112 protein-coding genes (2 of these 112 only partly in view) are annotated in these 111880 nt (G+C 70.2%); 57 read left to right on the forward strand and 55 right to left on the reverse strand.

What is annotated here, in order from left to right:
- From AB0G47_RS31280 to AB0G47_RS31325, 10 genes are all read left to right on the forward strand, one after another.
- Positions 1-156, forward strand: the 3' portion of a protein-coding gene (locus tag AB0G47_RS31280; RefSeq protein ID WP_360776889.1) for an AvrD family protein. The gene continues 852 nt to the left of window position 1, outside the view; 156 of the gene's 1008 nt are visible here — the last part of the coding sequence; its start codon lies beyond the left edge, outside the window; it ends in the stop codon at positions 154-156.
- Entirely contained in the window at positions 153-1187 is a 1035-nt protein-coding gene (locus tag AB0G47_RS31285; RefSeq protein WP_360776891.1) for a beta-ketoacyl-ACP synthase III, read from the forward strand. The genes AB0G47_RS31280 and AB0G47_RS31285 overlap by 4 nt, the downstream gene beginning before the upstream one ends.
- An 80-nt stretch (positions 1188-1267) precedes the next feature.
- A complete protein-coding gene (locus tag AB0G47_RS31290) occupies positions 1268-1522 on the forward strand; it encodes a phosphopantetheine-binding protein (protein ID WP_360776893.1) in 255 nt (84 codons plus the stop codon).
- A gap of 21 nt (positions 1523-1543) precedes the next feature.
- Complete coding sequence (locus AB0G47_RS31295) at positions 1544-2296, forward strand: histidine phosphatase family protein (protein WP_360776895.1); 753 nt, start codon at positions 1544-1546, stop codon at positions 2294-2296.
- Positions 2293-2586: a putative quinol monooxygenase gene (locus tag AB0G47_RS31300; protein WP_360776897.1), complete on the forward strand. Its 294-nt coding sequence runs from the start codon at positions 2293-2295 to the stop codon at positions 2584-2586. The genes AB0G47_RS31295 and AB0G47_RS31300 overlap by 4 nt, the downstream gene beginning before the upstream one ends.
- A gap of 23 nt (positions 2587-2609) precedes the next feature.
- Positions 2610-4196 (forward strand): FAD-dependent monooxygenase, encoded by a 1587-nt coding sequence (locus AB0G47_RS31305; protein ID WP_360776899.1) that lies wholly within the window; start codon positions 2610-2612, stop codon positions 4194-4196.
- Positions 4197-4266: 70 nt separating this feature from the next.
- Positions 4267-4824: a hypothetical protein gene (locus AB0G47_RS31310; RefSeq protein WP_360776901.1), complete on the forward strand. Its 558-nt coding sequence runs from the start codon at positions 4267-4269 to the stop codon at positions 4822-4824.
- Between the two features lie 138 nt (positions 4825-4962).
- Complete coding sequence (locus AB0G47_RS31315; protein ID WP_360776903.1) at positions 4963-5943, forward strand: aldo/keto reductase; 981 nt, start codon at positions 4963-4965, stop codon at positions 5941-5943.
- Positions 5944-6013: 70 nt separating this feature from the next.
- A complete protein-coding gene (locus tag AB0G47_RS31320) occupies positions 6014-7453 on the forward strand; it encodes an MFS transporter (protein ID WP_360776905.1) in 1440 nt (479 codons plus the stop codon).
- A gap of 10 nt (positions 7454-7463) precedes the next feature.
- Positions 7464-8399 (forward strand): LysR family transcriptional regulator, encoded by a 936-nt coding sequence (locus tag AB0G47_RS31325; RefSeq protein ID WP_360776907.1) that lies wholly within the window; start codon positions 7464-7466, stop codon positions 8397-8399.
- A gap of 65 nt (positions 8400-8464) precedes the next feature.
- Here AB0G47_RS31325 and AB0G47_RS31330 read toward each other — a convergent pair whose 3' ends face one another.
- From AB0G47_RS31330 to AB0G47_RS31380, 11 genes are all read right to left on the reverse strand, one after another.
- Positions 8465-9058, reverse strand: a complete 594-nt coding sequence (locus AB0G47_RS31330) for a TIGR03086 family metal-binding protein (RefSeq protein ID WP_360776909.1) — start codon at positions 9056-9058, stop codon at positions 8465-8467.
- Positions 9059-9079: 21 nt separating this feature from the next.
- Complete coding sequence (paaI, locus tag AB0G47_RS31335; RefSeq protein WP_360776911.1) at positions 9080-9484, reverse strand: hydroxyphenylacetyl-CoA thioesterase PaaI; 405 nt, start codon at positions 9482-9484, stop codon at positions 9080-9082.
- Positions 9485-9516: 32 nt separating this feature from the next.
- Positions 9517-10842: an FAD-dependent oxidoreductase gene (locus AB0G47_RS31340; RefSeq protein WP_360776912.1), complete on the reverse strand. Its 1326-nt coding sequence runs from the start codon at positions 10840-10842 to the stop codon at positions 9517-9519.
- The gene (locus AB0G47_RS31345) at positions 10839-11078 is read right to left on the reverse strand and encodes an acyl carrier protein (protein WP_360776914.1); all 240 of its coding nucleotides are present in this window, start codon (positions 11076-11078) and stop codon (positions 10839-10841) included. The genes AB0G47_RS31340 and AB0G47_RS31345 overlap by 4 nt, the downstream gene beginning before the upstream one ends.
- 24 nt (positions 11079-11102) lie before the next feature.
- The gene (locus AB0G47_RS31350; RefSeq protein ID WP_360776916.1) at positions 11103-12644 is read right to left on the reverse strand and encodes an amino acid adenylation domain-containing protein; all 1542 of its coding nucleotides are present in this window, start codon (positions 12642-12644) and stop codon (positions 11103-11105) included.
- 40 nt (positions 12645-12684) lie between these two features.
- Entirely contained in the window at positions 12685-13974 is a 1290-nt protein-coding gene (locus tag AB0G47_RS31355) for an MFS transporter (protein WP_360776918.1), read from the reverse strand.
- Complete coding sequence (locus AB0G47_RS31360; RefSeq protein WP_360776920.1) at positions 13971-15410, reverse strand: adenylosuccinate lyase family protein; 1440 nt, start codon at positions 15408-15410, stop codon at positions 13971-13973. The genes AB0G47_RS31355 and AB0G47_RS31360 overlap by 4 nt, the downstream gene beginning before the upstream one ends.
- 47 nt (positions 15411-15457) lie before the next feature.
- Positions 15458-17422, reverse strand: coding sequence for an FAD/NAD(P)-binding protein (locus AB0G47_RS31365; protein WP_360776922.1), 1965 nt, complete (start codon positions 17420-17422; stop codon positions 15458-15460).
- Between the two features lie 32 nt (positions 17423-17454).
- The gene (locus tag AB0G47_RS31370; protein WP_360776924.1) at positions 17455-19167 is read right to left on the reverse strand and encodes a class I adenylate-forming enzyme family protein; all 1713 of its coding nucleotides are present in this window, start codon (positions 19165-19167) and stop codon (positions 17455-17457) included.
- Positions 19167-20534: a lysine 2,3-aminomutase gene (locus AB0G47_RS31375; RefSeq protein WP_360776926.1), complete on the reverse strand. Its 1368-nt coding sequence runs from the start codon at positions 20532-20534 to the stop codon at positions 19167-19169. The genes AB0G47_RS31370 and AB0G47_RS31375 overlap by 1 nt, the downstream gene beginning before the upstream one ends.
- A gap of 291 nt (positions 20535-20825) precedes the next feature.
- Entirely contained in the window at positions 20826-21782 is a 957-nt protein-coding gene (locus tag AB0G47_RS31380) for an SDR family NAD(P)-dependent oxidoreductase (RefSeq protein WP_360776928.1), read from the reverse strand.
- Positions 21783-21838: 56 nt separating this feature from the next.
- On the opposite strand from AB0G47_RS31380, the gene AB0G47_RS31385 reads away from it, so the two are divergent.
- A complete protein-coding gene (locus tag AB0G47_RS31385; RefSeq protein ID WP_360776930.1) occupies positions 21839-22264 on the forward strand; it encodes a MerR family transcriptional regulator in 426 nt (141 codons plus the stop codon).
- A gap of 82 nt (positions 22265-22346) precedes the next feature.
- Entirely contained in the window at positions 22347-25538 is a 3192-nt protein-coding gene (locus tag AB0G47_RS31390) for a tetratricopeptide repeat protein (RefSeq protein ID WP_360776932.1), read from the forward strand.
- 108 nt (positions 25539-25646) lie between these two features.
- Here AB0G47_RS31390 and AB0G47_RS31395 read toward each other — a convergent pair whose 3' ends face one another.
- Together AB0G47_RS31395 and mca are read right to left on the reverse strand one after the other, a co-directional pair.
- Entirely contained in the window at positions 25647-25853 is a 207-nt protein-coding gene (locus tag AB0G47_RS31395) for a hypothetical protein (protein ID WP_360777089.1), read from the reverse strand.
- Between the two features lie 19 nt (positions 25854-25872).
- Positions 25873-26754 (reverse strand): mycothiol conjugate amidase Mca, encoded by an 882-nt coding sequence (gene mca, locus AB0G47_RS31400; protein ID WP_360776934.1) that lies wholly within the window; start codon positions 26752-26754, stop codon positions 25873-25875.
- A gap of 114 nt (positions 26755-26868) precedes the next feature.
- Here mca and AB0G47_RS31405 point away from each other — a divergent pair, with 114 nt between their 5' ends.
- Both AB0G47_RS31405 and greA read left to right on the forward strand, forming a co-directional pair.
- Positions 26869-27276, forward strand: coding sequence for a DUF4307 domain-containing protein (locus tag AB0G47_RS31405; protein WP_266870353.1), 408 nt, complete (start codon positions 26869-26871; stop codon positions 27274-27276).
- 199 nt (positions 27277-27475) lie between these two features.
- A complete protein-coding gene (greA, locus tag AB0G47_RS31410) occupies positions 27476-27973 on the forward strand; it encodes a transcription elongation factor GreA (protein WP_360776937.1) in 498 nt (165 codons plus the stop codon).
- Between the two features lie 82 nt (positions 27974-28055).
- Here greA and AB0G47_RS31415 read toward each other — a convergent pair whose 3' ends face one another.
- The 3 genes from AB0G47_RS31415 to ilvA all read right to left on the reverse strand — a co-directional run bounded on the left by AB0G47_RS31415 (position 28056) and on the right by ilvA (position 31405).
- Positions 28056-28913: an ABC transporter permease gene (locus tag AB0G47_RS31415; RefSeq protein ID WP_360776939.1), complete on the reverse strand. Its 858-nt coding sequence runs from the start codon at positions 28911-28913 to the stop codon at positions 28056-28058.
- Positions 28910-29923 carry an ATP-binding cassette domain-containing protein gene (locus AB0G47_RS31420; protein WP_360776944.1) on the reverse strand — a complete coding sequence of 338 codons (1014 nt, stop codon included), beginning with the start codon at positions 29921-29923 and terminating at the stop codon, positions 28910-28912. Before AB0G47_RS31420 ends, AB0G47_RS31415 begins: the two co-directional genes overlap by 4 nt.
- Before the next feature lie 252 nt (positions 29924-30175).
- Positions 30176-31405, reverse strand: a complete 1230-nt coding sequence (ilvA, locus tag AB0G47_RS31425) for a threonine ammonia-lyase (RefSeq protein ID WP_360776946.1) — start codon at positions 31403-31405, stop codon at positions 30176-30178.
- Positions 31406-31550: 145 nt separating this feature from the next.
- On the opposite strand from ilvA, the gene AB0G47_RS31430 reads away from it, so the two are divergent.
- From AB0G47_RS31430 to AB0G47_RS31440, 3 genes are all read left to right on the forward strand, one after another.
- Positions 31551-32054 (forward strand): MarR family transcriptional regulator, encoded by a 504-nt coding sequence (locus AB0G47_RS31430; RefSeq protein ID WP_266870348.1) that lies wholly within the window; start codon positions 31551-31553, stop codon positions 32052-32054.
- Between the two features lie 93 nt (positions 32055-32147).
- A complete protein-coding gene (locus tag AB0G47_RS31435; RefSeq protein ID WP_266870347.1) occupies positions 32148-32630 on the forward strand; it encodes a sigma factor-like helix-turn-helix DNA-binding protein in 483 nt (160 codons plus the stop codon).
- On the forward strand, positions 32627-32878 hold the full coding sequence (locus AB0G47_RS31440; RefSeq protein WP_360776949.1) for a hypothetical protein: 252 nt from the start codon (positions 32627-32629) through the stop codon (positions 32876-32878). The genes AB0G47_RS31435 and AB0G47_RS31440 overlap by 4 nt, the downstream gene beginning before the upstream one ends.
- A 73-nt stretch (positions 32879-32951) precedes the next feature.
- Here the strand turns inward: AB0G47_RS31440 and AB0G47_RS31445 are convergent, their stop codons facing one another.
- Positions 32952-34106, reverse strand: coding sequence for a cystathionine gamma-synthase (locus AB0G47_RS31445; protein WP_360776951.1), 1155 nt, complete (start codon positions 34104-34106; stop codon positions 32952-32954).
- 102 nt (positions 34107-34208) lie between these two features.
- Between AB0G47_RS31445 and AB0G47_RS31450 the strand changes: the two genes are divergently transcribed.
- Positions 34209-35327 (forward strand): hypothetical protein, encoded by a 1119-nt coding sequence (locus tag AB0G47_RS31450; protein ID WP_360776953.1) that lies wholly within the window; start codon positions 34209-34211, stop codon positions 35325-35327.
- Positions 35328-35424: 97 nt separating this feature from the next.
- Entirely contained in the window at positions 35425-36138 is a 714-nt protein-coding gene (gene msrA, locus AB0G47_RS31455) for a peptide-methionine (S)-S-oxide reductase MsrA (protein WP_360776955.1), read from the forward strand.
- Between the two features lie 81 nt (positions 36139-36219).
- On the opposite strand, the gene AB0G47_RS31460 is transcribed toward msrA, so the two are convergent.
- Positions 36220-37344 (reverse strand): helix-turn-helix transcriptional regulator, encoded by a 1125-nt coding sequence (locus AB0G47_RS31460; RefSeq protein ID WP_360776956.1) that lies wholly within the window; start codon positions 37342-37344, stop codon positions 36220-36222.
- Positions 37345-37630: 286 nt separating this feature from the next.
- Between AB0G47_RS31460 and AB0G47_RS31465 the strand changes: the two genes are divergently transcribed.
- Genes AB0G47_RS31465 through AB0G47_RS31475 form a run of 3 tightly spaced genes read left to right on the forward strand, consistent with a single transcriptional unit; the run spans position 37631 to position 38411 of the window.
- On the forward strand, positions 37631-37801 hold the full coding sequence (locus tag AB0G47_RS31465) for a hypothetical protein (protein ID WP_360776958.1): 171 nt from the start codon (positions 37631-37633) through the stop codon (positions 37799-37801).
- The gene (locus tag AB0G47_RS31470) at positions 37798-38148 is read left to right on the forward strand and encodes a hypothetical protein (protein WP_360776960.1); all 351 of its coding nucleotides are present in this window, start codon (positions 37798-37800) and stop codon (positions 38146-38148) included. Before AB0G47_RS31465 ends, AB0G47_RS31470 begins: the two co-directional genes overlap by 4 nt.
- Positions 38149-38177: 29 nt before the next feature.
- Positions 38178-38411, forward strand: a complete 234-nt coding sequence (locus tag AB0G47_RS31475) for a hypothetical protein (RefSeq protein WP_360776962.1) — start codon at positions 38178-38180, stop codon at positions 38409-38411.
- A 170-nt stretch (positions 38412-38581) separates the two neighbouring features.
- Here AB0G47_RS31475 and AB0G47_RS31480 read toward each other — a convergent pair whose 3' ends face one another.
- Entirely contained in the window at positions 38582-39397 is an 816-nt protein-coding gene (locus AB0G47_RS31480; RefSeq protein WP_360776964.1) for a sulfite exporter TauE/SafE family protein, read from the reverse strand.
- Between the two features lie 280 nt (positions 39398-39677).
- On the opposite strand from AB0G47_RS31480, the gene AB0G47_RS31485 reads away from it, so the two are divergent.
- The 3 genes from AB0G47_RS31485 (at position 39678) to AB0G47_RS31495 (ending at position 42322) form a co-directional block, all read left to right on the forward strand.
- Positions 39678-39866 (forward strand): hypothetical protein, encoded by a 189-nt coding sequence (locus tag AB0G47_RS31485; protein WP_360776966.1) that lies wholly within the window; start codon positions 39678-39680, stop codon positions 39864-39866.
- Between the two features lie 213 nt (positions 39867-40079).
- Positions 40080-41309, forward strand: coding sequence for an HNH endonuclease signature motif containing protein (locus AB0G47_RS31490; protein ID WP_360776968.1), 1230 nt, complete (start codon positions 40080-40082; stop codon positions 41307-41309).
- Between the two features lie 119 nt (positions 41310-41428).
- Positions 41429-42322 (forward strand): macro domain-containing protein, encoded by an 894-nt coding sequence (locus AB0G47_RS31495; RefSeq protein ID WP_360776970.1) that lies wholly within the window; start codon positions 41429-41431, stop codon positions 42320-42322.
- A 71-nt stretch (positions 42323-42393) separates the two neighbouring features.
- Here AB0G47_RS31495 and AB0G47_RS31500 read toward each other — a convergent pair whose 3' ends face one another.
- Entirely contained in the window at positions 42394-43353 is a 960-nt protein-coding gene (locus tag AB0G47_RS31500) for a hypothetical protein (protein WP_360776972.1), read from the reverse strand.
- Between the two features lie 221 nt (positions 43354-43574).
- Here AB0G47_RS31500 and AB0G47_RS31505 point away from each other — a divergent pair, with 221 nt between their 5' ends.
- The 3 genes from AB0G47_RS31505 to AB0G47_RS31515 all read left to right on the forward strand — a co-directional run bounded on the left by AB0G47_RS31505 (position 43575) and on the right by AB0G47_RS31515 (position 46099).
- Positions 43575-44456: a hypothetical protein gene (locus AB0G47_RS31505; protein WP_360776974.1), complete on the forward strand. Its 882-nt coding sequence runs from the start codon at positions 43575-43577 to the stop codon at positions 44454-44456.
- Positions 44457-44825: 369 nt separating this feature from the next.
- On the forward strand, positions 44826-45485 hold the full coding sequence (locus AB0G47_RS31510; protein WP_360776976.1) for an ATP-dependent Clp protease proteolytic subunit: 660 nt from the start codon (positions 44826-44828) through the stop codon (positions 45483-45485).
- 5 nt (positions 45486-45490) lie between these two features.
- Positions 45491-46099, forward strand: coding sequence for an ATP-dependent Clp protease proteolytic subunit (locus AB0G47_RS31515; protein WP_360776978.1), 609 nt, complete (start codon positions 45491-45493; stop codon positions 46097-46099).
- A gap of 5 nt (positions 46100-46104) precedes the next feature.
- Here the strand turns inward: AB0G47_RS31515 and AB0G47_RS31520 are convergent, their stop codons facing one another.
- Together AB0G47_RS31520 and AB0G47_RS31525 are read right to left on the reverse strand one after the other, a co-directional pair.
- Positions 46105-46476 carry a helix-turn-helix transcriptional regulator gene (locus tag AB0G47_RS31520; protein ID WP_360777091.1) on the reverse strand — a complete coding sequence of 124 codons (372 nt, stop codon included), beginning with the start codon at positions 46474-46476 and terminating at the stop codon, positions 46105-46107.
- Between the two features lie 173 nt (positions 46477-46649).
- Positions 46650-47564 carry an aminoglycoside phosphotransferase family protein gene (locus tag AB0G47_RS31525; RefSeq protein WP_360776980.1) on the reverse strand — a complete coding sequence of 305 codons (915 nt, stop codon included), beginning with the start codon at positions 47562-47564 and terminating at the stop codon, positions 46650-46652.
- A gap of 85 nt (positions 47565-47649) precedes the next feature.
- Here AB0G47_RS31525 and AB0G47_RS31530 point away from each other — a divergent pair, with 85 nt between their 5' ends.
- Positions 47650-48444 (forward strand): alpha/beta fold hydrolase, encoded by a 795-nt coding sequence (locus AB0G47_RS31530; protein WP_360776982.1) that lies wholly within the window; start codon positions 47650-47652, stop codon positions 48442-48444.
- A 78-nt stretch (positions 48445-48522) separates the two neighbouring features.
- Here the strand turns inward: AB0G47_RS31530 and AB0G47_RS31535 are convergent, their stop codons facing one another.
- Together AB0G47_RS31535 and AB0G47_RS31540 are read right to left on the reverse strand one after the other, a co-directional pair.
- Entirely contained in the window at positions 48523-48909 is a 387-nt protein-coding gene (locus AB0G47_RS31535; RefSeq protein WP_360776984.1) for a VOC family protein, read from the reverse strand.
- A 154-nt stretch (positions 48910-49063) separates the two neighbouring features.
- Positions 49064-49516 carry a VOC family protein gene (locus tag AB0G47_RS31540; protein WP_360776986.1) on the reverse strand — a complete coding sequence of 151 codons (453 nt, stop codon included), beginning with the start codon at positions 49514-49516 and terminating at the stop codon, positions 49064-49066.
- 98 nt (positions 49517-49614) lie between these two features.
- On the opposite strand from AB0G47_RS31540, the gene AB0G47_RS31545 reads away from it, so the two are divergent.
- On the forward strand, positions 49615-50430 hold the full coding sequence (locus AB0G47_RS31545; protein ID WP_360776988.1) for a helix-turn-helix transcriptional regulator: 816 nt from the start codon (positions 49615-49617) through the stop codon (positions 50428-50430).
- A gap of 209 nt (positions 50431-50639) precedes the next feature.
- On the opposite strand, the gene AB0G47_RS31550 is transcribed toward AB0G47_RS31545, so the two are convergent.
- Positions 50640-51707: an NAD(P)-dependent alcohol dehydrogenase gene (locus AB0G47_RS31550; RefSeq protein WP_360776990.1), complete on the reverse strand. Its 1068-nt coding sequence runs from the start codon at positions 51705-51707 to the stop codon at positions 50640-50642.
- Between the two features lie 118 nt (positions 51708-51825).
- Between AB0G47_RS31550 and AB0G47_RS31555 the strand changes: the two genes are divergently transcribed.
- Positions 51826-52740, forward strand: a complete 915-nt coding sequence (locus tag AB0G47_RS31555; RefSeq protein ID WP_360776992.1) for a helix-turn-helix transcriptional regulator — start codon at positions 51826-51828, stop codon at positions 52738-52740.
- 30 nt (positions 52741-52770) lie between these two features.
- On the opposite strand, the gene AB0G47_RS31560 is transcribed toward AB0G47_RS31555, so the two are convergent.
- Both AB0G47_RS31560 and AB0G47_RS31565 read right to left on the reverse strand, forming a co-directional pair.
- Positions 52771-53541 carry an antibiotic biosynthesis monooxygenase gene (locus AB0G47_RS31560; RefSeq protein ID WP_360776994.1) on the reverse strand — a complete coding sequence of 257 codons (771 nt, stop codon included), beginning with the start codon at positions 53539-53541 and terminating at the stop codon, positions 52771-52773.
- A complete protein-coding gene (locus AB0G47_RS31565) occupies positions 53538-53945 on the reverse strand; it encodes a helix-turn-helix domain-containing protein (protein WP_360776995.1) in 408 nt (135 codons plus the stop codon). Before AB0G47_RS31565 ends, AB0G47_RS31560 begins: the two co-directional genes overlap by 4 nt.
- A 61-nt stretch (positions 53946-54006) precedes the next feature.
- Between AB0G47_RS31565 and AB0G47_RS31570 the strand changes: the two genes are divergently transcribed.
- On the forward strand, positions 54007-54450 hold the full coding sequence (locus tag AB0G47_RS31570; RefSeq protein ID WP_360776997.1) for a nuclear transport factor 2 family protein: 444 nt from the start codon (positions 54007-54009) through the stop codon (positions 54448-54450).
- A gap of 1 nt (position 54451) precedes the next feature.
- Here the strand turns inward: AB0G47_RS31570 and AB0G47_RS31575 are convergent, their stop codons facing one another.
- The 5 genes from AB0G47_RS31575 to AB0G47_RS31595 form a co-directional block, all read right to left on the reverse strand.
- The gene (locus AB0G47_RS31575) at positions 54452-57799 is read right to left on the reverse strand and encodes a S8 family peptidase (RefSeq protein ID WP_360776999.1); all 3348 of its coding nucleotides are present in this window, start codon (positions 57797-57799) and stop codon (positions 54452-54454) included.
- Between the two features lie 149 nt (positions 57800-57948).
- Complete coding sequence (locus AB0G47_RS31580) at positions 57949-58632, reverse strand: ABC transporter ATP-binding protein (protein ID WP_360777001.1); 684 nt, start codon at positions 58630-58632, stop codon at positions 57949-57951.
- A gap of 59 nt (positions 58633-58691) precedes the next feature.
- A complete protein-coding gene (locus AB0G47_RS31585; RefSeq protein ID WP_360777003.1) occupies positions 58692-60161 on the reverse strand; it encodes an ABC transporter permease in 1470 nt (489 codons plus the stop codon).
- Positions 60162-60296: 135 nt separating this feature from the next.
- Positions 60297-61556: an Ig-like domain-containing protein gene (locus AB0G47_RS31590; protein WP_360777005.1), complete on the reverse strand. Its 1260-nt coding sequence runs from the start codon at positions 61554-61556 to the stop codon at positions 60297-60299.
- A gap of 245 nt (positions 61557-61801) precedes the next feature.
- Positions 61802-62149: a hypothetical protein gene (locus AB0G47_RS31595; RefSeq protein WP_360777007.1), complete on the reverse strand. Its 348-nt coding sequence runs from the start codon at positions 62147-62149 to the stop codon at positions 61802-61804.
- A gap of 120 nt (positions 62150-62269) precedes the next feature.
- On the opposite strand from AB0G47_RS31595, the gene AB0G47_RS31600 reads away from it, so the two are divergent.
- Positions 62270-62578, forward strand: coding sequence for a hypothetical protein (locus AB0G47_RS31600; RefSeq protein WP_360777009.1), 309 nt, complete (start codon positions 62270-62272; stop codon positions 62576-62578).
- 56 nt (positions 62579-62634) lie between these two features.
- Here AB0G47_RS31600 and hutH read toward each other — a convergent pair whose 3' ends face one another.
- The 6 genes from hutH to AB0G47_RS31630 form a co-directional block, all read right to left on the reverse strand.
- Positions 62635-64173, reverse strand: a complete 1539-nt coding sequence (gene hutH / locus AB0G47_RS31605) for a histidine ammonia-lyase (protein ID WP_360777093.1) — start codon at positions 64171-64173, stop codon at positions 62635-62637.
- 98 nt (positions 64174-64271) lie between these two features.
- Complete coding sequence (locus AB0G47_RS31610; protein ID WP_360777011.1) at positions 64272-65354, reverse strand: hypothetical protein; 1083 nt, start codon at positions 65352-65354, stop codon at positions 64272-64274.
- A gap of 99 nt (positions 65355-65453) precedes the next feature.
- Positions 65454-66605, reverse strand: a complete 1152-nt coding sequence (locus tag AB0G47_RS31615) for a sensor domain-containing diguanylate cyclase (RefSeq protein ID WP_360777013.1) — start codon at positions 66603-66605, stop codon at positions 65454-65456.
- 94 nt (positions 66606-66699) lie between these two features.
- The gene (locus AB0G47_RS31620) at positions 66700-67497 is read right to left on the reverse strand and encodes an enoyl-CoA hydratase-related protein (protein ID WP_360777015.1); all 798 of its coding nucleotides are present in this window, start codon (positions 67495-67497) and stop codon (positions 66700-66702) included.
- A 121-nt stretch (positions 67498-67618) separates the two neighbouring features.
- Complete coding sequence (locus AB0G47_RS31625) at positions 67619-68749, reverse strand: adenylate/guanylate cyclase domain-containing protein (RefSeq protein WP_360777017.1); 1131 nt, start codon at positions 68747-68749, stop codon at positions 67619-67621.
- Between the two features lie 501 nt (positions 68750-69250).
- Positions 69251-70147 carry a biotin--[acetyl-CoA-carboxylase] ligase gene (locus AB0G47_RS31630; protein WP_360777019.1) on the reverse strand — a complete coding sequence of 299 codons (897 nt, stop codon included), beginning with the start codon at positions 70145-70147 and terminating at the stop codon, positions 69251-69253.
- A 150-nt stretch (positions 70148-70297) separates the two neighbouring features.
- Between AB0G47_RS31630 and AB0G47_RS31635 the strand changes: the two genes are divergently transcribed.
- The 4 genes from AB0G47_RS31635 (at position 70298) to AB0G47_RS31650 (ending at position 73051) form a co-directional block, all read left to right on the forward strand.
- Positions 70298-71944 (forward strand): acyl-CoA carboxylase subunit beta, encoded by a 1647-nt coding sequence (locus AB0G47_RS31635; RefSeq protein WP_360777021.1) that lies wholly within the window; start codon positions 70298-70300, stop codon positions 71942-71944.
- 26 nt (positions 71945-71970) lie between these two features.
- Positions 71971-72177 (forward strand): acyl-CoA carboxylase subunit epsilon, encoded by a 207-nt coding sequence (locus AB0G47_RS31640; RefSeq protein ID WP_266870307.1) that lies wholly within the window; start codon positions 71971-71973, stop codon positions 72175-72177.
- Positions 72178-72262: 85 nt separating this feature from the next.
- The gene (locus tag AB0G47_RS31645) at positions 72263-72391 is read left to right on the forward strand and encodes a hypothetical protein (RefSeq protein WP_360777023.1); all 129 of its coding nucleotides are present in this window, start codon (positions 72263-72265) and stop codon (positions 72389-72391) included.
- 42 nt (positions 72392-72433) lie between these two features.
- A complete protein-coding gene (locus tag AB0G47_RS31650) occupies positions 72434-73051 on the forward strand; it encodes a nucleoside triphosphate pyrophosphatase (protein ID WP_360777025.1) in 618 nt (205 codons plus the stop codon).
- Between the two features lie 9 nt (positions 73052-73060).
- Here AB0G47_RS31650 and AB0G47_RS31655 read toward each other — a convergent pair whose 3' ends face one another.
- The gene (locus AB0G47_RS31655; RefSeq protein WP_360777026.1) at positions 73061-73537 is read right to left on the reverse strand and encodes a hypothetical protein; all 477 of its coding nucleotides are present in this window, start codon (positions 73535-73537) and stop codon (positions 73061-73063) included.
- Between the two features lie 350 nt (positions 73538-73887).
- Here AB0G47_RS31655 and AB0G47_RS31660 point away from each other — a divergent pair, with 350 nt between their 5' ends.
- A complete protein-coding gene (locus AB0G47_RS31660; protein ID WP_360777028.1) occupies positions 73888-75660 on the forward strand; it encodes a biotin carboxylase N-terminal domain-containing protein in 1773 nt (590 codons plus the stop codon).
- A gap of 169 nt (positions 75661-75829) precedes the next feature.
- Entirely contained in the window at positions 75830-76465 is a 636-nt protein-coding gene (locus AB0G47_RS31665; protein ID WP_360777030.1) for a TetR/AcrR family transcriptional regulator, read from the forward strand.
- Here the strand turns inward: AB0G47_RS31665 and AB0G47_RS31670 are convergent.
- Both AB0G47_RS31670 and AB0G47_RS31675 read right to left on the reverse strand, forming a co-directional pair.
- Positions 76451-77428 (reverse strand): DeoR/GlpR family DNA-binding transcription regulator, encoded by a 978-nt coding sequence (locus AB0G47_RS31670; RefSeq protein WP_266870300.1) that lies wholly within the window; start codon positions 77426-77428, stop codon positions 76451-76453. The two genes, AB0G47_RS31665 and AB0G47_RS31670, sit on opposite strands and share 15 nt — an antisense overlap.
- Before the next feature lie 208 nt (positions 77429-77636).
- On the reverse strand, positions 77637-79085 hold the full coding sequence (locus AB0G47_RS31675) for an NAD(P)H-quinone dehydrogenase (protein WP_266870299.1): 1449 nt from the start codon (positions 79083-79085) through the stop codon (positions 77637-77639).
- Between the two features lie 95 nt (positions 79086-79180).
- Here AB0G47_RS31675 and AB0G47_RS31680 point away from each other — a divergent pair, with 95 nt between their 5' ends.
- The 4 genes from AB0G47_RS31680 (at position 79181) to AB0G47_RS31695 (ending at position 83650) form a co-directional block, all read left to right on the forward strand.
- Positions 79181-79618 (forward strand): gamma-glutamylcyclotransferase, encoded by a 438-nt coding sequence (locus AB0G47_RS31680; RefSeq protein WP_360777033.1) that lies wholly within the window; start codon positions 79181-79183, stop codon positions 79616-79618.
- Positions 79619-79732: 114 nt separating this feature from the next.
- Complete coding sequence (locus tag AB0G47_RS31685) at positions 79733-80557, forward strand: purine-nucleoside phosphorylase (protein WP_360777035.1); 825 nt, start codon at positions 79733-79735, stop codon at positions 80555-80557.
- A 127-nt stretch (positions 80558-80684) separates the two neighbouring features.
- Positions 80685-82319: a phospho-sugar mutase gene (locus AB0G47_RS31690; RefSeq protein ID WP_360777095.1), complete on the forward strand. Its 1635-nt coding sequence runs from the start codon at positions 80685-80687 to the stop codon at positions 82317-82319.
- A gap of 122 nt (positions 82320-82441) precedes the next feature.
- Entirely contained in the window at positions 82442-83650 is a 1209-nt protein-coding gene (locus AB0G47_RS31695; protein ID WP_360777036.1) for a glycosyltransferase family 39 protein, read from the forward strand.
- 153 nt (positions 83651-83803) lie between these two features.
- On the opposite strand, the gene AB0G47_RS31700 is transcribed toward AB0G47_RS31695, so the two are convergent.
- Positions 83804-84445 (reverse strand): PH domain-containing protein, encoded by a 642-nt coding sequence (locus tag AB0G47_RS31700; protein WP_360777038.1) that lies wholly within the window; start codon positions 84443-84445, stop codon positions 83804-83806.
- A gap of 133 nt (positions 84446-84578) precedes the next feature.
- Here AB0G47_RS31700 and deoC point away from each other — a divergent pair, with 133 nt between their 5' ends.
- The 3 genes from deoC to AB0G47_RS31715 are packed head-to-tail and all read left to right on the forward strand — an operon-like array spanning position 84579 to position 87873.
- The gene (gene deoC / locus AB0G47_RS31705) at positions 84579-85541 is read left to right on the forward strand and encodes a deoxyribose-phosphate aldolase (protein ID WP_360777097.1); all 963 of its coding nucleotides are present in this window, start codon (positions 84579-84581) and stop codon (positions 85539-85541) included.
- 3 nt (positions 85542-85544) lie between these two features.
- Positions 85545-86984 carry an aldehyde dehydrogenase family protein gene (locus AB0G47_RS31710; RefSeq protein WP_360777040.1) on the forward strand — a complete coding sequence of 480 codons (1440 nt, stop codon included), beginning with the start codon at positions 85545-85547 and terminating at the stop codon, positions 86982-86984.
- Positions 86977-87873, forward strand: coding sequence for an aldehyde dehydrogenase family protein (locus AB0G47_RS31715; RefSeq protein ID WP_360777042.1), 897 nt, complete (start codon positions 86977-86979; stop codon positions 87871-87873). Before AB0G47_RS31710 ends, AB0G47_RS31715 begins: the two co-directional genes overlap by 8 nt.
- Before the next feature lie 82 nt (positions 87874-87955).
- On the opposite strand, the gene AB0G47_RS31720 is transcribed toward AB0G47_RS31715, so the two are convergent.
- Positions 87956-88690 (reverse strand): TetR/AcrR family transcriptional regulator C-terminal domain-containing protein, encoded by a 735-nt coding sequence (locus tag AB0G47_RS31720; protein ID WP_360777043.1) that lies wholly within the window; start codon positions 88688-88690, stop codon positions 87956-87958.
- A 127-nt stretch (positions 88691-88817) separates the two neighbouring features.
- Here AB0G47_RS31720 and AB0G47_RS31725 point away from each other — a divergent pair, with 127 nt between their 5' ends.
- From AB0G47_RS31725 to AB0G47_RS31735, 3 genes are all read left to right on the forward strand, one after another.
- Positions 88818-89435, forward strand: coding sequence for an NAD(P)H-dependent oxidoreductase (locus tag AB0G47_RS31725; protein ID WP_360777045.1), 618 nt, complete (start codon positions 88818-88820; stop codon positions 89433-89435).
- Positions 89436-89462: 27 nt separating this feature from the next.
- Positions 89463-90971, forward strand: coding sequence for a DHA2 family efflux MFS transporter permease subunit (locus tag AB0G47_RS31730; RefSeq protein ID WP_360777047.1), 1509 nt, complete (start codon positions 89463-89465; stop codon positions 90969-90971).
- 239 nt (positions 90972-91210) lie between these two features.
- Positions 91211-91843 carry an ATP-binding protein gene (locus AB0G47_RS31735; protein ID WP_360777049.1) on the forward strand — a complete coding sequence of 211 codons (633 nt, stop codon included), beginning with the start codon at positions 91211-91213 and terminating at the stop codon, positions 91841-91843.
- A 197-nt stretch (positions 91844-92040) separates the two neighbouring features.
- Here the strand turns inward: AB0G47_RS31735 and AB0G47_RS31740 are convergent, their stop codons facing one another.
- A complete protein-coding gene (locus tag AB0G47_RS31740) occupies positions 92041-92808 on the reverse strand; it encodes a SigE family RNA polymerase sigma factor (protein WP_360777051.1) in 768 nt (255 codons plus the stop codon).
- Between the two features lie 182 nt (positions 92809-92990).
- Here AB0G47_RS31740 and afsQ1 point away from each other — a divergent pair, with 182 nt between their 5' ends.
- From afsQ1 to AB0G47_RS31765, 5 genes are all read left to right on the forward strand, one after another.
- Entirely contained in the window at positions 92991-93668 is a 678-nt protein-coding gene (afsQ1, locus tag AB0G47_RS31745; protein WP_360777099.1) for a two-component system response regulator AfsQ1, read from the forward strand.
- On the forward strand, positions 93665-95281 hold the full coding sequence (locus AB0G47_RS31750; protein ID WP_360777053.1) for a HAMP domain-containing sensor histidine kinase: 1617 nt from the start codon (positions 93665-93667) through the stop codon (positions 95279-95281). Before afsQ1 ends, AB0G47_RS31750 begins: the two co-directional genes overlap by 4 nt.
- Positions 95278-95877: a hypothetical protein gene (locus AB0G47_RS31755; protein WP_360777055.1), complete on the forward strand. Its 600-nt coding sequence runs from the start codon at positions 95278-95280 to the stop codon at positions 95875-95877. The genes AB0G47_RS31750 and AB0G47_RS31755 overlap by 4 nt, the downstream gene beginning before the upstream one ends.
- Before the next feature lie 143 nt (positions 95878-96020).
- Positions 96021-96569 (forward strand): VanZ family protein, encoded by a 549-nt coding sequence (locus AB0G47_RS31760; protein WP_360777057.1) that lies wholly within the window; start codon positions 96021-96023, stop codon positions 96567-96569.
- A 99-nt stretch (positions 96570-96668) separates the two neighbouring features.
- A complete protein-coding gene (locus AB0G47_RS31765; protein WP_266870281.1) occupies positions 96669-96872 on the forward strand; it encodes a PspC domain-containing protein in 204 nt (67 codons plus the stop codon).
- An 80-nt stretch (positions 96873-96952) separates the two neighbouring features.
- Here AB0G47_RS31765 and AB0G47_RS31770 read toward each other — a convergent pair whose 3' ends face one another.
- A complete protein-coding gene (locus AB0G47_RS31770) occupies positions 96953-97357 on the reverse strand; it encodes an ATP-binding protein (protein WP_360777059.1) in 405 nt (134 codons plus the stop codon).
- 133 nt (positions 97358-97490) lie between these two features.
- Entirely contained in the window at positions 97491-98660 is a 1170-nt protein-coding gene (locus tag AB0G47_RS31775; RefSeq protein WP_360777061.1) for an adenosine deaminase, read from the reverse strand.
- 114 nt (positions 98661-98774) lie between these two features.
- On the opposite strand from AB0G47_RS31775, the gene AB0G47_RS31780 reads away from it, so the two are divergent.
- Positions 98775-99539, forward strand: a complete 765-nt coding sequence (locus AB0G47_RS31780; RefSeq protein WP_360777063.1) for an alpha/beta hydrolase — start codon at positions 98775-98777, stop codon at positions 99537-99539.
- 216 nt (positions 99540-99755) lie between these two features.
- On the opposite strand, the gene AB0G47_RS31785 is transcribed toward AB0G47_RS31780, so the two are convergent.
- Positions 99756-100772, reverse strand: coding sequence for a LysR family transcriptional regulator (locus AB0G47_RS31785; RefSeq protein ID WP_360777065.1), 1017 nt, complete (start codon positions 100770-100772; stop codon positions 99756-99758).
- 62 nt (positions 100773-100834) lie between these two features.
- Here AB0G47_RS31785 and AB0G47_RS31790 point away from each other — a divergent pair, with 62 nt between their 5' ends.
- Entirely contained in the window at positions 100835-102142 is a 1308-nt protein-coding gene (locus tag AB0G47_RS31790; RefSeq protein ID WP_360777067.1) for an MFS transporter, read from the forward strand.
- A 131-nt stretch (positions 102143-102273) separates the two neighbouring features.
- Complete coding sequence (locus AB0G47_RS31795; protein WP_360777069.1) at positions 102274-103284, forward strand: sigma-70 family RNA polymerase sigma factor; 1011 nt, start codon at positions 102274-102276, stop codon at positions 103282-103284.
- Here the strand turns inward: AB0G47_RS31795 and AB0G47_RS31800 are convergent.
- The 8 genes from AB0G47_RS31800 to AB0G47_RS31835 all read right to left on the reverse strand — a co-directional run.
- Positions 103168-103563 carry an STAS domain-containing protein gene (locus tag AB0G47_RS31800; RefSeq protein ID WP_360777071.1) on the reverse strand — a complete coding sequence of 132 codons (396 nt, stop codon included), beginning with the start codon at positions 103561-103563 and terminating at the stop codon, positions 103168-103170. The two genes, AB0G47_RS31795 and AB0G47_RS31800, sit on opposite strands and share 117 nt — an antisense overlap.
- Positions 103564-103812: 249 nt before the next feature.
- Positions 103813-105090, reverse strand: a complete 1278-nt coding sequence (locus tag AB0G47_RS31805) for a thymidine phosphorylase (protein ID WP_360777073.1) — start codon at positions 105088-105090, stop codon at positions 103813-103815.
- A gap of 129 nt (positions 105091-105219) precedes the next feature.
- Positions 105220-105609, reverse strand: coding sequence for a cytidine deaminase (locus AB0G47_RS31810; protein WP_266870272.1), 390 nt, complete (start codon positions 105607-105609; stop codon positions 105220-105222).
- Complete coding sequence (locus tag AB0G47_RS31815) at positions 105606-106868, reverse strand: ABC transporter permease (protein ID WP_360777075.1); 1263 nt, start codon at positions 106866-106868, stop codon at positions 105606-105608. The genes AB0G47_RS31810 and AB0G47_RS31815 overlap by 4 nt, the downstream gene beginning before the upstream one ends.
- On the reverse strand, positions 106865-108016 hold the full coding sequence (locus AB0G47_RS31820) for an ABC transporter permease (protein WP_360777077.1): 1152 nt from the start codon (positions 108014-108016) through the stop codon (positions 106865-106867). Before AB0G47_RS31820 ends, AB0G47_RS31815 begins: the two co-directional genes overlap by 4 nt.
- The gene (locus tag AB0G47_RS31825; RefSeq protein WP_360777102.1) at positions 108013-109614 is read right to left on the reverse strand and encodes an ABC transporter ATP-binding protein; all 1602 of its coding nucleotides are present in this window, start codon (positions 109612-109614) and stop codon (positions 108013-108015) included. Before AB0G47_RS31825 ends, AB0G47_RS31820 begins: the two co-directional genes overlap by 4 nt.
- Before the next feature lie 194 nt (positions 109615-109808).
- The gene (locus AB0G47_RS31830; RefSeq protein WP_360777079.1) at positions 109809-110864 is read right to left on the reverse strand and encodes a BMP family ABC transporter substrate-binding protein; all 1056 of its coding nucleotides are present in this window, start codon (positions 110862-110864) and stop codon (positions 109809-109811) included.
- Positions 110865-111103: 239 nt separating this feature from the next.
- On the reverse strand, positions 111104-111880 hold the 3' portion of the coding sequence (locus AB0G47_RS31835; protein ID WP_360777104.1) for a BMP family ABC transporter substrate-binding protein. Its footprint extends 306 nt past the window's final position; the window shows 777 of its 1083 coding nt (coding positions 307-1083); its start codon lies off the right edge, out of view; its stop codon occupies positions 111104-111106.

The raw sequence follows: 111880 nt of genomic DNA on the forward strand, positions 1-111880 counted from the left end.
CAGGGGGTGCCGGTGACGACGCACCTGGCCGACCCCGACCTGCTGCGGATGGGCGGCGGCACCTGGCGCACCCTGGACGTCGTCGCCGAACTCGCCGGGCTCCGGGTGCGGTCCGCCGTGGCCCACCGGCTCCCGGAAGGACACGTGGCGGCATGAGCGACGACATCAGCAGTGGCCTGAGCGCCACGACACGTACGGCCGTGATCGCCGGTGTCGGCGGCTACGTGCCGCCGCGCGTGGTGACCAACGACGAACTGGCCCGGCGCCTGGACACCTCCGACGCGTGGATCCGCACCCGGACGGGCATCGCCCAGCGCCATGTCATCGACCCCGGTACGACCACCGGTGACCTGGCGGTCGAGGCGGGCCTGCGGGCGCTGAAGAACTCGGGGGCGGACGGCGCCGACCTGGTCGTGCTCGCCACCACGACACCGGACCGCCCCTGCCCGGCCACGGCACCGGCCGTCGCCACCCGCATCGGGCTGCCCCATGTCGCGGCCTTCGACGTGGCCGCCGTCTGCTCCGGCTTCCTGTACGCCCTGCAGACCGGCGCGGCCGCCATCGGCGCGGGCTTCGCCGAGCGGGTCCTGGTCATCGGCGCCGAGACGTTCAGCACCCTTCTCGACCCGGCGGACCGCACCACCGCCGCCATCTTCGGCGACGGCGCGGGCGCGGTGGTCCTGCGGGCGGGCGAGCGGGACGAGCCGGGCGCCGTACGGGACATCCACCTCGGCAGCGACGGCGGGATGGCGGACCTGATCACGGTGCCCGGCGGCGGCGCCGAGCAGCGCTCGCGGGGCGGCTTCCCCGGCCCGGAGGACCTGTACTTCCGGATGGAGGGCAAGTCGGTCTTCTTCGCCGCGGTACGCCGCATGGCCGAGTCCTCGCTGACGGTGCTCGACCGCACGGGCTGGCAGGTGGCCGACGTCGACCGGATCGTGGCGCACCAGGCGAACACCCGGATCATCCACGCCGTCGCCGAACAGCTCGGCCTGCCGCCGGAGCGCGCCGTCCTGAACATCGAGCGCGTCGGCAACACGTCCGCCGCCTCCATCCCGCTGGCCCTCGCGGGCGGCATGGCCGACGGCGCCCTGAAGGCCGGCGACCGGGTGCTGCTCACCGCCTTCGGCGGCGGCGCCACCTGGGGGGCGGCCACCCTCACCTGGCCCGACCTGCCCCGGGCCTGACCCCGTACTCCGGAGCTCATCGACGCACTCCGCAGTTCATCGACCAACTTCCGTACCCACACCATTAGTTGAGGTGCCCCATGACCGGTTCCGTGACGACGATGATCACCGAGATCCTCACCACCAAGTTCGAGGTGTCCCCCGAGGACGTCTCCCAGGACGCCGTCTTCGACGACCTGGCGGTGGACTCCCTCGCGCTCCTGGAGATGTCACTGCTGCTCGAGAAGCGGCTCGGCGTCTCCATAGAGGAGGGCGTCCTGACCGCCGAGCAGACCGTCGGGGAGGCCGCCGAGGCGGTCGAGGCGCTCGGTTCCGCCCACAGCGCCGCCGCCTGAGCCGGCGCCCCGGCCACGCCCGTGCGCATCGTCCTGCTCCGCCATGGAGAGACCGCCTACAACGCCGCCGACCGCTTCCAGGGCCAGGCCGACGTCCCGCTCAACGAGACGGGCGTACGGCAGGCGCAGGAGGTCGCGCGCTCCCTGACCCCCGACAACTGGGGCTCGGTGTACTCCTCTTCGCTGTCGCGCGCGGCCCAGACGGCCGCGTACGCGGCGGGCCGCCTCGACGTCCCGCACCTGCGCCTCGACGGGCTGCGGGAGCGCCACCTCGGCACGCTCGACGGCCTGGACCGGACGGAGTTCGCCCATCTCCACCCGGGGGCCCTGCGGAGCCTGGTCACCGACCCCGGCTACGCGCCGCCCGGCGGTGAGAGCGGCCACGCCGCGCTGGCCCGCTTCTGCGCGGCGCTCCGCGAGATCGCCGAGGCGGGCCGGCGCGGAACGTCGCGGCCCGTTCTCGTGGTGACGCACGGCGGTGTCCTGAACCTGCTGGCCCGTGCGATCGGCGGCGGCGCCGACACGCCCGGCGGCATGGTCGGCAACGGCCGCGCCCTGTGCCTGGCGACCGCGTGGACCGCCGACGGACGCCCGCGCGTGGCCCTGCGCCAGTGGGACGTGGCGCCGCACGAGTGCGAGCACCCGCCCCCGCCGTTTCGCCCCCTCACCTTCGTCGGCCTCGACGAGCTGAGCGCCGACGCCCCCACCACCGGGGCCGACGCCCTCACGACCGAGGCCGAGACCCTCACCACCAAGGAAGTGACCCCTACATGAGCATCGAGATCACCGTCCTGTTCGACGTCGTGCCCGAGCGGATGGAGTCCGTCGTGGATGCCTTCGGCGAGCTCGCCGCAGCGACCCGCGAGGAGGAGGGCGCGCTGCGCTTCGACGCCTGCCTCTCCGAGGGGCATCCGCACACCGTCGTCCTCGTCGAGGAGTGGGCCGACCAGGCCGCCATCGACCTGCACATGAAGGAGGAGTACACCGCGGCCTTCCTCGCCAAGGTGGACGGCGCCTTCCGCAATCCGCCGCACGTCCACCGCCTGCGTCCCCTCGGCTCCTGACCGGCCCGCCAAGGAAGGTCCCCGTGAACAGCGACACCCAGCGGCCCCGCGTCCTGATCGTCGGTGCCGGACCCGTCGGGCTCGTCCTCGCCTGCGAGCTGCTCCGGCACGGCGTACGGGCCGACATCATCTCCAAGACCCGCAGACAGAGCCCGCACTCCCGGGCGACGATCCTGTGGCCCCGCGTCCTCGAGCTCCTCGACCGCGTCGGGGTGGGCCGCAAACTGGTCGAGAGCGGTCACTACTTCGACCAGATGAACTACTACTCCAACAAGAAACTCATCGGCCTGATCCGGTTCGACCGGCTGCGCGGTGCCGGATACCCGTTCGCCATCACCATCCCGCAGTGGCGCACCGAGGCGGTCCTCGAAGAGCACATGACGTCGCTCGGCGGGACGATCGACTACGACCACACGCTCGTCGCAGGCACACAGGACGCGCGGGGCGTCGAGTGCGAACTGCTGCTGCCCGGCGGCAAGTCTCAGACGCGTACGTACGACTTCGTGGTCGGCGCCGACGGCTACGGCAGCACGGTGCGCGAGGCGTTCGGCTTCGAGTTCGCGGGGCGGACCCTGCGGACCCGGCTCGCCATCACCGACGCCGAGATCACCGGCGAGACGACCAGCAGCGAGGCCGCGTACTACCTCACGCGGCACGGCAACATGGTCCTCGCGCCGCTGGGCGGCGGGGTGTTCCGGGTCGGCGCGAGCGTGCCCGACGGCTTCACCGGGGACTCACCGGACCGCGCCTTCTTCGAGAAGCTGCTCGCGGAGCGCGTGCCCGGCAACCGGCGGCTCGGCGCCATGAACTTCAGCGGGATCTTCACGGCGCACGTCCGCTCGGCGAGCACGTACGGCAGCGGCCGGGTCTTCCTCGCCGGGGACTCGGCGCACGCCATGAGCCCGTCCGGGGCGCAGGGCCTCAACACCGGCATCCAGGACGCGGTCAACCTCGGCTGGAAGCTGGCCGGTGTGGTCCGCGGCGACTACCGCCCGGAGCTCCTCGCCAGCTACGACACCGAGCGCCGCCCGGCCGTCGACGCGGTCGCGGGGCTCTCCACGCGCCTGGCCCGCATCGGCCTGTACTCGACGTGGCACCAGAGCCTGGCGCGCGACGCCGTGTACCGCCTTGGGACCGCTACGCAGACCCTGGAGAAGGTGCTCGCGCCGAAGCTCGCCCAGCTCGACACCCACTACGGCCCGCGGCCCCGGCGGGGCACCCTGGTCCCGGGCGAGCGCCTCCCGCTCGGCTGGGAGACGTCAAGTACCGCGCCCTCACTGGCTGTTGACCGCTACACCGTGCTCCTGTGGCCCGGCCTCGCGTACCGGCACGAGCGCTGGACCGAGGCCGTGGCGCGCCTGCGGACCGAGGTCACCACGGCGGCCGTCACGGACCTCGGCGGCCGCCCGCCCGGCGACCTCCTCGGCAAGCTGGGCCGCACCGCCCAGGCCCTCGTCGTCCGCCCCGACGGGCACCTCGACTCGCTCGTGCCGCTCGACGACCGGGCGCCCGACACGGCCGTACGGGCGGTGAACCGCGCCCTCGCCCGCCATGTGACGGCGCAGACGCCCGCCACCCCGGCCCCGGCGCTCACCGGCCTCTCCGCATAGCCGGCCCCGGCCGCCCTCCCCCTTCACCTCAATCACCGTCCACCACCCCACCCGATCAAGGGAGTTCACCATGGCACCGCGCGTCACCCTCACCGAAGTCGCCGACATGACGCCCGACCAGCGCGCCGTCTACGAGAAGTTCGAGTCCAACCTGACCCGTGCGCTGCTCCTGACCAAGAACTCGGCCGCCGCGCACCTCGCCCTCGGCGGCACCTTCACCGTCGGCCTGCTGAGCCTCCTCGACCGCGAGGTCATCGTGCTGCGCGTGGCCAAGCTGCGCGACAGCGAGTTCGAGCGGCTGCTGCACTACCCGCTCGCCCGCAAGGCGGGCCTCGACGACATCGAGATCAAGGCCATCGAGGACGGGCTCCTCGACGAGATGGAGCCCTCGCGTGCGGCCCTGGTCCGCTACGTCACCGAGTGCATGCAGGACCACAAGGCGAGCGAGCAGGCCTTCTGGGCGCTGCACGAGCACTACTCGCAGAACGAGATCGCCGAGGTCACCCACCTCGCGGGCCACAGCGCCATGACCGCCATGTACCTGGCCAGCCTGGACATTCCGCTGGACGAGGGCATCGCCTCCTGGGGGCGGCTCACCGAGGTGCAGGACGAGGTCAAGGGCTCCTAGGGCCCCTCGCCCGTCACCCGGGGCGGCCGGACGCGCGTACCAAGCCGCGTCCGGCCGCTTCGGCGGTCCACCACTCGCGCACGAGAACGCGCACGACGTCTCTTGAACACGCACGACATCTCTTGGGAGAGAACGAACGTGAAGTACGTACGCCTCGGCTCCAGCGGCCTCAAGGTGCCGCGCCTCGCCCTTGGCTGCATGAGCTACGGCGAGCCCGGACTCGGCACCCATCCCTGGTCGCTCCCCGAGGAGGAGAGCCTCCCGTTCTTCGCCCAGGCCCTCGACCTTGGCATCAACTTCTTCGACACCGCGAACGTCTACTCGCTGGGCACGAGCGAGGAGTTCCTCGGCCGGGCCGTGCGCAAGCTGACGCGGCGCGAGGACGTCGTCATCGCCACCAAGCTGCACGGAAAGATGGACGAAAGCCCGCTGGCCGGAGGCCTGTCGCGGCAGGCGATCATGCGGGAGGTCGACGCGAGCCTGCGGCGCCTGGGCACCGACTACATCGACCTGTACATCATCCACCGCTGGGACGACGAGACGCCCGTCGAGGAGACGATGGAGGCGCTCCACGACGTGGTGAAGGCGGGAAAGGCGCGGTACATCGGCGCCTCGTCCATGCACACCTGGCAGTTCGTGAAGGCCCAGTACGTCGCCGACCTGCACGGCTGGACGCGGTTCGTGAGCATGCAGAACCACTACAACCTCATCAACCGCGAGGAGGAGCGCGAGATGCTCCCGTACTGCCTCGCGGAGGGCATCGGCGTCACTCCGTGGAGCCCGCTGGCCCGCGGCAGGCTGACCCGGGACTGGGACGTCGAGTCGCCGCGCACCGCGGGCGACCCGATCCAGGACCTGTTCTACGGACCGACCGAGGCCGCCGACCGCCGGGTCGCCCAGGCCGTCGCCGACATCGCCGCCGAGCGCTCCGTGCCGCGCGCCCAGGTGGCGCTCGCCTGGGTCCTTCGGCAGCCCGCGGTGACCGCTCCCGTCGTCGGCGCGACCAAGCCGCACCACCTCACCGACGCCGTGGCCGCCCTCGACCTGGAGCTCGACGAGGCCGAACTGGCCCGCCTCCAGGCCCCCTACGTGCCGCACGCCGTCGTCGAGTACGCCTGACCGGCGGGCCGCTCCTCCCCCGTATCCCCCTCCTCCCCCGTATCCCGTTCCGCCCTATGGGAGTTACCCCGTGACCTCCACCCTGGTCTCCCCGGAGACCGTCCGACCACGCATGACCAACCGGCAGGTGGCCGCCCTCGTCCTGCTGCTCACCTCACAGTTCCTGATGGCCGCCGACTTCAGCCTCCTGAACGTCGCGCTGCCCTCGATCGGCGTCGAACTCGGCTTCACCCAGGGCGGATTGCAGTGGATCGCCACCGCGTTCGCGCTGTGCGCCGCGGGCTTCACCCTGGTGTTCGGGCGCGTCGGTGACTACGCCGGACGCCGCCGTGTCTTCATCGGCGGCATGGCCGTCCTCGCGGTCGCGTCGGCCGCCGGCGGGTTCGCGCAGTCGCCGACGCCGCTGCTCGTGGCCCGTGCGCTGCAGGGCCTGGCGACCGCGGCGATCACACCGGTCTCGATGGCGCTGCTCACCACGACCTTCACGGAGCCCAGGCTGCGGGCGAGGGCGCTCGGGCTCAACAGCGTCATGATGAGCTCGGGGTTCGTCTTCGGCTCCATCTTCGGCGGCTCGCTCACCGATCTGCTGTCGTGGCGGTGGGCCTTCTTCATCAACATCCCGGTGGCGGTGGCGGCGATCTGCCTCATCCGCTTCGTGGTCCCGGAGAGCGTCTCGGACGAGCGGCGCTCGTTCGACACCCCCGGCGCCGTGCTCATCACGGCCGGGATGTTCGGGATCATCTACGGCGTGACGGACGCCGCGGCCGCCGGATTCACCGCCCTCAACTCGGCGTCCCTACTGGGTGGTTGCGTACTGATCGGCGTCTTCTGGGCGGTGGAGAAGCGCACCACCGACGCCCTCGTCCCGGTGCGGGTCCTGCGCATCCCGGACGTGGCCATCGGCAACGCGACGGCTCTGTTCATCTTCGGCGGCGAGACCGCCCTCATCTATTTCACCGGGATCTACGTCCAGGACGTGCTCCACTACTCGCCGCTGGCCTCCGGTCTCGTACTCCTCGGCATCGGCGTGGGACAGATCCTCGCGGGCAGCTTCGGGCCCCGGGTCATCGAGGCCGTCTCCCCCAGGACCCTGCTTGGTCTCGCGGTGGCCGGTCAGGGCGCGTTCATGCTGCCCATGGTCTGGGCGACCGAGGATCCCGGCTGGCTGGCCTGGGTGATCGCCGCGCAGTTCGTCAACGGCGCCTTCTCGATGCTCGCGCTGATCTCGTTCATGATGATCGCGACCTCCGCGGTGAGCGTGGACCTTCAGGGCATGGCCACCGGTGTGGCGACGCAGAGCCAGCAGGTCGGGCAGACCATCGGCATCCCCCTGGTGAGCTCCGTCTTCGTGGCCTCGGCGGGCGCGGCCGCCGCCGGGTCCGGCGGGCAGCTGCACGGCATCCATGTCGCGCTGCTCGTGGACGCCCTGACGCTGGTCGGCGTCGGCGCCCTGGTCTTCCTGGTGTTCCGGCTGCGCGGCCGCGCGGCGCCGGCCACCGTCGAGGAGTGAAGGAGCAGGCGTGCTAGAGCTGCGTGAGATCGAATGCCTCATCACCCTCGGCGAACAGCTCCACTTCGGGCGGACCGGCCGCGAGCTGCACATCTCGCAGTCGCGGGTCAGCCGCACGCTGCGGGACGCGGAGCAGAAGGTCGGCGGCCAGCTCTTCGACCGGACGAGCAGGCACGTCCGGATGACCGCCCTGGGCAAGCTCCTGATCGACCGGCTGCGGCCGCTGTACGAGCAGTTGACCGATGTCTGCGCGGACGCGGCCGCCCAGGCGCGCGGCGTCGCGGGTTCCACGCGGCTCGGGTTCACCGGTGCCGCGGGCGGCGGGTACGCGGCCGAGCTGATCCGGGCCGCGCGCACCTACGCGCCCGAGTGCCGCGTCATCCTGCGCGAGGTGCCGTGCGGCGACCTCCTTGGCCCGCTGCGGCGCGGTGAGGTGGACGTCCTGGTGGCCCGACTGCCCGTCGAGGAGCCCGACATGACGGTCGGGCCCGTCCTCGGCCGGGAGATCCGGGTGCTCGCCGTCGCGCTCGACCACCCCCTGGCGAGCCGGGCCTCGGTCCGCATCGAGGAGATCGCGGGCGCGACCGTGTTCCGGCTCGCCGGCACGGCGCCCGACTACTGGCGCGACCACCACGTGCCCCTTGTGACACCGGCGGGCCGGGCCCTGCACCTCGGCCAGGAGGTGCAGACCTGCCAGGAGATCCTCTCCCTGACGGCGGCAGGACAGGGCGTCGCCCCGCTGGCCGAGTCGGTGGCGCGCCACTACGCGCGGCCGGACATCGCCTTCGTACCCATCCGGGATCTGCCGCAGACGTCGGTGGCCCTGATCTGGCGCACCGCCGAGGAGAACGCGCGGGTTCGTGCGCTCGCCTACTGTGCCCGCCAGATCGGCGGCGCACAGGACGTCCCCGTACGGGAGCCGGAGCCCGCGCCGGCGGGGAGCTGAACCGGGCGTCGCGCGACGGAACCGGTGGACGGAGCCTCTGTCCACCGGTTCCGTCATGTCCCGGTCTAAGCAGGCCAGTTGGGGGACCGGCCCAGCATGGCCAGGACGTGGTCGAGCGGCCGCTCACCGCTCGGTTCGGGGAGGCCGGGGCGGAAGGACGCGCCCGGCTCGCGGCGGTTTTGCCCGTCCGGAACCTCTTGTGCGTACGGCAGGACGGCGGCGAGCGTCTCGTCGTCGAAGGGGGCGGGCACGCCCAGGGACGCGGCGACGTCCCAACCGTGCACGACGTAGTCGACGAAGTGGAAGCCGATGGCCGTGCGGGCCGGGAACATCTGGCCGCCGCGCACCTCCGGCAGCCAGAATTCGCCGTCGAGCACGCCCTCGCGGGCGAACGCCTCGGTGACCCGCGCCGACGAGGCCCGAAAGGCCCCCGCCGGGTCGTCGTCGATCTCCCGGTCCGACCAGACCGAGGCGTCGCTCACCTCGCCGTCGGCGGCGGCCGCGAAGCCGTGGTTCTGGCCGGTCATATGGGCCAGGAGCTGCCGCAGCGACCACTGCGCACAGGGCGTCGGCAGGCTCAGGTGCTCGGGCCCGACCTGGTCGACGATCTTCTCGGTGACCTCCAGGGCACGGCGGTCGAAGGGGCGGATGTCAGTCATCGGACTCATCTCTGTACGGGGTCACTTGGGCAAGGAGCGGCTCTGGCCGCGGAACTCGGCGATCACCTTGCCGTCGGCGCGGCGGACGGTGACGTCGTAGATGCCGTTCGCGCCGAACCGGGAGCGCTCGACGGCCTCGGCGACGAGTTCGTCACCGGCCGCTGCCGGGCGGAGGAACGACACCTGGGCGGCCTGCGCCACGGTGGTCGCCCCCCGGGTGTTGCACGCGTAGGCGAAGGCCACGTCGGCGAGCAGGAAGAGATAGCCGCCGTGCGCCGTGCCGTGGCCGTTGACCATCGTGGGGGCGAGGCGCAGATGGGCGGTGGCCCGGCCCTCGGCGATGCCGTCGACCCTGATGCCGAGCTCCTGGCAGGTGCGGTCCTCGCGGTACATGGCGTCCGCCCTGCTCTGCGGCGTCTCGGCCATCTGCGCCTCCTCCACTGGTAGTTGGCGGGCCATCAGCCCGCGTACGCCTCGATGATCTCCGAGGCGGCGCGCTGTCCGGAACGGATGGCGCCCTCCATGAGGCCGAAGAACTCGGTGCTCGTCTCGGTGCCCGCCCAGTGGATACGGCCGTGCGGCGTGGCAAGGCGCGGTCCGAAGCCGACCCAGTCGCCGGGGCCGAACAGCGCGGCGTAACAGCCCCTGCTGTACTCGTCGTTGATCCAGTCGGTGACGTGGTGGGCGGTCGGTTCGGGCAGCTCGGGGAAGAGCCGCCGGGCCTGGGCGAAGGCCAGCTCACGCTGCTCGTCCGGGGCCAGGGCCGCGTACTCCTTGGCCTCGCGCCCCGTGACGAACCCGGTCAGGATGCCGACGCCGTCGCCGGGCGGGGAGTCGTCCACCGTGGACAGGAGCGGTCCGTCGGCGCTCACCGACCAGCCGGAGAGGCCGTGGTCGCGCCAGAGCGGGCGCGGGTAGATCAGATGCACCTTGACGGCGCAGCCCGGCACGGTGGATTCGCCGGAGCGGCGGAAGGGCAGCCCCGGGCGGTACTCGATGGCGTCGGCGAGCAGCGGCGGCACGGCGACGGTCAGGGATTCGGCCTCGTGGACGCCGCCGTCGGTGTGCACGCGTACCCCTTCGCCGGTCTCCTCGACGACGCGCGCGGGCTCGCCGAGCAGGACCCGGTCGCCCAGTTTCGCGGCGAGCAGCTCGCTCAGCCGGTGGGCGCCGCCGTCGACCCGGTCCTCCTGTGCCCCGCCCGCGAACGCGTTGAGGTAGCGGATGCCGCCGCCGGAGCAGAGGTAGAAGGCCATGTGCAGGACGGACACGTCGGCCGGGTCGGCGGCCATCATCTCGCCGAGGAAGAGCGGGAAGAAGAGGCGGGCGTCGGCGTGGGTGACGTTCTGCTCGACCCAGTCGAGTGCGCTGATCCGGTCCAGGCGCTCGGCGTCCGGGGTGAGCCAGGGGGCGTCGGCGCGGACCGCCTTGGTCACGTCGTCCAGGAGGTCGAACAGCTCGCCCAGGGCGACGGGGCTCAGCGGCGGGAAGCGGCCTTCGGTGCCCTGCGGGGCGCCGCCGAGGGAGAACCTGCTCTGCCCTTCGGTGGTGGTGGGCGCCGTGGTCAGGCCGAGCCGGGCCATGAGCGACTTCAGCTCGGTGTGGCGCTCACCGAGGTAGGCGGCGCCGGCGTCGGCCCACTGCCCCGGCGCCACCTCGATGCCGTGGGTGCGCCCGCCGACCCGGTCGCGGGCCTCCAGAACCTTCACCTCCCGTCCGGCGGCGGCGAGTTCGGTGGCGGCGGTGAGCCCGGCGAGCCCGGCTCCGACGATGAGGGTGCTCACGCGGTCACGCTCGCAATCAGCTCGGCCACGCCCTGCGGCGTGGGGTGGTCCAGGAAGTCGGCGATGGTCAGCTCGGGGCCGAGGTCGCGGGCGATGGCGCTGATCACGCGGGTGGCGAGCAGGGAGTCCCCGCCCAGGTCGAAGAAGTCGGACCCGGCGTGCACGGCGTCCGTCTCCAGGACGCGTCGGTAGATCCCGGTCACGTGGTCGACCGTGTGGGTCCCGGTGGTGGGCATGTGTGTCTCCTCGGGTTCGCCGGCTCAGGCGCCGGTGGTGTAGCGGTGGTGGGTGCGGCGGCGGTCGACCTTGCCGCTCGCGGTGTGGACGAGCTCCGGCACCACCGTGATGCGGTTCGGCCGGAGGTGGCTGGGGCTGTGCTCCCGCAGATGGGCGCGGAGCGCGGACACGAGGCCCTCCGCGTCGCCCTGCCGGCCGGGCGTCACATAGGCGACCACGGTGGTGTGGTCACCGGCGCGCACCCCGGTGGCGGCGGCGGACGCGACGTCGGGGTGGGCGCAGAGCTGCGCCTCCACCTCGGCCGGGTCGACGCGAATCCCGCGGACCTTGATCTGGTCGTCGAGCCGTCCCTCGTGGTGGAGGGCGCCGTCGTCGTCGCGCCGGACCCGGTCGCCGGTGCGGAAGTACCGCCCGGCCGCGAGGGCGGGAAAGCGCTCCGCGGTGGTCTCCGGCAGGTCCAGGTAGCCGAGGGCCAACGCGGGTCCGCCGACGAGGAGTTCACTGTCATCGCCGATCAGCTCGCGGACGTGCGGCAGGGCCCGACCGATGGGGGCGGAGCCGTCGGCGCGCGCCCGTGCGCGCGGGCCGTGCAGCTCGGCGGCGTGCGTGACCAGGGTGGTCTCCGTGCAGCCGTACGTGTTGACGAGCCTGATCCGGTCGGCGCCCGGCAGCGCCCGCCAGTTCTCGAGGCGGGCCCTGCTGGTCGCCTCACCGCCGATCACGACGGTTCGCACGCTCTCGGGCAGCGCCTCGCCGCCGGCCTCGGTCAGGTGGTGGACGAGCTCGTGCCAGAAGGCCGTGGGCAGGTCGAGGACGCTGACGCCGATGCGGTCGAGCATGCGCAGGAAGCGGGGCAGGGAGCCCGCGTAGGCGTCCGCGTCGAAGACCAGCGTCGCGCCACGGGTGAGGGCGGGCAGGATCTCCTCGAACGACGTGTCCCAGTTCAGCGAGGCGAACTGCAGCACCCGGTCGCCGGGGCCGACGTCGAACAGCGCCGCCAGTGATGCGACGGCGGCCGCGATGGCCCCGCGCGGGGTCACCACCGGCTTCGGCTTCCCGGTGGATCCGGAGGTGAAAAGGACGTACGCGGGGTCGTCCGGATCCGGCTGCACGGGGAGTGCGTCCGCCGTCAACGGGGCGGCGGCGTCGGGGTGTTCGGGGCCGATGACGGGCGGGCCGAAGGGCTCCGGGTCCGGCCGGGTGGCGAGCACGGCCGCGCAGCCCGCCGCTTCGGCCAGCTCCTTCTTGCGCTCGGCGGAGAAGGCCGGGTCGATGGGGCAGTAGGTGCCGCCCGCGGCGAGCACGCCGAGGAGGGCCGCGACGGTGCCGGCGGAGCGGTCGATGAGCACGCCGACGGTGCCGGGCCTGGGGCCGAGGGCGGCGGCCACGCGCCGTACACGGGCGGCCAGTTCGGCGTAGGTCGCGGGGCCGGTGGCGTCGATGACGGCGACGGCGTCCGGGTACCGGTCGGCGGTGTGCAGGAAGCGGTGGAGGACGTCGGGGGCGGCGTCCGGAGCGGTCTCCGGGGCGGTCTCCGGGGCGGCGTCCGGGGTGTTCTCGGGCATGGCGGGTCTCCGGTGGTCCTGTGGTCCTGTGGTCCGGTGCTCAGCGGTGGTCGGCGTCGGCGGCCGGGACGGCGGGCGGGGCGGGCTGCGGCTCGGGCGTCCCGAGGTGGGGCACCCCGGCGGCCGCGCGCTTCTCCCTGCGCTCCTGGGCGAGGAGCCCCGCGCAGGCCACGACGGCGAGGACCATGACCGAGACGCTGTAGACGGTGGTGGTCGGGCCGAGCCCGAACCGCCGCACGGCGAGGCCCGCGATCACCGCGGGCACGCTGAAGCCCAGGTAGCACACGACGTACATGGAGGCCACGAGCCCGGCGCGTTCGTCGGGTCCGGCCAGCGGCGCGATCGTCTGGAAGGCGCCGAGGAACCCGGTGCCGAAGCCGTACCCGGCGATGACGATGCCGGTGAAGAAGAGCGCCGGGGACGGGACTGCGAGGGCACCGAGGGTGGTGCCGACGCCGATGAGGAAGGCCACGAAGCCGAGCGTCATGGTGCGGCGCGGCGGGTGGTTGCGGCGCAGCAGCGAGCCGAGCGCCCCCGCCCCGGTCTGGGCGAAGATGACCAGGCCGCCCACCAGATGCCCGCCGAGGTGGAGGGTGCGGGCCGCGATGGACGGGCCGAGCGACATGTACAGGCCGCCGACCGCCCAGACCGCGAACAGGCACGGCGCCACGGTGAGGAACAGCGGCCTGATGCGGCGCGGCACCGCCATGCGCGGCACCAGCGAGGCCGCAGCGCCCGGCCGTTTCGGCGAGGTCTCCGGCAGCAGCGGGACGATCAGCGCCGACAGCACGAACGCCACCAGGAGCAGCGCGTAGACCAGGGTCTTCGGCGCGGGCGCGTACTCGACGAGGAGCCCGGAGCCAAGGCCGCCGAGGGCCAGGCCGACGACGGGCGCGAGGCTGTTGACCAGCGGGCCGATGCGGGGCCGGTCCGGGGGCTGCAGGTCGAGCATGGCGGAGCTGGTCGCCCCGGTCGCGGCGCCCGTGGCGAGCCCCTGGACGACGCGCGCCGCGAGCAGCGGACCGACGCCGTCGGCGGTGATGAAGAGGAGCATGCTCACCACCTCGACGACCAGGGCGGCCCCGAGCACCTTGCGGCGCCCGACGTGGTCGGAGAACCCGCCGACCACGAGCAGCGCCACGAGCAGCGCGATCGCGTACATCGCGAAGACGGCCGTCAGCATGATGGCGGAGAAGCCCCACTCGGCCTGGTACACCCCGTACAGCGGCGAGGGAGCGCTCGACGCGAAGAGCAGCAGGGCCTGGACCGTGGCGATCAGCCAGAAGGTGAACCCGCGTGACAGCTCGGGGAGTTGGCGCCTACGGCTCATGAGGTCCCCTCGCGGGCCAGCCGGGCGAGCACCCTCGCGACCAGGTCGTCGGCGGCGCCGAGGTACCCCTCGGGCGCAAGGAGCTGCTCGGCGTCGGCGGGGAGCCGGCCGTGCAGCTCCGGGTGGCCGGCGAGCGCCTTGGCGAAGGTGACCTCGCCGGTGGCGGCCCGGCGGGCGCACACGGCCAGGACGCGCTTGGTCTCGGCCTTGCCCAGGAGCGGGGCGAGCACGGCGTTGAGCCGCTCGGAGACGACGGCGCCCTCGGTGAGCTCCAGGTTGCGCCGCATGCGGGCGGGGAACACCTCGAGTCCCTCGGCGAGTTCGGCGGCCGTGCGCGCCGCACCCGCCGTGAGCCGCAGGGCGTCGCGCAGCGGCTGCCACTCGGCGTGCCAGGCGCCGGGGGCCCGCTCGTCCTCGGCCAGCATGCTCTGCGCGAGGACGGAGCTGTGCGCGGGGACCTGGCGGGCGGCCGCCACGATGAGGGTGGCGAGCACCGGGTTGCGTTTCTGCGGCATCGCGGAGGAGACGCCGCGGCCCTCGGCGGCGGGCTCGGCGACCTCAGCGATCTCGGTGCGGGAGAGCACCTGCACGTCCAGGGCGAACTTCCCAAGGGCGCCGGCGACTTGACTGAGCAGCCAGCCCAGGTCGCACAGCGGGGTGCGCAGGCTGTGCCAGGGCACCGAGGGCTCGCTGAGCCCCAGTTCGGCGGCGAAGCGCTCGGCGAGCTCGACGCCGTGGCCACGGCGGTCGGCGGCGGTGCCGCGCGCGTACTCCTGGTAGGCGGACAACGTTCCCGCCGCACCGCCGAGTTGGGCGGGCAGCGAGGCGGCGGTGCGGCGCACCCGTTCCCTCGCGTCGAGCACGGAGTCGAGCCAGCCCGCCGCCTTGAGGCCGAAGGTGGTGGGCACCGCGTGCTGGGCGAGGGTGCGCGCGGCCATCGGCGTCGCGCGGTGCAGCCCCGCCAGGTCGCCGAGCGCGGCGGCCACCCGCCCGAGGTCGCCGCCGATGCCGTCCAGGGTGCGGACGGCGAGCAGCATCGTCGCCGAGTCGAGGATGTCCTGGCTGGTGGAGCCCAGGTGCACCTGGTCGGCGACGTCCGGCGCCACCTCCCGTACCGCCGCGGTGAGTTCCTGTACCAGGACGACGACGGGGTTGGCGGCGCCGCGGGAGCGCTCGGCGAGCGTCGGGGCGTCGATCCGCAGGGTGCGGGCGACCTCCGTGATGACGTCCGCCGAGCGCCCGGGGATCACCCCGAGCTGCGCCTGGGCGCGGGCGAGCGCTCCCTCGGCCTCCAGCATGGCGGCGATCCAGGCCTGCTCACTCAGGGCCTCTGGGGCCCGGCCCGTGGCCCAGACCGGGTTGAACAGGCCGGAGTCCGTCCCGGTCTCTGTGTCGCGCGTCGTCTCTCTGTCGCGCGTCGGGGGGTGAACAGGCACGGGGCATTCCTCTTTCTGTGCTTGTGTCTGTACTTGCGGGGCGGGGGTTACCAGGTGGCGCCGGCCAGCGCGGCGGACGGGCGCCGCTGCTCCAGGTCGACGGTGAGGCACTCGCGGGCGATCGCGTCGGCGTCGCCGAGGATCACGGAGTCGACCCCGGGCCGGATGCCCGCCGCCGTGGCCCAGTGCACCGTCTCGGTCGGCACCCCGTACGCGAACCGGTAGGGGTGCGGCCGCCCCGCCGCGTCCACCAGGCGGTTGGGCCGCGGGGTGACGGTCAGGCCGCCGGTCTCCACGTGCCCGTCCGTGCCGGTGGGGATGAGATACGGGCGGCAGGCCCCGCGCTCGCGCAGGTCCCGCAGGAGCGGGTCGGAGGTGCGCCGGATGTCGAGGTCGGGCAGCCGGGCCTCGATGAGCGAGGTCACCCGCCGCTCGGAGCCGGGGACTTCGCGGGAGCTGACGACGAAGCCGTCCGGCGCGGCCGCGATGTGCAGGCCGGGGCCGGCCATCTCCACCACGCCCGCCTCGACCAGCGCGATCAGTTCCTCGATGCGGCTGTGCGGCGGGCCGATGGACACGAAGGCGTTGAGCGGCGTGTACCAGGACTGCAGCCCTTTCCGGTACGACTCGCCGGTGATGCCCGCGTGGTCCACCACGAGCCGCACCTCGTTGCGCAGGTCGCGCAGCACGTCGAGGGCGGCCTTCAGGGGGCTGTCGACGTTGCCGTCCCGCGCCTCGGCGAGGTCCTCGCGCAGATGGCCGACGAGCCAGCTCTGGTACGCGGCGGGGCTCGCGAAGACGCGGTCGCCGTACGGGCGGGCGACGCGGTCCCAGTCCCAGAGCTCGTCGGCGCCGATCCCGTGGCGCGCCAGGAGCTCGTCGTCCGCGGGGCCGCTGACCGGCAGCGCGGTGTACTCGGCCAGGAACGCCTTGGCGTCGCCGGGGCCGCGCCGCCGGGAGATCAGCGTCGCGTAGTACACGGCGGTGACCTCGCGGTCGACCAGCGGCCAGATGTGCCGCCGGAACTCGATCTGTTCGCCGTCCTGGCGCCGCCCGCGCAGGGCGGCGATCCGCGCCGGTGTCAGGACCGCGGGCACGTGCCGCCCGAAGGGACCCTTCTGGTTCTCGCCGCGCGCGTGGTACGGAACGCCGCGCCGGGACCCGGCGACGATCCTGGGCTCCTGGCCGGACGGCCGGTAGCGCAGCCCGCCGCCCTCTTCGCCCGTACCGCCTTCTCGGTGGAACTCCCCGCCCCGGCCCACCGTCAACAGGGCGAGGACGTCGAAGAAGTTCAGCCCGAGCCCACGCAGCGCGACCCGCTCGCCGGGCGCGACGAAGGCCAGATCGGCCTCGGCCGGGTTGCCCGGCGGCAGATAGCCGAAGCCGTGGGCACGGGCGTGCTCCCGCAGGCCGGCCATCTCGGTGCCCGCGCACACCGGCATGTCCGCATGGCCCTGCGCGAGCACGACGCAGTCAAGGAGGAGGCTGGTCCCGTCGTCCAGGGTGACGATCTGCGCCCGCGTCTCGGTCTCCGCGAGCCGCACCGCGCGGTTGCGGTGCAGCCGGATGGAGATGTGTTCCGGGGCGGTGCGGACCAGCTCGTCCAGGACCCACGCGAGGTAGTGGCCGTAGAAGGCCCTGGACGGATAGGTGTCGGGCCCCAGGGCGGCCGCCTCCCGGCGGGCCCGGTCCGGCAGGGCGCCCGCGGGCGCCGACGGCACCACGGACTTGGCCCACTCGTGCAGGCTCGGCCCGGTTCTGATCGGCCCCTCACAGGCGACGCTCGGGTCGGTGAACATGGTGACCTGGGAGGCCACCGTGTTCATCAGGAGCTCCGCCGGCTGTGAGGTGCGCCAGACCCGGCCCCCGATCCCCAGGTAGGGGTCCACCACATGGATCACCGCGGGCTGCCCGGACTCGGCGCCGTTCGCCCACAGGCGCTCGACCACGGAGAGACCGCGCGGTCCCGCGCCGATCACACCGATGGTCCTGGTTCGTTCCTCGTATTCCACTGCTCTCCCGTCCACTCCCCCGCTCCCGTCCTTCAGGCGGCCGGTCCGCCGGCGAGGGCGGAGGCGTGGCGCGTGCGGAGCTCGCGCTTGAGGACCTTGCCGGTCGGGCCGGTGGGGAAGTCGGCCTCGCTCTCGGCCACGGACACCGCCGCGAGGGTGTGCAGACCCGCGGCCGCGAGCTGCCGGTTGGCCGCGTCGAGCAGCTCCTCGGGGTCGCTCAGCGGGCTGTCGGCCTGCAACCGCACCACGGCGAGCGGCAGTTGCCCTTCGCCAGAGGGGCCGGGCACGCCGACCACCGCGCAGTCCTGGACCAGCTCGGCGCAGTCGGCGATCAGCACCTCCTCCAGGGGCAGGCTGTGCACGGTCGCGTCGGCGGTGCGGATGACGTCGGCCGTCCGGTCCAGGTGGTAGAAGCGGCCGTCGGGCTTGCGCAGCGCCACGTCGCCGGTCAGCCAGTAGCCGTTCAGCTCGAAGCTCTTGGTGAGGGCGGGGTCGTTCCAGTAGCCGGGGGTGCGGGTCGGGGTCTTCACCGCGAGGTAGCCCACGGTCCCGTCGGGCACGTCGTTGCCGTCGTCGTCCAGGACGGCGGCCCGCTCCACCACCTCGACGGGCAGCCCCACACAGCGGTCGTCGCGCTCCGACTCCGGGGTGGTGACCTGGCCGAACAGTGCCATGCCCATCTCGGAGGAGCCGAGGCCGTCGATGAACCGGGAGCCCGGCAGGACGGCGCCCTCGGCCTCGCCCTCGGGCAGCAGCCACGGCTGGATGAGCCCGCCGGGCCGCTCGCCGAGGCTCACCAGGCGGCGGATGTGCCCGTAGTGCGCCCCGTCCCCGGTGTTGAACCAGGTGTGCACCTTGGCGGCCGCCTTCACCGGCAGCTCACCGGCGGCCAGTTGGACGAAGGTGCGCGGGAACGAGGCGACCATCGTCGGCCGGAAGGCCTCCATCACCGGCTCCACGGCCTCGCGCCGCCAGTCGGCCATGGTCAGCGTGGGCAGGCCGAGCAGGATCGTGGTCAGCAGGTAGCTGAGGCCGCCGGCGTGGGTGTGCGGCATCAGGGAGAGCAGCCGGTCGTACGGCTCCGCGGGGAAGCGGACCATCCGGGTCTCCTTGCCGACCCAGAACTGCCGGTGCGCGACCTGGGTGGACTTGGGCGTGCCGGTGGTCCCCGAGGAGTGGATGAGCGCGACGACCTCGTCGGCGGCGTGCCGGTACGGGTAGTGCTCGGGCAGCGATCCGGACTCCGGGTCGTGGGCGCGGATCTCCGAGCTGGGCACGATGAACCGGGGGCGCGGCTGGCCCGGCCTGTAGGTGGCGCCGATCAGCCGCGGGTCGTCGGCCACCACCCCGGCCACGCCCACGTGGTCGAGGTAGCGTCGCGCCGTCGCGACCGGCATCGCGTCGTTGACAAGCGCGGGTATCGCGCCGAGCGCGGTGAGCGCCAGGAAGTGCAGGATCGGCTGGAGCCCTTCGGCGATGTACAGCGCCACGGGCTCGCCGGGGCGGACGCCGTTGGTCCAGTACCAGCGGGCGTACTGGTCGCGGATGTCCGCCAGTTCGCGCAGGCTGTAGCCGCGCAGCGTGACGTGTCCGCGCTCGTCGAGCCGGTGGTCGTAGACGAGGGGCGCGTCGAGTTCGGGGTTGTGTTTCAGTGCGTACTCGAGGAAGTTCCCGGCGCCGAGTTCGGGGTCGGCCATGAACTTCTCGCGTACGGACAGCGGCGCGATGGGGCTGTTTTTGGACACTACTCGGTCTCCCCGCTGGTGATGGATGCGGTCCGGGGCGTCGCGGCCACGGGCGCCTGCTGGGCGCGGCCGTGCGTGCGCCACCACTCCTGTCCTTCGGGCTTGAGCGTCTGGATGGGGTCGTAGTACTCGTGGGTCTTCGCGAGCGCGTACGGGTCGTCGCGCTCCAGCGAGGTCAGGTAGTTCTTGGTCCAGTACGAGATGCCGTGCTCGCGGTCGTAGTGGTCGACCTGGTGGACCCAGCGCTTGCCGACGAACGGCACGTCGCAGACCAGGCGCGGCGTCGCGAAGCCCGGCAGATAGCCCATGATCGCCTGCTGCAGCTCCTGGGCGTGGCCCAGGGAGACGCGCCAGTGCTCGGCGTTGGGGATCATGTCGCAGAGGTAGAAGTAGTACGGCATGACTCCGGCGCCGTCGAGCAGCGCGAAGCACAGGTCGAGGAGCTCCTTGGGCGTGTCGTTCACCCCGCGCATCAGGACGCCCTGGTTGCGGACGTCGCGCACGCCCGACTCGAAGAGGGAACGCGCCGCTTCGGCGTTGAGCGGCGTCACCTGCTGGGCGTTGTTGACGTGCGTGTGCACGGCCAGGCTCACGCCGCGTTTGCGGGCGGTCTCGGCGAGGCTGCCCATGGTGCGGCGGGCGTCGTCGGAGAGCCAGTGCTGCGGCAGGTCCATCAGGGCTTTCGACGCGAGGCGGATATCGCGTATGTGGTCCAGTTCGAGAAGGGCCGAGACAAAGGATTCGAGGCGCGGCCAGGGCACGTTGGCGACATCTCCGCCGGAGACCACGACATCGCGCACCGTGGGGGTGGCGCGCAGATAGTCGAGCATCGACTCATAGCGGTCCTGCTGTTTCACCGAGAATTTGAGTTTCGAGATCTGCGGCGTGGAATTTCCCACCAGGTCCATGCGGGTGCAGTGCCCGCAGTACTGGGGGCAAGTGGACACCAACTCGGCAAGGACCTTTGTGGGGTAACGGTGCGTCAGGCCTTCCGCGGTCCACATCTCGGCCTCGTGCAGCGAGTCCCGCGACGCGTACGGGTGCGAGGGCCACTCCTCGTCACGGTCGGAGAAGACCGGCAGCATGTGACGGCGCACCGGGTCGGCGTACATGGCCTGGGTGCTCGGCACGGCGTCCGGCACCATCATGCTGAGCACGTACGGCGGCAGGAGCAGGGACATCGTGGCGCGCTCCGCCTGGTCGCGCTCCAGATCGCGGTAGAAGTCCTCGGAGAGCAAGTCGCCGTAGGCGGCCCGCAGTTGGCGCGCGTTCTTGACGCAGTGCACGCGCTGCCACTGCGGATCACGCCATTGTTCCGGGGTCACCTCGCGCCATCCGGGAATGCGGCGCCAGTCGGGTTCGGTCAATTCCTTTTGTCGATAGGCATAGGGCTGGTGAGGCATGTTTCCCCCAAGGGAATAAGGGTGGAAAGCTCAAACAGGGGGGCGGTGGATTCGCCCATGCGAAATGGGTCGCGCCCCGTGTTTCAGACAGATTTCCTGCCGCTCACCAGATCCTCACTCGGGCCCATGGGGTGATCAAGCACGCCCTGGGCATCGCACGATGCCCAGGGCAACTCGACGCAGGTGGGAGGGGGTTGCCGCGAAATGGCAGTTCATTGCCATTTCATCTACGGATTGACGTGGTCGGCGGCGGTGTCAGGCCGAGAAGGCGTCCACGCCGGTGAGTTCGGCGGAGAGCGCCCACAGGCGCGCCGCCCGGTCCGGGTCGAGCGCGTAGTCGCGTACGCCGGACCAGCCCTCGTCGCTCGTCGTGAGCTCGGCGATGTCGCAGTCCTCGCAGTAGGCGCCGCCCAGGCCGGCCAGGAGCGGGGAAGTCGCCGCCCAGACGGAGGTCGCGGCGCCCTGCTGGGGGGTCTTGAAGTCGGGGTGGACGACGTTCCCGTGCTCGTCGATCCAGCCCTTGGCGACCATGTCCGCCCGGTCGAGATGGCGCTGGAGGGGGGTGATGATGGCGCCGGGGTGGAGGGAGAAGGCGCGCACCCCGGAGTCCCGGCCCAACGCGTCGAGGTGCGTGGCGAACAGGACGTTGGCGGTCTTCGCCTGCCCGTAGGCCTGCCACCTGTCGTAGCCGCGCTCGAAGTGGAGGTCGTCCCACCGCACGTCGGAGAGCTGGTGTCCCGCGGAGGAGACGGCGACGACGCGCGCTCCGGGGGCGAGCGCGGGCCACAGGCGGCCCACGAGCGCGTAGTGGCCGAGGTGGTTGACGGCGAACTGCGACTCCCAGGCGGGGCCGACCCGCCGCTCGGGGCAGGCCATGATGCCGGCGTTGTTGATGACGATGTCGATACGGCGGCCGGTGGCGAGGAAGCGCTCCGCGAAGCCGCGGACGCTGTCCAGGTCGGCGAGGTCGAGCTCGTCGACCTCCACTCCGTCGATGCCGGCGACCGCCTCCTGGGCGGTGGCGCGCCGCCGGGCGGGGACGACGACGTGCGCCCCGGCGCGGGCGAGCGAGCGCGTGACCTCCAGGCCGAGGCCCGAGTATCCGCCGGTGACGAGGGCGAGCCTGCCCGAGAGGTCGATGCCGTCCAGGACGTCGTCGGCCGTGCTGCGGGCGCCGAACCCCGAACCGATCTTGTGCTGAGGTGTTCCCATGGCCTGCACGCTAGGATCTAGACCTCGGTCTAGGTCAACGCCGTACCCTGGGCACCATGGTTCACACCGTGCAGGAGCTGAGCATCGGCCACGTATCGGAGCGCACCGGCCTGAGCGTGCACACGCTGCGGCTCTACGAACGTGAAGGGCTGCTCATCGAGCCGGTCCGGCGGAGCTCGGGCGGCCACCGCGTGTACACCGAGCTGGACGTGGAGTGGCTGATCAACTGCACCAGGTTCCGCGCCTCCGGGATGCCCCTCGCCACCATCCGGCGCTACGTCGAGCTCGCCCGCAAGGGCCCGGGGAACGAGGCCGAGCGGCTCGCCATCCTGCGCCGGCACCAGGAGCAGATCACCGAGCGCATCGACGAGCTCACCGCGTGCCTCGGTCTGATCAAGCGGAAGGTCGGGGTGTACGAGGAACTCGTGGCGGACGGTGTCGCCGAGGACCCGTGGAGTCCCACCGGGCACACCCCCACGTGATCCGCCGACGCCCTCGCGTCCGCGCCCCGTACGCAGGACACTTGTGGCGCAAGGCGACTACTGCTTTCGGAGGGGGACCCATATGCGGGACAGCCATCGGGCCGAAGCCGAGCGGCTGTTGGTGCGGGCGGTGGAGGAAGAGGTGCGGCGCTCCGGCGGGCGTACCGACGGGTCCGTGCTGCTCTCGCGGGCCCGTGGCGCGCTCGACGCCATGGAGCAGACCGCCGCCGAGGAGTACGAGGCGTACACACGGGCCGTCGACGAGGCGGAGGCGGGACAGCTCTCCTTCGGGCAGCGGTACGCCAAGGAGGGCGCCGGAACTCCCTTGCTGGTGGCCGTGGTTGCCGCCGTCGGCGCCTGCGCGGCCGACCTCGCGCTGGGCACCGGTGCCTCCACCGCACTCGGTGCGGGCGCGGCCGTCGCCGTGGTCGGCGCGGCGACGACCGTCCTGAAGGTGACCGCGTCCCATGTGCCCGCGGCCAGCCGCCGCGCCGGGGCGATCAGCCAGCCGGGCGGGCCCGAGCAGCTGCGTCTTCAGTGGCTGACGGCTCTGGAGGTGCGGGGCATCCGGCCCTTCCTCGACCAGCAGCGGGTGCTCCAGGCCTCGTCCGGCAAGCAGAAGGCGGCGCCCCGGCTGCGGGGCACCGACAAGAGCGCGGCGGCCCGGCGGCGTACGGCTCTTGAGCAGTCGTTCGGTCAACTGCCCGAGCTGGAAGGGCCGTTGGCGGGGCGCCGGGTCGAGCTCGCGCGGGTCGCGCAGTGGGTGCACGCGGCGCGGGCGAGCACCGAGACGCGGCCGACGGTGGTCGTGCTGCACGGCGCGCCCGGCTCCGGACGCTCCTCGCTCGCGGTGCGTGCCGCGCACGATCTGCGGGACCAGTTCCGCGGCGCCTGCGTCGTGGACCTGCGGGGCGAAAGCTCCCAGCCGCTGTCGACGCGTGACGCGCTGCTGCATCTGCTGAATCGATTGGGCGCCCCGCGCGAGCAGTTGCTGTTCAGGGAGCGTTCCTCGCAGGAGCAGCAGGTCAAACGGCTGAGCGAGCTCTACCACCAGTACTTGACCGGGCTCGCCGTCACCGTCGTACTCGATGATGCGAGCGACGTCGAGCAGGTGTGCACGCTGGTGCCCGAGCGCTCCGACAGCTTGGTCCTCGTCACCGCCCGCAAGCCTCTCGAACTCCCCGCCGATCTGCCCGCCTGGGTGCATCAGCTGCCGGTGGAGCCGCTCGACCCGGCGGGCGCGGATGAGCTGCTTCGCGAGGCCGCCGAGGACTCTTCGGGTCCGTACGACGCTGAATCCGGGGACGCCGTAAGGGACTTGTGCGGCGGTCTGCCGCTCGCCCTGCGCGTCGCCGGGTCCTCGATCGGATCGCGTACGCCGCGTCAGCTCGCCGCCGACCTCGCCGCGTACGGCCCCGTGGAGCCGGTCGAGCGCGTCCTGTGGCTGCGCTACACCGACCAGTCCGAGTCCGCCCGCCGCCTTCTGCGCAGGCTCGCGCTGGCCGGGCGGGCCTCCCTGGGTGCGGCCGCCGCGGCCGCCCTGCTCGGCACCGACGAGCAGGAGGCGACCCGTCAGCTGACCGCGCTGTCCCGCGCCGGACTCGTCGACCACGTCCGCGGCAGCCGCTACCGCCTGCACGATCTCGTACGCGCCTTCGCGCTCGCCCGGCTGGTCGACGAGGAGGAGCCCGGCGATCGCACGGCCGCGCAGGAACGTCTCATCGTCAGCTACAGCGAGCTCGCCGGTTCGGTGATCCGCCTGGTCGACGGCAAGATGTCGACGCGGGCCGGCCAGTTCGACGGGCACGGCTTCGCCTCCCTCGACGCCGCCCTGCGCTGGCTGGACGACGAGTCGAGCTTCATCACCGCCGCCCTGCGGCACGCGGAAGGCGTGAACCAGGAGGCGGTGCTCAACCTCCTGGGCGCGCTGTGCGACTACTGCCTGCTGCGCGGCGACCTCTACCGCCTGGGCGAGATCAGCGAGCTCACACAGGCCGTCGACCAGGGTCTGCTCGTACGGAGCGTGCGCTGGCGCACCGGCATCGCGTCCCGGCAGCTGGGCGAGCTCGACCAGGCGCGGACCACTCTCACGTCCGTGGTGGACCTGTACATGGAGGCCCACCAGGACGCGGGCGCCGCCCTCGCCCTCTGTTCCCTCGGCATCACGCTGCACCACCAGGGCCAGCTGACGGACGCGGCGGCGCGGCTGCGCGAGGCGCTTGAGCTGCAGGGCGCGGACGAGCTTGCGGGCGACCGGGCCTGGACGATGCACGCGCTCGCGGCGGTCGAGCGTGACCGCGCCAATCTCAACCAGGCCCTGGGCCTCCTGGAGTCCTCGCTCGCCCTGCACCGCGAGAACGACTCCCTGCACGGCGAGGCGTGGGCGCACTTCCAGCTGGGCCAGCTGTGCCTGCGCATGGGCGACGTGCCGCGCGCCGAGGAGCAGCTGCGGGGCGCCCTCGATCTGTACGGGCGCACGCGCGACGGCCGCGGCGAGGCCTGGGCGCTGACGCAGCTTGCGCGGGCCCGCCTGGTCGACGGCGACGCCTCGGCCGCGGTCGACGGCCTGCGGCAGGCCGTCTCCCGGCACCGCGACAACGAGGACGCGCGCGGCGAGGCGTGGAGCGCGTACTACCTGGGGCAGGCCCTGGAGGAGGCGGGCAGCCTGGACCAGGCGGTGCGGGAGCTGGAGCGCTCCCGGACGATGTTCTCCCGGATGCGGGACGTGTACGGCCTGGCGTGCGCGCGGCACCACTCGGCGCGCGTCACCCGCGACCAGCGGGCCGCCCAGACGGGCTCGCTGCGCAACTCCGGCTTCGCCCGCCAGCTCCTGGTGGACGCCCGCGCCGACTTCCAGCGGATCGGCGTCGCGCACGGCGAGGCCTGGACGTGCCTGGAGCTCGCGGTCGTCGACGCCGGCAACGCGCGGGGGCAGCAGGCGCTCGCGCTGTGCGACGAGGCGGCGGCCCTGTTCACCTCGTACGGCGACCGCAGGGGCGAGGACTGGGCCCGATTCCTGCGCTGCACCCTGCTGCCGTACGCGTCACCCGGCGGCTGGGAGATCGGCACGGCGGTCGCCCAGGAGGAGCTCAGCCAGCTGTCGCGCGCGGGACATCCCACGCGCGACGGCAAGCTGGACGACTACCTGGAGGCGTTCGCGCTCCTCCTGGAGCGCGGCGCCGACCTGGAGTCGGGCTGGCAGGCCTGGCGCCTGGGCATGGTCCCCAACCGTCACTCCCGAGAGGTGATGGGAGTGACGGTGACTGCGGGCTGACAGGCAGCACCCCGAAGGGGCGCGGGGCTGTGTCATGTGCGGCTCCGCCGCGTGGGCGCGACCAGCCACGACACACCCGCAGACGAGCACCGCAGGTCCGCGGGGCGCTTAGCTCCGCTGGGCCTCGGCCTCGGACGGCTTCCCCTCGCCGGAGGCGTCCGGTTCCTTGAAGTCGACCTTCCGCATGTGCTTGTTCATCGACTTCATCAGCCCCCAGACGGCGAGAGCCATCACCGCGAAGACGATGAAGCCGAGAACACCCGGAGTCACCTTGTCATCGTCGACCTCTTTGGCGAGAGGGACGAGATGCGTCATTGCCAGATGTGCGTTCACGCTAGGCATTGTCGCGGATGCCCGCAAAGAGGTCGTCCTCGGGGAGGGATGTATCGACGAGCGACTTCGCGAGCTCGTACTCCTCCGTGGGCCAGACCTCCTTCTGGAGCTCCATCGGCACCCGGAACCAGCCGCCCTCGGGGTCGATCTGGGTGGCGTGCGCGATCAGCGCCTTGTCGCGGATCTCATAGAAGTCGGCGCACGGAACGTGCGTGGTCAGCGTCCGCTCGACCCGCTCGAACTCGTCCCACCGCTTCAGCCAGTCCCCGTACGGCGACTCCATGCCGCGGTCGAGCATCGCCTGGTGCAGCGCCTCGGTGCGCGGCCGGTTGAAGCCCTGGTTGTAGTAGAGCTTCTTCGGCTCGTAGACCGGCCCGAACTCGCTCTCCGGGTACTTCTCGGGGTCCGCCGCACCTTCGAACGCCACCATCGTGATCTTGTGGGTCATGATGTGGTCGGGGTGCGGGTATCCGCCGTTCTCGTCGTACGTCGTGATGACCTGCGGACGGAAGGAACGGATCTGGCGGACCAGCTCGCCGGCCGCCTTGTCGACGTCCTCCAGGGCGAAGCAGCCGTCCGGCAGCGGCGGCAGCGGGTCGCCCTCGGGAAGCCCCGAGTCGACGAAGCCGAGCCACTCCTGCTTGACGCCGAGAATCTCGCGCGCCTCGTCCATCTCCTTCTTGCGCACCTCGTGGATGTGCTCCTGGATGTAGGTGTCGCCCTGGAGCTTGGGGTTGAGGATGTCACCGCGCTCCCCACCCGTGCAGGTCACGACGAGCACGTCCACCCCCTCGGACACGTACTTGGCCATGGTGGCCGCGCCCTTCGACGACTCGTCGTCGGGGTGGGCGTGAACGGCCATCAATCGCAGCTGCTCAGTCAAGACTCGATCCTCAGTGATCCGGCGCCCTGGTCATTTCGGCGCAATGGGCGGCTTCTATAGTGACGGAACCGGGGGGCGGAAAATTCCGGCAGCCCCTATTCCTGGAGGAAGATCATGGCGGCGGTGGGCGAGAAGCTCCCCGAGGGCCGATACGGCCACTCGCGGACGGCCGACGAACGCACCGACCGCAAGCTCATGATCGTGGGCTCCGTCCTCGGCGTGATCCTGCTCGGCGTCATCGGCTGGTTCGGCTACGACTACATCAACGGCACGAAGGTCAGCGCCGAGGTCATCAAGTTCGACGTCGTCTCCGACCACGCCGTCCAGGCGCATCTGGAAGTACGCAAGGACGCCGGCGCCCGCGGCTACTGCACCCTGCGCTCGCAGGCCGAGTCCGGCGCCGAGGTGGGCCGCGCCGACTTCCGCTTCGACCAGCAGACCGGCCGTGTCGACAAGGTCGTCACGCTGCGTACGACCGAGAAGGCGACCAGTGTCGAGCTGCTCGGCTGCCACTCCGACTGACACAGCCTGAAACCGCTGACATCCACAGCCTGACGTCTACCAGCTTTACCGCGCTCACCTGCGTTGACGTATTTCTGATGGCTTATGTCCTCCCCCTCGCGCGCCTGAATTGTTAGGCTCGTGGTTTCGCCCACCCGTGAGGGAACATCCTTCTGGGTAGGGCGATGCTTTGTATTCCCAGTACCTACGAGGAGCACCTGTGACCCAGACCAGCGAGAACGTCACCTGGCTGACCCAGGAGGCGTACAACCAGCTCAGGGCCGAGCTGGAGTACCTGTCTGGTCCTGCGCGCACCGAGATCGCAGCCAAGATCGCGGCGGCGCGTGAGGAGGGCGACCTGCGCGAGAACGGCGGGTACCACGCGGCCAAGGAGGAGCAGGGCAAGCAGGAGCTCCGCGTCCGCCAGCTGACCCAGCTCCTCGAGCAGGCGAAGGTCGGTGAGGCGCCGGCCGCCGACGGTGTGGTGGCGCCCGGCATGGTCGTCACGATCGCCTTCGACGGCGACGAGGACGACACCCTGGCCTTTCTGCTCGCCTCGCGTGAGTACGCGAGCGCGGACATCGAGACGTACTCCCCGCAGTCCCCGCTGGGCAGCGGCGTGAACGGCAAGAAGATCGGCGAGGACGCCCAGTACGAACTGCCGAACGGCAAGCTCGCCTCGGTGAAGATCCTCGAGGCGAAGCCGTACCAGGCCTGAGACCAGGCCTGAAACCTGCTTCGGCCGACGAAGGCCCCCGGCGCGCTCCGCGCCGGGGGCCTTCGCATGTCCGCGGCCGGGGTCAGGCGGTCGCCGAGCGGTACTTGCGGACCGCGAGGGTCCGGAAGAGCACGACGATCAGGACCGAGTAGATCAGCGAGGCCCAGACCGAATGCTGCATGGGCCAGGCATCGGACTTTGAGACGCCGGGATTGCCGAAGAGCTCCCGGCAGGCCTGGACGGTCGCGCTGAAGGGGTTCCAGTCGGCGACGTGCCGCAGCCAGGGCGTCATCTGGCTGGAGTCCACGAACGCGTTCGAGATGAACGTGACGGGGAAGAGCCAGATCAGGCCGCCGGAGGTCGCGGCCTCCGGGGTGCGCACGGAGAGGCCGATCAGCGCGCCGACCCAGGTGAACGCATAGCCGAGCAGGAGCAGCAGGCCGAAGGCGCCGAGCGCCTTCCAGATCCCTTCGTGGATGCGCCAGCCGACGAGGAGCGCCACGATCGCGAGGACGAGCAGCGTCAGCGCGGTCTGGACGAGGTCGGCGATGGTCCGTCCGGTGAGGACCGCGCCGCGCGCCATGGGCAGCGAACGGAAGCGGTCGATGAGGCCCTTGTGCATGTCGTCGGCGATGCCGGCTCCCGCGCCGGCGGTGGCGAAGGTGACGGTCTGCGCGAAGATGCCCGCCATCAGGAAGTTGCGGTAGACCTCCGGATCGGTGCTGGTGCCGATCTTCATGGAGCCGCCGAAGACATAGCTGAACAGCACCACGAACATGATCGGCTGGATCAGACCGAAGATGATCATCTCCGGGATGCGGGACATCCGGATGAGGTTGCGCTTGGCGACGACCAGGGAGTCCCTGACGGACTGGCCGATGCCGCCCGCGGGCCTGGGGCCCGTCGCGGGTGTGCGCACGGTGTCGGTGACGGCACTCACTTGCCGGCCTCCTTCGTCAGCTCGGGCTTCGCGTCCTGTACGCCGTTCCCATTGCCGCCCGCTTCGTCCACCTCGGCGACATGGCCGGTCAGCGAGATGAACACGTCGTCGAGGGTCGGGCGGCGCAGCCCGATGTCGTCGATCTCGACCCCGCGGATGTCCAGTTCGCGGATGACCTCGGCGAGCAGCTTGGCGCCGCCGGTGACCGGGACCGTGAGCTTGCGGGTGTGGTCCTCGACGGCGACCTCGCCCTTGCCGAGGTTGCGCAGGACCTCCGTCGCGGGGGTGATGTGCTCGCGCTCGTGCACCACGACCTCGACGCGCTCGCCGCCGGTCTGCGCCTTGAGCTGGTCGGAGGTGCCGCGGGCGATGACCCGGCCGTGGTCGATGACGCAGATGTCGTGCGCCAGGTGGTCGGCCTCTTCGAGGTACTGGGTGGTGAGCAGCAGGGTCGTGCCGCCCGCGACCAGCTCCTGGATGACCTCCCAGAGCTGCTGGCGGTTGCGCGGGTCGAGTCCCGTCGTCGGCTCGTCCATGAACATCACCGGGGGCGAGACGACGAGCGCGGCCGCGAGGTCGAGGCGGCGGCGCATACCGCCCGAGTAGGTCTTGGAGGGGCGGTCCGCGGCGTCGGTCAAGTTGAACCGGTCGAGCAGCTCGCTCGCCCTGACCTTCGCCTCCTTGGCCTTCATCTGGTAGAGCTGGCCCACCATCTGGAGGTTCTCGCGGCCTGTCAGGTATTCGTCGACGGCGGCGAACTGGCCGGAGAGGCCGATCGAGCGCCGCACTTCGTTCGGATGCTTCAGTACGTCGATGCCCGCGACGACCGCCCTGCCGCTGTCCGGCGTCAGGAGCGTGGTCAGACAGCGCACCGCCGTGGTCTTGCCCGCGCCGTTCGGCCCGAGAAGGCCGAGCACGGTGCCCTCCGGGACATCCAGATCGACGCCGTCCAGAGCCTTTACGTCGCCGAAGGTCTTCACCAGACCTTCGGCGTAGATGGCGCCTGGCATGTGAGCTCCCCCAGTGGTTTGGGTGACTTCCTGCGGAAAATCTTAGATTTGCCGGACATGAAGCGCCCGGTGACCAGTGACGTGAGACACACCATAACGCGATACATCGCGTCGCCTCAACTGCTTTCGCGGAGCCTGTGGATAACGCAAAATAGCGGCCGACGCCGTTGCGCGTACGGGAATTTCGCCGCTGCCAGCCCATCGCGCGGGGGCCGACCGACGCCCCGGCCGACCGCGGGGCCGGCCGACGCCTCAGCCGATGACCGTGTAGCCCGCCTCGCGCAGGGCCACGCCCACTTCGGTGCAGTGCACAGGACCCTTCGTCTCCAGGTGCAGCTCCACCTCAGCCTCCGTGAGGCCGAGCCGGGGATCGGTGCGCACATGACTCACGTCGAGGACGTTGGCGTCGAGCACCGAAAGCACCCCGAGCAGCGTGGCCAGGGCGCCGGGCCGGTCCGTCAGGCGCAGCCGCAGCGACAGATAGCGGCCCGCCGCCGCCATGCCGTGGCGCAGGATCCGCTGCATCAGGAGCGGGTCCACGTTGCCGCCCGACAGGAGCGCCACCACCGGGCCCTCGAAGTCCCGCGGCCGGCTCAGGAGCGCCGCGACGGGGCTCGCGCCCGCGGGCTCGACGACCAACTTGGCCCGCTCCAGGCAGAGCAGCAGCGCGCTGGACAGCTCGTCCTCGGAGACGGTGACGACGTCGTCGAGCAGGTCGTCGATGATCTGGAACGGCACATCGCCGGGGCGCCCGACCTTGATCCCGTCCGCCATCGTCGACGGATTCGGTATCGACACCGGGTGCCCGGCCGCCAGCGAGGGCGGATACGCCGCGGAGCCCGCCGCCTGTACGCCGATCACCTTCACGTCCGGGCGCACCGCCTTCACCGCGACCGCGATGCCCGCCGCGAGCCCGCCGCCGCCGACGCCCACGACCAGCGTGCGCACCTCGGGGCACTGCTCCAGGATCTCCAGGCCGACCGTGCCCTGCCCCGCGATGATGTCGGGGTGGTCGAAGGGGTGGATGAACACCGCGCCCGTCTCGCGCGCGTACTCCTGCGCCGCGGCAAGCGTCTCGTCGACCACCTGGCCGTGCAGCCGCACCTCCGCGCCGTAGTCCCGCGTCGCAGCGACCTTGGGCAGCGGCGCGCCCACCGGCATGAACACCGTCGACCGCACGCCGAGCAGCGAGGACGCGAGCGCCACACCCTGCGCGTGATTGCCCGCGCTCGCGGCCACGACACCGGCCGCGCGCTCCTCGGGGAGCAGGCCAGCGATCCGTACGTACGCCCCGCGCAGCTTGAAGGAACCCGTCCGCTGGAGGTTCTCGCACTTGAAGTGGACCGGCGAGCCGACCAGCTGCGACAGATGCCTGCTGCCTTCCATCGCCGTCACTCTCGACACTCCCGAGAGCATCTTCTGGGCGCCTCGCACGTCGTCGAGGGTGACCGACAGCAAGGAGTCAGGCGTGCGGTAGCTCATGACCGTCAGTCTCCCAGTTCACACCGGGGTCCTCCTGTGGTGACCACGTGCCGAGACTGGTTTGCGCAGCGCTGGTACGCCCCGCCGCCCGGCCGCGTAACCTGTCCCCCAACCCATCGCCCTCGCATGAAGTGAGCCCCCGGCCATGCCCACAACTCCGGACATGACGACCGCCAGCGATCCCGGCCTCCTCGACGCCCTGCAGCACCAGGTGGCGGTCTTCGCCCGCCGTGCCGAGCAGACGCGCCTCGGCGGCGTGGGACAGGTCCGCAACTCCATGGACCGTGCCGCGTATCTGCTGCTCAACCGGCTGGACAAAGAAGGCCCGATGGGCGTCAAGGCGCTCGCGGCGAGCATGGGCATCGACTCCTCGACGGTCACCCGGCAGGTCGCCCCGCTGGTCGACACGGGTCTCGTCAAGCGCACCTCGCACCCCGAGGACGGCCGCGCGGTGGTCCTCCAGCTGTCCCCCCGCGGCGAGGCGCGCCTCAACGAGGTGCGCTCGTCGCGGCGTGACCTCATGGCCGAACTGACGGAGGACTGGGGCCCGGAAGAGCGTGAAAGCTTCTGCACGCTCCTCACGCGCTTCAATTCCGCGCTCTCGGCCCGGCAGATGGCGCAGGCGCCTCCGGAGACGCCCGCTTCCTGAGCTTCGCCGGGCGGTGCCCGCCTCTTGACCCCGGCCACGTGCCTGGCCTCATATGAGACCGGAGAGCCGTTTTTCCGCCAGGCGGGAGGCGCGGTGCGCGAACGGCAGGCGTTCATCGACGCCCGCCGGGCCCGGGAGTTCGAGGCGTTCGTCGCGGGCGCGGCAGGGCGACTGCTGCATGCCGCGACGCTGCTCACCAGCGAGCCGCCGGACACCAATCCACGCGCGCGTGCCCTGCTGACCGCTTCTCTCGCGCACACGTACGCGACGTGGGACCGGATGCGGGGCGAGGACCCCTACGACCGCACCCGCCAGCAGCTGGCGATCCGATTCGCGCGCGGTGCCTGGCGCAGGCACCGGGGCCGCGGCGGCGTCCTTGCCCGGCTCACACCGCAGGAACGGCTGATCCTGGTGCTCCGCCTGTACGAGGGCGTCGCCGAGGAGCAGACGGCGGCGCTGCTCGGGCTCCCGCCCGACCGGGTACGGACGATCTGTGCCCGCGCGATGGCCACGGTCCTTCATCCGCCCCGCGGGCCCGCGCCGGCGCTCCCGCTGGGGGAGGCGGCGCCGTCATGAGCCAGCAAGAACGCAACGAGGCCGCGGTCCGCCGGCTCCTGGAAGGCGCGGCACCGACGGTCCCCGCCGGGCTCTACGAGGAGTCGGTACGACGGGGCACCCGCCAGCTGCGCAGGCGCCGGGCGTTCCGCCGCCTCCTGTGGCTCCTCCTGCTGGCGGCGACGGTGGCCTTCGTGGTCTGGGCGTCCCTGGCCCAGCCGTGGGTGGACCCACCGTCCGAGACGACACCGCCGCTGACGCGGTGGTGAACACCGGAGGGGCTGAATCGTTCAGCCCCTCCGGTGTCTGTTCAGCCCCTCCGGTGTTTGAAGGAGCGGGGGCCTAGCCCAGCGCCTGCTGCAGGTCCGCCAGGAGATCGTCCGCCGACTCGATGCCCACGGAGAGGCGCACCAGATCCGCGGGGACCTCCAGCGCCGAGCCCACCACGGAGGCGTGCGTCATCCGCCCCGGGTGCTCGATCAGCGACTCGACGCCGCCGAGCGACTCCCCCAGGGTGAACAGCTTCGCGCGGTCGCACACCGCGACCGCCGCCTCCTCGCCGCCCTCCACCTGGAAGGACACCATCCCGCCGAACGCCTTCATCTGCTTCGCGGCGATCTCGTGACCGGGGTGCTCCGGAAGCCCGGGGTAGAGAACGCGCGTCACGCGCGCGTGCCGCGTCAGCATCTCCGCGACCTTCGTCGCGTTCTCGCTGTGCCGGTCCATCCGGACGGCCAGCGTCTTGATGCCGCGCAGGACGAGCCACGCGTCGAAGGGCCCGGCCACCGCCCCCATCGCGTTCTGGTGGTACGCCAGCTCCTCCCCCAGCTCCGCGTCGTCGACGACCAGCGCGCCGCCCACCACGTCCGAGTGCCCGCCCATGTACTTCGTCAGGGAGTGCACGACGACGTCCGCGCCGAGCGAGAGCGGCTGCTGCAGGTAGGGACTGGCAAAGGTGTTGTCGACGACGAGCTTCGCGCCCGCCTCCTTGGCGATCTGCGCGACGGCCGCGATGTCGGTGATGCCGAGCAGCGGGTTGGAGGGCGTCTCCACCCAGATCGCCTTCGTACGGTCGGTCAGCGCGTCCCGCACCGCCGCCGGGTCGGACGTGTCCGCGACGGACCACTCCACACCCCACCGCGAGACGACCTTCGCGAAGAGCCGGAAGGTGCCGCCGTACGCATCGTTGGGGATGACCACGTGGTCACCCGGGCTGAGCAGCGTACGCAGAAGGCAGTCCTCGGCGGCGAGGCCCGACGCGAAGGCGAGCCCGCGCCGGCCGCCCTCCAGCGCGGCCAGGTTCTCCTCCAGGGCGGTACGGGTGGGGTTCGCGCTGCGGCTGTATTCGTATCCGCCGCGCAGCCCTCCGACGCCGTCCTGCTTGTACGTCGACACCTGGTAGATCGGCGGTACGACGGCACCGGTCAGCGGGTCCGCGGTATTGCCCGCGTGGATCGCGACGGTCTCGAAACTCTGCCTGCTGTGCATGTCACTCATGCGGCCAGAGCCTAATGCGGGACAGGCGTGCACCGGCGAGTTCAGGGGTCGAGTTCGAGACTGGTTCGCCAAGTGTCGGACCCGTCTGGTTCGCTTGTAGGCATGGAGATTCTCTGGGTGCTGATGGCGGCGATCATGATTGGGGCGGTTCTTGGCCCGTTCCTGCTGCGCAGGCGCGGCGGAATCCGCCAGGTCGCGCCCGGTTCGCCGGACGCCGCGGACCCGGCGGAGTACGGCTTCGCGCTCCAGGAGGAGCTGGACATCCGCATGCCCGGCCCGGACCGCGACCTCCTGGACGTGCTCGACGTCGTCCAGGGCTCGCAGAGCTGGAAGGCCGCGTCGCAGCTGCTCGCGGGCACGGAGGTGCACGGCGAGGTGCGCTGGCAGCGGGTGCAGGCGTTCGCCGGAGCGGCGTCCCTGGAGCTGCAGCAGCGTCCTGGCGGCGTCAGTGACAGCCCCGGCGGGCAGTGGCTGCGGGTGTGGCGGGCCGAGGCGCCCAAGGACGCGGGCGGCGCCGCGGTGCACGCGGAGTTCCTGGTCCAGCAGGCCTGGCGGTCCGCGACGTCCGGGACGGACGAGTTCCGGATCATCCTGGAGGAGGCGAAGGAGGCCTGCGCGCAGGCGGCGCTCCTCTCCCCCGGGGACCCGGTCCCGTACATCATCGAGCTCTCCATCGCCCGCGGACTCGCGTACCCGCGCGAGGAGTTCGAGCAGCTGTGGCTGAAGATCCTGGACCGCTCCCCCGCGCACATGGGCGCGCATCTGGCGGCCCTGCACTACTGGTGCGAGAAGTGGCACGGCTCGCGTGACCTCGCGTACAACTTCGCGGAGGCCGCGGCGGCCCGCGCCCCCAAGGGCTCGCTCCTGTCGGCGCTCCCGCTGTTCGCGGTGTACGAGCACCTGCCCGAGGTGAACATGGTCCGGGGCTTCTACCAGAGCGAGGTCGTCACCAAGGCCGTCGAGGGCGCGCTCTTCGCCGTCCACTCGGCCCGCCCGGACGACCCGATGCTGGCGCACGTACGCCACCTCCTGATCTTCTTCCTGGTCCGCAGCGAGCGCTGGGCGGAGGCAATGAACCAGCTGGTGCACGTGGACGGCCACGTGGGCGCGCTCCCCTGGACCCTGTCCTCGGACCCGGCGGCGGACTACGCGGTGTACCGCGCACTGGCGGTGGGCGGCTACGAGGCGAACGGCGGCAGCCCGGCAACGCTGCCGCACTGACCGGGCCCAGGAATGCACCTCTGCCCACACACGTTGACGTAAGGGCCGCACGCACCCACCGCGTACGCCCCGCTCCGCCCCAGGAGGAACGACTCCCATGCTCTTCGGCAGCCGCACGCCCGAGCTCCCCACCCCCGAGCAGGCCCTGAAGGGCCGCGCCACCCCCGAGTTCGAGGTCCCGTCCCGCCACACGGTCCTCGGCAACCCCCTGCTCGGCCCGTACCCCGAAGGCCTGGAGATCGCGGACTTCGCGCTGGGCTGCTTCTGGGGCGCGGAGCGCAAGTTCTGGCAGACGGAGGGAGTCTGGACAACGTACGTCGGCTACCAGGGCGGCTACACGGAAAACCCCACCTACGAAGAGGTCTGCTCGGGCCTGACCGGCCACACGGAGGCGGTCCGCGTGGTCTTCGACCCGTCTGTTGTCTCGTACGCAACGCTCCTGAAGCTCTTCTGGGAGTCCCACAACCCCACGCAGGGCTTCCGCCAGGGCAACGACGTGGGCACGCAGTACCGCTCGGCGATCTACACCCACTCCGCGGCCCAGGAGTCGGCGGCGGAGGCCTCCCGAGACGCCTACCAGCAGGTCCTGACGGCCTCGAACCACGACAAGATCACGACAACGGTCCTCCCGGCAGAGAACCGCACGTTCTGGCCGGCGGAGGGCTACCACCAGCAGTACCTGGACAAGAACCCGGACGGCTACTGCGGGATCGGCGGGACGGGCGTCACCCTGGACAGCCCGTCGGAGACGAACTGGGGTCGGGCTTGCCCGACGGGCATCGCTCCGGCGCCTCAGGCCTCGGAACAGTAGGCCTTCAGCTCCCGCTCAACACCACCTGACGCCCGCCCGCCTAGCCAGTGCTGTGGTGGGCGTCGGGGGCGTCGATATCCCTCACAGACTGATCGTTGCCGCTGTGTCTCTGACGAGAGCCGACAGGCCTACCGGCACTCCAGAGGCTCGGTCGACGACCTGCAATGCGTCCCGCAAGAGAAGTCGGTTCCTCCCCGAGGTGATGGTGCTGAGGAGGGGTGAGATCTCGTGGATCTCCTCTTCCGCTTCCCTCCACGCTTTGGCTTTTGCGTAGCTGTGCAAGAGCTCAATGCGGTACAGCATGACGCCCCGTGGCGTTGCATGTTCAAGTGCGCTTTGGAACTTGAGAATCGCCGCGTTCAAGTCCGCGAGACTCAAGAGGGCATGCCCTGAGTGCCCTCCAATTTCCTGCTGGTTCACCCACCATGCCCACTTGGGATCACGTGCGCTCAGGGACTCTTCCACTCCCCCTCGGGCTGCGTCCAAGTCGGTGAGAGCTCGCTGACGATCTCCTATCTGAGCGAGCGCCCTGCCTCGCCTGACACGCGCCAGGAGTGCTACACGCGGAGGAATCCGGGACTGCGACAACAGCTCATCGGTGATGCGTCGCACCCCTCCGGGACGGCCACATTCAGTGTCGAGCATGGCAAGCATGTCCAGGGCAAACCACTCCATGGCCCGTTCTCCAGCATGCCGGGCCAGCATGTGTGATTCGAGGAACGCGTTGCGGGCCGCTACATGATCACCGGAATCGAAGAGCAGCCATCCCGCGACTTCAGCGGCTTCTGCCACGGCCGCCGCATAGCCTCGCTGGGCCGACTCCGGGATTTCCCCAGCGTCAAGTTTGCGCTGAGCGGACAGCCAAAGCTGAACTGCGACGGGTGCTACGGCATCTCCGCCATAGCGGTCAGCGTGCCTGAGGATGTGTTCGGCACTGGCTTTCATATGTGCAATGTCGGAAGCTGGGCCCGTCGGCTCTTCCGGCGACTCCAGTGGTGTCACGGGCGCGGCAAGTCGCACCAACTCCCCGTCGGCCTGAAGGAGTTCGTCCAGCGCTTCGGCAAGTTGCGCTGAAGGACGTTGGCGACCGTTGGTGACACGGGAGATATAGGCCACGTTGTAGTTGAGGGCGCGGGCAGTGCCCCTCAAGGTCATGCCTCTGTCTGTGAGGAGTGCGCGGAGCCGTGGGCCGAATGCGGCGCTCATGTGCTTCCCCTGGTGTTGACCGTGCTCTCCAGAGTAGCTGTCAACGGTTGTCAACTCCCGGCAGTGCACGTCACGCGACAAGGATGGCGAGACAGACCCCGGCGACCTTGCGACCGGCCCCGGGGCGTGGTCAACGCTGATTTGGAGCGCCGACATGCCGGACTGTATCGCCCGAATCTTCGAGCCGTTGTTACGGCTCCTGCTTCCCTCTGAGGGACGCCACCGGTTCCCTGAATCGGCCTCGCCCGGACCGTCCATCGATACGCCGTCCCGGCCTCTGCCGCGCGTGCCTGTGCTGCGGGGCGAGGACATCGGCTTGGTGCGCCCGTACCTCGTCGCCTTCGAGGGGCGGCAGGAAGAGCGTCGGCAGCGGGCGCGGCGGCGTGAGGTGTGGCTGGCCGTGCACGGCGTGGACATCGGCTCACGCTTGATTCATGGGGTGGAGGTGACGGCATGACGAATCAGACGCGGTTGCTGCCGTGGTCGACGCTGGAGGGAAACCCCTGCGTCCTCGTGGGTTCGGGCACGGGGTTCATGTCGCGGATGGCCGACAACATCGAGAGTGTTCAACTGGGCATGGCGAGCGATCTTCTCGGGCACGTGGCGGACACGCTCGCTGACCCAAAGGCCACACGCGAGGAACTCCGTTTCGTCACTGCCCGATTGACCGAGTCGCTCCGGGAGGTCCACCGGATCGCGGAGAGCCGGGGAGGTCGTTTGTCCTCATTCGATCACCCGGATGTGGACGACAGCGAGGACGGGGACGATGACGATCCGCAGCTTCCGGCGGGGGCGTTCGGATGAGTGAGGGCGGCTTGCCACGGGGCCGCTACATGCCGCTCGAATGGACGCTTGCGGCCATGCCCGCACTGGGCGTGCGGCATGTCGGCAAGTGTCTCGCGTGCAGTCATCACTCGCTGGATACGGCTGATCCGGATGAGGCGCAGTTGTGGTGTCTCAGGCACGCAGGCATGACGCGCCATACCGGTTTTGAGCTGTCGGCGTTTCAGTTCTTCAGTGCCACGATCACTGATCCTGCGGTGGGTGAGGCGGACCCGCCGACGTAGAGCAGGGTGGGGCTGACACGGCCCGACTCTGCCAATTCCGCCCTATCGGCTCCCCCGCTCTGAGGGGAGGGCGGCAGGTGCAAGTTCCCACAGCCTGTCACTGCAGACCCGGTTTCCTCTTCCGCGAGAGGAAACCGGGGCTCTTCATGTCGGGCTCCAGCGCCGCAGCGTCAGTCATGACGGGCGATCTTGGTCGCGGAAACGAGCAGGATCACGGCCAGCACGGGGATGAGCACGGCGTCTGAGAACACTCCGAGCAGCAGCCCGCCCAGCACCGCCCCGGCGATGGAGCCTCCGGCCAGGATCATGGTGAACCGGAGGTTGGCGCCAAGCACGGCGAAGCTGCCGTCACGGCTGTAGCGGGCGAAGGCCACCAGCATGGTGGGCAGCGACACGAGCAGGGACAGGCTTCCGGCCGTCTTGATGTCCAGTCCGAACAGCAGCACGATCGTGGGGATCAGCAGTTCACCCCCGGCTACCCCCATGATCGCCGCGACTACTCCGATGCCGAATCCGGCTACGACTCCGCTGGGCACCTGCGCCCACAGCGGCATCGCGAGTGTCCCCAGGGTCGTGGTGTGGGTGACGACCAGGGCTGCGGCCATCAGGACCATCAGCCCTGCCAGGACCTTGTACAGGCTGGAGCTGCGCATCCTCACCGCCCACGAAGCTCCGGCCCAAGCACCCAGGAGACTTCCCGCCAGCAGGTTGACCGCTACGGGCCAGTGCCCGGCCACCTCGGAGGCTGGGACCGCTGCCATGCGGGCAGGCAGCGCGACCAGGACGACGACCAGGCTCATGGCCTTGTTCAAGATGACCGCCGAGAGCGCGGCGAATCCAAACAGGCTGATCAACAGCGGCAGGCGAAACTCCGCGCCACCCAGGCCGATCATCCCGCCCAAGATGCCGACGACTGCCCCGGTGAGGAACACCAGGGGCGTTGAACGCGTCGAACGCGCGGGAACTAGGTTCTGATCGATGGCCACGGCGGGCATCCTTCCTGGCGACGAACCTGCCCGCTATCGGCGTGGCCCAGCTTCGGGGAAAGGTACGGGGCTCCCGCTCGGGATTCGTCCAGTCCTCTGAACCACCCGGAGCGGCGTGCCCGGCGAAGTGTCACAGCGTGGGCCTGAGCTGGGGTAATGGTGCGCTGTGATCGCGCCGCCGGCCGCAGAGGCTTTGGGCGGGAGCTGGCATGGGGCGAGTGAACAGGGGGCCTTACGCTCGCCAGCGGATCGGGCAGGCTGCGCGACCGTCGACCTGGAAGTGGACCAGGCAACGGTCCCGTCGGCTCCCCCTCACGACGCTCCCGCCGTGGACGCCTGGTACGCGGGACAGGAGGACTCCGGAGTGATGGTCTTCACGAGGGGCGGCTACCTCTCGCGGCTGGAGATCTACTCGGCGTCCAACGAGCCGATCACTGTGTGGCCGGAGTCTCGCTTCGTCGACCGCTGATCAACGAAGAGTTCAGCGGAGACGAACCGGGACCGCGCCTACCCGACGGGAATCGCCCCCGCCGAGGGCTGGGGACGCGTCGCGCTCACGCCGATCCCCGCGCCAAGCAGTGTGCTCACAGGTGATATCCACTCCACGGGCCGCGAGCCTAGGGGTCGGCGATCCGGCTTCGGTGCGAGTCGGCCGGTCAGTGGCCCCGTCTATCGTGGCGACATGGCCCTGAGTGACATAGGCAAACCGGAAGTCCTGCGGACCCTCGAGGAGTTCGACCGGATCGGCCGCAGCGCGTTCCTGCGCCTGTACGGCTTTCAGGCGTCCCGTACGTACCTGCTTCTGGTCGATGGCAGGTACTACGACTCGAAGGCCGTCGTCGGCGCCGCCCACGGCCAGCTCGTGGGTCAAGTACCCCTGGCCGCCTCGGAGTTCTCCGGTGGCCGCAATCACGCGGCGAAGTTGCTCGGCGCGTTGGGGTTCCAAGTGGTGTCCCAGGCGGCGGTCACCGATACCGCCCCCGACCGTCTCATCGACCACATCGCCCAACTGCGCGTCGCGCACGCGGAGTCCGGACCTCGCCTCTACCAGCCGATCACTCTGCTGTGGGCGATCGGGCGAGCGCTGCGCGGCGAGTCCCGCACCCTGTCCTGGGGCGAGACGAGCACGGCGCTGAGTGATCTGCTGCGGAAGTTCGGCCTTCGGGGGGAGCGCGCCCGCCCCGACTACCCGGTCCTGGCGCTCTTCCACGCCGGGCTGTGGACGCTCCACGACCATGAGGGGACCGTCCCGCTCGCACATGGCGACGCCGTACCTCGTCGTTGGTTCGCCGCACAGCAGCCGACCGGAGGGCTGGCCGAGCCGGTGCATGAACTCATGCGCACCTCCGGTCAGGCTCGTGTCGCCGTGATCCAGACCATCACGGACCGCTTCCTCCAGGACCTCGACGAGGTTCCGCTTCTCCAGGCGGTCGGCCTGTACGTCGATTCGGTGGCCGACGACCTCCTCGACGGGCGGCAGGAGGCCCTCTCCGTGCCTTCCCCGGCGGCGGATCCTGTCGCGCTGGCCGCCCAGTACGAAAGGCTGTGCACCCTCGTGGAGCGCCGGGAGGAGTCCCGGCACGAACGGCGGCGCGAGAGCGTCTCCCGGGACCCCATCCGCTCAGGATCGGCCCGGCGCGCGGTGCTTCTCCGGAGCGCAGGGCATTGCGAGAACCCCGTTTGCAGCGGGCAGCCGGACGACGTGACGGACGCCGGCGACCCTCTGCTCGAGGTCGACCACATAGTGGAGATCGCGGGCAACGGCCGAGACCACCCGAGCCAGATGATCGCCCTGTGCCCGAACTGCCACGCCATCAAAACCCGCGGCAGAACGAGGAACGAACTGCGCTCGGCCTTCCTCGAAGTGGCACGCGAGCGTCACCTGCAGGCGCGGACGCCCTTGAAGCGGTAGGCCGCCGATAGTTGGCCAAACTCTTTCAACCACTGAAGCGTTCAATCGCCTGAAGAATCACAAGATGACCCCCTGGGCATCATTCACAGGACAGCAGGCTATCTCCAGTACGACTCGGCATGTACATCCGGAAGGCTAGGTACAGCGATATGCGGCAGGGGACCCGGGAAGCCTTACTCACACGTCAGGGAATCGCCGAAATATCTGCGGCATCTCTAGCATCGTTCGGCGCACTCAGTGCAGCTTTCCAGGTAGCCTTGGCGATATGGCCAGGCCTCGCCCGTCACGACATCTCGATCCTTCTACTGCTGGCGGGCGGCTGCTTACTTGTCGGCGCCTTCCACGCCTGGCCCAAGTTCGAGGCAACCCACAACTACAGCCACCCAAATTTCGCAATACAAATTAAATGTGGCGACATATTCGACGAACGAGATAATGTCGTAGTTGGATTCACGGATACTTTCGATACGGACATGCGCCATCGAGACATAATCAGCCCAAGCAGCGTGCAAGGGCAATTTGAGACCAAATATTACGGCGAGGACATCACAAGACTTGACTCGGAGATAGAAGATAAGTTGACCAACATTCCGGCCTTAGGCCGCGAGACGGGCGCATCTAAACCCAGAGGGAAACTAATTAGGTACCCGATAGGAACCACCATTGCATTGAACTCTGGCAACATCCGAGCTTTCGCCGTTGCTTATGGGTTCATGAGGAATGACTTACGCGTTAGCTGCTCCGTCGATGCACTATGGAAAAGCCTCACTTCGACTTGGGACGCCGTCAGGATCCATGGCGGTCTAGCTCCGATATCAATCCCTGTCATTGGATCGGAACTTGCACGCATCGGGTCACTAGATCGAACTAGCCTGATCAAAATGATCGCGCTTTCCTTCGTTGCATCGTCCCGAGAGGAGATAGTTTCGCGCCAGCTGACTATCGTGGTCCACCCAAAGGATCGCCAGTCCGTTAATTTGATGGATGTGGAGAGATTCCTGAAATCGCTGTAGCCATCACAAAAATCTCGGCAGCATAACATGTGACGCGATCTCAAAATCAACCCTCAAATGAAGCCGCCGATTCAAACGAAGATCGCCATCGGCAAAATTTGCACTGCGGGAAATCGAACCACGGGGTCGCTGGATTGCAGACTGAATCCCGGAAGATTCGCCATTGCATCGACAAGAGAATCTTGCTGGTCACCCATCTTCCCCACAACCGTTCGGCGAGACAGGTTAATCGACTCACCTTCCCGCAATACCCGGGTAACTTTTCCAAGAACGATGAAGTCACCAGAACTAAGTTTTTCAGCAACGGCTTCATCGTAGTACTCAGACGCCACCGTCAGTACGGCTTTAACACCCGAGGAAGTTTCGAGCACCACATCGTGGATCGGGCAGGAATCCAACTCCTCCTTCATCTTTCTCAGAATCCTCATCTCTACACTTTGATCAAACTGCCGAAACTGCCGCACGGTTTCAGCATACGAATTATCCTCTTGGTGGCTAGCTGATTCACGAGCCTGAGGATTCCCTGATCTGCGGCCTGCGGAACGTTGCGACCGGGATTCCTCTGCACCTTGGGCCATTTCCTCCATGTAAGCCATCATTTGACCGAACATGGCGAGCATCTCTTCGAGCGGGTTTCCCATGTAGCGGCCAGACAGTTTCACAAATGCACCCGGCTCCACATTGGTCAGCTGCTCATGGTTCTCCAACGACGAAATGGCACCGTCTCCATGAAGGAAGCCATACAGCCCATTAAACAGACTCGCCGCCGTGTGGTGGCGCGCCACTCGTGTTTCAGCAGACTCGGCTACATGACGCCCCCTCTCTGCATTAATCGATGCTTCAAGTCCAAGCAGCGCCCCCAGGGAGGGAAGGCTAACCCTTTCATCTCCGCCAACTTGACCGTTTCTAATTTTCTCCTTCTGGAGTGTTTCTTCGCTGGAGATGTGTACCCCGCCCTCTAGATAGGCAAGGAAACTCACCATCATCTGCACGTCGAGGTAAAGAGGGTGCGCCAGTTGATAGTCCGCCATGTGTCACGGTTTAGCACATGGCCGATGTGCCACGTGGCGATTCTGTAGAAGTTCACCGCCGCGACTGCGTGACCGAACCTTTGATCGAGCAAGCCCGGCCGCGGTGGGGACGCGGCAGTCTTGAGGTCTCCAAGCAACCCACCTACGCAGACCCGGTACCGACGGGTGGTTGGTTCTTGCGAAACCGTCCGTCCATGAGGGCGCGTGGCTAACCTGTTGGTATGGCCCTTCAAACGATCACGATGAGTGTCCTGATCGCCTCCCCAGGCGACACTGCCGCCGAGCGCAACGCAGTGGAAGATGTCATCCGTAGCTGGAACAGGGACCATACATTGCAGCGAAAGATTCATCTCCTTCCTTTGCGCTGGGAATTGGGCACCGTTCCCCTCGTGGGCTCACAAGACGCACAAGAGGTAATTAACGAACAGTTTGGCGATTTGGCGGATATCGTCATTGCCGTATTCAATAGCCGTCTGGGTATGGCGACCAAACGAGCCCCCTCCGGGACGGCAGAAGAGATCCTTCGAGCCCGCGACCGCGGCGCAGCGGTACATGTCTTCTTCTCCGAAGGTCAGATTCCCCGCAATCACGACCCGGAGCAACTTGCCTCGCTAAATGACTTTCGCCGGGAACTCCAAGCGAATGGCCTCACTGGAAGCTATGCATCAAGCGACGACCTCGCTGCCAAGGTTCGAAGCTGCCTCGAACACGACGCCTACAAGATCGGCACCGCAGAGAGCACAGCTGAGGACAGATCCCTCTCGCGATCAGGTGCCGTACTCCGTTCCGTCTATCTCTATGACAAGGAATCAAGGCAGGACAGTCGTGGCCGCACCAAGATGAGGCGAACAAATGAACGCATCCGCGTGGAAAACCTGGGCGATGCAGTCGCAGAGGAGGTCGTCTTGGAAATTCTCCCTGTCGGAGTCGGGGAAATCCCGACTACATTTGGCGACTTGACGGCAGCCCGCATCGTCCCTGATTCTTACGTTGATTTCCCAGCTGCGCTGGATATGAGCGTTGCACTGCAGGGCACGGTAATCCATAGGTGGACTGAGAATGGCGAGCGGCATTCAGAAGAACAAACGATCTCCTGGATGTAGGTAATCAGTACCGATCGCGACTTAAGAGCGAGAGCTCCAGAAGGCGCCCGGGCGCCGGATGGTTCACGCATTACAACGCCTCCTGCTTTCTCGCCCTGGCCATCACGCTCGACCCCACTTTCCGTCCCGGCGGGTACTCCGATGACCAGCTCTGGCGCGAAGACCGCACGCGTTCCGCGCTCAACCAGCTCGACAACAGCCTGCGTACGCCCGACACCGAGCTCACCACCGGGATGTCTGCCTCGTCGAACCCCGCCGCTCTGCCCACGGCAGATCTGCCCCGGGCAGAGATCCCTTACCCGGCGCCCCGTACGAGTCGACAGTGGAGGGAACGCGGCGATCACCGCCGCTCCACTCCTGGGAGGCTCGATGTCATCGCTCATCAACGGCTGGGATCCGGCCCGCAGTCCGCGGGGCGAGGAGGGAGGTTCACGGGCGAGCGCGTTCGATGATCACCTCGCCGCCCAACTCCTCACCCAGCGCATCGTCTTCCTCGGCACCCAGGTCGACGAGGCCTCCGCCAACCGGGTCTGTGCGCAGATGCTGCTGCTCTCCGCCGAGGATCCGCGGACCGACATCAGTCTCTACATCAACAGCCCTGGCGGGTCCGTCACCGCCGGGCTCGCGATCTACGACACCATGCGGCTCATCCCGAATGATGTCTCGACCCTCGCCATGGGATTCGCCGCCAGCATGGGGCAGTTCCTGCTCACCGTCGGGACCGCGGGGAAGCGGTACGCCCTGCCCAATGCGCGGATCATGATGCATCAGCCGTCCGCCGGCATCGGCGGGACCACCGCCGACATCGCGATCCAGGCGGAGAACCTGGAGTTCACGAAGAAGGCCGTCGAGCGGATCACCGCCGAGCACACCGGGCAGAGCGAGGAGACCATCTCGCGGGACGGCGACCGCGACCGGTGGTTCACCGCCGAGCAGGCCAAGGAGTACGGGATGGTGGACAGGGTGCTTGACTCGCTCGCCGATGTGCGGCCCGCCGCCACCAAGCCGCGGATGGGACTGGGGGTCTGACAGCCATGAGCCAGTACACGATTCCTACCGTCGTCGAGCGCACCCCGCAGGGCGAGCGCGCCTACGACATCTACAGCCGGCTGCTCTCGGAACGGATCATCTTCCTCGGGACCGAGATCGACGACGGGGTGGCCAATGTCGTCATCGCGCAGCTGCTCCACCTGGAGAGCTCCCACCCCGAGCGTGAGGTCGCCATTTACATCAACTCGCCTGGGGGGTCCTTTACTTCGCTCATGGCGATCTACGACACCATGAGTTTCATCAACGCGCCGATCTCGACCTTCTGCGTCGGGCAGGCCGCCTCCACCGCCGCCGTGCTGCTCGCCGGGGGCGATCCCGGGCGGCGGTTCGTGCTCGAGCACTCGCGTGTGCTGCTCGGGCAGCCCGCGAGCGGCGGGCAGCAGGGGACGGTCTCCGATCTCGCTCTCCAGGCCAAGGAGATGATGCGGATCCGCTCGCAGGTGGAGGACGTGCTGTCCCGGCACTCGGGGCACGATGTCGCCACGCTGCGTGCGGACATGGACCGCGACAAGGTGTTCACCGCCGAGGAGGCGGTGGCGTACGGACTTGCCGATGAGGTGCTCAGTCGGCGCAGTCTGTTCGCCAACGCGTAACTGCCCTATGCGGCAAGGCGGATGTCTCCCTGGCGCGGGCGCGTCGTCGGCTGGGCGTGGCGGGTCAACTCGGTCTGGGCCAGGGAGAGAAGGTCCGCCAGGCTCAGGCCGAGCGCGCGGGCGCCGGCCGCGAGGACTTCGGAGGAAGCCTCCTTGCGGCCGCGCTCCAGTTCGGAGAGGTACGGCATCGAGATGCGGGCCGCCTCGGCGACATCCTTGAGCGTACGTTCCTGGGCGAGGCGCTCGCGGCGCAGCACGTCACCGACGACGTCCCGCCACAGGGGCTCTTTTGCCGCCGGGAATACGGGAGTTGTGCGTACGGGGGCGGCTCCCGGGCGGGTCCGACCCGCTGTCTGCGGGCGCGGGCGCAACGGGATGACGCGGGCCCGCTGCTCGCTCGGCGGGGCCTGCTGCTCGTTCGGCGGGGCCTGCTCCGACTGGTGGTTCCGCTCTTCGCTGCTCACCTCTTCAGGGTAGGAGCCACGCGAGTATGGGGAAGTGATCAGCGTTCTGCCCCCGGCGAAATCAGGGTGCCGAGCGGAGCTCACCTCTACACCAGCGCCTCCGCCAGGCCGTCCGCCGCCATCACCCGCCACTGCGGGTCACCGTGCAGCCGCCCCCAGTACGCCATGGTCACCGCCCTGGCCTGCGTCCATCGGCGGGACCGCTCCCGTTCGACCCCGGCCGCGTCGGAGAAGACGGCGAGGCGGTGCAGAACGGCCGCCTTGGGGTCGGTGGCGGTGAGCAGGTCCTCGAAGCGGTGGTGGAGCAGCGTGATCGCGTCGTACGCCGGGTCGCCCGCGTACCCCTTGGGGTCGATGGCCAGCCAGGGTTCGCGCTCGCCCTTCAGTACGTTGCCGACGTGCAGGTCGCCGTGGATGAGGGTGTCCGGCTGGTCCGGTCCCAGTTCGCGCAGGGTGCCGATCGCGGCTTCGAGCACGCGGGAGGCGAGCGGTGAGCCCAACTTCGTGTCGTTGTCGCGCAGTTCCTGCTCCCACGCGCCGCAGCGGGCGCTCATCCGGGGCAGTTCCGCCGGCGCGGGAACGGCCAGCCGGCGTGCGAGGAGTCCCGCCGCCGTCAGGGCCTCCTCGGCATCCCGCACATCGGCGAGCGAGCCGGGGCCCGCCCGCTCGACGAGCATCGCGAACCGTGCGTCGTCCCGTTCGTGGAGGCGGACGGCGCCCCGGCCCGCCCACACCGCGAAGGCGTCCGGCTCGTGGACGTTGCCGGGGTGCGGGAAGGAGATCTTCAGTACGGCGGGCGTGTCGTCCTGGCGCCGCCGCACGGGGACGATGATGCCGACCTGCCCGTGGGTCACCGGGTCGGTCGGTACGCAGTCCCAGCGCCGGAGCAGCTCGTCGGCAAGCTCCGGCAGCGTCGCGAGCCATGCGCGGCCGCGCCCGCCCTCCCGCTGGACGGTGCTCGCGGCGAAGCCCTCCGGTACCTCGATGGGTGTCCCGATCATTCCGGCACCCTAGGGGCGGGGGCCTAAGGGGACCGTGTGATCGAGGTCTAAGAGGGTCTAAGGGACCGTGTGATTACGTTTCCCCATGCCCTTCGCCCAAGCCGCCGACGGCACCGCCCTGCACTACGAAGTCCACGGCTCCGGCCGGCCCCTGGTCCTGCTGAGCGGCCAGTCCAACAGCCGCCGCTGGTGGGACCCGGTGCGGGACGGCTTCGCCGCCGCGCACCGGACCGTCGTGCTCGACTGGCGCGGCACCGGCGAGAGCGGCCGCCCCGACACCGACACGTACAGCACGCCCGGCTTCGCCCGCGACGTCGTCGCCGTACTCGATCATGCGGGCATCGACCGCGCGCATGTGTACGGCACGTCGATGGGCGGCCGCGTCGCGCAATGGCTGGCCGCCGACCATCCCGGGAGGGTCGACCGGCTCGTCCTCGGGTGTACGTCCCCGGGGGCGCCGCACGGCGTCGAGCGCGGGCCCGAGGTGCGCGCCGCCCTCACCCAGGCCGATGGCCGTGCCGCGCGCCGCGCCCTCCTGGAGCTGATGTACACGCCCGGCTGGATCGCCCGGCAGGGTGAGGGGGCGGTGTTCCACACCCTCGGCGACCCGGCCATGCCCCCGCACGCGCGCCGCCGCCATCTGCGGGCCAGCGCCCGGCATGACGCCTGGGACGCGCTGCCGCGGATCGCGGCGCCGACGCTCGTCGTGCACGGCACGGACGATGTGTTCAACCCGACCGCCAACGCGCCCCTGCTCGCCGAGCGCATCCCGGGGGCGCGGATGCGGCTTCTCGCGGGGGCGCGGCATGCGTACTTCGAGGAGTTCGCGGGGGTGGCGACCCCGCTCGTCCTTGACTTTCTGTCGGAGACCTCGGACTAGGCGGCCTGCGGGATGTCACGTTCGTACCTGCGGGTGCATCGTGGTTGCTCGCGCAGTTCCCCGCGCCCCTTCGGGGCCCTACTGCCCGCTCCCGTACGGCCTGGTAAGGATCTCCAGCTTGTGGCCGTTCGGGTCGTCGAAGTACGTGCCCCGGCCGCCGTCGTTGGTGTTGATCTCGTTTTCGATCTTGTGATACGGGTCCGCCCAGTAGGTCAGGCCTGCCGCCTTGATCCGCGCGAAAATGGTGTCGAACTCGTCCTCGGAGACCAGGAAGGCGTAGTGCTGAGGGACGAACGGGTCCCCGTCGCCCTCGTAGTAGTCCAGCGTTACGCCATTGGGGATGGTGACGGGGAAGAAGGGGCCGTACTGGGGGCCGACTTCGAGGCCGAGGATGTCGGCCAGGAACTGCGCGGACGCCTTCTTGTCCTTGGCGACGACGATGGTGTGGTTCAGTTCGATGGACATTGCTCGACCTCTTTCTGTGTCTGAAGTGCCCTTGCCGACATCTTCGACACTAGGCCCGCGCAGGCCTCCCGGCATCGGCCACACGACCCCCCACCTGGTGCGCAATGCGGACTAGGGCCGCGGCCCGAGGCGACATCCGGCCACTCGCGAGGCCCTATCGCCCGTCCGGGGCCGGGCGGTGCTCGACGTACTCGACCATCGTCCCGTCGGGGTGCCGCGCGCTGAATCCCGCGCCGGTCGGCACCGGCTTCAGGGGGTCGGTGATCTCGGCGCCCGCGGCCGTCAGGCGGTCGAGATACTTCTGCGCGCTGTCCACGAGGAGCGTGCCCGCCGTGGCCCGGAAGGGCGCGACGCTCTCGTCCGTGCCCTCGATGAGAAGGAAGCCGCCGACCGCCGCGAGGCCGAGACGCAGATCGGGGTACGTGAACCACATGTCCCGCTCCACGCCCAGGAGTTGCTCGTAGAAGGCGGTGACGGACTCCAGGGTGCCGGGGCCCGTGAAGACCCGTACGAAGGTGCGGGGCTCGGTCAGGTCCGAGGAGTCGGTGGAGCGGCGCCACATGACGGCGCCGTCGGAGGGGTGTTCGCGTTCAGGGCTCTTCGTCATGCGTTCAGGCTCGCGGGCCGCGCCGCCCGCAACCAGTACGGCGATGATGGGGTGACCAGGAGTATCAGGATCGGCAGGACCGGATTTACGCTGCATCCATGACCACCACCGCCGAAGAGACCGCCCGGCGTGGCGAGTTGGGCACGTTCCTGCGGGCGCACCGCGAGCGCCTCGCGCCGGAGGCGGTCGGGCTTCCCGTCACCGCGCGCCGTCGCACCCCGGGGCTGCGCCGCGAGGAGGTCGCCGCGCTCTCCGGGGTCGGGGTCGCCTGGTACACCTGGCTTGAGCAGGGCCGTGTGGACACCTCGCGGCAGGTGCTCGACGCGGTGAGCCGCACCCTCCGCCTCGACGGTGACGCGCACCGCCATGTCCTTGCCCTCGCGGGGTACGCGCCGCCGCGCACCTCCGCCGATGCGGCCCCAGCCGACGCCCCCGAGCACGACAACCTCCGTACGATGATCGCCGGTTGGCCGGACTCGCCCGCCCTGGTGCTCGCCCCCGACCTCACCATCACGGCGTGGAACACCGCGTACAGCACGCTGTGGCCCGACCCCGGCCGCCTGCCCGCCGACCGGCGCAACCTGCTGCTCCTGCTCATCGACGACCCGGACCACCAGCGTCTGCTGCCCGCCTGGGAGCCCTTCGCGCAGGACCTGCACCGGCACTTCCGCGCCCACGCGGACACCCTCCCCGGCGACGAGGGGGTACGCGCCCTCACGGAGCGCCTGCACGCCACGCGACCGGACCTCGCGCACTGGTGGGCGTGCCGCTCGGTGGGCGGATTCGCTCCTCGTACGATCGAAGTGACAAGAGAAGAGCGGCAGTTGACATATCTGGTCACCCTGCTCACCCCGGCCGCTTCGACCGGCACCGCGCCCGGCTCGCTGCTGGTCCACACACCGGCACCGATCTAGCAGCGTCGGCGATGCTCGCCTCGCCCTCGATGTGGCGGGTGCGCAGGGGGAGGAACTCCTGGTAGGCCGCCGACTCGTACCAGTCGCGGACGGCGGCCCGGACGCGTTCCGTGCGGATCGGTTCGATGGATCTCGATGGATCCGATCCTGCCGGGGCGCGCCCACGCCGTCGATGACACCCGGGGCAATGCCGGCCGCGGCCCGCGGCCTCAGATCGTGGCGGTGTCGATCACGACGCGGTAGCGCACCTCGGAGTTGATGACGCGCTCGTACGCCTCGTTGATCTGGTCGGCGTCGATGATCTCGATCTCGGCGCCGAGCCCGTGCACCGCGCAGAAGTCGAGCATCTCCTGGGTCTCGGCGATGCCGCCGATCATCGAACCGGCGAGGGTCTTGTTGCCGCCGATCAGGGAGAACAGGTTGAGGGCGATGGGCTCCTCGGGGGCGCCCACGTTCACCAGGGCGCCGCCCGTCTTGACCAGGCCCAGGTACGCGCCGAAGTCCAGCGGCGCGGACACGGTGGAGAGGATCACGTCGAAGGAGCCTGCCAGCTCCTCGAACGTCTTCGGGTCGCTGGTTGCGTAGTAGTGGTCGGCGCCCAGCTTCAGGCCGTCGTCCTTCTTGCGCAGCGACTGCGAGAGGACGGTGACCTCCGCGCCGAGCGCGTGCGCGATCTTGACGCCCATGTGGCCGAGGCCGCCGAGGCCGATCACGGCGACCTTCTTGCCCGGGCCCGCGCCCCAGTGCTTGAGCGGCGAGTACGTGGTGATGCCCGCGCACAGCAGCGGCGCGGCCTCGTCGAGGGACAGGCCGTCGGGGATGCGGACGGTGAAGGCCTCGTCGACGACGACATGCGTGGAGTAGCCGCCGTAGGTGGGCTCGCCGTCCTTGCCGATGGCGTTGTACGTGCCGACGTTGCCCTTGAGGCAGTGCTGCTCGAGGCCCGCCTTGCAGTTCTCGCACTCGCGGCAGGAGTCGACCATGCAGCCGACGCCGACGCGGTCGCCCACGGCGAACTTGGTGACGGCGGAGCCGACCTCGGTGACGACACCGGCGATCTCATGCCCCGGGACCATCGGGAAGATGCCCTCGCCCCAGCCGTCGCGCGCCTGGTGGATGTCCGAGTGACAGATGCCCGCGTACTTGATGTCGATCAGTACGTCGGTCGCGCCCACCGGGCGGCGCGGAATGGTGGTCCGCTCCAGGGGGGCCTTGGCGGACGGTGCGGCGTAAGCGGAAACGGTGGTGGTGCCGGAGGTGCTGGTCTGTGCGGTCATGTCGTCAACCGTGCCAGCGTCGCGGACATCTACCCAGGTCACAGCTCTGCCTACGTCCAGTGGTCCTACTACTGGCGGGGACAGGCTCGTATGCCTACGACCCCGGATACTGGAGTACATGAACGCCGACGCCGGGCAGCCCCCGCACGCCCCCGCCCCCGAGCCCCTCGACGGGCGCGCCGAGCTCAGCGAGTTCCTGCGCACCCGCAGGGCCCGGCTGCAGCCCGAGGACGTCGGCCTGCCGAACTTCGGGCGGCACCGGCGGGTGCCGGGTCTGCGCCGTGAGGAGCTGGCGCAGCTCGCCGGGGTCTCCGTCGCGTACTACACGCGTCTGGAGCAGGGCAACGGCCGCAACGTCTCGGGCGAGGTCCTGGACGCGATCGCCCGCGCCCTGCGCCTCACGGACGCCGAGCACGCCCATCTGACCCATCTGGCCAAGCCCAAGCAGCACAAGAAGAAGCGGGCCGCCCGCCCCCAGCAGCTGCGGCCCGCGCTGCGGCACCTGATGGACGCGATGGACGGCGTACCCGCCTATGTGGTGGGCCGCCGCTCGGACATCCTCGGCTGGAACCGCATGGCGGCCGCGCTCTTCGGCGACTGGGGCGCTCTGCCGCAGGAGGAGCGGAACTGGGCGCGGATCTGTTTCCTGCACCCCGCGTCGCGCGAGCTGTTCGTGGACTGGGAGCAGAAGGCGACGGACATCGTGGCCTTCCTGCGGATGGACGCGGGCTGCTATCCGAACGATCCGCAGCTCTCCGCCCTGGTCGGCGAGCTCTCCGTGAAGAGCGAGGAGTTCCGAAGCCTGTGGGCCACGCATGACGTGAAGGAGAAGGGGCACGGCAGCAAGCGCATGCGCCATCCCCTGGTGGGCGAGCTCACGCTCTCGTTCGAGACGCTGCGGCTGCCCGACGACCACGATCAGTCACTGGTCACCTACCACGCGGAGCCGGACTCGGCGTCGGCCGACGCGCTGCGCCTGCTCGCCAGCTGGGGAGCGGACGCGACGCGGGCCGGGGCGGGCACCGGGAAGTAGGCGCCCGCCCCGCTCCGACAAGAGGCGGCTTCACGGCTGGTAGGGCGGCGCCGCTCCCCAGTTCCACAGCGGCACGGGCTGGTCGGTGGGGCGGGTCGCGTCCGGCCCCGAGAAGTAGAGCGCGAGGCGGGTGCCCCACTCGACGTAGGCGACGAAGGCGGACCGGAACTCGGCGTCCGTCGGCAGACCCGCGTCGTCCGCCGCGTCCTGCATCAGGTTGACCCAGCGGCGGCGCTGCGGCTCGGTGATGCCCTTGCCGAGGTGCTTGCCGACCATGTGGGAGTGGCCGCCGTGCTCCTGCGAGTAGGCGGCGGGGCCGCCGAAGACCTCGCCGAGCCACTGGGCTACGTGCCGGGCGTGCTCGGCGGGCAGGCCCTCGAAGAGCGGCGCGAGAAGCTCGTCCTTGAGGACCTTCTCGTAGAAGATCTCCGTCAGGCGCTCGAACTTCTCCTCTCCGCCCGCCCACGTGTAGAGCGTCGGCGTCGAGGCGCCCGTCCCGCGCACGGCGGTGGGTGTGTAGTGGCGCATCTCCTCGATGTTCTCGACGTACGGCCGGATCTCCGCGAAGAAGTCACGGAAGAGCTCCGAGCCCCGGAAGCCCTCCAGGTGGTCCTTGGTCGACGTCCAGGTGATGCGCAGGATGTAGTGCTCGAAGTCCTCCTCGCAGCGGGTGAGTTCGTAATCGACGCACTGCGGGGCGGCGGCCAGGGGGACCGCGGCGCGGGTGTACGCGGCGAGGAAATCGGCGGAACGCTCGGGCGGGATGCGGTAGCGGATGTACTCGACGGTGTGGGCGGTCATGTGACGTCGGCTTCCTCTGTGGTGGATGGTGCCGGCACGCGTGCTCCCCAGTCCCACAGCGCTTGCAGGACCGGGCCCAGTTCTCTGCCGTGGGGAGTGAGTTCATAACTGACCGTGGGGGGCCAGCCGGGTGTGCGGGTGCGCAGGACGACACCCGCGGAGACCAGCTGGGAGAGCCGCTCGGTCAGTACCTTGTCCGACAACTCAGGGAGTGTGGAGGCGAGTTCGCTGTACGCGTAGGAGTCCGCCCGCAGAAGTTCGCGGACGATCAAGGTGGTCCAGCGGCCGCGCAGGGCGGCGAGGGTGATCTCCACGGGGCAGGCGGGCGTGGGCGCCGTGACCCGCGCCCTGGGGTCGTCGGGAAGCCCCTGGTCCACCCCCTGGCTTACCGTTCGGTGAGTCACGAGGACGCCTCCTACTGTTGCCGGCACCGGTCCGCTCCCGTCCATTCCAGGAGGGTTACACATGTCGGCGATGGCACTTCCCACCCGCCCCGAGGACATTCCGGCGGCATTCGCCGCCCGGTTCAACAGCGGGGATCCCCAGGCGGTGCACGAGCTGTACGAGGAGGGCGCCGCCTTCGTGCCGGAGTCGGGGGACGCGGTGCACGGCCTCGCGGACATCGCGAAGGAGAACGGCCCGTTCCTCGCGATCGGCCTGCCGATCTCGGTGCACCCGCGCCATGTCCACGTCTCCGGCGACATCGCGCTGCTCGTCGTCGACTGGGAGATCGAGGGCGTCGTGCGGTCCACCGCCACGGACGTGGCGAGGCGCGGCGCCGACGGCCACTGGCGATACGTGATCGACAGTCCGTTCGGCGCCGCGGTGGCTGCGCCCCGAAGGGGCGCGGGGAACTGCGCGACCAGCCACGACGCGCCCGCAGATACGGACGGGCCGTGGGGCGCTTAGCTCACTTGCCGTAGAACGCGTTGTAGATCGACACCGTCGACTTGTTCCCCTTCTTGTCCGCGATCTTGGCGTGGAAGGAGATCCCCTTGCCCGCGGCCGGGTTCTTGACCTTGATCTTGCCGCCGCTGACGGTGGCCTTCTCCCAGGTCCGGCCGTAGTCGTACGACACGTACACCGCAAGGGACTTGAGGTTCGAGCCGGACGCAGCGCCCTGCACCGTCACCGGCACGGACTGGGTCTGTCCGGCCGCCGCCTTGCTGCTCAGGTCGACCGCCGGGGCGAACCGCGCCGTGGAGACCGGCAGCTTCGCGTTGTCGGCCTTCTTGGAGCGGAACGTCCAGCTCGCGTCGATGCGCGTGGAGGCCGCGGCCACCTTGACGCTGCGCTTCACGGACGTCGACAACCTGTACTCGGCCTCCGCCGCCGGAACCTTGAAGGTGGCGCCGCCGACCAGCGGGTCCTCGTTCTCGCCGATCTTGGTGGAGCCCTTGTACAGGGTGGTCTTCACCGAGGAGTAGAGCGAGGAGCCCGCGTGTGTCTTGCCGTCGGCGAACAGCGGCAGATACCCGCCGATCTCGTTGCCCTTGCGGGTGACGCCGAACTCGCCGCCGATACGGGGACCGAAGACGGCCGTGTTGAACGTCTTCTCGTAGCTCTTGCCGCCCGCGAACTTCTGCCCGGCGCCCAGTGAGTAGACCGCGTCGAGGATCGGCCAGCCGTCCGGGTCGACCCCGGCCTGCTGCTCGAAGTCCATGCTCCACTTCACGTCGTCGGCCGTGGACAGATGCACCGTCCGGGTGCCGGGAAGCGGCTGCGGAACGCTGATCGCGGAGCCGCCCGAGCTGCCGGGCAGGTTGCCCAGGGCACTGATCGTGCCCTTCTTGCCCTTGGCCGAGGCGCCCATGTTCACCTTCACCGTGGCCAGTTCGGACGCCTTGAAGTGCTTGGTGTAACCCGTGGCGACCTGCTTGACCTTGCCCCCGAGCACGGTGTCGTACTCGGCGTCGTCACCCTTGGTCCAGTGCCCGTCCCACTGCTGGTGCAGTGAGCCGTCGGTGACCTGCGGACCCAGGTGCGCGGTGCGGAAGTCGGTGTACGAGTCGAGCCACCACCCGAAGGAGTAGCTGCCGCGGGCCGTGTCGACCGTGTAGTCGGGCGACGCGAAGAAGGACTTGGCGTCCGCCGACGGGACCGTGATGTCGACCGGCTTCGCCTTGCGGGCGTCCAGCGTCACCGTGGTGTCCTTGGTGACGCTCAGCTTCGGCTGGGCGATCCAGTCGGCGCCCTTGGTGAAGTCGGCCGGGTCGGCGAACATACTCGTGTTGAGCAGGTAACCGCCCTTGGGGACACGGAGCTTGACCGTGCCCGACGCGTCGAACGGGTTGAAGGACTTGTCGGTGGCGAGCCCGGAGACACCCTCCAGGTCGCTGTCGTAGTACTTCGGCGCCTGCCCGTCGCGCCCGATGTGCTTCAGGGTCAGCTCGTACGACTCGACCTCGCGCTCGACGGCGGCCGCCGTGCGCACGGACTGCCCGCCGCCGGTCGCCACGACATACGCGGAGTACGCGCCGTCGATGGTCCCGCCCAGCTTGGAGTCGGCGGTCAGGTCGACCGCGGCCGTGCCGCCCGCGGGGACCTTCACGGTCTTCGCGCCCAGCTTGAAGAAGCCGGCCGGGGCCGGGGCGCCCTTGGGGTTGGTGGCCGTCACCGCGAGATCGAGGGTGACGTCCTCCTTGCCGAGGTTCTTGTACGTCACCTTCTTGGTGACCGGCTTGTCGTCGGTGTGCGGCCACGCCTGCGTGCCGAAGCTGACGGAGACCGGCTCGGCGACGACCGACTGCTTGATGGCCTTGTCGACGGCTATGCGTCCCGAACCCTGCTGGAACGGCGTGTACTTGCCGCCCTTCGTGGACGCGGTGAGCGCGCCCTTGAGCTCCGCGTACGTCCAGTCCGGGTGCTGCTGCTTCAGCAGGGCGGCGGCGCCCGCGACGTGCGGGGTCGCCATCGACGTACCGGAGATCGTCAGATAGCCCTCGGGCTTCTGGCCGACCTCCTTCTCGATGATGCTGCCGGGAGCGGCGGCCGCGGTGATGTCCACGCCGGGGGCCGTCACGTCGGGCTTGATGGCGCCGTCGCCGACGCGCGGGCCCTGGCTGGAGAAGTCCGCCAGCTTGTCGTTGTCGTCGACCGCGCCGACGGTGAGCGCCGCGTCCGCACTGCCGGGCGAGCCGACGCTGCCGGGCGACCCGTCGTTGCCCGCGGCGATCGCGAAGAGGATGCCCTTCTCGGCGGAGAGCTTGTTCACCTCGGCTTCGAGCGGGTCGACGCCGGGGGTGTCGCCGCCGCCGAGGCTGAGGTTGACGATGTCGGCGCCCTGGTCGGCCGCCCACTCCATGCCGGCGATGATCCCGGAGTCGTCACCGGAGCCGCCGTCGTCGAGGACCTTGCCGTTCAGGAGCGTGGCACCGGGCGCCACGCCCTTGAACTTGCCGCCGGACTTGGCGCCCGTGCCCGCCGCGATGGAGGCGACGTGCGTGCCGTGGCCGTAGCGGTCCTTGGCGTCCGTGGACGACGTGAAGTTCTTCTCGGCGGTCACCTGGTCCTTGAGGTCCGGGTGGGTGGCATCCACGCCGGTGTCCAGGACGGCGACCTTGACGCCCTTGCCGTCGAACCCGGCGGCCCACGCCTTCGGGGCGCCGATCTGCGGCACGCTCTTGTCGAGGCTCGCCTTGCGTACGCCGTCGAGCCAGACGCGGCTGACACCGGAGGCGGTGGCGTCGCCCTTCCCCGAGACGAGCGCGGACCACAGGTCGGCCGCGTCCTGCTTCGGGGTCGTGATGGCGTCGGCGTTCAGGGTCTTCAGGGTCCGGCGAACGGTCGTGTCACCGGCGGCCCGCACATCCGACCTGGCCCCGGCGGCGGCACCCTTGTAGCCGACGATCAGCTTGAGCCCCTTCTGCTGGGCCCTGCGGTTGTCCTTCTTGCTCAACTCGGTGACGTCGAACAGACGTTGGTCGAGCTTGCCAGTGGTGATCAGACGCTGTGCGTCGGCCGGGATCACCAGCGTGTGCCCGCCGACGCGCTTGGTCAGTACGGGTATCCGCTCCCGCCCCTTCGCCCGCTCGAAGCCGGTCACGCGGCCCTTCGCGTCGACGGCGACGCGATCGCCGGTGATCAGCGTGATGCGGTGCGCGGTCTGCCCTGCGACGGGCTGCGCGGCCGACGCTCCCGACGGCCGAGCGTCCGCCGCCTGCTCCTCCTGCTTCGCCGCCGATGCCGGGCTGGTCATGCCCGCGGCGAGGGCCACGGCCGCCGCTGTGGCGATCGTGGCCCCGTAAGCTCTCTTCACTTTTCGGCGCAAGTCTCCCCCTGGAGGTCAAAGGGGCTCCCGCCCCTGGACGAGGAAGTATTGCCCAGGGTCGAACATCTGCTCAATAGTGCGTCAGAAGTGATGAGTTGACGATTACCGGGGCTTATGAACCGGCCCTGCGCCACGGCCTATGAACCGGCCCGCTCCGTGACCTTGATCCGCCCGCCCCGGATGGTCGCGAGGCGCGGCGCCTTCCGGGCGATCGCGCTGTCGTGCGTGACCATCACGAACGTCAGGCCGTGCTCCTCCCACAGCCCTTCGAGCAGCTCCATGATCTCGTCGCGCATCGACTCGTCGAGGTTGCCGGTCGGCTCGTCGGCGAGCAGCACCTTGGGCCGCTTGACCAGGGCGCGGGCGATGGCGACGCGCTGCTGCTGACCGCCGGAGAGCTCGGCGGGCAGATGGCTGCGGCGCTCACCGAGGCCCACCGAATCCAGCGCGTCGGCGGCGCGTTCACGCCGGTCGGCGGCGCCGAGCCCCAGCGGGACGAGCGCCGTCTCGACATTCTCCTGGGCGCTGAGCGTGGGGATGAGGTTGAAGGACTGGAAAACAAAACCGATCGACTCGGCGCGGACCTTGGTGAGCCGCGCCTCGGGCAGCGCGGCCAGATCGACCCCGTCGAGCTCGACACTGCCGGACGTCGGCCGGTCGAGACCGCCGAGCATCTGCAGGAGCGTGGACTTGCCGCCGCCCGTCGGGCCCTGGATGACGAGCCGGTCACCGTCACCGATGGCCAGGTCGACCCCGGCGAGCGCGTCGACGATCGCCCTGCCCTTTCGGTACTGCTTGGTGACGCCCTTGAGCTGATACATGGTGTGACTCCTGCGATACGTAAGGGGGTTGGCGGCCTTGAGCGGTGCGGCTCGGCCGCCTACTCGACGCGGCGCAGGGCGTCCGCGGGCCGCAGCCGCGAGGCACGCCACCCGCCGAAGGCGCCCGCGATGAGCCCGCCGGCCACGGCGAGGCCGACGGCGAGCGCGATGGTGGTGGTGCCGACCGGCGCCGTCAGCGAGATGTCGAGCGCCTTGGACGCCGACTGGCCGAGGGCGTCACCGGGCCCGCCGGGGCCGCCGGCCCGCATGAGACCGCCGCCCGACTGCCCGCCGCCTGACCCGAGTTCGGCCGTCAGGGTGGGACTGATCGCCGTGACCACATACGCGCCACCGAGTCCGACGGCAATGCCGAGCGCACCCCCGACAAGGCCGTTGACGACTGCCTCGCCGACGACCTGCCGGGTGACCCGGCCGCTCTTCCAGCCGAGCGCCTTCAGGGTGCCGAACTCCCGTACGCGGCGGCTGACGGCGGAGGAGGTGAGCAGTCCGGCCACCAGGAACGCCGCGACGAGCACGGCGATCGACAGCCACTTGCCGACGCTGGACGCGAGGTCGGACGCGGTGGACAGGGAGCCCGAGACGGTGTCGGCGAGATCGGCGGAAGTCGTCACCGTCGTACCGGGGATGTTCTTCTGGATGGCGCTCTTGACGGCGCCGATCTGCTGCGAGTCCGCCGCCTTGACGTACACCGTCGTGATCTTGTCCTTCGCGTCGGCGAGGGTCTGCGCGCGCTTGAGCGGGACGTAGAGATTGGCGGCGGCGCCCCCGCTGTCGGGCGTCGCGATACCGACGACCTTGATCTTCGTCCCGGAGATCGTGACCGTGTCCCCCACGGCGAGCTTCTTCTCCTTGGCGTACGAGGCATCGGCGACGGCCACCTTGGAATTGGCCTCCGACCCCGTGAACGTACGCCCCTTGCTGATCTTGGAGGAGGTCAGCGGGCCCAGGTCAAGCTTGCCGACGTCGGTGCCGTAGACGCTGTAGGAGTCGACGTCGAAGTCGGCGCCGCCACCGCGCACCTCGCCCTGCTGCTGATCCGTGCCGCCGCCGGGCGGCTGTGCCCCGCCGCCCGAGCCACCGGGCGCCTGCTCGAACTCGCCCTGCTTGAACCGCCCGTCGACCTTCATGACCTGCAGGCTCAGCCCGCCGACGGCGTCCGCGACACCGTCCTGCCGGCCGACCTCGGCGACGGTCGACGAGGCCAGCGTCTGGAAGCCCTGGACCATCACCCGGTCACTGCTCTGCTCCTCGTCGCCCTCGCCCTTGGCGTCGAACTTGAACCGTGGCCGCCCGCTCCCTCCCTCGGACGGGGTGGCCGCCTTGGTCACGGTCATGTCGGTGCCGAGCCCGTAGAGGGATTCAAGAACCTTGCCCTGCGCCTGCTTCATGCCGGACGACACGGAGCTGACGACGATGACGAGCGCGATGCCGAGCGCGAGTCCGGAGGCCACGACGAGGGCCGCTTTTCTGCGGCGGCGCAGCTCGCGCCTCAGATAGGTGAAGAACATGTGCGTGAAAGTAGGTACGCACGGTGATGAACGGATAAGGGCGGCATAAGAGAACGATGAGAAGCCCAACGACAGCGGCCCGCACCCCTGTTGAGGGGTGCGGGCCGCTTACGTTGCGCGGGGAGGGCGGGGCTCCTAGACGGCGGAGCCGGCCTTCCACTCCGCCCAGTCCATGACCCAGCCGTTGAAGCCGTTGTCCGGCTGAACGGTCTTGTCGCCGGTGTTCCGGACGTCCACGACGTCACCGATCATCGAGTTGTCGTAGAACCAGGCGCCCGGAGTGCCCTTGTCGCCCGCACCCTTGGCGTCTTCCAGACCGACACACCCGTGGCTGGTGTTGGCGCCGCCGAAGATGGACTTCGCGCCCCAGTAGTTGCCGTGGATGAACGTGCCCGAGTTCGACAGGCGCATGGCGTGCGGCACGTCCTTGATGTCGTACTCGCCCTTGCCGTCGTCGTCCGTGAAGCCGACCGTCGCGCCGTTCATCCGGGTCTCCTTGAACTTCTCGGAGATCACCATCTGGCCGTTGTACGTCTTGTTCTCCGGGGAGCCCGCGGAGATCGGGATGGTCTTGACGACCTTGCCGTCCCGCATGACCTTCATCGTCTTCGTCTTGGCGTCGACGATGGAGACCTGGTTGCGCCCGATCTTGAACGTGACCGTCTTCTCCTGGACGCCGGTGACGCCGTCCGCGCCCTCGACGCCGTCCAGGGACAGCTTCATGGTGACCGTGGAGTTGCCCTGCCAGTACTTCTCGGGCCGGAAGTCGATCCGGTTGTCCCCGAACCAGTGCCCGACGACTTCCTGGCCACTGCTGGACGACACCTTGATGTTGGACTGGACGTCCTTCTTGTTGGTGATCGCCTTGTCGAAGTTGATCGACACCGGCATGCCCACACCGACCGTGGACCCGTCCTCGGGCGTGAAGTTCCCGATGAAGCTGTTGGCCGGCGAGACCGTCGTGAACTTCGAGTTCTCGTGCGCCTTGCGGCCCTCGGAGTCCTTGGCGGTGGCGGTGATCTTGTACGTCGTCGCGCGCTCGAGCTGCCCGCTGGGCTTCCAGCTCTTCTTGTCGGCAGCTATCTGCCCCTCGACGGCCGTACCGGCCTCGGTCGTCATCTCGACGTCCGTCAGCGAGCCGTCGCGCACGGTCACCTTGGCGGCATTGTTGATGCTCGCGTTGTCGGACCCGTCCTTGGGCGCGATCTTGATGTCGGCGTCGGACGACTTCTTGGCCGCCGCCTCGTCGACCTGGTTCTGCGACTCCTTGGTGCCTTCGGCGCCGTCGCCACCGTCGTCGCTGCTGCAGGCCGAGAGCACCAGAACGCCGCCGACCAGGGCGGACACGGCCGCGAGCCCCTTGCGCCTACCGCGCAGCCGCCTACTGTCCGTCATCACACGCTTCTCCATCGTTGCCGAATCCCCAACCACGCCAAGAACGCCGAGAGTCCCCGTAACCCCCCATAACGTCCTGCCCGGTACGTCCCGTTCCACTACCGCCGATTGTGTGGGGAACACCACGTCGCGCGAGAGCACCGGTAACAGCCGTGCACTCCTGAGACGACAGAACCCCGGGCGGCGGTTGCCACCCGGGGTCTTCGGTTCCGGATCAGCCTCTCCGGCTTCGATCCGTCCCTCTGCTACAGCCCCCGGCCGCCTACGCCGCCCTCGTCGTCGTCATCATCCTCGTCCGGGTCCCAATCCGGCGAATCGGGGTCGTACTCGATCTGCTCGCTGCTCCAGGAGGCCTGCGAGAGTTCCACTCCCGGCACCTGGCTGACCAGGTCGAAGGGGTCGACCAGATAGGCGAGCGCCTCCGCGTCGTCCTCCTTGACGGCCGCCTCGGCGTGCAGCCGCTCCTCGGCGGGCATGTGCTCGTCCTCCGCGATGCGGCTCAGTGCGGACTTGGCCAGCTCGCCGGAGTCGTCGATCTCGACGACCAGCTCGACGCGAAGCCGTACAAAACGTGATGTCTCATCTGTGCTCATGCTCCGGAGCGTACGACCCGCACCGACCCCTCGCCCCCGCGACTTTCCCGCGAGCCATCCCTTTCACTACCATCGCCCCACACGGCCAATTCGCCAGCGCCACAAGGGGGATCCGATTCCGTGTCCGCACGTCGATCGCTGCTGACCGCCTCAGCCGCGGGGGCCCTGCTAGGCGCCCTGTGCTTCATCCCCTCCGCGGACGCGACGGGCCACGAATCCCCTGCGAAGCGGACCACGGCCGCCGCCCCCGGCGAGCAGCAGCACCGGGCCACGCACGCGGAGACCACCACGGCAGACGCCCGCCTGGCTGACACGGGCACGGGCGTCGACACGACTCCGTACGTGATCGGCGGAACGGCGTTCCTGGGCCTGGGGGCGGGATTCATCGCGTACTCGGTACGCAGGGACCGGCGGGGCCTGGCTTACTGAGCGGGCTTCGCCGGGCCGGTGCTTGATCGGCACCGGCCCGGCGGAAACGGGTGCCGCTACGCCAGCGGGCCCGTGACTCCCTCGGCCGCCTCGACCACCCCGCCGGAGCGGACGAACTCGTCCGCCGCCGCCAGGTCAGGGGCGAGGAAGCGGTCCGGTCCCGGGCCCTCGACGCCCGCCTTGCGCACCGCCTCGATGACCGCACGGCTCGCGGGCGCCGGCGTCAGGCCCTCGCGGAGTTCGATCGCCCGGGTCGCCGCGTACAGCTCGATCGCGACGATGCGGGTCAAGTTGTCGACCGCCGTGCGGAGTTTGCGCGCCGCCGACCAGCCCATCGACACGTGGTCCTCCTGCATGGCGGAGGACGGGATCGAGTCGGCCGACGCCGGCACCGCGAGGCGCTTCATCTCGCTCACCAGGGCCGCCTGCGTGTACTGGGCGATCATCAGGCCCGAGTCGACGCCCGCGTCGTCCGCGAGGAACGGCGGCAGACCGTGCGAGCGGTTCTTGTCGAGGAGGCGGTCCGTGCGGCGTTCCGCGATCGAACCCAGGTCCGCCGCCGCGATGGCGAGGAAGTCCAGGACGTACGCGACCGGAGCGCCGTGGAAGTTGCCGTTCGACTCGACGCGGCCGTCGGGGAGTACGACCGGGTTGTCGACGGCGGAGGCCAGCTCACGGTCGGCGACCAGGCGCGCGTGCGCCATCGTGTCCCGGCCCGCGCCCGCGACCTGCGGCGCACACCGCACCGAGTACGCGTCCTGGACGCGCGGCGCGTCGTCCTGGTGGTGGCCGGTCAGCTCCGAACCGGCAAGAACGGCAAGCATGTTGGCGGCGGACGCGGCCTGGCCCGGATGCGGGCGGATGGCGTGCAGCTCGGGCGCGAGGACCTTGTCGGTGCCGAGCAGCGCCTCCAGCGTCAGCGCCGCCGTGACGTCCGCGGACTTGTAGAGGGCGTCGAGGTCGGCGAGCGCCATGATCAGCATGCCGAGCATGCCGTCGGTGCCGTTGAGAAGGGCCAGGCCCTCCTTCTCGCGCAGCTCGACGGGAACGATGCCGTGCGCGGCGAGCAGCTCGCCCGCGGGCTTCAGCTCGCCGTCGGGGCCCTCGGCGTCACCCTCGCCCATCAGTGTCAGCGCGCAGTGGCTGAGCGGCGCGAGGTCGCCGGAGCAGCCGAGCGAGCCGTACTCGTGCACGACGGGGGTGATCCCCGCGTTGAGCACGTCGGCCATGGTCTGCGCGACCTCGGGCCGTACGCCGGTACGCCCCGAACAGACCGTCTTCAGCCGCAGGAACATCAGCGCGCGCACGACCTCACGCTCGACGCGCGGGCCCATCCCGGCCGCGTGCGAGCGGACGATGTTGCGCTGCAGCTGGGCGCGGAGGTCGGGGCCGATGTGCCGGGTGGCGAGGGCTCCGAAGCCGGTCGAGACGCCGTAGACGGGCTCGGGCTTGGCCGCGAGCGCGTCGACGATCTCGCGCGAGGCGGCGAGGGCGGTCACGGCTTCGGCCGACAGCTCGATGCGGGCGTTGCCGCGCGCGACGGCGATGACGTCCGCTGCGGTTGTCCCGGACGTCCCCAGGACCACGGTGTGCATATCCATATTCAGCAGCGTACGGATTGAATCGACGCCTGTCACGGGTGAGTACGGTCTCAGCCTCTTACCGCCCCGTGGCCCCGGGGACGGCGGTCACCTCATCCGCGCCCCAGCGCGCCCCGCAGCGTGACGCCGTACCGGCTGCGCAGCCTGCGTATCTCCCACACCGAGAGCAGGGTCACCGACACCGGCGCCCCGAGCGTGAACGCGTAGAGCACCACGGGCGGCGCGGCCACCGCCGCGTCGTCGAAGAGCTGGAGGACGGCCAGGCCCCACAGCAGTACGGGGGACAGGACGGGCGGCAGGAGTTCATGGATGGCGCCTGCGCGGAAGCAGCTGTTCACGGCGTAGACGAGCAGCGCGATCGTGTAGAGGAGGCCGACCAGGATCCCTACGAGCGCGGCCAGGCCGGCGGCGAAGGAGAGGAGGAAGTAGAAGAGCCGCAGCAGGAACGGCCCCTGGTTGTCGGTGAGTCCGAGGCCTTCGCGCAGCACGTGCCAGCAGAGCCACAGCACGCCGACGCCCACCGCGAGGGCAAGGAGCGTACCCAGCGGCTGGGTGGTGCGGCGCAGATAGACGCGGCGCAGGGAGGAGTGGGCGAAGCCGATGAAGAGGGCGCTCGCGAGGAGGATCGCCACGACCGCGAACGCGGCGGCGACGAGCAGATCCTCGACCTTGCCGAGCACGAACTCCTCGCGCCCCTGCCGCAGCGGATAGGCGAACACCAGCCACAGCGTCGCGGCAAGCCCGAGCAGCGTCCGCCCGCTCTGCAGCGCGCTGATCGTCCGGTCCTCGATGGCTCCGGGGCGGTTCGGCGTGCCGAAGCGGCGGGCGAGATTCACCGGCTGGGCGGCGGCGTCACGGGCCCCGCGGACGGGGCGCGTCGCCGGCGGCACGGGATACCCCGGCTGATTCCCGTAGGGGTCGGCTCCCGCGTAGGGGTCGGCTCCTGCGTAGGGGTCGGCAGGCGCGTACGGATCCGCTCCCGGATGCGGGGCGGCCCCCGCGTACGGATCGGCGGGCGCGTACGGGTCGGCCCCCGCGTACGGGTCGGCAGGCGCGTACGGGTCGGCCCCCGCGTACGGATCGGCAGGCGCGTACGGGTCGGCCCCCGCGTACGGATCAGCACCCCCGTATGGATTCGTCCCCGCCCCGGGATACCCATACCTCTGATCGCTCAACGTCCGCTCCCCTGTGCGGCTTTGCGCACCGCGCAGCCCGTACTTCGGGCGCCGCACACCCTACCGATCATGAACATGCCCCCGCATGCCCAAGCTGCCCTACGACGCCCCCCGCCCCCGGAACCGCCGCCGCTCCCCCACCGGCAGCGCGCCCCGCGAATCCGCGAGCCGGACCACCGGATCGTCCGCGCCCTCGCGGCCCGCGACCACCGGCTTCGGCGCGCGCGCCGCCTTCGCGCGGTACTGCGCCGCGTCCGCGAGGCGGAACAGGCGGCGGCCCGAGCGGACTTCGCCGATCCGGTCCTCCGTCGACGCGACCCCGCACGCGACACCGTCCCCCAGCTCCAACTCGGCCGCCCGTACGCACAGTTCGTCCGCGACCCGCACCACCTCGTCGGCGGCGGGGCCCACCGAGAGCAGACAGAACTCGTCACCGCCGAGCCGCGCGGCCAGCGTCCCCGGCAGCATCGCCCCGCACAGCGAGAGCACCGAGCCGAAACGTTCGAGCAGCCGGTCGCCGACCGCGTGCCCCTGGGTGTCGTTGACGCGCTTGAGGCCGTTGACGTCGCACACGACCAGGCTCACCACCACGCCCTCCGCACGGTGCCGGTCCACCGCCTCCTCGAGCCGCAGATCGACCGCGCGCCGGTTGGCGAGGCCCGTCAGCGAGTCGGTGAAGGCGAGGCGCCGGGCCTCCTCCAGGCGCTCGGTCTGCGCGATGCCCGCCGCCACGACCGACGCGAGCACCGTGGCGAAGTCCGCGTCCGTGCGGTCGAAGACCGGCGCGCCCACCGGCCGCGCCACATACAGCTCGCCCCACGCCCGCCCGTGCAGCACGATCGGCGCGACCACACAGGCGCCGCGGCCGCGCCTGCGCAGTGCGGCGACGCGCTGGTGGCAGTAGCCGGGGGAGCCGTCGTCCGCCGGCCCCCCGGCCGTCTCGACCCAGGCGTGCGGCTCACCGCCGCCCGCCCACCGCTCGTGCAGGAACTCGGTGATCTCCGGGAACTCGTGCACCGGATACGACTCGCGCTCCGGGAACTCTTCCTCGCCCTCGGCCCGTTCGCCCACGTTCACAAGGACCCGGAGCCGCCCCAGGTCCCGCTCCCACACGGACAGCGCGGCGAAACTCCCCGACAGCGCGCGGCATGCGCCGACGGCCGCCGCCCGCCACGACTCGCGTGGGGTGTGCGCGGCGGCCATCCCCTGCGCAAGCTCCACCACGGCCCGCAGCCGGACTTCCTCTCCCATCTCCCTAGGCTAGGAGATTAAGGACATTTTGGGCGATCGGAACATTACTCAGAGTACAGAGTCCCCCCGGCGGCCCCTGCCGCTCCCCGGACCACTACTCCCCCGGCCACTGCGGCTTCCGCTTCTCGTTGAACGCCGCGACACCCTCCGCCCGGTCACCGGAGAAGGCCACCGAGCGCCAGGCCGCGTCCTCGACCTCGAGCCCGGCCCGCAGGTCGAGCCCGTGCCCCAGGCGCAGGGCGCGCTTGGCGGCGCGCAGCCCGACGGGCGAGTTGCCGGCGATCCGCGCGCCGAGCGCCAGCGCCTCTGCCCGGTCCTCGCCCTCCGCCGCCAGCTGGTCGACGAGCCCCAACTCCCGTGCCTCGCCCGCCTCCACGCGCCGCGCGGTGAACACCAGCTCGGCGGCCCGCGCCGCCCCCACGCGGCGCGGCAGGAGCTGCGTACCGCCGCCGCCCGGGATCACGCCGACCGACACCTCGGGGAGCCCGACCACGGCGGTCGGGTCGGCGACGATGAGATCGCAGGCGAGCGCGAGCTCGAAGCCGCCGCCGAGCGCGAAGCCGTGCACGGCGGCGATGGTCGGCATCGGCAGTTCCAGTACGCCGGTGTAGGCGGCCCGTGCGGTGGGGCGCTGGCGCACCAACTCGGCGTCGGAGAAGGAATTGCGCTCCTTCAGGTCGGCGCCGACGCAGAACGCCCGCTCATGGGTGGAGGTCAGGACCACGACGCGGGCGTCACGGTCATCGGCGAGGGCGGCGCAGGCGGCGCCGATGGAACGGGCCATCTCGGTCGAGACCGCGTTCATGGCCTTGGGCCGGTCAAGGACGAGCTCGGCGACGTAGCCGTGCCGCCGGACACCGACAAATTCCCCGTACCGCTGCTCGCCGCCCATTGCTTTCCTCCACGTGGGGTTAACGATCGTTATCGCACTGCACGAGGATCATGTCACCGCTACCGAGTGCCGGGTGGGCTGGCGGGAAAAATCCGCCGCGAAGCGGCGGCACAAACGGGCCTCAGCCCCGCCGAGCCAGAGTCCACGGCTCAACAACACCAAGTCCCCGCACAGGCCGCTGCCACATCGGCTGCAACGCAAAGCGATAGGAGGGCGGCTCCTCCCCCTCCTTCTCCGCGGCAGCGGCCGCTTCCGCGGCCTCCGCCTCGGAGGCCGGCGCATCGCCCGTACGCGTCAGCTCCACCGCGAACGCCCCGTCCACCAGGACCGCGTCCCGAGGCGCTATCGACGTGAGGCGGCTCGCGAGGTTCACCGTCGTACCGAAGACATCGCCCATCCGCGTGGTGACCGTCCCGAAGGCGATGCCGACGCGCAGCTCGGGCATGGTGTCGTCGTTGGCCATGGTCTCGATGAGCCGCAGCGCGATCTCCGCGGCGGTGCCGGCGTCATCGGCGGCGTACAAGACCTCATCGCCCAGCGTCTTGATGAGCCGTCCGCCGTGCGCCGCGACAAGATCCGCCGCGGTGGTCTCGAAGGCCTCGACGAGCTCGCCGAGTTCCTCCTCCTCCATGCGCCGAGTGAGTCGCGTGAAGCCGACAAGATCGGCGAATCCGACGGCGAGCCGCCGGTCGACCATCTCCTCGTCGTCGGCGGCCTGGACGACCCGCCCCGTGGCGGCGGCGAGCTGCCGCCGCCACACATACACAAGGAACTCCTCGAGCTCGGGCAGGAGAAGCTCTATCAACGGGTACGTCACTTCGGTCCGCGTCATGCCCGGCTCGGGCGGCTCCGTCAGACCCTCAAGGAAGGAGTCGATCTGCCACTCGGCCAGGCGGGCGGTGGTCTGCCCGGTCGACCGGGCCACCTGGACCGCCATCGCCTCGCTGAGCAGCCCCGCCTCGACGAGACCGGCGAGGCGGCGCAGCGCGAGCACGTCCGCCTCGGTGAGGGCCTTGGCCTGCCCGATGTCCGGGAACCCCATGGCCCGCCAGAAGCGGGAGGCCAGCTCCATGGATACGCCGGCGCTGCGGGCCGCCTGGAACGGGGTGTAGCGGCGGTCCGCGCCGAGGATCAGCCCTTCGAGGCGCAGTGCCAGGGGGTCCTTCTCCGGCTCCTCGTCGACCTCACCGGCCCTGGAGGGCGGCTCGGGCGGCTCTGCGGCCGAGTCGGAGCCCGTGTCGTCGACGGTCACGCCTGCTGCCCTTCCGATCTGCCGCGGTCAGGTATCGACCGGCGCCAACTTTACGGCAGGTGTGCCCCAGCTCACGCCTGGCGGGGCGCCCCGAACCGTTCCTGCGCCCCGTTTCATCCCACCGGCAGCACGGCCGACGAACAACCTTTCCCGCCCACCCGCCCGATCCCCGGCAGTCTCGGGTCGCCGAACAGGCCTTTCCCACCCACCCGCCCGATTGCCCGGCAGCGGGTTGGGGGGAGGCAGCGGCACCACACCACTCACCCGAGCAGGCGGTTATCGGCCCCCACGCACCCGCACCGCGCATCGAGACGCGAGGGGACGTGCCGGTATGTCCGCACGGAGCACGTTGCGCACGTCTCGCGAGCCGAAGCAGCAAGACGCCCAGACCGAGATGGCGAGTACGGACATACCGGCGCGGCCCCGCCCCCAAGACGAACAGCCCCGCAGACGGCGCCCCCGACCACCGCCCCGCCTCAAGACAGGCAGAACCGCACCCCCCTAAACCCCCCGCACATGCACAATGTCCCCCGCCCCCACCGGCTCCTGCACCCCATCCCCGGTGGCGAGGACCAACCGCCCGTCGCCGTCCACCGCCACCGCCTCGCCCGTGATCGACCGGTCGCCCGGCAGCTCCGCCCGGACCTTGCGGCCCAGCGTGGCGCAGCCCGCCGCGTACGTTTCCTGGAGGCCGGAGGCAGCCGGGTCGCCGCCGGCGTCGCGCCAGTCGCTGTACCACTGGTCCAGGGACCGCAGCACGGCCCGCAGCAGCGGGTCCCGGTCCGTCGCGGCCGCACCGGCAAGCGCCAGCGACCCCGCGCCGGGGACCGGCAGCTCGTCGGCCCGCAGCGTGACGTTGATCCCGACGCCCACCACGACGCCCGCGCCCGCGGTTCCCGCCCGCTCCGCCAGGATCCCGCCCGCCTTGCGCTCCTCTCCCCCCACCGTCACAAGGAGGTCGTTCGGCCACTTGAGTGCCGTGTCCACCCCGGCGGCCCGCGAAAGCCCCGTGGCGACGGCGACCCCGGTGAGCAGCGGCAGCCACCCCCACCGTTCGACCGGAACACCGGCCCCCGGCTTCAGGAGCACGGAGAAGAAGAGCCCCGAGCGAGCGGGCGCCGACCAGCGGCGGTCGAGGCGGCCGCGCCCCGAGCTCTGCTCCTCGGCGACGAGGACCGCGCCCTCGGGGAGCTCGTCCGCGCGGGCGGCCAGATCGGTGTTGGTCGACCCCGTCGCGGGCACCACGTCAAGGGAGGTCCACAGTCCCCCCTCCCGCACCAGCGCCCGCCGCAACGCCGCAGCGTTCAGCGGCGGCCTTTCCAGGTCCGACCAGCGGCCGGCGCCGGGGGTCTCGTCAGGGGTGTCCGAAGGGTCGTCTGAAGCATCTCGCGGCGTCATGCAAGCCACCTTAGGTGTGGTAAACGCCGCACTGCTGATCTGTATGCGCGCCGATACCCTACGAGTCAGTAGCCGGAGATCACCAGCATCCGCAAGCCGCATCCGCAAGCCGCCAGTAGCCCCTTTGAGCAGGCAGGGAGCCGCATCCCTATGTCCGAGCCGGAAGAGCCCAACGTGCCCGTGCCCAGCGCCGCAAGCGATACCGAGAACGCCACCGCCGCCACCCCCGGTATCGACATCCATACGACTGCGGGAAAACTCGCTGATCTGCAGCGCCGCATCGAGGAGGCCAAGCACGCCGGCTCCGCTCGCGCGGTCGAGAAGCAGCACGCCAAGGGCAAGTTGACGGCACGTGAGCGGGTCGATCTGCTCCTCGACGAGGGCTCGTTCGTCGAGCTCGACGAGTTCGCCCAGCACCGCTCGACCAATTTCGGCCTTGACGCCAACCGCCCTTACGGCGATGGCGTGGTGACCGGTTACGGCACCGTCGACGGCCGCCCCGTGGCGGTGTTCTCGCAGGACTTCACCGTCTTCGGCGGCGCCCTGGGCGAGGTCTTCGGGCAGAAGATCGTCAAGGTGATGGACTTCGCCCTGAAGACGGGCTGTCCGGTCATCGGCATCAACGACTCCGGCGGCGCCCGCATCCAGGAGGGCGTCATGGCCCTCGGGATGTACGGCGAGATCTTCCGCAGGAACACCCACGCATCCGGTGTGATCCCGCAGATCAGCCTGGTCGTCGGCCCCTGCGCGGGCGGCGCGGTCTACTCCCCCGCCATCACCGACTTCACGGTCATGGTCGACCAGACCTCGCACATGTTCATCACGGGCCCGGACGTGATCAAGACGGTCACGGGTGAGGACGTCGGCTTCGAGGAGCTCGGCGGCGCCCGCACCCACAACAGCACCTCCGGTGTCGCGCACCACATGGCGGGCGACGAGAAGGACGCGATCGAGTACGTCAAGTCCCTGCTCTCCTACCTGCCTTCGAACAACCTCAGCGAGCCGCCCGCCTTCCCGGAGGAAGCGGACCTGGAGCTGACGGACGAGGACCGCGAGCTCGACACCCTCATCCCGGACAGCGCGAACCAGCCGTACGACATGCACACGGTGATCGAACACGTCCTGGACGACGCCGAGTTCTTCGAGACGCAGCCGCTGTTCGCGCCGAACATCGTCACCGGCTTCGGCCGGATCGAGGGCCGCCCGGTGGGCATCGTCGCCAACCAGCCGACGCAGTTCGCCGGTTGCCTGAACATCGACGCCTCCGAGAAGGGCGCCCGCTTCGTCCGCACCTGCGATGCGTTCAACGTCCCGGTCATCACCTTCGTCGACGTGCCGGGCTTCCTGCCGGGCGTCGAGCAGGAGCACACGGGCATCATCCGCCGCGGCGCCAAGCTGATCTACGCGTACGCGGAGGCGACGGTCCCGCTGATCACCGTCATCACCCGCAAGGCGTTCGGCGGCGCGTACGACGTCATGGGCTCCAAGCACCTGGGCGCCGACCTCAACCTGGCCTGGCCGACCGCGCAGATCGCGGTGATGGGCGCGCAGGGCGCGGTGAACATCCTGCACCGCAAGACGCTGGCGGCGGCCGACGACGTCGAGGCGACCCGCGCGCGGCTGATCCAGGAGTACGAGGACACGCTGCTCAACCCGTACACGGCCGCCGAGCGCGGCTACATCGACGCCGTGATCATGCCGTCGGAGACCCGCTCGCATCTCGTGCGCGGCCTGCGTCAGCTGCGTACGAAGCGGGAAAGCCTTCCCCCGAAGAAGCACGGCAACATCCCCCTGTAGACCGCGTCCCGGCAAGGAGACCAGTCATGATCAAGGTCGTACGGGGCAATCCCACCCCGGAGGAGCTGGCCGCCGCACTGGCGGTGGTCCAGGCGCGCGCCGCGGCGGTGGCGAACCAGCCGTCCGGCGCGCCCGCGGTCCTCGACGCCTGGGCCGACCCGGCGCGGGTGGCCCGCGACAAGATGCCCGCGCCCGGGCCGACGTCGTGGGGGCGTACGTACTGGCCCGTGTAGGGCACAAGAAAATGAGCGGTACGGGCCGGGGCGCCTGAGTACGCGTACTCAGGCGCCCCGGCGCCGCCGCCCGCAGTATCGGGTCATGCTGTGGTCCGACCCGGAGAACAACCCGCCCAAGGACATGCGGGACATGCAGGCGAAGATGCGCCGTGCGGGGCTCGTCCTCGCCCTGGCGATGGTCGTCGCCATGTTCGTCCTGGGCATGCACTGAGCCTGGGCATGCACTGAGGTCGCGCCTCGCTAACCTGACGGCATGAGTGATCAGCCCCGAGGGCCCCGCCGTCTCGTCCTCGCGTCCAAGTCCCCCGCCCGGCTCGGCCTGCTCCGCCAGGCCGGCCTCGCCCCCGATGTGGTCGTCAGCGGGGTCGACGAGGACGCCGTCTCCGCACCGACCCCCGCCGAGCTCGCGCTGGCCCTTGCCGAGGCCAAGGCCTCGGTCGTCTCCGCGCGCCCGGACGTGAAGGGCGCCATCGTCATCGGCTGCGACTCCGTCCTCGAACTGGACGGAGAGGCCCTGGGCAAGCCCGCGGACGCCGAGGAGGCCACCGCGCGGTGGAAGTCCATGCGCGGCCGCGCGGGCGTCCTGCAGACCGGCCACAGCGTGTACGACACGGTCTCGGGCCGCCATGTCTCGGCGGTCGCCTCGACCGTGGTCCGCTTCGGCGACCCCTCGGACGCGGAGATCGCCGCGTACGTGGCGAGCGGCGAACCGCTGCACGTGGCGGGCGCGTTCACGCTGGACGGCCGCTCGGCGCCGTTCATCGACGGCATCGACGGCGACCACGGCAACGTGATCGGCCTCTCGATGCCCCTGCTCCGCCGTCTGCTCGCCGAACTTGGCGTCGGCATCACGGAGTTGTGGGACGCCTAGGAGAGGCGCTCAGGCGGGCTGCGGGGCGCCGTTCTCGGGCGTCCCGTTGCTCGCCGCGGCCTTGCCGTCCTGCGGCGCGTCCGCCTCGTCCTGCGCCTTCCTGTCGTATGCCACCAGCGTCAGGACGATCAGGCCGAGCACGACCATCATGAAGACGAACGCGGGCCAGCCCACCAGGCCGACCGAGAACGCGCCGAGCATTCCGTGCACGACGGCGGCGCTGATCAGGAGCAGCCGCCCGAAGCGGCCCGGCGCGCGGTCGCCGATCGCGGACCGCAGCAGGATGACGCCGCAGAGCGCGAGGTAGAGGCCGAAGAGGCCACCCGCGATCCAGGTCGACACGGTCATGGCCCGCGGGTCGAGGCCCGCGAGGGACATGTCCTGCTTGTCCACGACGAGCCCGAGGAACCAGTTGAGGAGTGCGATGCCGACCGCCTCCGCAAAGAGCACGATCGCGCCCACCCAGGCCACCGGTCTACGCGCCACGGCGCCCACCCTCTTCCGCTGTTACCCCTAGTACGTGCAAGACATCGCGAACGCTACTAACGGGTAAACCGGGGGACAAGGGCTCTGCCGAAGGCAAAGAATCATTGGGCCATTCGTAGGGACTCCACAAAGATTGCCGCTCCGCCGCAGGGCGCTCTCACAGAGACCTAGACCACATCCGAGGGCTACGCTGCCGGGGAGGGACCCTGCGTACCGTGGTACGACAAGGGATTTCGCGGGCCTAGCCAACCTCGAGTGACACTCCGTGTGGGCAAGCTCACCATTGGGGACGGGTCGTAAGCCCGTGTCGGCAGTCCCTAAACTCGGCTTGTTTCAAGGAGGGAGCCATCGTGCGCAAGGTGCTCATCGCCAACCGTGGCGAAATCGCTGTCCGCGTTGCTCGGGCATGCCGGGATGCAGGGATCGCGAGCGTAGCCGTCTACGCAGATCCTGACCGGGACGCTCTGCATGTACGTGCGGCAGATGAGGCGTTCGCCCTGGGCGGTGACACTCCGGCCACCAGCTACCTGGACATTTCCAAGGTGCTGGCCGCGGCCAAGGACGCGGGGGCGGACGCGATCCACCCCGGCTATGGCTTCCTGTCGGAGAACGCCGATTTCGCGCAGGCCGTGCTCGACGCGGGCCTGATCTGGATCGGTCCGCCGCCGCAGGCCATCCGTGACCTGGGTGACAAGGTCGCCGCCCGGCACATCGCGCAGCGCGCGGGTGCCCCGCTGGTGGCCGGTACACCCGACCCGGTGTCCGGCGCCGACGAGGTCGTCGCGTTCGCCGAGGAGCATGGCCTGCCCATCGCGATCAAGGCCGCCTTCGGCGGCGGCGGGCGCGGCCTGAAGGTCGCCCGCACGCTCGAGGAAGTCCCCGAGCTGTACGACTCCGCGGTGCGCGAGGCCGTGGCCGCCTTCGGCCGCGGCGAGTGCTTCGTGGAGCGCTACCTGGACAAGCCGCGGCACGTGGAGACCCAGTGCCTGGCCGACAAGCACGGCAACGTGGTCGTCGTGTCCACCCGTGACTGCTCGCTGCAGCGCCGCCACCAGAAGCTCGTCGAGGAGGCGCCCGCGCCGTTCCTGAGCGAGGCACAGAACGCCGAGCTGTACGCGGCGTCGAAGGCGATCCTCAAGGAAGCCGGGTACGAGGGCGCCGGCACCGTCGAGTTCCTCGTCGGCGTCGACGGCACGATCTCCTTCCTGGAGGTCAACACCCGTCTGCAGGTGGAGCACCCGGTCACCGAAGAGGTCACCGGCATCGACCTGGTCCGCGAGATGTTCCGCATCGCCGACGGCGAGGAACTGGGCTACGGCGACCCGCAACTGCGCGGCCACTCCTTCGAGTTCCGCATCAACGGCGAGGACCCGGGCCGGGGCTTCCTGCCCGCGCCCGGCACCGTCACCACCTTCGCGCCGCCGTCGGGTCCGGGCGTGCGCCTGGACGCGGGCGTGGAGTCCGGCTCGGTGATCGGCCCGGCCTGGGACTCGCTCCTGGCCAAGCTGATCGTCACCGGTGCCACGCGTCAGCAGGCCCTGCAGCGGGCCGCCCGCGCCCTCGCGGAGTTCAACGTGGAGGGCATGGCCACGGCCATCCCGTTCCACCGCGCGGTGGTCGTGGACCCGGCGTTCGCGCCCGAGCTGACCGGCTCCACCGACCCGTTCACGGTCCACACCCGCTGGATCGAGACTGAGTTCGTCAATGAGATCCCGGCGTTCGCGGCTCCCGCGGACACCGAGACGGACGAGGAGCCGGGCCGCGAGACGGTCGTCGTCGAGGTCGGCGGCAAGCGCCTTGAGGTCTCTCTGCCGTCCTCCCTGGGCATGACCATCGCCCGCACCGCGGCGGCGGGCGGCGCCCGCCCCAAGCGGCGCGCGGCGAAGAAGTCGGGCCCTGCGGCGTCCGGCGACACCCTCGCCTCTCCGATGCAGGGCACGATCGTCAAGATCGCCGTCGAGGAGGGCCAGGAGGTCAAGGAGGGCGACCTCGTCGTGGTCCTCGAGGCCATGAAGATGGAACAGCCCCTCAACGCCCACCGCTCGGGCACGATCAAGGGCCTCACCGCGGAGGTGGGCGCGAGCCTTACTTCCGGTGCGGTTATTTGCGAGATCAAGGACTGATCCCGCTGCGGCGCGATGTTCTTTTCCTGGCCCCGGCTGAAGAATTTCAGCCGGGGCCAGGACCATCCAGCCCGTCCGGCGATTGAGGACGAACTCGGCGAAGCCGGTGATAAACGGTGCGCACGCTTCGGGCAGACTAGAAACACGCGTACGTCCAGGGAGGCCTCGCATGACCCAGGACCCCCAAAAGCGCCCCCGCTCGCAAAGAGCCGACGCGCGCCGCAACTACGACCGGCTCCTCGCAGAGGCCCGCACCGCCTTCGCAGAGCAAGGCACCGGCGCCTCGCTGGAGGACATCGCCCGCCACGCGAACGTAGGCATCGGCACCCTCTACCGCCACTTCCCCAACCGGCACGCCCTGATGAGCGCCGTCTTCGAAGAGGCGGTGGGCGACCTGCTCGCCCACTCCCGCGCGCTGCTCGACGATCCGCAGCCCTGCGCCGCCCTGGTGACGTGGCTGCGCGCCATCATCACTCATGCGGGTGAGTACCGCGGGCTGTCCCGCGCGCTCATGTCGGCTTCGCACGACGACAGTTCGGCGCTCGCGCGGTGCAGCAGGCCGATGCGCGAGGCGGGCTCGGCCCTGCTGATCCGGGCCCAGCAGGCCGGTGCCGTACGCCCCGGTGTCTCCATCGGCGACCTGATGCAGCTGACCAACGCGATCGCGCTGGCCGCCGAAGAGACCCCGGACGAGCCGGAGTTGGCCGACCGCCTGCTGATGCTGACCCTGCGCGGCCTGAAGCCCGAGGGGTCGGCGCCCGCCGAGCCCGCTCCCGCGCGGGCCTCGGACTCAGCGGCGGCGTAGGTCCGCGACCCGCGCGGCCCGCTCCCCGGGCGGCTGCTCCCCGAGGACCGCACTGCGCAACTGCGGCCCCGCACCGCTTCCATGACCACCATGCGTACGACGCTGCCCCGGCAGGGGCACGTCCCGGCGCGGCTGTCGCGCCGGGACGGGATCCACCCCGTTTCCGGAGTTGGGTCCTGCGGTCCCGCCCGCCACGGCGATCTGCACACCCTGGTCGGCCAGGGCCTGCAGCTCGGTGGCCGCGCGGTCGTCATGAGTGGGCGGTTCGTCGGTGACCAGGCGGGTGATGACGTCCGTCGGCACCGTCTGGAACATCGTGTCGGTGCCGAGCTTGGTGTGGTCGGCGAGGACCACGACCTCGGCCGCCGCCTGGACGAGCGCGCGGTCCACGCTCGCCGACAGCATGTTGGACGTGGAGAGGCCGCGTTCGGCGGTCAGGCCACTGCCCGAGAGGAAGGCACGGGACACCCGCAGTCCCTGCAGGGACTGTTCGGCCCCGCTGCCCACGAGCGCGTAGTTGGACCCGCGCAGGGTGCCGCCCGTCATGACGACTTCCACCCTGTTGGCATGCGCCAACGCCTGCGCCACCAGAAGGGAGTTGGTGACGACGGTCAGGCCGGGCACCCGCGCGAGCCGGCGGGCCAGCTCCTGCGTGGTCGTACCCGCCCCGACGACGATGGCTTCGCCCTCTTCGACGAGACCCGCCGCGAGATCGGCGATGGCCGTCTTCTCGGCGGTCGCGAGATGTGATTTCTGCGGAAAGCCGGACTCCCGCGTGAATCCGCCCGGCAATACCGCACCGCCATGTCGGCGGTCGAGGAGTCCTTCTGCCTCCAGCGCGCGCACGTCCCGCCGTACGGTCACTTCGGAGGTCTGGACGACGCGGGCGAGCTCACGGAGCGATACCGCTCCGTTGGCCCGCACCATTTCGAGGATCAATTGGCGACGTTCTGCAGCGAACACGAAACTGACAGTAACCCCAACGACCGTCTGCTTTCAGCAGTTTGCGCCGAATTACAGAAGTTGTTCGCACGGCAACACCGGAAGTGGTATACGCGCCTACCCACCCCGCCTATGCCCCGCGAATGCTCCGCAACAGTGCGTGACCTGCGCAGAGTTGATACCCAGGCGGGCGCCGCCTCATCCGCGACGCACGCCTCCGGGGCCTCGCTCAGGCCTCGCCGGCCGTCTTGCGCGTGTGAAGTTGACGCGCGACCTCGGCGATCGACCCCGAAAGAGATGGGTACACGGTGAAGGCGTTCGCGATCTGTTCAACCGTCAGATTGTTGTCGACCGCGATCGAGATGGGGTGGATCAGTTCCGAAGCGCGCGGCGCGACGACCACTCCGCCGACCACGATCCCCGTACCCGGACGGCAGAAGATCTTGACGAAGCCGTCGCGGATGCCCTGCATCTTCGCGCGCGGGTTGCGAAGCAGCGGCAGCTTCACGACGCGGGCGTCGATCTTGCCGGCGTCGACGTCGGACTGGCTGTAGCCGACCGTGGCGATCTCGGGGTCGGTGAAGACGTTCGACGAGACGGTCTTCAGGTTCAGCGGCGTCACCGCGTCGCCCAGGAAGTGGTACATCGCGATGCGCCCCTGCATGGCGGCGACGGAGGCGAGCGCGAAGATCCCGGTCACGTCACCGGCGGCGTACACACCGGGAGCGGACGTCCTGGAGACCTTGTCGGTCCAGATGTGCCCGGAGTCCTTGAGCTTGACCCCGGCCTCCTCCAGGCCCATGCCGCTGCTGTTGGGGATGGCACCGACGGCCATCAGACAGTGCGTACCGGAGATGACACGGCCATCGGCGAGCGTGACCTCGACGCGGTCGCCCACGCGCTTGGCGGAAGCGGCGCGGGAGCGCGACATGACGTTCATGCCACGGCGGCGGAAGACGTCCTCGAGGACCGCTGCGGCGTCCGGGTCCTCGCCGGGCAGCACGCGGTCGCGGCTCGATACGAGGGTGACATTGGAGCCGAGTGCCTGGTAGGCGCCGGCGAACTCGGCGCCCGTGACACCGGAACCGACCACGATGAGCTCCTCGGGGAGCTCGTCCAGGTCGTACACCTGGGTCCAGTTCAGGATCCGCTCGCCGTCGGGCAGGGCGTCGGGGACCTCACGCGGGTGACCGCCGGTGGCGATGAGCACGGCGTCGGCGACGAGGGTCTCCTCGCTGCCGTCGGCGGCGCGCACGACGACCTTCCGTGATCCGTCGATGTCCTGCTGGCCCTCGAGGCGGCCGCGGCCGCGCAGCACGCGGGCGCCGGCCCGCGTGACGGACGCGGTGATGTCGTGCGACTGGGCGAGCGCGAGGCGCTTCACACGGCGGTTGACCTTGCCCAGGTCCACGCCCACCACGCGCGCGGGGGTGTCGATGTGCGGGGTGTCGTCCGCGACGATGATGCCGAGCTCTTCGTACGACGAATCGAAGCTGGTCATCACCTCGGCCGTCGCGATCAGAGTCTTCGACGGAACGCAGTCGGTGAGCACCGACGCCCCGCCCAGACCGTCGCAGTCGACGACGGTCACCTCCGCGCCGAGCTGGGCCGCCACAAGGGCTGCCTCATATCCGCCGGGTCCGCCACCAATGATCACGATCCGAGTCACGTACTCCATTGTCCCGCACGCTTCAAGGTGCTTCGCCCCGGGGCCCTGCGGAGCACTTCTGTTACGGGAGGGACACAGCTCGTCGCTGCCGTACCCTCGATCACATGTCGCTCTACGCCGCGTACGCCGGCAATCTGGATCCGCGGCTCATGTCACGCCGCGCCCCGCACTCGCCGCTGCGCCAGACCGGCTGGCTGAACGGCTGGCGGCTGACCTTCGGCGGGGAGCACATGGGCTGGGAGGGCGCCCTTGCCACGATCGTGGAGGCCCCCCGCTCCCAGGTCTTCGTCGCCCTCTACGACATCGCTCCCATGGACGAGGACTCCATGGACCGGTGGGAGGGCGTGGGCCTGGACGTCTACCGCCGCATGCGGGTCCGTGTGCACACCCTGGACGGCGAGGAACCGGCGTGGGTGTACGTCCTCAACGGGTACGAAGGGGGCCTGCCGTCCGCGCGGTACCTGGGCGAGCTGGCCGACGCGGCGGAGTCCGCGGGGGCCCCGCACGACTACGTGATGGAGCTGCGCAAGCGCCCCTGCTGACGGCATCCCGCGGGCGTTCCCTTCCCCCTTTGTCGGAAACGACAAGGCAACGATCCGAATCCCGTGAGCATCGTCATCTACGCGCGTAGGCTCCGAGCGGCTACTCTCGTCCGCGTGAACGCTTCAGTTATTCCGGACGACATCCAGGGCGACCCCTACGCCGCCGCCGACGCCGCCGCCGCGCGCCTGCGTGAGCTCACGGGCGCCGAGACCCACGACGTAGCCCTTGTGATGGGCTCCGGCTGGGCACCGGCCGTGGACGCGCTCGGCGCTCCCGATGCCGAGTTCCCGGTCACCGAACTGCCCGGCTTCCCGCCGCCGGCGGTTGCGGGACACGGCGGCCGCATCCGCTCCTTCAAGGTCGGTGACAAGCGCGCCCTGGTCTTTCTGGGCCGCACCCACTACTACGAGGGCCGTGGCGTCGCCGCCGTCGCGCACGGCGTGCGTACGGCCGTGGCCGCGGGCTGCAAGACCATCGTGCTGACCAACGGCTGCGGTGGCCTGCGCGAGGGCATGCGTCCCGGCCAGCCGGTCCTGATCAACGACCACCTCAACCTGACGGCCACGTCGCCGATCGTCGGCGCGAACTTCGTGGACCTGACGGACCTGTACTCGCCGCGGCTGCGGGCGCTCTGCAAGGAGATCGACCCCTCCCTCGAAGAGGGCGTGTACGCGCAGTTCCCCGGCCCGCACTACGAGACGCCGGCGGAGATCCGCATGGCCCGCACGATCGGCGCGGACCTGGTGGGCATGTCCACCGTCCTCGAGGCGATCGCCGCGCGCGAGGCGGGTGCTGAGGTCCTCGGCATCTCCCTGGTGACGAACCTCGCCGCGGGCATGACGGGCGAGCCCCTGAACCACGAAGAGGTCCTCCAGGCGGGCCGCGACAGCGCCACCCGCATGGGCGAGCTCCTCGGCCAGGTCCTGGGCCGTATCTGACGGGTGTCCCCGCTCGTCCGGTCACCCCGCCGCGGGTAACCGGACGAGTAGGTGCGAGTACCGCCTCCGACCAGGTGCGCGTGCCGGACCCCCGAGAAACTCCGCATACGAGAGGCTGACGTACGTGCTGGACGATTCCGAACTCATCGCGCGGGCCCAGGCCTGGCTGGCCGAGGACCCGGACCCCGAGACCCGCGAGGAACTCGCCAAGCTCATCGAGGCCGCGGACACCACAGAGCTGGCCGCCCGTTTCGGCGGCACCCTCCAGTTCGGCACCGCCGGCCTCCGCGGCGAGCTGGGCGCGGGCCCCATGCGGATGAACCGCTCCGTGGTCATCCGCGCGGCCGCGGGACTCGCCGCGTATCTCAAGTCCAAGAATCAAACCGACGGTCTAGTAGTGATCGGCTACGACGCCCGCTACAAGTCCGCGGACTTCGCGCGTGACACCGCTGCCGTGATGACGGGCGCCGGCCTCAAGGCGGCCGTCCTGCCGCGTCCCCTGCCCACCCCCGTGCTCGCCTTCGCCATAAGGCACCTCGGCGCGGTCGCCGGCGTGGAGGTCACGGCAAGCCACAACCCGCCGCGCGACAACGGCTACAAGGTCTACCTCGGCGACGGCTCCCAGATCGTCCCGCCCGCGGACGCGGAGATCGCGGCGCAGATCGACGCCATCGCGAGCCTGCACGACGTACCCCGCCCCGACAGCGGCTGGGAAATCCTCGGTGACGACGTCCTGAACGCCTATCTGGCGCGTACGGACGCGGTCCTGGCCCCGGAGTCCCCCCGCACCGCCCGCACCGTCTACACGGCGATGCACGGCGTCGGCAAGGACACGCTCCTCGCGGCGTTCACCCGGGCCGGCTTCCCCGCCCCGGTCCTCGTCGCCGAGCAGGCCGAGCCTGACCCGGACTTCCCGACGGTCGCCTTCCCGAACCCGGAGGAGCCGGGCGCGATGGACCTCGCCTTCGCGCAGGCCCGCGAGACGGACCCGGACCTGGTCATCGCCAACGACCCGGACGCGGACCGCTGCGCGGCCGCCGTCAAGGACGGCGCGGACTGGCGCATGCTCCGGGGCGACGAGGTGGGCGCGCTGCTCGCCGCGCACCTGGTGCGGCGCGGCGCGCGCGGCACCTTCGCCGAGTCGATCGTGTCGTCCTCGCTCCTGGGCCGTATCGCCGAAAAGGCGGGTCTTCCTTACGAAGAGACCCTCACCGGCTTCAAGTGGATCGCCCGCGTGGAGGACCTGCGGTACGGCTACGAGGAAGCGCTCGGCTACTGCGTGGACCCTGAGGGCGTACGCGACAAGGACGGCATCACGGCGGCGCTGCTCCTCACCGAGCTCGCGTCGGAACTCAAGGAGGCGGGCCGCACCCTGCTCGACCTCCTCGACGACCTGGCCGTCGAGCACGGGCTGCACGCCACGGACCAGCTCTCGGTGCGGGTGGAGGACCTCTCGCTGATCGCGGACGCGATGCGCCGGCTGCGCGAGCAGCCGCCGACGGCGCTCGCGGGCCTGCCCGTGACGAAGGCCGAGGACCTGACCCGGGGCACGGACAAGCTGCCGCCCACGGACGGCCTGCGCTACACGCTGGACGGCGCGCGCGTCATCGTCCGCCCCAGCGGCACCGAGCCGAAGCTCAAGTGCTACCTGGAGGTGGTCGTTCCGGTGGCGGACACGTCCGCCCTGCAGGGTGCCCGCGCGAGGGCGGCGGAGCTCCTCGCCGCGATCAAGCGCGACCTCTCGGCGGCCGCGGGCATCTGAACCACCCGGGCCACCCGTCCGAGTGGTTCCCGTACGACAGGTGACGCAGCGATCCGGTGCGCTGCCGGTCCCCCAGGAAGGGTCGACCGGTAGCGCACTTTCACGTTCCCGGAGCCGCCGCAGTGCCGTACGGACCGACCTCTGAGATCCCGACCGCCCCGGCGTCCACCGCCCCGTCACGGGTCCCGGCGTCCCGGAGCCGCGGCACCGCCGCTCGGGCGGCCCGCGCCCTGCGCCACGCCTCCCCCGCACTCCTCGCCTACGCGGCCGTACGCGTCCTGGGGGCGCTGGTCTTCGCCGTGTGGGCGCGCAGGGAACACCGGGACGTCTGGCACCTGCTCGCGGAGTCCTGGGACTGCGACTGGTATCTGAAGATCGCCGACAACGGGTACGCGCACACCCTGGGCACCCAGATCGACGCGAACAACCTGGCGTTCTTCCCGCTCTACCCGCTGCTCGTCAGGGCGGGCGAGGCCGTCGCGCCCGAGCCGCGCGGCGCGGTCGGGCTCGCGATCTCCGTAGGGTGCTCGTTCCTCGCCGCATGGGGGATCTTCGCGGTCGGCGACCGCCTCTACGGCCGCAGGGCCGGCGTCGTCCTCGCCGTCCTCTGGGGATCGCTCCCCGTCGCTCTCGTGCAGTGGATGGGCTATACGGAGTCCCTGTTCACGGCGCTCACCGCGTGGGCGCTGTACGCCGTGCTCACCGGCCGCTGGGTGTGGGCGGGCGCCCTGGCCGCGCTCGCGGGGCTCACCCGCCCGACCGGTGTGGCCCTCGCGGCGGCCGTCTCCCTGACGGCGCTGCTCACCCTGCGCCGCCGGACGTCAGGAGGATTCCCCCTGCGCGCCCTTCTGGGGGCCCTCCTGGCGCCGCTCGGCTGGCTGGCGTACGTCGGCTGGGTGGGGCTCAGGCTGGGCCGCTGGGACGGCTATTTCGCCGTACAGAAGCTGTGGCGCAACGAGTGGGACGGCGGCGTCGGGACGCTGCGCACGATGTACGACCTGCTCGCCGTCACGCGGCCGCAGCTGTTCCTGACGATGGTGACGGCGACGCTGCTCGCCGGTCTTGCGCTGTTCGTCCTGTCGCTGGGCGACCGCCAGCCGCTGCCACTGCTGGTCTTCTCCGGACTGCTCCTGGCGATCGTGCTCGGCAGCAAGGGCGTCTACTTCCCGCGGGCCCGCTTCCTGATGCCCGGCTTCCCGCTGCTGCTGCCGGTGGCGGTGGCGCTGGCCCGCGCGCGGACGCATGTCGCCGTGACGGTGCTGGTGTCGGCGGCAGTGGCATCGGCGGCATTCGGCGGCCACATGCTCCTGGCGTGGCTGGGCCCGCCGTGAGCGCCCCGAAGGGGCGCGGGGCTGTGACATGTGCGGCTCCGCCGCGTGGGCGCGACCAGCCACAGCGCCCCGAAGGGGCGCGGGGAACTGCGCGACCAGCCATAACGGACCCGCAGGCGAGAAACGCACTTCCCGCGGAGCGAATAGCGGGGCCTAGCCGACGATCAGCAGCACGGCAAGCAACACCGCGCCCGCGACAACCGGCGCAAGGATCTCGTAGCTCCAGCGCACCACCGGCTCCCCCTGCGCCGACTCCGCGGAGACGCGCCGCTCGGCGATCTCCCGCAGGTCGTCCATGATCTGGTCGCCGGGTGCGCGCAGCGGATCGGAGTGACCGGGGCGGCGAGTGGGCCCGGAGCCGACGCTCGGGTCGCCCGCCGCCGCGCCCTGCGACTGCCTGCGGGCGGCCTTCTTGCGGCCCCGCAGGGACACCGGGATGGCCCAGAGCTGGTATTTGGTGCCCGACTGGGTGAAGACCTCGTTCGAGTAGCCGGAGCGGAGGCCCGAGACGGACGCCCACGGCAGCGTGATCGTCCGCAAGGGGTTCCTGATGCGCAGCCGGTCGTCATTGGCGTACACGGCGGGGCGCACGGTGAAGGCGACGACGAGCGGCACCGCGAAGATCAGCCCGGCGAGCGCGAGCCACGGCGTGCGGCCCTCCCCCCGGATCACGGCGTCGATGCCGAGCCAGCCGCCGACGGCGAGCAGCAGGACGCCTCCGGCGATACCGCCGGACGACCGAAACGTCCGGTCCTTGTACTCGGGCTCCGCGACGGGAGGCTGGGGCTCGCTCATACCCCTGATTCTGCCTGAGCGATTCAGCACGGGGTGATCGGGTGGGTGGGCGGGAGAAATCCGCCGCGAAGCGGCGGTCTTGAACCCACCCCTATACAGCCGCTACGCGCGTAGATATGCTCCCCTCGTGACCATGCCCACTGCTCCCGCAAACGCACACGTACACGGACTGAGCGACGCCACAGCGTCAGACCGGACGCTGCGCCGCTTCCTCCACGGGCTGCCCGGCGTCGACACGGTCGGCCTGGAGGCGCGCGCCGCGGCGCTCGGCACCCGCTCGATCAAGACCACGGCGAAGGCGTACGCCATCGACCTGGCCATCTCGATGATCGACCTGACGACCCTGGAGGGCGCCGACACCCCCGGCAAGGTCCGGGCGCTCGGCGCGAAGGCGGTCAACCCGGATCCGACCGACCGCGGCACCCCGAGGACCGCCGCGGTCTGCGTCTATCCGGACATGGTGGCCGTCGCCAAGGAGGCCGTCGGCGCCAGCGGCGTGAAGGTCGCCTCCGTGGCGACCGCCTTCCCCGCGGGCCGCGCCGCCATCGACGTGAAGCTCGGTGACGTACGCGAGGCGGTCGCGGCCGGCGCCGACGAGATCGACATGGTCATCGACCGCGGCGCCTTCCTGGCGGGCGACTACATGACGGTGTTCGAGCAGATCCGCGCCGTGAAGGAAGCCTCCGGCGAGGCCAGGCTCAAGGTCATCTTCGAGACCGGTGAGCTCTCGACGTACGACAACATCCGTCGCGCCTCCTGGATCGGCATGCTCGCGGGCGCCGACTTCATCAAGACCTCGACCGGCAAGGTCGGTGTCAACGCCACCCCCGCCAACACCCTCCTGATGCTGGAAGCCGTACGCGACTTCCGCGCGCAGACCGGGGTACAGGTCGGGGTGAAGCCCGCCGGCGGCATCCGCACCACCAAGGACGCGATCAAGTTCCTCGTCCTGGTGAACGAGACCGCGGGCGCGGACTGGCTGGACAACCACTGGTTCCGCTTCGGCGCCTCATCGCTCCTCAACGACCTGCTGATGCAGCGCCAGAAGCTGGCCACGGGCCGCTACTCCGGCCCCGACTACGTGACGGTGGACTGACCCATGACTTCCACAGCTTTTGAGTACGCCCCCGCACCGGAGTCCCGCTCCGTCGTCGACATCGCGCCCTCGTACGGCCTGTTCATCGACGGCGAGTTCGTGGAGGCGGCGGACGGCAAGGTCTTCAAGACCGTCTCGCCCTCCACCGAAGAAGTCCTCTCCGAAGTCGCACAGGCCTCCTCCGAAGACGTCGACCGCGCGGTGAAGGCCGCCCGCAAGGCCTTCGAGAAGTGGTCGGCGCTGCCGGGCGCCGAGCGCGCCAAGTACCTCTTCCGCATCGCCCGGATCATCCAGGAGCGCAGCCGCGAACTGGCCGTCCTGGAGACCCTCGACAACGGAAAGCCCATCAAGGAGACGCGCGACGCCGACCTCCCCCTGGTCGCCGCGCACTTCTTCTACTACGCGGGCTGGGCCGACAAGCTCGACCACGCGGGCTACGGCGCGAACCCGCAGCCGCTCGGCGTCGCGGGCCAGGTCATCCCCTGGAACTTCCCGCTCCTGATGCTGGCCTGGAAGATCGCCCCGGCGCTCGCGACGGGCAACACGGTCGTCCTGAAGCCCGCCGAGACGACTCCCCTGAGCGCCCTGTTCTTCGCGGACATCTGCCGCCAGGCGGGCCTGCCCAAGGGCGTCGTCAACATCCTTCCCGGGTACGGCGACGCGGGCGCGGCCCTGACCGCCCACCCCGACGTCGACAAGGTCGCCTTCACCGGCTCGACCGCCGTCGGCAAGGCCATCGCACGCCAGGTCGCGGGCACCGACAAGAAGGTCACGCTCGAACTGGGCGGCAAGGGCGCGAACATCGTCTTCGACGACGCCCCCATCGACCAGGCCGTCGAGGGCATCGTCACCGGCATCTTCTTCAACCAGGGCCAGGTCTGCTGCGCGGGCTCGCGCCTCCTCGTACAGGAGTCGGTGCAGGACGAGGTGCTCGACGCCCTCAAGCGCCGCCTGACCACCCTGCGCCTGGGCGACCCGCTCGACAAGAACACCGACATCGGCGCGATCAACTCCGCGGAGCAGCTCGCCCGTATCAAGGCCCTGACCGAGACGGGCGAGGCGGAGGGCGCCGAGCGCTGGTCCGCCCCGTGCGAACTGCCCTCCGCCGGCTACTGGTTCGCGCCGACGCTCTTCACGAACGTCACGCAGGCGCACACCGTCGCCCGCGACGAGATCTTCGGCCCGGTGCTCTCGGTGCTCACCTTCCGTACGCCGGAAGAGGCCGTCGCCAAGGCCAACAACACCCAGTACGGCCTCTCCGCCGGCATCTGGACGGAGAAGGGCTCCCGCATCCTCGCGGTCGCCGATCGCCTGCGCGCGGGCGTCATCTGGGCCAACACGTTCAACAAGTTCGACCCGACCTCGCCCTTCGGCGGCTACAAGGAATCGGGTTACGGCCGCGAGGGCGGCCGCCACGGCCTGGAGGCGTACCTCAATGTCTGAGCGACTCACGGTCCTGAAGACCTACAAGCTGTACGTCGGCGGGAAGTTCCCGCGTTCCGAGAGCGGCCGGGTGTACGAGGTGACGGACTCGAAGAACAAGTGGCTGGCCAACGCCCCGCTCTCCTCCCGCAAGGACGCCCGTGACGCGGTCGTGGCCGCGCGCAAGGCGCAGGGCTCCTGGGCGGGCAAGACGGCCTATCTGCGCGGCCAGATCCTCTACCGCGTCGCGGAGATGCTGGAGGGCCGCAAGGACCAGTTCGTACGGGAAGTCGCCGACGCCGAGGGCCTTTCCAAGTCGAAGGCCGCCGCCGTCGTGGACGCGGCCATCGACCGCTGGGTCTGGTACGCGGGCTGGACCGACAAGATCGCCCAGATCGTGGGCGGCGGGAACCCGGTCGCGGGCCCCTTCTTCAACCTCTCGTCGCCCGAGCCGACCGGCGTGGTGACGGTCGTCGCCCCGCAGAAGTCGTCGTTCCTGGGCCTGGTCTCGGTGATCGCCCCGGTGATCGCGACCGGCAACACGGCCGTGGTGATCGCGAGCGAGGACTCCCCGCTCCCGGCGCTCTCGCTTGGCGAGGTGCTCGCCACCTCCGACCTGCCGGGCGGCGTCGTGAACATCCTGTCCGGCAGGACGGCGGAGATCGCCCCGTCGCTCGCCGCGCACCAGGACGTGAACGCGATCGACCTGGCGGGCGTCGAGGACGACGTACTGGCCAAGGAGCTCGAGGTCGCGGCCGCCGACAACCTCAAGCGCGTCGTGCGTCCACAGGCTGTGGACACCATGGACTGGTCGGCCGACCCCGGCACGCACCGCCTGACGGCCTTCCTGGAGACCAAGACGGTCTGGCACCCCACGGGGTCGCTTGGCGCGTCCGGCTCCTCGTACTGAGGCCCACGGGCCACTCCCCGCGGCGAAGCCCCGGTCCTCCTCCGTCCAGGAGGGCCGGGGCTTCGCCCATGTGTCCGTACGGTCAGATGCCGAACCGCGCCGCGATCCCGTCGAGGACGCACTCGAGGCCCGTCTCGAACGCCCAGGTCGGATCGTCCTTGCGCGTCGCCCGCAGAGCGTGGCGCCGATAGGTGGGGTAGCGGCCGGTCTCCATGAGGTACGTCATCTGCGGCGCGAGGCCGACGCGGGTCTCGGCGGCGGACGACCAGCCCTCGGCCTGAGTCCACTCCTGCAGGGCCACTTCGGACGAGGCCGCGCCGTGCGCGTAGGCGCTGACGGTACGGAACGCCACCATCATCGTGTCCTCGTCCAGGCCGAGCCCGTCGAGCGCCGCCAACTGCCGCTCGGCGATGGCCAACCGGCCCGGGGTGAGGACGAAGGTCGCCGTGGGCAGCTGCCCCACCCACGGGTGGCGCCGCATCGACTCCCGGGTCAGCAGGGCGAAGGCCCGCAGCACCTCGCGCCAGCCGGTCAGCTCCTCGGGGATCACGATCTCGGCCGCCACCCGCTCGCCCATCAGCGCCCACAGGTCGTCCTTGCCGGAGACATGGCGGTACGCGGCCATCGGCGCGACCCCCAGCTCCGTGGCGAGCCGGCGCATGGTGACGGCGGCGAAGCCCTCCGCGTCGGCGACCTCGACCGCGACGGCCCCGATCCGCTCCAGGGTCAGTGAGGCGCGGGGCGCGGCCGGCTGTTCGAGACGCTCCCAGAGCGATCTGTCCGCCGCCGCCTTGCCGTCCCTCTTCTGACCAGCCACAACCGGGCTCCTCTCCGTCGAGCGATCAGCGTACAACGTATCCCTCAGTAGACACTGTACACACCCACGTGTACGTTGTACGCATCTCGATACGCCGTACACATTCAGCACCCTCAGGGGGATCCTCATGACCAGCAGCACCGCCATGCCCAGCAGCATCGATCGGCCGCTCCAGGTCGCCGTCGTCGTCGGCAGCACCCGCGAGGGCCGTTTCGCCCCCGTCGTCATGCGGTGGCTGACGGGGCATCTCGACCGGCGCGACGACATGAAGGCCGATGTCGTCGACCTCGCCGAGACCCCGCTGCCCACCGCCCTGCCCGCCTTCGGACAGCCACTCGCACCCGGCGTCCAGGAGGCACTCGCCCTGGTGTCACCGCGCCTCGACGCCGCCGACGCGTTCGTCTTCGTCACACCGGAGTACAACCACAGCTTCCCGGCCTCCCTGAAGAACGCCGTCGACTGGCACAACACGCAGTGGCACGGCAAGCCGGTCGCCTTCGTCTCCTACGGCGGCCTCTCCGGCGGCCTGCGCGCGGTCGAGCAACTCCGCGTCGTCATGGCCGAGTTGAACGCCACGACCATCCGCAACACGGTCAGCTTCCACAACGCGTACGGAGCGTTCGGCGAGAACGGCACGGTCGACGACCCGGCCGTGGACGCCGCCGCCGAGGCCCTGCTCGACCAGCTCGCCTGGTGGGCGCACGCGCTGCGGGACGCCAAGTCCGTCCGTGCGTACGCTGCCTGACTTCTCGTCACATCCCTGGGGGGAACCATGAGTCAACGTACGGAAGGGACGAGCATCCCGCCGACGCCGGACGGCGCGACGCAACCGGCCGACGGGGGCGGCCCGTCCAAGCTCGTCCTCTTCGGGCTGCTGCTCGGCCTGATGCTCGGCCTGCTCGACGGCACGATCGTGGGCACCGCCCTGCCCACGATCGTGGGCGACCTGGGCGGCCTCGACCACCTCTCCTGGGTGGTGACGGCCTATCTGCTCACCGCGACCGTCTCCACCCCCATCTGGGGCAAGCTCGGCGACCTGTACGGACGCAAGGGCAGCTTCGTCTGGTCGATCGCGGTGTTCCTCGCCGGCTCCGTGCTCTCCGGACTCGCCCAGGACATGGGGCAGCTCATCGCCTTCCGTGCCGTGCAGGGCCTCGGCGCGGGCGGCCTCATGGTCGGCGCCATCTCGATCATCGGCGTCATGCTGCCCCCGTCACAGGCGGGCCGCTCGCAGTCGATGATCGGCGCGATGATGCCCGTGGCGCTGGTCGGCGGACCGCTGCTCGGCGGCTTCCTCACCGACCGGCTCGACTGGCGCTGGGTCTTCTACGTCAACGTGCCCATCGGCGCGATCGCCCTGATCGTCATCGCCCTGCGCCTGCGCCTGCGCACCGAGCGCGTCAAGGCCCGGATCGACTACAAGGGAGCGGCACTACTCTCCGCGGGCATCCTCGCCCTCACCCTCCTGGGCAGTTGGGGCGGCACCACCTACGGCTGGGCGTCGCCGCAGATCCTCGGGCTCGGCGTGCTCGCCGCGGCCGCCCTGGTCTGGTTCGCCCGGGTCGAGCGGCGGGCCGCCGAGCCGATCATCCCGCCCCGGCTCTTCGCCGACCGCAACTTCACCCTCGCCCAGATCCTCTGCTTCCTGGTGGGCGGCGCCATGCTCGGGGCGTCCAACTATCTGCCGCAGTACATGCAGTTCGTCCGCGGCGCATCGTCGACGGCCAGCGGCATGCTGCTGCTTCCGCTGATGGCGGGCATGTTCGGGGCGCAGCTGCTGCTGGGGCGGATCACGGCCAAGGGCGGCGGCTACCGCGCGTACCCCATCGTCGGTGGCGCGCTGACGTCCGTCGGCGGGCTCGCGCTGCTGGCGGTCGGCGCGGACACCCCGACGGCCGTGACCTCCGCGCTGACCCTCGTACTCGGCACCGGCATGGGCTTCCTGATGCAGAGCACCCTGCTGATCACCATCAACAGCGCCGGGCCGCGCGACATGGGCGCCGCCACCGGCACCGCGACACTGCTGCGCACGATCGGCGGCTCGCTCGGCGTCGCGGTACTCGGCGCGGTCTACTCCAGCCGGCTCGCCTCGGCCGGAATGCCGCAGGGCGGCACGTCCTGGACGCCCGAAGCCGTCCGGGGGATGCCGGACGCGGTGCGCGAGACGGTGCGTACGGCGGTCACCGGCGGGCTGCACGGGGTGATGCTCGGGACGGCGCTGCTCGGCGCGGTGGCATTCGCGGTGGCGTGGCTGGTGCGGGACGTTCCACTGCGGGAATGACGTCGTAGGCCTGCGGGCCGGTGGGGGCTGGCCGCGCCCACGATGGTGACGGTCACGCCCGCGTGCAGCAGGGCGCGCGAGACGGACTTGGGGCCTGCTGAGTTTCGTGCCATCGGTCCACCACCCACATCCACACTGGGTAATCATGAGCGCACGTAGCGTAGTTGAGGTGTGGTGCGGGCACCAAAGCCCGACCCGTGGGGTCGCCTCAGCGGCTCAATGCCGCACACTGGTCTCTCGTGAGTTCCCATCCCCCGATACCCACCCGCGTCGTGCTGCTCGCCGGCCCCTCCGGCTCGGGCAAGTCGTCGTTCGCCGCCCGCTCGGGCCTTCCGGTGCTGTGCCTCGACGACTTCTACAAAGAGGCCGACGACCCGACGCTGCCGCAGGTGCCGGGCAGCGCCGACATCGACTGGGACTCCCCCGCGTCCTGGGACCGCGAGACCGCCGTCGCCGCCATCGAGCGTCTTTGCCGTACGGGACGTACGAGCGTTCCCGTGTACGACATCTCCACCAGCTCCCGTACGGGCGAGTCCGCGATGGACATCGAGCGCACACCGGTGTTCATCGCGGAGGGGATCTTCGCGGCGGACATCGTGGAGCAGTGCAGGGAGATCGGCGTGCTCGCCGACGCGATCTGTCTGCGGGGGCGGCCGTCCACCACGTTCCGGCGGCGGCTGCTGCGGGACCTGCGCGAGGGGCGCAAGTCCGTGCCGTTTCTCCTCCGGAGGGGGTGGCGGCTGATGCGCGCCGAGCGGGCGATCGTCGCCCGCCAGGCTGCACTGGGCGCGCATCCCTGCGGGCGGGACGAGGCGTTGGGGCGGGTTGCCGCTGCCGCGGCCGGGCGTTGCGTGAAGGCTCGGGCGTACTAGACCGCCGCTTCACGGCGGATTTTTCCCGCCCGCCCACCCGAGCACCCCGCAACAAAGCAGAAGGACCGGAAAGACCCCCCGGCCTTCCGGTCCTGCTGCCTCTTTCCCCCGTGGTCCCCCGTGACCCCGTTTCCCCCGTGGATCCCCCCGATACTTCCCGCCGCTTCCCCCCTAGGAGCGGCGGCCCCCGTGATCCCTCAGGCGACCAACTCGCCGAAGGACTCCTCCTGGTCACGGCCGAAGCTGAGGACCTCGTCCTCGCGCAGCCGGCGCAGGGAGCGCCAGATGCTGGACTTCACCGTGCCCACGCTGATGTCGAGGATGTCCGCGATCTCGGGGTCCGTGCGGCCCTCGTAGTAGCGCAGGACCAGCATCGTCCGCTGCAGTTCGGGGAGGCGGGCCAGGGCCTGCCAGAGAACCGCGCGGAGTTCCGTGCCCCGCATCGCGTCCGTGTCGCCCGCCGTCTCCGGCAGTTCCTCGGTCGGGTATTCGTTCAGCTTGCGGCGGCGCCACGCGCTGATGTGCAGATTGGTCATGGTGCGGCGGAGGTACCCGCCGACCGCGGCCTTGTCGCTGATCCTGTCCCAGGCCCGGTACGTCGAGAAGAGGGCGCTCTGCAGCAGATCCTCGGCCTCGAAACGGTCACCGGTCAGGTGGTAGGCGGTTGCGTACAGGGAGGCACGACGCTCCTGGACGTAGGCGGTGAACTCCGCCTCCGACGCCGAAGTGCGCTCCCCCGTGTCCTCCCTGTACGCGGCTCCCCCGTGAGCTCCCCCGTCAGTTCCCCCGATTACGCCCGGGAGTACGTCAACCACCGTCATGAACGTGGTGTGCTGACGCCCGGTGCCGCGAGCGCACCCCCGCCCGCTCACGGCACCGGACTTCTCGTGCCTCTCGGCAGTCCGAGCCACGTCGTGGAGACGCGTGACAACTGCGCTTGAGCTGGTGCTGTGCAGCGTGTTCATCTCGCGCCCCCCGTCGGTGGAGTCTGGCTTCTTCCGTGTGACCAAAACTCTGCCCGAGGCACTTCATGACGGTGTCCGCCGACTGTCACAGGCCTGCAACAGCCCTCATGTGTGTAGGGGAGAAGTGTGGGAGGGCTCCCAACAGTCGAACTGTGGCCGCACCATGGGACAGAATGACGTCCGTGCCTTCCCTGTTGCTGATCGAGGACGACGACGCCATCCGTACAGCCCTTGAGCTTTCGCTCACTCGCCAAGGGCATCGGGTGGCTACTGCTGCCACCGGCGAGGACGGCCTGAAACTGCTCGCAGAGCAGCGGCCGGACCTGATCGTGCTGGATGTGATGCTGCCGGGCATCGACGGGTTCGAGGTGTGCCGTCGCATCCGGCGCACCGACCAGTTGCCGATCATCCTCCTTACCGCGCGCAGTGACGACATCGACGTGGTGGTCGGACTCGAGTCCGGCGCCGACGACTATGTCGTGAAACCCGTGCAGGGACGGGTGCTCGACGCCCGGATCCGTGCGGTGCTCCGGCGCGGTGAGCGCGAGGCCAATGACGCGGCGACGTTCGGTTCGCTCGTCATCGACCGCGCCGCGATGACCGTGACGAAGAACGGCGAGGATCTGCAGCTCACGCCGACCGAGCTGCGGCTGCTCCTTGAGCTGAGCCGCAGGCCCGGACAGGCCCTGTCGCGGCAGCAGTTGCTGCGTCTGGTGTGGGAGCACGACTATCTCGGTGACTCCCGGCTCGTCGACGCGTGTGTGCAGCGGCTGCGCGCGAAGGTGGAGGACGTCCCGTCCTCGCCGACACTGATCCGTACGGTGCGTGGGGTCGGCTACCGGCTGGACACTCCTCAGTGACCAAACCGCAGGACAAGCTCCGCGGTTGGGCCGCGGCGCGCAAGGCGATACTGGCAGGGCTGCGTTTCACGAGCCTGCGGCTCCGGCTCGTCGTGGTGTTCGGCCTGGTGGCACTGACCGCCGCCGTCTCGGCGTCCGGAATCGCGTACTGGCTCAACCGCGAGGCGGTGCTCACCCGTGCGCAGGACGCGGCGCTGAAGGACTTCCAGCAGGAGATGCAGACCCGCGCGGGGGCGCTGCCGCCCCATCCGACGCAGGACGAACTGCAGCAGGCCGCCGGGACGATGGCGAACAGCAGCCAGCGCTACAGCGTGCTGCTGATCGGTGAGAACGGCGACGGTGACACCGTCGTCGGCTACTCCGACCTGGACGCCTTCACGCTCGCCGATGTGCCCAAGTCGCTGCGGGTGACGGTGAACAAGGAACAGCCGCTCACCTCGAGCAACAAGAGCCCGTACCACCTGTACTGGCAGCGGACCGTCGACGACGGCACCCCGTATCTGGTGGGCGGCGCGAAGGTCATCGGCGGCGGGCCCACCGGTTACATGCTCAAGTCCCTTGAGCCGGAGGCGAAGGACCTGAGTTCGCTCGGCTGGTCGCTCGCCATCGCCACGGGGCTCGCGCTGATCGGTTCCGCGCTGCTCGCGCAGGCGGCGGCGACCACCGTGCTCAAGCCGGTGCACCGGCTCGGCGTGGCCGCGCGGCGGCTCGGCGAGGGCAAGCTGGACACCCGGCTGAGGGTGTCGGGCACGGATGAACTGGCCGATCTGTCACGGACGTTCAACCGGACCGCGGAGAGTCTGGAGAAGAAGGTCGACGACATGAGCGCCCGTGACGAGGCCTCGCGCCGCTTCGTCGCCGACATGTCGCACGAACTGCGTACGCCGCTGACCGCGATCACCGCGGTGACGGAGGTCCTCGAAGAGGAGCTGGACGCCGAGACCGGGTCGGTCGACCCGATGATCGAGCCCGCGGTGCGCCTCGTGGTCAGCGAGACCCGCCGGCTCAACGACCTGGTGGAGAACCTGATGGAGGTCACCCGCTTCGACGCGGGCACGGCCCGGCTCGTCCTGGACGACGTCGACATCGCCGACCAGATCACGGCGTGCATCGACGCCCGTGCCTGGCTCGACGCGGTCGAGCTCGACGCGGAGCGCGGCATCATGGTGCGGCTCGACCCGCGCCGCCTCGACGTGATCCTGGCGAACCTCATCGGCAACGCACTCAAGCACGGCGGCTCCCCGGTGAAGGTCTCGGTGCGGCTCGCGGGCGAGAAGCTGGTCATCGCGGTGCGCGACGGGGGCCCCGGCATCCCCGAGGACGTACTGCCGCATGTCTTCGACCGCTTCTACAAGGCGAGTGCGTCCAGGCCGCGTTCGGAGGGCAGCGGGCTCGGGCTCTCCATCGCGCTGGAGAACGCGCACATCCACGGCGGTGAGATCACAGCCGCCAACTCCCCCAAGGGCGGCGCCGTGTTCACGCTCTGGCTGCCGCGCGATCCCAGGCCGCTGATGGAGGAAGAACCGGACGACACAGACGACGCGGGCAACGCGGACAGCACCGACGAGCCCCGCAAGGGCGCGGACGGCGCGGGCAAGGGAGAGAAGCGATGAACCGGCGACGGCTGCGTGCCGCGCTCCTTGCCGCCGCGCTGACCGCGACGCTCGCCGGGTGCGGCATCCGGTCGACGGAGGTGCCGACCGACTTCGGCCCCGGGCCCTCGCGGGTGCCGTGTGTGATGTCCGGGTCGAGCATCGCGTCACAGTCGAGCGGCATCCCGGTGCAGGTCTTCCTGGTGTGCGCGGCACAGCTGGTGACCGTCGACCGCACGGTGCGGATCCCCGCCGACAAGGCGACGACCGACCGCGTACGCATCGCGCAGGCGCTCCTCGACGAGCTGGAGCATCCACCGTCGGACCCCGAGAAGCAGGCGGGCTTCGCCACGGACGTACGCGGCGGCACGGTCGTCAGCGGTCCCGGCGACGGCGATCCGGACGACGCACTGCGGTTCAGCACGCCGCCGGAGGATCTGTCGGCCTTCGCCCTCGCGCAGATCGTGTGCACCTACGCGGACAGCGCGGCGGCGGCCGGCGAGCGCTCGGTGATCCTGGGCGGCCCCGGTGACGCCCCGCTGCGCCGCTACGAATGCACGCAGGCCGTCAGGCAGCGCCCCGGCACGGAGGCACCGCCTGCGGAGACGGTGAAGTGACCGCACTCCTTGAGCGGCCGCAGTGACCACGGAGCGTCACACCGCCCGCGATTGAGACAGCCACCGCGCGTGATCAGGACAGCGCCCCGTACCGGGATGAGATACGCGGAACCGATCCTGCCGCTCGGGGCGTCTAGGGGGACGTGCGTCAAGGCTCGGGCGGCCACGGGGCCGCCATCCGCTTCCGCGCGGCGGGAGGATTCCTCCTCGTCGCGCACCTTCTGCTCGTCGGATGGTTCACGCTGCGTCCACTGGACGTGCCCTGGGTCAGCGCGGCGAATCTGCAGCCGTTCGCCGGCATCAAGGCGGATCTGGCGCTCGGTCCCGTGCAGGCCGCCCGGCAGATAGGCGGCAGCCTGCTGCTGCTCGCGCCGCTCGGCGTGCTGCTTCCGCTCGCCGGCGGGCGGGTCCATGTGTCGCCGCTGGGTTCGCTGGTCCGCACGATCGCGGCGGGGGCGCTGCTCTCGCTGGGCATCGAGCTGCTGCAGACCGGGGTGCCGGGGCAGGTCGTCGACATCGACTCGCTGTTCCTGAACACCGTGGGAGTGGCTCTCGCGCATCTCGCCGTGGTGCCCGCCGTCAGGGCCAGGCTCCGCCGCCGTGCTGATGGGGTGGACCGCGCGGCCCTCCTGCGGGAGGACGCTTCTCAGGGTGCGACCCCGACGATTCCCAGGGTCGGTATCGCACCGTAGAGCGACGCTTTGCCCGCTTCGTGAACGTAGCTTTGAGTCATCGGGGAAACGCCCCCGGACCTCATAGCTCGCATACCGACGGTTCACGAAGGAGCCACCATGACCGCCCTTGCCCGCCCCACGAACGGCCGGATGATCGGCGGAGTGTGTGCCGCCCTCGCCAGGAAGTTCGGCACGTCGGCGACGACGATGCGCGTGATCTTCGTGCTCTCCTGCCTGCTGCCCGGACCGCAGTTCCTCCTCTACATAGCGCTGTGGGTGCTGCTCCCCTCGGAGGGCAAGACCCAGCAGGCAGCCTGGTGAAAGGCCTCTATACGTACGCCGATGGGGCGCACCCCTGCGAAAGGGTGCGCCCCATCGGCGTACGCGGATGCGCGCGAGGGTCAGCCGAGCGGCAGACCGTTCACCGGCAGACCCGAGGTCTGCGGGCCCGCGAGCGGCAGGCCGCCGAGCAGGCCCGAGGGCGGGTTGGCGGGGGCCGACAGGGCCTCAGCCTGGGGCTGAACCTCGCTGTTGGGGAGCTTGGGGCCGTTGGCGAGCTGGTTCATGGTCGGCGCGGTGGCCTGCATGGCGGTGCCGAGCGCGTTCTGACCGGCGGCCAGGGCCTCGGGGCCACCGGCGGGCAGCGTCGTGGCGGCCTCGCCGACGGGGAGCGTCGAGGTGGCGGAGCCGAGGGCGGCCGTGGCGTTCGGCACCGACGGGGCGGCGTCGGCGGCACCCGCGCCGGCGGCGGCGAAGGCGGCACCGAGAGCGGCGACACCGAGGGTCTTGGCAGCAGACTGCTTCATCTTCAATGCGTCCTTGATGACGGGGACTTTTGAGCGGTCCAAGACCGTAAACACGTGAGCGAGCGGTCCGCAAACAGCAAAACGCGGCCGGGAATTAATTTTCCCGGCCGCGCCCGCAATGCTCGAATTGCTGCTAGGACCCGACAGAAGTGCTGGTCGAAGCGGTCTGGCGGAACAGCCATTCGGACTTCAGCTCGGCATAACCGGGCTTGATCACGTCATTGATCATTGCCAGTCGTTCATCGAAAGGAATGAACGCTGATTTCATCGCATTGACTGTGAACCACTGCATGTCGTCGAGCGTGTAACCGAAAGCGTCGACCAGGTGGTCGAATTCACGGCTCATGCTGGTGCCGGACATGAGGCGGTTGTCGGTGTTCACCGTCGCCCGGAAGTGCAGCTTGCGGAGCAGCCCGATGGGGTGCTCGGCGTAGGAGGTCGCGGCGCCCGTCTGGAGGTTGGAGCTGGGGCACATCTCCAGGGGGATGCGCTTGTCGCGTACGTAGCTGGCGAGGCGGCCGAGCTTCACGGTGCCGTCGTCGGCGACCTGGATGTCGTCGATGATGCGTACGCCGTGGCCGAGCCGGTCGGCGCCGCACCACTGCAGGGCCTGCCAGATGGAGGGCAGGCCGAAGGCCTCGCCGGCGTGGATCGTGAAGTGGTTGTTCTCGCGCTTGAGGTACTCGAACGCGTCGAGGTGCCGGGTGGGCGGGAAGCCCGCCTCGGCGCCCGCGATGTCGAAGCCGACGACGCCCAGGTCGCGGTAGCGGTTGGCGAGTTCCGCGATCTCCAGGGCTCGGGCGGCGTGCCGCATCGCGGTGAGCAGCGCGCCGACGCGGATGCGGTGGCCGTTGGCCTTCGCGCGCCGCTCGCCTTCCCGGAAGCCCTCGTTGACGGCCTCGACGACCTCTTCGAGGGTGAGGCCCTGCTCCAGGTGCTGCTCGGGGGCGTACCGGATCTCGGCGTAGACGACGCCGTCCTCGGCGAGGTCCTCGGCGCACTCGGCGGCCACGCGCTTGAGGGCGTCCCTCGTCTGCATCACCGCGCAGGTGTGGGCGAAGGTCTCCAGATAGCGCGGAAGCGAACCGGAGTCGGCGGCCTCCCGGAACCAGATCCCCAGCTTGTCGGGGTCGGTCTCGGGCAGTGACTCGTACCCCGTCTCGCGGGCGAGGTCGACGATCGTGCCGGGGCGCAGGCCGCCGTCCAGGTGGTCGTGGAGGAGCACCTTGGGGGCGCGGCGGATCTGTTCGGCGCTGGGTGTTTCGCGGTCCGTCTGACCGGCTTTGGTGGTCTGGCTCGTCATCTCGGCACTCTAGCGCCTACGCGCGTAGATCGCTGGGTGGATCTCACGGGTCGATACGTAACAGTGACCCCGCGGACGGGTGGCGTACACCATCGCTTCTGACACTGTTCTGTCATGGCACAGCAAGCGACGCCCGATTCCGTGCGCGCGGCCAGGCTCGGGCGCGTGATCGGTACGCGGCCTTCGGCGGTCAGCGGCGCGGTGCTGCTGCTCCCCGGCGGCCACGAGACCTCGGCCCGCAAACCACCACCGATCGCCGCGAGCGTGGTGCGCGCGCTCGGCCGCAGGCTGGCCCGTGACGGGCGGGACGAGGGGCTCGCGGTGCACGTCGTGCGGTACCGCTACCGCGGGTGGAACGGTGCGCAGGCGGAGCTCGCCGCCGACGCGAACTGGGCCGCGGACGAGATCGTCCGCCGCTACGGCGACGTGTCCGTCTGCCTGGTCGGCGTGGACATGGGCGGGCGGGCGGCGCTGCGGGCCGGCGGGCACGACGCGGTGAACTCCGTCCTCGCGCTGGCCCCTTGGCTCCCCGAGAACGATGTCGCGGCGTCGCCCGAACCGGTGAAGCAGCTGGCGGGGCGGCGGGTGCTTGTCGTGCACGGCACGAACGATGAGCGGACCGATCCTGAGCTTTCGTTCCGGTTTGCGGAGCGGGCGAAGAAGGTGAACCGGGATGTGTGCCGGTTCGAAGTCCACTCGGACGGGCACCGGTTGCACCAGCACCAGGACGAAGTCCTGGCCCTGGCCTCGGACTTCGTCCTCGGTTCCCTCTTCGGCCACGCGTACGCGCGCCCCCTGGAGGATGCCTTGGCGGCTCCGCCGCCGCTGGGGCTGCGGATGCCGTTGGCCTCCGGCTTCGGGGTGTCGATGCGGCACTGATCGCTCAGGACCGCCGCTTCGCGGCGGATCCTTTCCCGCCCACCCACCCGATTGCCCGGCAGCGCTTCCAACCTGCCGACGCGCCGTTGTCGGCCGCACCGCCGCACCGCCGCTTCGCGGCGGATCTTTCCCGCCCACCCACCCGAATCTCCGCAGCTGCCCGCCCGCCCCGCCGGCAGGTCTTCCAGTCCGGCCGCAGGCCTTGGGGAAGAGGAACTACTCCGGCAGCAGTCTCCCCCTCCGGCTCAGCAGGAACTTTTTGAATGCCGCCACCGGGGGTGTGTCCGGGTGGCCGTCCAGCCACGCCACGCCGATCTCCCGGACCGCACGCTGGCCCGTCACCGTCAGCTCCACAACTCCCGGGCGGGGGACGGCCGGTGGGGGCAGGAGGGCTACGCCCAGGCCCGCCGCCACCAGGCCCCGCAGGGTCTCCGCCTCCTCGCCCTCGAACGCCACCCGCGGCTTGAAGCCCGCCTCCTGGCAGAGGTCGTCCGTGATGCGGCGCAGACCGTAGCCGGGCTCGAGCGTCACGAACGCCTCGTCCGCCGCTTCCGCGAGGCGGACCCGCTTGCGGGCGGCGAGACGGTGATCGTCCGGCACCACGAGGCGCAGGCGTTGCTCGTCCAGGCGACGGGCCACGAGGTCTGGCGCATCCGGCACGGGTGAGGTGAGGCAGAGGTCGAGATCGCCCGCCCTCAGGCGCTCGATCATCGCCTCCCCGTAGTTCTGGACGAGGCTGAACCGGATCCGCGGATGGTCCGCGCGGAAGGCGCGGATCAGGCCGGGGACGGTCTCCGACCCCATCGTGTGGAGGAACCCGAAGGCCACCTTGCCCGACGCCGGGTCCGCGTCCGCACGGACGGACTCAGCGGCCCGCTCCACCTCCCCCAGCGCCCGCTCGACCGAGGCGAGGAAGGTCCGCCCCGCCGGGGTGAGCGAGACCGTGCGGCCGTGCCGGGCGAACAGGTCGACCCCCAGGTCCTGTTCGAGACGTACCAGCGCACGGGACAGGGTGGACTGCGGCACCTGCATCTCCTGCGCGGCCCGCGTGACGTGTTCGGTGCGGGCGACTCCCGCGAAGTACGCGAGCCGCGGCGAGAGCAGTGCCGACCAGGAGCCCGGCGTGAGCTCGGCGGGTGGCACCGCCGCCTCCCGGCCGCCGCCGCTCTTTCCGATGTCCTTTGCGTAACTGCTCTGCGACAGACGCCTCGCTGAACTGCCCTCATGCACCATGGGAACGATTATGGCCAGTTCATGCATTGGACGGATGATTCGCAGGTGCCTACGTTCGATGCATGCCTCCTGCCAGTAGCGGGGCGTCCGTCACCCACGCGGTCGCCCTCACCCCGTCGTCCCCTGCCACCGACTCCACCGACACGCGCCTCACGCCCGGCGGCCCCGGCTACCGCCGGATGAGCTTCGCCCTCTTCCTCGCGGGTGTCGCGACCTTCGCCCTCCTCTACTCCACGCAGGCGCTGCTCCCCCTCGTCTCCGCCGACTTCGGCGTCAGCGCGAGCACGGCGAGCTGGACGGTCTCGGCGGCCACGGGCGCACTGGCCCTCTTCGTACTGCCCCTGAGCGCACTCAGCGAGCGCTTCGGGCGGCGGACCCTGATGACGGTCTCCCTGACGGTCGCGGTGACCGTGGGGCTGCTCATTCCCTTCGCGCCCTCCATCGGCGTACTCATCGCGCTGCGCGCCGTCCAGGGAGCTGCGCTCGCCGGGCTCCCGGCGTCCGCGATGGCTTTCCTCGCGGAGGAGGTGCGGCCCAAGGCGCTGGTCGCCGCGATTGGCATGTTCGTCGCGGGCAACTCCATCGGCGGCATGAGCGGGCGCATCATCACCGGCTGGGTCGCGCAGGCCTGGGGCTGGCGCTGGGCGCTCGCCGTCGTCGGCCTCATCGCCGTGCTGTGCGCACTCGCCTTCCGCGCGCTGCTGCCCGCGCCGCGCCACTTCACGCCGGGCTCGCTCAACCCCAAGGCCCTTGGCAGGACGATCCGTTCGCACCTCTCGAACCCGCTGCTCTGCAGGCTGTACGCGATCGGCGCGCTGTTCATGACCGTGTTCGGCGCGGTCTACACGGTGATCGGCTACCGCCTCACCGAGGCGCCGTTCTCGCTGCCGCAGGGCATCATCGGCTCGATCTTCCTCGTCTATCTCGTCGGTACGGTCTCCTCGGCCGCCGCCGGGAAGCTGGTGGCGCGGCTCGGCCGGCGCGGGGCGCTGTACCTGGCGGTGAGCACGACCGCGGGCGGCCTGCTGCTCTCCCTCTCCGACTCGATCGTCATGGTCCTGCTCGGGCTCGTCCTGATCACCGCGGGCTTCTTCGCGGGGCACGCCGTCGCCTCCTCGTCCGTGAGCCGTACGGCCACCACGGGCCGGGCGCAGGCTTCGGCGCTCTACCAGTCGGCGTACTACCTGGGCTCCAGCGCGGGCGGCACGCTCGGCGCGATCGCCTTCCACTCGGGCGGCTGGGCCGGGACGGTGGCCCTGGGGCTCCTCGCGGTGGCCGGCGTCGTCTCGATCACCCTCTGGGGATCGCACGCGGCGCGGGCGCAGGAACGCCGGGCCCAGGAGCGCCGGGGGCTCGTGGCGGCGCACTGAGCGCCCTCGCAGGACCCTGCGAGGGACCCCTCCCACCTGCGGGTTTTCCCACTCCGGGGGCCATTGTCAGTGGGCTTCGGTAGCTTACGGAGTGCTGGGACTTTCGTGGCAGCCGCAGGGGTGGGTCGGTTATGAGTGGAATCGCAGGGACGACGTCCGAACTGGACGTCACGCTGGAGAAGCACCGGGTCGAGCTGACCGGGTACTGCTATCGCATGCTGGGCTCGTCCTTCGAGGCCGAGGACGCAGTGCAGGACACGATGGTGCGCGCCTGGCGCAGCTTCGAGAAGTTCGAGGGCCGCTCCAGCATCCGCTCGTGGCTGTACCGCATCGCGACGAACGTCTGCCTGGACATGCTGAACGCGGGCAACCGCCGCGCACGTCCCATGGACCTCACCGCGGCGGCCCCGCTGGCCCAGGCCGCGCTGACGCCCCGCCCCGACAATGTGTGGCTGGAGCCGATGCCGGACGCGCGGGTGCTGCCGTCCGTCAGCGATCCGGCCGAGGCCGCCGTGGCCAAGGAGTCGGTGCGCCTCGCCTTCGTCGCCGCCCTGCAGCAACTGCCGCCCAAGCAGCGGGCGGTGCTGATCCTGCGCGAGGTCCTCGCGTGGAAGGCCAGCGAGGCGGCCGAGCTCCTCGACACCTCGGTGGCCTCCGTCAACAGCGCGCTGCAGCGGGCGCGGGCGACGCTGGCCGAGGGGCCCGCCGACGACACGGCCGTCTCCGACCCCCTGGACGACGAGCAGCAGAAGCTCCTCGAGCGGTACGTGGCGGCCTTCGAGGGCTACGACATGGCGGCGCTGACGGCGCTGCTGCACGAAGACGCCGTCATGACGATGCCCCCGTTCGACCTGTGGCTGCGGGGCACGTCGGACATCACGGGCTTCATGTCCACGATGGGCGCGACGTGTGCGAACGGCCGGCTGCTCCCGGTCGACGTCAACGGCACGCCGGGCTTCGCCCAGTACAAGCCCGATCCCGACAAGGGCGGGTTCATGCCATGGGCGATCCAGGTCATCGAGATCTCAGGCAAGGGGCGGATCGCGGGCTTCCACTGCTTCCTGGACACGGCGCGGTGGTTCCCGCTGTTCGGTGCGCCGGCCCATCTCGATCTCCATGGGGAGCCCGACGAGGTGGAGTAGCTCGCGCAGGTCCGGGGCCGGGTTCCGCAGCCGGATCCGGCCGCCTGCGCGGCGGGCGGTGAGCTGGAGGCGGGCGAGGGCGTCTATCGCGGCGAGGACGGGCGGGCCGAGGTCTGCGACGTCGCAGACGAGGACGTCCGCGTCGGTCGCCTGAAGCATGGCGCGGGCTTCTTCGCAGAGGCGGTGCGTCGCCTCTCGGTCGAGGGTGCCGGTGAGGGTCAGGTCCGGCGGCGTCGTCGGGTTCACGTTGGGATGACCGTGCGGGGCGCCGGAACTCATCGGTAGGGGTGGAGGGGGAGGCCCTGCGGGGCTTTTCCCCAACCCCGCCCCTTCCCGAAAGTTCCGGCTCCGCCGGCCGCGAGGTGGCCGTAGATCACCGGCTCCGCCGAGTTCGTCCTCAAACTCCCCCAAGCTCTTAAAGAGCAGGGGGACCCCCTCGACGGGCTGAAAGGGTGGGCGGGCAGCTGCCGGGCAATCAGGTGGGCGGGCGGGAAAGATCCGCCGCGAAGCGGCGGTCTCGAGCGGGGCCTACGCGATGCGGTCCAGCACGATCGGCGACGGGGAGAACTCCGTGCCCTCGGGGGCGATGTCGAAGGAGCCTGCTACCGCCTGCAAGGCGTAGTCGAAGCGCTCCGGAGTATCCGTGTGGAGGGTCAGCAAAGGCTCACCCGCACGCACCGTCGCGCCCGGCTTGGCGTGCAGTTCGACGCCCGCGCCCGCCTGGACCACGTCCTCCTTGCGTGCACGCCCCGCGCCGAGACGCCACGCGGCGACGCCGACGTCGTACGCGTCGAGGCGGGTCAGGACGCCCGACGACGGTGCCGTCACGACATGCGTCTCCCGGGCCACGGGGAGCGTGGCATCCGGGTCGCCGCCCTGAGCCGCGATCATCCGGCGCCATACGTCCATCGCCGAGCCGTCCGCAAGCGCCTTCGCCGGGTCGGCGTCGGGCAGCCCCGCCGCGTCCAGCATCTCGCGAGCCAGCGCGAGGGTCAGGTCCACGACGTCCGAAGGGCCGCCGCCTGCCAACACCTCCACCGACTCCCGGACCTCCAGCGCGTTGCCCGCCGTCAGGCCGAGGGGGGTGGACATGTCCGTCAGCAGCGCCACCGTGCGTACGCCGCTGTCCGTTCCCAGGCCCACCATCGTGGACGCCAGTTCCCTCGCGTCCTCCAGGTTCTTCATGAAGGCGCCCGTGCCCACCTTCACGTCCAGGACCAGCGAGCCCGTGCCCTCGGCGATCTTCTTCGACATGATCGAAGAGGCGATCAGCGGGATCGCCTCGACCGTGCCGGTCACGTCCCGCAGCGCGTACAGCTTCTTGTCCGCCGGGGCCAGGCCGTCGCCCGCCGCGCAGATCACGGAACCCACGCCGTCCAGGACCGAGAGCATCTCCTCGTTCGAGAGGAGGGCGCGCCAGCCGGGGATCGACTCCAGCTTGTCCAGCGTGCCGCCCGTGTGGCCCAGGCCCCGGCCCGACAGCTGCGGGACCGCCGCGCCGCAGGCCGCGACCAGCGGCGCGAGCGGCAGCGTGATCTTGTCGCCGACGCCGCCCGTGGAGTGCTTGTCCGACGTCGGGCGGGAGAGCGACGAGAAGTCCATGCGCTCGCCGGACGCGATCATCGCGGCCGTCCAGCGGGCGATCTCGCGGCGGTTCATGCCGTTCAGCAGGATCGCCATGGCGAGGGCCGACATCTGCTCATCGGCGACCACGCCTCGCGTGTACGCGTCGATGACCCAGTCGATCTGCTCGTCGCTCAATTCACCGCGGTCCCGCTTCGTGCGGATAACGGAGATGACGTCCATGGCATAACCCCTTTGCGCCTAAAACGGTGAGCGTGAGACTGAGATTGAGATTGAGTGACTCTACGCGCATAGAGTCACCAAGTGAAGACGGCCCCCGCCCGCCGCGAAGCAACAGGCAGAGGCCGTATGTCAGTTGAGGTGCTGCGGGCCGAACGGGTCCGGCAGCATCTCACCCAGGGTGCGGACACCGGCGGCCGTCTCCAGGAGGAGCGTCGCGCCGCCGAACTCGTACAGCAGCTGGCGGCAGCGGCCGCACGGCATCAGGATCTCGCCCTTGCCGTCCACACAGGTGAAGTGGGTGAGGCGGCCGCCGCCGGTGAGCTGGAGCTGCGACACCAGGCCGCACTCCGCACACAGGCCCAGGCCGTACGACGCGTTCTCCACGTTGCAGCCCGACACCGTGCGGCCGTCGTCCACGAGGGCCGCGGCACCGACCGGGAAGCCTGAGTAGGGCGCGTACGCACGGGACATGGCCTCGCGCGCAGCATCCCGCAGCGCGTCCCAGTCGGTGTCGGTCACTTTCCTTGTCCCCTTCGGTAGGGCTGGCCGTCCGCCTTCGGCATCCGCAGCCGCTGGGCGGAGAGCGAGAGCACGAGCAGCGTGACGACGTACGGCGTCGCGGTGACGACCTGGTTGGGCACCTCGTCGGTCAAGCCGTACCACGCGAACATCAGCGCCGAGACGGCCGCGGTGATCACCGCGGGGATGTAGCGCTTGCGCCAGAGGAGGTAGATCGCGCCGATGACCAGCAGGATCGCGAGCAGCAGGAGCAGGGCGTGGACGTTCGTGCCGCCGCCCCGGAGCTTCAGGCTGTCGGTGTAACCGAACAGGCCCGCGCCGAGCGCGAGTCCGCCCGGCATCCAGTTGCCGAAGATCATCGCGGCGAGGCCGATGTAGCCGCGGCCGCCGGTCTGGCCCTCCAGGTAGATGTTGGAGGCGACGAGCGACAGGAACGCGCCGCCGAGGCCGGCCAGACCGCCCGAGATGATCACTGCCAGGTACTTGTACTTGTAGACGTTCACGCCGAGGGACTCGGCGGCCACCGGATTCTCGCCGCAGGACCGCAGGCGCAGGCCGAACGCCGTACGCCACAGGACCCACCAGCTCAGCGGCACCATCGCGACGGCGATGACCGTGAGCGGCGAGAGGTCGGTGAACAGGCCGCCGAGCAGACCCGCGAGGTCGGAGACCAGGAACCAGTGCTTTTCGTTGAGGTCCTGCAGCCAGTCGGAGAGGCCCGGCACGGAGAAGCTGCCGAGCGATTCGACGGGCGGCGACTGCTTGGACGTACCGCCCTCCTTGCCTTCGAAGGCGAAGGTGGAGAGGTAGCGGGTCGCGCCCAGGGCGAGGATGTTGATGGCCACACCGGAGACGATGTGGTTGACGTTGAAGGTGACCGTGACGATCGCGTGCAGCAGACCGCCGATCGCGCCGCCCAGGATGCCGAAGAGAATGCCGACCCACGGGCCCCACTGGTAGCCGGCGAACGCGCCGAACCAGGTGCCGAGGATGAGCATGCCTTCGAGGCCGATGTTGACGACGCCCGCGCGCTCGGCCCAGAGGCCGCCGAGGCCCGCGAGGCCGATCGGCACCGCGAGGCGCAGGGCCGTGGACATCTGGCCCGTGGAGGTGATGCCGTCGGCGTCGGTGATCATGCGGACCACGGACGTCAGGACGAGCACACCCGCGATGACCAGCAGGAGTATGGGGAGCGAGATGCGGCGGCGGCCCGGCGCGGGCTGCTTGGCCGGGGGCTTGGCCACGATTGCCGAGCTCATCGGGCAGCCACCTCCTTCACGGTGTCGTTGTTGCCGTTGCCGTTGCCCTTGCCCTTGGCGCGGGCTGCTGCGGCCAGTTCCTCACCGACGCGCTGCTGCTGGCGACGGAGCCCCCAGCGGCGTACGGCCTCGTAGGAGACGACGACCGCGATCACGATGAGGCCCTGCATGATCACCGCGATCTCCTTGTCGTACGCGACCGGAGTGGCGTAGTCGAGAGCGGGCGACGCCTTGTCGAGGAAGGCGATGAGCAGCGCGGCGAAGGCGATGCCGACCGGGTTGTTGCGGCCGAGCAGGGCAATGGTGATGCCGGTGAAGCCGAGTCCGGTGGGGAAGCTGAGGCTGTAGGTGTGGACGTCGCCGAGCAGGATCGGCATGCCCGCGAGGCCCGCGACCGCGCCGGAGATCAGCATGGCGCTGAGCACCATGCGCTTGGCGTTCACACCGGAGGCCGCGGCGGCCGACTGGGAGGCGCCGGTGGCGCGCAGGTCGAAGCCGAAGCGGGTGCGGTTGAGGATCAGCCAGTACAGGACGCCGGCGAGCGCGGCGATGACGACGAAGCCGTAGATCTCGCCGGACTCGCCCATGCTGATGCCGGGGAACCAGCCGGACTCGGACATCTCGCCGGTGGTCTGGTTGTTGCCGACCGGGACGCCGAAGTTCTCGGTGAGGGTGAGGTAGCCGATGAGGCTCGTCGCGATGGCGTTGAGCATGATCGTCGCGACGACCTCGCTGACCCCGCGGGTGGTCTTGAGGATGCCCGCGATGCCCGCCCAGAAGGCGCCGGTGAGCATGGCGACCAGGATGAGGAGCGGGATCTGGAGGGGCGCGGGGAGGGCGACATGCGCGCCGACGACCGCGGTGGCCATCGCGGCGAGGCGGTACTGGCCGTCCACGCCGATGTTGAAGAGGTTCATCCGGAAGCCGACGGCGACCGCGAGCGCGGCCAGGTAGTACATGCCGGCCTGGTTGATGATCAGGACCTGGATGTCGGAGTAGGTGGCCTGCTCGAACATCAGGGTGTACGGCTCGATCGGGCTCTTGCCCGATGCGAGCAGCACGACCGAGGTCAGCGCCACGGCCGCGATGAGCGCGATGACCGGTCCGGCCACCGCGAGGAGCACCCGCTCCTTGTCGAACTTCTTCATCGGGCCTCGTCCTCCGGCACTTCGGGGCCTTCTTCTATGTGTTCCAGGTGGCCCGAGGCGGCGCCGGTCATCGCCGAACCGAGCTCCTCCGGCGTGATGGTGGCCGGGTCGGCGTCCGCCACGAGCCGTCCGCGGTAGATCACGCGGAGGGTGTCGGAGAGGCCGATCAACTCGTCGAGGTCCGCCGAGATCAGGAGTACGGCGAGTCCCTCACGGCGTGCCTCGCGGATCTGGTCCCAGATCTGGGCCTGCGCGCCGACGTCCACACCGCGGGTGGGGTGGGCGGCGATCAGGAAGCGCGGCTTGTGGCTCATCTCGCGGCCGACGATCAGCTTCTGCTGGTTGCCGCCGGAGAGGGAGGCCGCGGTGACGTCGATGCCGGGCGTACGGACGTCGTACTCCGCGACGATGCGGCGGGTGTCGGCCTGGGCGCCCTTGGGGTCCAGCCAGAATCCCTTGGCGTTCGGCTTTTCGGTGACGTGGCCGAGGATGCGGTTCTCCCAGAGCGGCGACTCCAGGAGGAGGCCGTGGCGGTGGCGGTCCTCGGGGATGTAGCCGATGCCGTCCTCGCGGCGCTTGCGCGTCGGTTCGGCGGTGATGTCCTGGCCGGCCATCCGGATCACTCCGGAGTCCGCGTGCTTGAGGCCGATGAGCGCGTCGATCAGCTCGGTCTGGCCGTTGCCCTCGACGCCCGCGAGGCCGAGGACCTCGCCCTCGTGGATGGTGAAGGAGATGTCGTCGAGGAGCGCGCGGCCCGACTCGCCGTCGGCGAGCAGCTTGAGGCTCTCGACCTGGATCATCGGGCGGTCGGTGACCGTCGACTCGGCGGTCTCGGGAGTGGGCAGTTCGCTGCCGACCATCAGCTCGGCCAGCTGCCGCGGCGTCGTCTCGGACGGGACCGCCGTGCCCACCGTCGTACCGCGCCGGATGACGGTGATGTCATCGGCCACCGACAGGACTTCGCCCAGCTTGTGGGAGATGAAGATGACGGACAGGCCCTCGGACTTCAGCTCGCGCAGGTTGTCGAAGAGCGCGTCGACCTCCTGCGGCACGAGCACGGCCGTCGGCTCGTCGAGGATCAGCGTGGTGGCGCCCCGGTAGAGGACCTTGAGGATCTCCACGCGCTGCCGGTCGGCGACGCCGAGGTCCTCGACCATCGCGTCGGGGCGCACCCCGAGGCCGTACCGCTCGGATATCTCCACGATCTTGCGGCGGGCCGCGCCACCGATGCCGTGCAGCTTCTCGCTGCCGAGAACGATGTTCTCCAGGACGGTCAGCTGGTCGGCGAGCATGAAGTGCTGGTGCACCATGCCGATGCCGCGCGCGATGGCGTCGGCGGGGCTGGAGAAACTGACCTGCTCGCCGTCGACCGTGATGGTGCCCTCGTCCGGCTTCTGCATGCCGTAGAGGATCTTCATCAGGGTCGACTTGCCCGCGCCGTTCTCGCCGACGAGGGCGTGCACGGTGCCCTTGCGGACGCTCAGGCGGATGTCATGGTTGGCCACCACGCCCGGGAAGCGCTTGGTGATGCCGTCGAGCTCGACGGCGGTGGCCTGGGCGGTGGTCGTGCCCTTGTCGGGACTAGTGGACGCGTCGATGGCGCACTCTCCTCGGGAGTCCTCGGGAGTCTTAAGGAAAGGGGCCACCTACGCGCGTAGCGCCCCTGGTTCAACGGGAGTTGAGGTGTCGGCCGCGCGAACGGGGCGCGGGGGAACCATCGTCCCCCACACCCCGTTCCGCGGCAGTGACTTCGCTGTAACAGCGCGGGCTGCAGTGGCAGCGCGGTCTGTTGTTACAGCGTGATCTTGACCTTGATCTTGCCGCTGATGATGCCCTGCTCGGCCTTCTTCAGCTCGGCCTGCAGGTCCTTCATCTTCTTGAACTCGGGGTTCGAGTCGGCGAGCGCGACGCCACCGGACTTCAGGTCCGCACGGACCACGCCGCCCTTGGCGTTGCCATCCTGGACCGACTTGGTCAGGTTGTACACCGCACCGGCGACGTCCTTGGTCGCCGACGTCAGGATGTACTTCTTGTACTTGTCCAGGGCCTTCTGCTTGTACTGGTCGGAGTCGACACCGATCGCCCACACCTTCTCGGCGGCGGCGGCCTCGATGACACCCTGACCCGAGAGACCGGCCGCGTGGTAGACCACGTCGGCGCCGTCCTCGATCTGGCCGCTGGCGCCTTCCTTGCCCTTGTCCGGGCTGGAGAAGCCGCCGTCCTCGGCCTTCTCGGTGAGGAACTGGCGCTTGATCTTGACCGACTTGTCGGTGGCCTGGACGCCCTGGACGAAGCCGGCCTCGAACTTGCGGATCAGGTTGTTGTTCACGCCGCCGATGAAGCCGACGGTCTTGGTCTTGGTGGCCTTGGCCGCGGCGACGCCCGCCAGGTACGAGGACTGCTCCTCGTTGAAGACCAGGTCGGAGACGTTGTCCGCCTTGATGGTGGCGTCGTCGACGATGCCGAAGGTGACCTTCGGGAACTTCTCGGCGACCTCCTTCACGGCGGGCGCGTAGGCGTAGCCGATGCCGATCACCGGGTTGTAGCCCTGCTTGGCCAGCTCCGTGAGGCGCTGCGCCTTGTCCGCGTCGGACTCGCCGTCGGTCGGCTCGACGGCCTTGGAGCCCACCTTCAGGTCCTTGGCGGCCTTGTCCATGCCGGCGGTCGCGGCGTCGTTGAAGGACTGGTCGCCCTTGCCGCCGACGTCGTACGCGATGGCGACGCCCTTGCCCTTGCCGTCGCTCTTGGAGCCGGCGGCGTCGCTGGACGTGCCACCGCAGGCGGTGGCGGAGAGGGCGAGGGCGGCGGTCGCGACGCTCGCGGCTGCGATCTTGGAAACGCGGCGCATAGAGAGGAACTCCTTTGTACAAGCAAGCACAAGCACGTACGAGCGCCTCACCTGGCGCTGATTTCGCCGCAGCGTAACGCGCGTAGACCTGACATAAGAACCCTTCTGTCCCGTCCGTTATCGAGCTGTGGCCGCGAGGTTGCGGCGCCATGCACAGGGCGTTGCGGCGGCATGACAAAGGGCAGGGTTTCCCCGGCCGCTCCGGCCTGTGGGACTCCCTGCCCTCTGCCTGCGGACTGCTACGGAACGGTCTTGACGGTGACCTTGCCGTCGACGATGTCCTTCTTGGCCTTCTCCACGGCTGCGACCACGTCCTTCATCGCCGTGTACTTCGGATTCGAGTCGGCGAACCCGACACGTCCCGACTTCAGGTCGTAGCGCTGCTCGCCCGTCATCGGCTTGCCCTCGACGACCGACTTCGTCAGGTCGTAGACGGCGCCGCCGACGTCCTTGAGGGCGGACCCGAGGATGTAGTCCTTGTACTTGGCGAGCGCCTTCTGCTTGTACTGGTCGGAGTCGACGCCGATGGCCCACACCTTCTGCGAGCCGGCCTCCTGGATGACGCCCTGCCCCGAGAGCCCCGCCGCGTGGTACAGCACGTCGGCGCCCGCCTCGATCTGACCGCTCGCCGCGTTCTGCCCCTTGTCGGGGCTGGCGAAGCCGCCTTCCTCGGGCTTCTCCGTCAGATACCGCTTCTCGATCTTGATCTTCGGGTCGACGGACTTCACGCCCTGCACGAAGCCGGCTTCGAACTTGTGGATGAGGTTGATGTCCACACCGCCGATGAATCCGACGTGATCGACCTTGGTCGCCTTGGCGGCAGCGACACCGGCGAGGTAAGAACCCTGCTCCTCGTGGAACACAAGATCGGCTACGTTGTCGGCCTTCACCGTGCTGTCGTCGATGATCCCAAACGTGACCTTGGGAAACTTCTTGGCGGCTTCCTTCACGGCGGGCGCATAGACGAATCCGACGCCGATGACGGGGTTGTAGCCCTGCCGAGCGAGCTGCTCAAG

This window comes from Streptomyces sp. NPDC021622, from assembly GCF_040640795.1.
GTDB lineage: Bacteria > Actinomycetota > Actinomycetes > Streptomycetales > Streptomycetaceae > Streptomyces.

What these genes read in the sequence shown, in the direction of transcription:
- AB0G47_RS31545 (WP_360776988.1), top strand. Translation starts at nt 49,615, where the DNA reads ATGACCACCACCGCCGAAGAGACCGCCCGGCGTGGCGAGTTGGGCACG.
- AB0G47_RS31700 (WP_360777038.1), bottom strand. Translation starts at nt 84,445, where the DNA reads ATGAGCGAGCCCCAGCCTCCCGTCGCGGAGCCCGAGTACAAGGACCGG.
- AB0G47_RS31330 (WP_360776909.1), bottom strand. Translation starts at nt 9,058, where the DNA reads ATGACTGACATCCGCCCCTTCGACCGCCGTGCCCTGGAGGTCACCGAG.
- AB0G47_RS31800 (WP_360777071.1), bottom strand. Translation starts at nt 103,563, where the DNA reads ATGAGTTCCGGCGCCCCGCACGGTCATCCCAACGTGAACCCGACGACG.
- AB0G47_RS31490 (WP_360776968.1), top strand. Translation starts at nt 40,080, where the DNA reads ATGGCCCTGAGTGACATAGGCAAACCGGAAGTCCTGCGGACCCTCGAG.
- ilvA (WP_360776946.1), bottom strand. Translation starts at nt 31,405, where the DNA reads ATGAGCTACCGCACGCCTGACTCCTTGCTGTCGGTCACCCTCGACGAC.
- AB0G47_RS31495 (WP_360776970.1), top strand. Translation starts at nt 41,429, where the DNA reads ATGTACATCCGGAAGGCTAGGTACAGCGATATGCGGCAGGGGACCCGG.
- AB0G47_RS31505 (WP_360776974.1), top strand. Translation starts at nt 43,575, where the DNA reads ATGGCCCTTCAAACGATCACGATGAGTGTCCTGATCGCCTCCCCAGGC.
- AB0G47_RS31530 (WP_360776982.1), top strand. Translation starts at nt 47,650, where the DNA reads ATGCCCTTCGCCCAAGCCGCCGACGGCACCGCCCTGCACTACGAAGTC.
- AB0G47_RS31350 (WP_360776916.1), bottom strand. Translation starts at nt 12,644, where the DNA reads ATGCCCGAGAACACCCCGGACGCCGCCCCGGAGACCGCCCCGGAGACC.
- AB0G47_RS31395 (WP_360777089.1), bottom strand. Translation starts at nt 25,853, where the DNA reads ATGACGCATCTCGTCCCTCTCGCCAAAGAGGTCGACGATGACAAGGTG.
- AB0G47_RS31580 (WP_360777001.1), bottom strand. Translation starts at nt 58,632, where the DNA reads ATGTATCAGCTCAAGGGCGTCACCAAGCAGTACCGAAAGGGCAGGGCG.
- AB0G47_RS31450 (WP_360776953.1), top strand. Translation starts at nt 34,209, where the DNA reads ATGGAGATTCTCTGGGTGCTGATGGCGGCGATCATGATTGGGGCGGTT.
- AB0G47_RS31795 (WP_360777069.1), top strand. Translation starts at nt 102,274, where the DNA reads ATGAGTGGAATCGCAGGGACGACGTCCGAACTGGACGTCACGCTGGAG.
- msrA (WP_360776955.1), top strand. Translation starts at nt 35,425, where the DNA reads ATGCTCTTCGGCAGCCGCACGCCCGAGCTCCCCACCCCCGAGCAGGCC.
- AB0G47_RS31470 (WP_360776960.1), top strand. Translation starts at nt 37,798, where the DNA reads ATGACGAATCAGACGCGGTTGCTGCCGTGGTCGACGCTGGAGGGAAAC.
- paaI (WP_360776911.1), bottom strand. Translation starts at nt 9,484, where the DNA reads ATGGCCGAGACGCCGCAGAGCAGGGCGGACGCCATGTACCGCGAGGAC.
- AB0G47_RS31500 (WP_360776972.1), bottom strand. Translation starts at nt 43,353, where the DNA reads ATGGCGGACTATCAACTGGCGCACCCTCTTTACCTCGACGTGCAGATG.
- AB0G47_RS31785 (WP_360777065.1), bottom strand. Translation starts at nt 100,772, where the DNA reads ATGGTGCATGAGGGCAGTTCAGCGAGGCGTCTGTCGCAGAGCAGTTAC.
- AB0G47_RS31645 (WP_360777023.1), top strand. Translation starts at nt 72,263, where the DNA reads ATGCTGTGGTCCGACCCGGAGAACAACCCGCCCAAGGACATGCGGGAC.
- AB0G47_RS31620 (WP_360777015.1), bottom strand. Translation starts at nt 67,497, where the DNA reads ATGGGCGGCGAGCAGCGGTACGGGGAATTTGTCGGTGTCCGGCGGCAC.
- AB0G47_RS31380 (WP_360776928.1), bottom strand. Translation starts at nt 21,782, where the DNA reads ATGGGAACACCTCAGCACAAGATCGGTTCGGGGTTCGGCGCCCGCAGC.
- AB0G47_RS31420 (WP_360776944.1), bottom strand. Translation starts at nt 29,923, where the DNA reads ATGCCAGGCGCCATCTACGCCGAAGGTCTGGTGAAGACCTTCGGCGAC.
- AB0G47_RS31385 (WP_360776930.1), top strand. Translation starts at nt 21,839, where the DNA reads ATGGTTCACACCGTGCAGGAGCTGAGCATCGGCCACGTATCGGAGCGC.
- AB0G47_RS31560 (WP_360776994.1), bottom strand. Translation starts at nt 53,541, where the DNA reads ATGACCGCCCACACCGTCGAGTACATCCGCTACCGCATCCCGCCCGAG.
- AB0G47_RS31430 (WP_266870348.1), top strand. Translation starts at nt 31,551, where the DNA reads ATGCCCACAACTCCGGACATGACGACCGCCAGCGATCCCGGCCTCCTC.
- AB0G47_RS31300 (WP_360776897.1), top strand. Translation starts at nt 2,293, where the DNA reads ATGAGCATCGAGATCACCGTCCTGTTCGACGTCGTGCCCGAGCGGATG.
- AB0G47_RS31570 (WP_360776997.1), top strand. Translation starts at nt 54,007, where the DNA reads ATGTCGGCGATGGCACTTCCCACCCGCCCCGAGGACATTCCGGCGGCA.
- AB0G47_RS31815 (WP_360777075.1), bottom strand. Translation starts at nt 106,868, where the DNA reads ATGAGCTCGGCAATCGTGGCCAAGCCCCCGGCCAAGCAGCCCGCGCCG.
- AB0G47_RS31440 (WP_360776949.1), top strand. Translation starts at nt 32,627, where the DNA reads ATGAGCCAGCAAGAACGCAACGAGGCCGCGGTCCGCCGGCTCCTGGAA.
- AB0G47_RS31285 (WP_360776891.1), top strand. Translation starts at nt 153, where the DNA reads ATGAGCGACGACATCAGCAGTGGCCTGAGCGCCACGACACGTACGGCC.
- AB0G47_RS31770 (WP_360777059.1), bottom strand. Translation starts at nt 97,357, where the DNA reads ATGAAGCAGTCTGCTGCCAAGACCCTCGGTGTCGCCGCTCTCGGTGCC.
- AB0G47_RS31595 (WP_360777007.1), bottom strand. Translation starts at nt 62,149, where the DNA reads ATGAGCACAGATGAGACATCACGTTTTGTACGGCTTCGCGTCGAGCTG.
- AB0G47_RS31640 (WP_266870307.1), top strand. Translation starts at nt 71,971, where the DNA reads ATGATCAAGGTCGTACGGGGCAATCCCACCCCGGAGGAGCTGGCCGCC.
- AB0G47_RS31555 (WP_360776992.1), top strand. Translation starts at nt 51,826, where the DNA reads ATGAACGCCGACGCCGGGCAGCCCCCGCACGCCCCCGCCCCCGAGCCC.
- AB0G47_RS31710 (WP_360777040.1), top strand. Translation starts at nt 85,545, where the DNA reads ATGACTTCCACAGCTTTTGAGTACGCCCCCGCACCGGAGTCCCGCTCC.
- AB0G47_RS31510 (WP_360776976.1), top strand. Translation starts at nt 44,826, where the DNA reads ATGTCATCGCTCATCAACGGCTGGGATCCGGCCCGCAGTCCGCGGGGC.
- AB0G47_RS31790 (WP_360777067.1), top strand. Translation starts at nt 100,835, where the DNA reads ATGCCTCCTGCCAGTAGCGGGGCGTCCGTCACCCACGCGGTCGCCCTC.
- AB0G47_RS31665 (WP_360777030.1), top strand. Translation starts at nt 75,830, where the DNA reads ATGACCCAGGACCCCCAAAAGCGCCCCCGCTCGCAAAGAGCCGACGCG.
- AB0G47_RS31355 (WP_360776918.1), bottom strand. Translation starts at nt 13,974, where the DNA reads ATGAGCCGTAGGCGCCAACTCCCCGAGCTGTCACGCGGGTTCACCTTC.
- AB0G47_RS31515 (WP_360776978.1), top strand. Translation starts at nt 45,491, where the DNA reads ATGAGCCAGTACACGATTCCTACCGTCGTCGAGCGCACCCCGCAGGGC.
- AB0G47_RS31405 (WP_266870353.1), top strand. Translation starts at nt 26,869, where the DNA reads ATGGCGGCGGTGGGCGAGAAGCTCCCCGAGGGCCGATACGGCCACTCG.
- AB0G47_RS31590 (WP_360777005.1), bottom strand. Translation starts at nt 61,556, where the DNA reads ATGACGGACAGTAGGCGGCTGCGCGGTAGGCGCAAGGGGCTCGCGGCC.
- AB0G47_RS31650 (WP_360777025.1), top strand. Translation starts at nt 72,434, where the DNA reads ATGAGTGATCAGCCCCGAGGGCCCCGCCGTCTCGTCCTCGCGTCCAAG.
- AB0G47_RS31740 (WP_360777051.1), bottom strand. Translation starts at nt 92,808, where the DNA reads ATGAACACGCTGCACAGCACCAGCTCAAGCGCAGTTGTCACGCGTCTC.
- AB0G47_RS31585 (WP_360777003.1), bottom strand. Translation starts at nt 60,161, where the DNA reads ATGTTCTTCACCTATCTGAGGCGCGAGCTGCGCCGCCGCAGAAAAGCG.
- AB0G47_RS31445 (WP_360776951.1), bottom strand. Translation starts at nt 34,106, where the DNA reads ATGAGTGACATGCACAGCAGGCAGAGTTTCGAGACCGTCGCGATCCAC.
- AB0G47_RS31390 (WP_360776932.1), top strand. Translation starts at nt 22,347, where the DNA reads ATGCGGGACAGCCATCGGGCCGAAGCCGAGCGGCTGTTGGTGCGGGCG.
- AB0G47_RS31805 (WP_360777073.1), bottom strand. Translation starts at nt 105,090, where the DNA reads ATGGACGTCATCTCCGTTATCCGCACGAAGCGGGACCGCGGTGAATTG.
- AB0G47_RS31310 (WP_360776901.1), top strand. Translation starts at nt 4,267, where the DNA reads ATGGCACCGCGCGTCACCCTCACCGAAGTCGCCGACATGACGCCCGAC.
- AB0G47_RS31630 (WP_360777019.1), bottom strand. Translation starts at nt 70,147, where the DNA reads ATGACGCCGCGAGATGCTTCAGACGACCCTTCGGACACCCCTGACGAG.
- AB0G47_RS31615 (WP_360777013.1), bottom strand. Translation starts at nt 66,605, where the DNA reads ATGGGAGAGGAAGTCCGGCTGCGGGCCGTGGTGGAGCTTGCGCAGGGG.
- AB0G47_RS31635 (WP_360777021.1), top strand. Translation starts at nt 70,298, where the DNA reads ATGTCCGAGCCGGAAGAGCCCAACGTGCCCGTGCCCAGCGCCGCAAGC.
- AB0G47_RS31535 (WP_360776984.1), bottom strand. Translation starts at nt 48,909, where the DNA reads ATGTCCATCGAACTGAACCACACCATCGTCGTCGCCAAGGACAAGAAG.
- AB0G47_RS31540 (WP_360776986.1), bottom strand. Translation starts at nt 49,516, where the DNA reads ATGACGAAGAGCCCTGAACGCGAACACCCCTCCGACGGCGCCGTCATG.
- AB0G47_RS31460 (WP_360776956.1), bottom strand. Translation starts at nt 37,344, where the DNA reads ATGAGCGCCGCATTCGGCCCACGGCTCCGCGCACTCCTCACAGACAGA.
- AB0G47_RS31680 (WP_360777033.1), top strand. Translation starts at nt 79,181, where the DNA reads ATGTCGCTCTACGCCGCGTACGCCGGCAATCTGGATCCGCGGCTCATG.
- AB0G47_RS31755 (WP_360777055.1), top strand. Translation starts at nt 95,278, where the DNA reads ATGAACCGGCGACGGCTGCGTGCCGCGCTCCTTGCCGCCGCGCTGACC.
- AB0G47_RS31675 (WP_266870299.1), bottom strand. Translation starts at nt 79,085, where the DNA reads ATGGAGTACGTGACTCGGATCGTGATCATTGGTGGCGGACCCGGCGGA.
- AB0G47_RS31820 (WP_360777077.1), bottom strand. Translation starts at nt 108,016, where the DNA reads ATGAAGAAGTTCGACAAGGAGCGGGTGCTCCTCGCGGTGGCCGGACCG.
- AB0G47_RS31775 (WP_360777061.1), bottom strand. Translation starts at nt 98,660, where the DNA reads ATGACGAGCCAGACCACCAAAGCCGGTCAGACGGACCGCGAAACACCC.
- AB0G47_RS31345 (WP_360776914.1), bottom strand. Translation starts at nt 11,078, where the DNA reads ATGCCCACCACCGGGACCCACACGGTCGACCACGTGACCGGGATCTAC.
- deoC (WP_360777097.1), top strand. Translation starts at nt 84,579, where the DNA reads ATGCCCACTGCTCCCGCAAACGCACACGTACACGGACTGAGCGACGCC.
- AB0G47_RS31765 (WP_266870281.1), top strand. Translation starts at nt 96,669, where the DNA reads ATGACCGCCCTTGCCCGCCCCACGAACGGCCGGATGATCGGCGGAGTG.
- AB0G47_RS31830 (WP_360777079.1), bottom strand. Translation starts at nt 110,864, where the DNA reads ATGCGCCGCGTTTCCAAGATCGCAGCCGCGAGCGTCGCGACCGCCGCC.
- AB0G47_RS31780 (WP_360777063.1), top strand. Translation starts at nt 98,775, where the DNA reads ATGGCACAGCAAGCGACGCCCGATTCCGTGCGCGCGGCCAGGCTCGGG.
- AB0G47_RS31715 (WP_360777042.1), top strand. Translation starts at nt 86,977, where the DNA reads ATGTCTGAGCGACTCACGGTCCTGAAGACCTACAAGCTGTACGTCGGC.
- AB0G47_RS31290 (WP_360776893.1), top strand. Translation starts at nt 1,268, where the DNA reads ATGACCGGTTCCGTGACGACGATGATCACCGAGATCCTCACCACCAAG.
- hutH (WP_360777093.1), bottom strand. Translation starts at nt 64,173, where the DNA reads ATGCACACCGTGGTCCTGGGGACGTCCGGGACAACCGCAGCGGACGTC.
- AB0G47_RS31725 (WP_360777045.1), top strand. Translation starts at nt 88,818, where the DNA reads ATGACCAGCAGCACCGCCATGCCCAGCAGCATCGATCGGCCGCTCCAG.
- AB0G47_RS31475 (WP_360776962.1), top strand. Translation starts at nt 38,178, where the DNA reads ATGCCGCTCGAATGGACGCTTGCGGCCATGCCCGCACTGGGCGTGCGG.
- AB0G47_RS31730 (WP_360777047.1), top strand. Translation starts at nt 89,463, where the DNA reads ATGAGTCAACGTACGGAAGGGACGAGCATCCCGCCGACGCCGGACGGC.
- AB0G47_RS31550 (WP_360776990.1), bottom strand. Translation starts at nt 51,707, where the DNA reads ATGACCGCACAGACCAGCACCTCCGGCACCACCACCGTTTCCGCTTAC.
- AB0G47_RS31525 (WP_360776980.1), bottom strand. Translation starts at nt 47,564, where the DNA reads ATGATCGGGACACCCATCGAGGTACCGGAGGGCTTCGCCGCGAGCACC.